Annotated in this window: 100 protein-coding genes and 4 pseudogenes (1 of these 104 running past the window's edge); 59 read left to right on the top strand and 45 right to left on the bottom strand. The window is 63.7% G+C overall.

Annotated features, from left to right (window positions below; translation table 11 throughout):
• Window positions 1-141, bottom strand: partial view of an NAD(P)H-dependent flavin oxidoreductase gene (locus ACP691_RS06270; protein ID WP_426198674.1) — the beginning only. Its footprint begins 936 nt before the window's first position; the window shows 141 of its 1077 coding nt (coding positions 1-141); it begins with the start codon at window positions 139-141; its stop codon lies beyond the left edge, outside the window.
• Between the two features lie 256 nt (window positions 142-397).
• Here ACP691_RS06270 and ACP691_RS06265 point away from each other — a divergent pair, with 256 nt between their 5' ends.
• Window positions 398-844: a hypothetical protein gene (locus ACP691_RS06265; protein ID WP_426198673.1), complete on the top strand. Its 447-nt coding sequence runs from the start codon at window positions 398-400 to the stop codon at window positions 842-844.
• 26 nt (window positions 845-870) lie between these two features.
• Here ACP691_RS06265 and ACP691_RS06260 read toward each other — a convergent pair whose 3' ends face one another.
• Entirely contained in the window at window positions 871-2109 is a 1239-nt protein-coding gene (locus ACP691_RS06260; RefSeq protein WP_426198671.1) for an MFS transporter, read from the bottom strand.
• A gap of 238 nt (window positions 2110-2347) precedes the next feature.
• Between ACP691_RS06260 and ACP691_RS06255 the strand changes: the two genes are divergently transcribed.
• Complete coding sequence (locus ACP691_RS06255) at window positions 2348-2575, top strand: hypothetical protein (RefSeq protein ID WP_426198669.1); 228 nt, start codon at window positions 2348-2350, stop codon at window positions 2573-2575.
• Between the two features lie 26 nt (window positions 2576-2601).
• On the opposite strand, the gene ACP691_RS06250 is transcribed toward ACP691_RS06255, so the two are convergent.
• Together ACP691_RS06250 and ACP691_RS06245 are read right to left on the bottom strand one after the other, a co-directional pair.
• Window positions 2602-3111, bottom strand: a complete 510-nt coding sequence (locus tag ACP691_RS06250) for a ferritin-like domain-containing protein (protein ID WP_426198667.1) — start codon at window positions 3109-3111, stop codon at window positions 2602-2604.
• A gap of 119 nt (window positions 3112-3230) precedes the next feature.
• A complete protein-coding gene (locus ACP691_RS06245; RefSeq protein ID WP_040262710.1) occupies window positions 3231-3455 on the bottom strand; it encodes a DUF2188 domain-containing protein in 225 nt (74 codons plus the stop codon).
• 170 nt (window positions 3456-3625) lie between these two features.
• Here ACP691_RS06245 and ACP691_RS06240 point away from each other — a divergent pair, with 170 nt between their 5' ends.
• Window positions 3626-4216, top strand: coding sequence for a flavin reductase family protein (locus tag ACP691_RS06240; protein WP_426198665.1), 591 nt, complete (start codon window positions 3626-3628; stop codon window positions 4214-4216).
• Window positions 4217-4246: 30 nt separating this feature from the next.
• Here the strand turns inward: ACP691_RS06240 and mqo are convergent, their stop codons facing one another.
• Both mqo and ACP691_RS06230 read right to left on the bottom strand, forming a co-directional pair.
• A complete protein-coding gene (gene mqo, locus ACP691_RS06235; protein ID WP_426198663.1) occupies window positions 4247-5881 on the bottom strand; it encodes a malate dehydrogenase (quinone) in 1635 nt (544 codons plus the stop codon).
• Between the two features lie 267 nt (window positions 5882-6148).
• On the bottom strand, window positions 6149-6826 hold the full coding sequence (locus ACP691_RS06230; RefSeq protein ID WP_426198662.1) for a polysaccharide lyase family 7 protein: 678 nt from the start codon (window positions 6824-6826) through the stop codon (window positions 6149-6151).
• 632 nt (window positions 6827-7458) lie between these two features.
• On the opposite strand from ACP691_RS06230, the gene ACP691_RS06225 reads away from it, so the two are divergent.
• The gene (locus ACP691_RS06225) at window positions 7459-8127 is read left to right on the top strand and encodes a polysaccharide lyase family 7 protein (RefSeq protein WP_426198660.1); all 669 of its coding nucleotides are present in this window, start codon (window positions 7459-7461) and stop codon (window positions 8125-8127) included.
• A gap of 381 nt (window positions 8128-8508) precedes the next feature.
• Window positions 8509-9396 carry a manganese catalase family protein gene (locus tag ACP691_RS06220; RefSeq protein WP_426198658.1) on the top strand — a complete coding sequence of 296 codons (888 nt, stop codon included), beginning with the start codon at window positions 8509-8511 and terminating at the stop codon, window positions 9394-9396.
• A gap of 47 nt (window positions 9397-9443) precedes the next feature.
• Here ACP691_RS06220 and ACP691_RS06215 read toward each other — a convergent pair whose 3' ends face one another.
• Window positions 9444-9983, bottom strand: coding sequence for a CinA family protein (locus ACP691_RS06215; RefSeq protein WP_426198656.1), 540 nt, complete (start codon window positions 9981-9983; stop codon window positions 9444-9446).
• 252 nt (window positions 9984-10235) lie between these two features.
• Here ACP691_RS06215 and ACP691_RS06210 point away from each other — a divergent pair, with 252 nt between their 5' ends.
• Window positions 10236-11408 carry a zinc-dependent alcohol dehydrogenase gene (locus ACP691_RS06210; RefSeq protein WP_040262702.1) on the top strand — a complete coding sequence of 391 codons (1173 nt, stop codon included), beginning with the start codon at window positions 10236-10238 and terminating at the stop codon, window positions 11406-11408.
• 50 nt (window positions 11409-11458) lie between these two features.
• Here the strand turns inward: ACP691_RS06210 and proP are convergent, their stop codons facing one another.
• Entirely contained in the window at window positions 11459-12961 is a 1503-nt protein-coding gene (proP, locus tag ACP691_RS06205; RefSeq protein WP_426198654.1) for a glycine betaine/L-proline transporter ProP, read from the bottom strand.
• Between the two features lie 206 nt (window positions 12962-13167).
• Window positions 13168-13629, bottom strand: a complete 462-nt coding sequence (locus tag ACP691_RS06200) for a PA2169 family four-helix-bundle protein (protein ID WP_426198652.1) — start codon at window positions 13627-13629, stop codon at window positions 13168-13170.
• Between the two features lie 257 nt (window positions 13630-13886).
• On the opposite strand from ACP691_RS06200, the gene ACP691_RS06195 reads away from it, so the two are divergent.
• The 3 genes from ACP691_RS06195 (at window position 13887) to ACP691_RS06185 (ending at window position 18936) form a co-directional block, all read left to right on the top strand.
• Window positions 13887-15227: an MFS transporter gene (locus ACP691_RS06195; protein WP_426198651.1), complete on the top strand. Its 1341-nt coding sequence runs from the start codon at window positions 13887-13889 to the stop codon at window positions 15225-15227.
• Between the two features lie 137 nt (window positions 15228-15364).
• On the top strand, window positions 15365-17179 hold the full coding sequence (locus tag ACP691_RS06190; RefSeq protein WP_426198649.1) for an ABC transporter ATP-binding protein: 1815 nt from the start codon (window positions 15365-15367) through the stop codon (window positions 17177-17179).
• 200 nt (window positions 17180-17379) lie between these two features.
• Window positions 17380-18936 (top strand): diguanylate cyclase, encoded by a 1557-nt coding sequence (locus ACP691_RS06185; RefSeq protein ID WP_426198647.1) that lies wholly within the window; start codon window positions 17380-17382, stop codon window positions 18934-18936.
• A 15-nt stretch (window positions 18937-18951) separates the two neighbouring features.
• Here ACP691_RS06185 and ACP691_RS06180 read toward each other — a convergent pair whose 3' ends face one another.
• The 4 genes from ACP691_RS06180 to ACP691_RS06165 all read right to left on the bottom strand — a co-directional run bounded on the left by ACP691_RS06180 (window position 18952) and on the right by ACP691_RS06165 (window position 25206).
• Complete coding sequence (locus ACP691_RS06180) at window positions 18952-21594, bottom strand: excinuclease ABC subunit A (protein ID WP_426198646.1); 2643 nt, start codon at window positions 21592-21594, stop codon at window positions 18952-18954.
• A gap of 655 nt (window positions 21595-22249) precedes the next feature.
• A complete protein-coding gene (locus tag ACP691_RS06175; RefSeq protein ID WP_426198644.1) occupies window positions 22250-23671 on the bottom strand; it encodes an FAD/NAD(P)-binding protein in 1422 nt (473 codons plus the stop codon).
• A 100-nt stretch (window positions 23672-23771) separates the two neighbouring features.
• Entirely contained in the window at window positions 23772-24623 is an 852-nt protein-coding gene (locus ACP691_RS06170; protein ID WP_426199617.1) for a CAP domain-containing protein, read from the bottom strand.
• A gap of 127 nt (window positions 24624-24750) precedes the next feature.
• Window positions 24751-25206: a GNAT family N-acetyltransferase gene (locus ACP691_RS06165; protein WP_426198642.1), complete on the bottom strand. Its 456-nt coding sequence runs from the start codon at window positions 25204-25206 to the stop codon at window positions 24751-24753.
• A gap of 161 nt (window positions 25207-25367) precedes the next feature.
• Here ACP691_RS06165 and ACP691_RS06160 point away from each other — a divergent pair, with 161 nt between their 5' ends.
• Window positions 25368-26777, top strand: coding sequence for a YncE family protein (locus tag ACP691_RS06160; RefSeq protein ID WP_426198641.1), 1410 nt, complete (start codon window positions 25368-25370; stop codon window positions 26775-26777).
• Window positions 26778-26815: 38 nt separating this feature from the next.
• Here ACP691_RS06160 and ACP691_RS06155 read toward each other — a convergent pair.
• The 5 genes and pseudogenes from ACP691_RS06155 to ACP691_RS06135 form a co-directional block, all read right to left on the bottom strand.
• Window positions 26816-27409, bottom strand: a pseudogene (locus tag ACP691_RS06155) (methyl-accepting chemotaxis protein); the annotation flags it as partial.
• 522 nt (window positions 27410-27931) lie between these two features.
• Window positions 27932-28600: pseudogene (locus ACP691_RS06150) on the bottom strand (PDC sensor domain-containing protein); the annotation flags it as partial.
• A gap of 343 nt (window positions 28601-28943) precedes the next feature.
• Window positions 28944-29954, bottom strand: a complete 1011-nt coding sequence (locus ACP691_RS06145) for a GlxA family transcriptional regulator (RefSeq protein ID WP_426199616.1) — start codon at window positions 29952-29954, stop codon at window positions 28944-28946.
• A gap of 264 nt (window positions 29955-30218) precedes the next feature.
• Window positions 30219-31331, bottom strand: coding sequence for an MFS transporter (locus ACP691_RS06140; RefSeq protein WP_426198639.1), 1113 nt, complete (start codon window positions 31329-31331; stop codon window positions 30219-30221).
• Window positions 31274-31609, bottom strand: coding sequence for an MFS transporter (locus ACP691_RS06135; protein WP_426198638.1), 336 nt, complete (start codon window positions 31607-31609; stop codon window positions 31274-31276). Before ACP691_RS06135 ends, ACP691_RS06140 begins: the two co-directional genes overlap by 58 nt.
• A gap of 362 nt (window positions 31610-31971) precedes the next feature.
• Here ACP691_RS06135 and ACP691_RS06130 point away from each other — a divergent pair, with 362 nt between their 5' ends.
• The 3 genes from ACP691_RS06130 (at window position 31972) to ACP691_RS06120 (ending at window position 35501) form a co-directional block, all read left to right on the top strand.
• Window positions 31972-33234, top strand: coding sequence for an aromatic amino acid transport family protein (locus tag ACP691_RS06130; protein WP_426198636.1), 1263 nt, complete (start codon window positions 31972-31974; stop codon window positions 33232-33234).
• 144 nt (window positions 33235-33378) lie between these two features.
• Entirely contained in the window at window positions 33379-33873 is a 495-nt protein-coding gene (locus ACP691_RS06125; RefSeq protein ID WP_426198635.1) for a GNAT family N-acetyltransferase, read from the top strand.
• Window positions 33874-33908: 35 nt separating this feature from the next.
• A complete protein-coding gene (locus ACP691_RS06120; protein ID WP_426198633.1) occupies window positions 33909-35501 on the top strand; it encodes an ABC transporter substrate-binding protein in 1593 nt (530 codons plus the stop codon).
• Here ACP691_RS06120 and ACP691_RS06115 read toward each other — a convergent pair.
• Together ACP691_RS06115 and ACP691_RS06110 are read right to left on the bottom strand one after the other, a co-directional pair.
• Window positions 35488-36537 (bottom strand): sensor domain-containing diguanylate cyclase, encoded by a 1050-nt coding sequence (locus ACP691_RS06115; RefSeq protein ID WP_426198631.1) that lies wholly within the window; start codon window positions 36535-36537, stop codon window positions 35488-35490. The genes ACP691_RS06120 and ACP691_RS06115 overlap by 14 nt on opposite strands.
• Window positions 36538-36692: 155 nt before the next feature.
• On the bottom strand, window positions 36693-37475 hold the full coding sequence (locus tag ACP691_RS06110) for an SDR family NAD(P)-dependent oxidoreductase (protein ID WP_426198629.1): 783 nt from the start codon (window positions 37473-37475) through the stop codon (window positions 36693-36695).
• Between the two features lie 176 nt (window positions 37476-37651).
• Here ACP691_RS06110 and ACP691_RS06105 point away from each other — a divergent pair, with 176 nt between their 5' ends.
• Entirely contained in the window at window positions 37652-38077 is a 426-nt protein-coding gene (locus ACP691_RS06105; protein WP_426198627.1) for a nuclear transport factor 2 family protein, read from the top strand.
• A gap of 89 nt (window positions 38078-38166) precedes the next feature.
• Window positions 38167-39468 (top strand): APC family permease, encoded by a 1302-nt coding sequence (locus ACP691_RS06100; protein ID WP_426198625.1) that lies wholly within the window; start codon window positions 38167-38169, stop codon window positions 39466-39468.
• Here the strand turns inward: ACP691_RS06100 and arfB are convergent.
• Window positions 39465-39881 carry an alternative ribosome rescue aminoacyl-tRNA hydrolase ArfB gene (arfB, locus tag ACP691_RS06095; protein ID WP_426198623.1) on the bottom strand — a complete coding sequence of 139 codons (417 nt, stop codon included), beginning with the start codon at window positions 39879-39881 and terminating at the stop codon, window positions 39465-39467. The genes ACP691_RS06100 and arfB overlap by 4 nt on opposite strands.
• Before the next feature lie 165 nt (window positions 39882-40046).
• Between arfB and ACP691_RS06090 the strand changes: the two are divergent.
• The 3 genes and pseudogenes from ACP691_RS06090 (at window position 40047) to ACP691_RS06080 (ending at window position 43264) form a co-directional block, all read left to right on the top strand.
• Window positions 40047-41201 (top strand): annotated as a pseudogene (locus ACP691_RS06090) (efflux RND transporter periplasmic adaptor subunit).
• Between the two features lie 59 nt (window positions 41202-41260).
• On the top strand, window positions 41261-42730 hold the full coding sequence (locus tag ACP691_RS06085) for an efflux RND transporter permease subunit (RefSeq protein WP_426199615.1): 1470 nt from the start codon (window positions 41261-41263) through the stop codon (window positions 42728-42730).
• Between the two features lie 162 nt (window positions 42731-42892).
• Window positions 42893-43264, top strand: coding sequence for an FxLYD domain-containing protein (locus ACP691_RS06080; RefSeq protein WP_426198621.1), 372 nt, complete (start codon window positions 42893-42895; stop codon window positions 43262-43264).
• 19 nt (window positions 43265-43283) lie between these two features.
• Here the strand turns inward: ACP691_RS06080 and ACP691_RS06075 are convergent, their stop codons facing one another.
• Window positions 43284-44132, bottom strand: coding sequence for a PhzF family phenazine biosynthesis protein (locus ACP691_RS06075; protein WP_426198619.1), 849 nt, complete (start codon window positions 44130-44132; stop codon window positions 43284-43286).
• Between the two features lie 111 nt (window positions 44133-44243).
• On the opposite strand from ACP691_RS06075, the gene ACP691_RS06070 reads away from it, so the two are divergent.
• The 5 genes from ACP691_RS06070 to ACP691_RS06050 all read left to right on the top strand — a co-directional run bounded on the left by ACP691_RS06070 (window position 44244) and on the right by ACP691_RS06050 (window position 49842).
• Window positions 44244-45302: a M4 family metallopeptidase gene (locus ACP691_RS06070; protein WP_426198617.1), complete on the top strand. Its 1059-nt coding sequence runs from the start codon at window positions 44244-44246 to the stop codon at window positions 45300-45302.
• A gap of 32 nt (window positions 45303-45334) precedes the next feature.
• The gene (locus ACP691_RS06065; protein ID WP_426198616.1) at window positions 45335-45640 is read left to right on the top strand and encodes a protealysin inhibitor emfourin; all 306 of its coding nucleotides are present in this window, start codon (window positions 45335-45337) and stop codon (window positions 45638-45640) included.
• Window positions 45641-45829: 189 nt separating this feature from the next.
• Window positions 45830-46342 carry a sigma-70 family RNA polymerase sigma factor gene (locus ACP691_RS06060; RefSeq protein ID WP_426198614.1) on the top strand — a complete coding sequence of 171 codons (513 nt, stop codon included), beginning with the start codon at window positions 45830-45832 and terminating at the stop codon, window positions 46340-46342.
• 3 nt (window positions 46343-46345) lie between these two features.
• The gene (locus ACP691_RS06055; RefSeq protein WP_426198612.1) at window positions 46346-47269 is read left to right on the top strand and encodes a DUF4880 domain-containing protein; all 924 of its coding nucleotides are present in this window, start codon (window positions 46346-46348) and stop codon (window positions 47267-47269) included.
• A 95-nt stretch (window positions 47270-47364) separates the two neighbouring features.
• Window positions 47365-49842, top strand: coding sequence for a TonB-dependent siderophore receptor (locus tag ACP691_RS06050; RefSeq protein ID WP_426198610.1), 2478 nt, complete (start codon window positions 47365-47367; stop codon window positions 49840-49842).
• 128 nt (window positions 49843-49970) lie between these two features.
• Here ACP691_RS06050 and ACP691_RS06045 read toward each other — a convergent pair whose 3' ends face one another.
• The gene (locus tag ACP691_RS06045; protein ID WP_426198608.1) at window positions 49971-51278 is read right to left on the bottom strand and encodes a dihydrolipoamide acetyltransferase family protein; all 1308 of its coding nucleotides are present in this window, start codon (window positions 51276-51278) and stop codon (window positions 49971-49973) included.
• 3 nt (window positions 51279-51281) lie between these two features.
• Window positions 51282-53360 carry an alpha-ketoacid dehydrogenase subunit alpha/beta gene (locus ACP691_RS06040; RefSeq protein ID WP_426198606.1) on the bottom strand — a complete coding sequence of 693 codons (2079 nt, stop codon included), beginning with the start codon at window positions 53358-53360 and terminating at the stop codon, window positions 51282-51284.
• Between the two features lie 123 nt (window positions 53361-53483).
• Between ACP691_RS06040 and ACP691_RS06035 the strand changes: the two genes are divergently transcribed.
• Entirely contained in the window at window positions 53484-53954 is a 471-nt protein-coding gene (locus ACP691_RS06035; RefSeq protein ID WP_426198604.1) for an Lrp/AsnC family transcriptional regulator, read from the top strand.
• 11 nt (window positions 53955-53965) lie between these two features.
• Entirely contained in the window at window positions 53966-54289 is a 324-nt protein-coding gene (locus ACP691_RS06030) for a hypothetical protein (RefSeq protein ID WP_426198602.1), read from the top strand.
• A 314-nt stretch (window positions 54290-54603) separates the two neighbouring features.
• On the opposite strand, the gene ACP691_RS06025 is transcribed toward ACP691_RS06030, so the two are convergent.
• Window positions 54604-55224: a TetR/AcrR family transcriptional regulator gene (locus ACP691_RS06025; protein ID WP_426198600.1), complete on the bottom strand. Its 621-nt coding sequence runs from the start codon at window positions 55222-55224 to the stop codon at window positions 54604-54606.
• Between the two features lie 134 nt (window positions 55225-55358).
• On the opposite strand from ACP691_RS06025, the gene ACP691_RS06020 reads away from it, so the two are divergent.
• The 8 genes from ACP691_RS06020 (at window position 55359) to argE (ending at window position 63352) form a co-directional block, all read left to right on the top strand.
• Window positions 55359-56735 carry an aspartate aminotransferase family protein gene (locus tag ACP691_RS06020; protein WP_426198598.1) on the top strand — a complete coding sequence of 459 codons (1377 nt, stop codon included), beginning with the start codon at window positions 55359-55361 and terminating at the stop codon, window positions 56733-56735.
• A 255-nt stretch (window positions 56736-56990) separates the two neighbouring features.
• Window positions 56991-57977 carry an ABC transporter substrate-binding protein gene (locus tag ACP691_RS06015; RefSeq protein ID WP_426198596.1) on the top strand — a complete coding sequence of 329 codons (987 nt, stop codon included), beginning with the start codon at window positions 56991-56993 and terminating at the stop codon, window positions 57975-57977.
• A gap of 10 nt (window positions 57978-57987) precedes the next feature.
• On the top strand, window positions 57988-58791 hold the full coding sequence (locus tag ACP691_RS06010) for an ABC transporter permease (RefSeq protein ID WP_426198594.1): 804 nt from the start codon (window positions 57988-57990) through the stop codon (window positions 58789-58791).
• The gene (locus ACP691_RS06005; RefSeq protein WP_426198592.1) at window positions 58779-59612 is read left to right on the top strand and encodes an ABC transporter ATP-binding protein; all 834 of its coding nucleotides are present in this window, start codon (window positions 58779-58781) and stop codon (window positions 59610-59612) included. Before ACP691_RS06010 ends, ACP691_RS06005 begins: the two co-directional genes overlap by 13 nt.
• 140 nt (window positions 59613-59752) lie before the next feature.
• Entirely contained in the window at window positions 59753-61081 is a 1329-nt protein-coding gene (locus ACP691_RS06000; protein ID WP_426198590.1) for a flavin-containing monooxygenase, read from the top strand.
• A gap of 2 nt (window positions 61082-61083) precedes the next feature.
• On the top strand, window positions 61084-61515 hold the full coding sequence (locus tag ACP691_RS05995; RefSeq protein ID WP_040262632.1) for a RidA family protein: 432 nt from the start codon (window positions 61084-61086) through the stop codon (window positions 61513-61515).
• Complete coding sequence (locus tag ACP691_RS05990; protein WP_426198589.1) at window positions 61512-62189, top strand: DUF1028 domain-containing protein; 678 nt, start codon at window positions 61512-61514, stop codon at window positions 62187-62189. Before ACP691_RS05995 ends, ACP691_RS05990 begins: the two co-directional genes overlap by 4 nt.
• Entirely contained in the window at window positions 62186-63352 is a 1167-nt protein-coding gene (gene argE, locus ACP691_RS05985; RefSeq protein WP_426198587.1) for an acetylornithine deacetylase, read from the top strand. Before ACP691_RS05990 ends, argE begins: the two co-directional genes overlap by 4 nt.
• Window positions 63353-63491: 139 nt before the next feature.
• Here argE and ACP691_RS05980 read toward each other — a convergent pair whose 3' ends face one another.
• Window positions 63492-64433, bottom strand: coding sequence for a LysR substrate-binding domain-containing protein (locus ACP691_RS05980; protein ID WP_426198585.1), 942 nt, complete (start codon window positions 64431-64433; stop codon window positions 63492-63494).
• 239 nt (window positions 64434-64672) lie between these two features.
• On the opposite strand from ACP691_RS05980, the gene ACP691_RS05975 reads away from it, so the two are divergent.
• Complete coding sequence (locus ACP691_RS05975; protein WP_426198583.1) at window positions 64673-66166, top strand: aldehyde dehydrogenase; 1494 nt, start codon at window positions 64673-64675, stop codon at window positions 66164-66166.
• 68 nt (window positions 66167-66234) lie between these two features.
• Entirely contained in the window at window positions 66235-67821 is a 1587-nt protein-coding gene (locus ACP691_RS05970) for a GMC family oxidoreductase (RefSeq protein ID WP_426198581.1), read from the top strand.
• Here ACP691_RS05970 and ACP691_RS05965 read toward each other — a convergent pair.
• From ACP691_RS05965 to ACP691_RS05950, 4 genes are all read right to left on the bottom strand, one after another.
• A complete protein-coding gene (locus ACP691_RS05965; RefSeq protein WP_426198579.1) occupies window positions 67818-68543 on the bottom strand; it encodes a transporter substrate-binding domain-containing protein in 726 nt (241 codons plus the stop codon). The two genes, ACP691_RS05970 and ACP691_RS05965, sit on opposite strands and share 4 nt — an antisense overlap.
• 100 nt (window positions 68544-68643) lie before the next feature.
• Window positions 68644-69696, bottom strand: a complete 1053-nt coding sequence (locus tag ACP691_RS05960; RefSeq protein WP_426198577.1) for a lactonase family protein — start codon at window positions 69694-69696, stop codon at window positions 68644-68646.
• Between the two features lie 46 nt (window positions 69697-69742).
• The gene (gene acnA / locus ACP691_RS05955; protein ID WP_426198576.1) at window positions 69743-72418 is read right to left on the bottom strand and encodes an aconitate hydratase AcnA; all 2676 of its coding nucleotides are present in this window, start codon (window positions 72416-72418) and stop codon (window positions 69743-69745) included.
• 126 nt (window positions 72419-72544) lie between these two features.
• Window positions 72545-73435 carry a LysR substrate-binding domain-containing protein gene (locus ACP691_RS05950; protein ID WP_426198574.1) on the bottom strand — a complete coding sequence of 297 codons (891 nt, stop codon included), beginning with the start codon at window positions 73433-73435 and terminating at the stop codon, window positions 72545-72547.
• A 203-nt stretch (window positions 73436-73638) separates the two neighbouring features.
• Here ACP691_RS05950 and ACP691_RS05945 point away from each other — a divergent pair, with 203 nt between their 5' ends.
• Both ACP691_RS05945 and ACP691_RS05940 read left to right on the top strand, forming a co-directional pair.
• A complete protein-coding gene (locus ACP691_RS05945) occupies window positions 73639-74475 on the top strand; it encodes an AraC family transcriptional regulator (RefSeq protein WP_426198573.1) in 837 nt (278 codons plus the stop codon).
• A gap of 122 nt (window positions 74476-74597) precedes the next feature.
• Entirely contained in the window at window positions 74598-75038 is a 441-nt protein-coding gene (locus ACP691_RS05940) for a globin domain-containing protein (protein WP_426198571.1), read from the top strand.
• 205 nt (window positions 75039-75243) lie between these two features.
• Here the strand turns inward: ACP691_RS05940 and ACP691_RS05935 are convergent, their stop codons facing one another.
• Entirely contained in the window at window positions 75244-75831 is a 588-nt protein-coding gene (locus ACP691_RS05935) for a LysE family translocator (protein WP_426198570.1), read from the bottom strand.
• Between the two features lie 166 nt (window positions 75832-75997).
• On the opposite strand from ACP691_RS05935, the gene ACP691_RS05930 reads away from it, so the two are divergent.
• A complete protein-coding gene (locus tag ACP691_RS05930; protein ID WP_426198569.1) occupies window positions 75998-76906 on the top strand; it encodes a LysR substrate-binding domain-containing protein in 909 nt (302 codons plus the stop codon).
• A gap of 91 nt (window positions 76907-76997) precedes the next feature.
• Window positions 76998-77702: an SDR family oxidoreductase gene (locus ACP691_RS05925; RefSeq protein WP_426198568.1), complete on the top strand. Its 705-nt coding sequence runs from the start codon at window positions 76998-77000 to the stop codon at window positions 77700-77702.
• A 1-nt stretch (window position 77703) separates the two neighbouring features.
• On the opposite strand, the gene ACP691_RS05920 is transcribed toward ACP691_RS05925, so the two are convergent.
• The gene (locus tag ACP691_RS05920; RefSeq protein ID WP_426198567.1) at window positions 77704-78720 is read right to left on the bottom strand and encodes an SMP-30/gluconolactonase/LRE family protein; all 1017 of its coding nucleotides are present in this window, start codon (window positions 78718-78720) and stop codon (window positions 77704-77706) included.
• A gap of 216 nt (window positions 78721-78936) precedes the next feature.
• On the bottom strand, window positions 78937-79686 hold the full coding sequence (locus ACP691_RS05915; RefSeq protein ID WP_426198566.1) for an SDR family oxidoreductase: 750 nt from the start codon (window positions 79684-79686) through the stop codon (window positions 78937-78939).
• 208 nt (window positions 79687-79894) lie between these two features.
• Here ACP691_RS05915 and ACP691_RS05910 point away from each other — a divergent pair, with 208 nt between their 5' ends.
• Entirely contained in the window at window positions 79895-80854 is a 960-nt protein-coding gene (locus tag ACP691_RS05910; protein ID WP_426198564.1) for a DNA/RNA non-specific endonuclease, read from the top strand.
• Between the two features lie 3 nt (window positions 80855-80857).
• Here the strand turns inward: ACP691_RS05910 and ACP691_RS05905 are convergent, their stop codons facing one another.
• A complete protein-coding gene (locus ACP691_RS05905; protein ID WP_426198562.1) occupies window positions 80858-82438 on the bottom strand; it encodes an alkaline phosphatase D family protein in 1581 nt (526 codons plus the stop codon).
• Between the two features lie 187 nt (window positions 82439-82625).
• On the opposite strand from ACP691_RS05905, the gene ACP691_RS05900 reads away from it, so the two are divergent.
• The 7 genes from ACP691_RS05900 to ACP691_RS05870 all read left to right on the top strand — a co-directional run bounded on the left by ACP691_RS05900 (window position 82626) and on the right by ACP691_RS05870 (window position 89833).
• Window positions 82626-83033 (top strand): ExbD/TolR family protein, encoded by a 408-nt coding sequence (locus ACP691_RS05900; RefSeq protein WP_426198560.1) that lies wholly within the window; start codon window positions 82626-82628, stop codon window positions 83031-83033.
• A complete protein-coding gene (locus ACP691_RS05895; RefSeq protein ID WP_426198559.1) occupies window positions 83030-83782 on the top strand; it encodes an energy transducer TonB family protein in 753 nt (250 codons plus the stop codon). Before ACP691_RS05900 ends, ACP691_RS05895 begins: the two co-directional genes overlap by 4 nt.
• Window positions 83783-83808: 26 nt before the next feature.
• Window positions 83809-86091: a TonB-dependent receptor gene (locus ACP691_RS05890; protein ID WP_426198557.1), complete on the top strand. Its 2283-nt coding sequence runs from the start codon at window positions 83809-83811 to the stop codon at window positions 86089-86091.
• A 20-nt stretch (window positions 86092-86111) separates the two neighbouring features.
• Window positions 86112-86756, top strand: a complete 645-nt coding sequence (locus ACP691_RS05885; protein ID WP_426198555.1) for a MotA/TolQ/ExbB proton channel family protein — start codon at window positions 86112-86114, stop codon at window positions 86754-86756.
• Between the two features lie 72 nt (window positions 86757-86828).
• Complete coding sequence (locus tag ACP691_RS05880; RefSeq protein WP_426198553.1) at window positions 86829-88514, top strand: bifunctional metallophosphatase/5'-nucleotidase; 1686 nt, start codon at window positions 86829-86831, stop codon at window positions 88512-88514.
• A gap of 175 nt (window positions 88515-88689) precedes the next feature.
• Window positions 88690-88959 carry a hypothetical protein gene (locus tag ACP691_RS05875; RefSeq protein ID WP_040262592.1) on the top strand — a complete coding sequence of 90 codons (270 nt, stop codon included), beginning with the start codon at window positions 88690-88692 and terminating at the stop codon, window positions 88957-88959.
• Window positions 88960-89062: 103 nt separating this feature from the next.
• Window positions 89063-89833: a CHAD domain-containing protein gene (locus ACP691_RS05870; protein ID WP_426198551.1), complete on the top strand. Its 771-nt coding sequence runs from the start codon at window positions 89063-89065 to the stop codon at window positions 89831-89833.
• A 15-nt stretch (window positions 89834-89848) separates the two neighbouring features.
• On the opposite strand, the gene ACP691_RS05865 is transcribed toward ACP691_RS05870, so the two are convergent.
• The 3 genes from ACP691_RS05865 to ACP691_RS05855 all read right to left on the bottom strand — a co-directional run bounded on the left by ACP691_RS05865 (window position 89849) and on the right by ACP691_RS05855 (window position 92881).
• Window positions 89849-90040, bottom strand: a complete 192-nt coding sequence (locus tag ACP691_RS05865; protein ID WP_426198550.1) for a hypothetical protein — start codon at window positions 90038-90040, stop codon at window positions 89849-89851.
• 91 nt (window positions 90041-90131) lie between these two features.
• Window positions 90132-91997 (bottom strand): pyruvate kinase, encoded by a 1866-nt coding sequence (locus ACP691_RS05860; RefSeq protein WP_426198549.1) that lies wholly within the window; start codon window positions 91995-91997, stop codon window positions 90132-90134.
• Between the two features lie 488 nt (window positions 91998-92485).
• Window positions 92486-92881, bottom strand: coding sequence for a GFA family protein (locus tag ACP691_RS05855; RefSeq protein ID WP_426198548.1), 396 nt, complete (start codon window positions 92879-92881; stop codon window positions 92486-92488).
• A gap of 68 nt (window positions 92882-92949) precedes the next feature.
• Between ACP691_RS05855 and ACP691_RS05850 the strand changes: the two genes are divergently transcribed.
• Window positions 92950-93141 carry a DUF1289 domain-containing protein gene (locus ACP691_RS05850; RefSeq protein WP_426198547.1) on the top strand — a complete coding sequence of 64 codons (192 nt, stop codon included), beginning with the start codon at window positions 92950-92952 and terminating at the stop codon, window positions 93139-93141.
• 71 nt (window positions 93142-93212) lie between these two features.
• Window positions 93213-93569, top strand: coding sequence for a YajD family HNH nuclease (locus tag ACP691_RS05845; RefSeq protein ID WP_040262579.1), 357 nt, complete (start codon window positions 93213-93215; stop codon window positions 93567-93569).
• A gap of 124 nt (window positions 93570-93693) precedes the next feature.
• On the opposite strand, the gene ACP691_RS05840 is transcribed toward ACP691_RS05845, so the two are convergent.
• On the bottom strand, window positions 93694-94983 hold the full coding sequence (locus ACP691_RS05840; RefSeq protein WP_426198545.1) for a PQQ-dependent sugar dehydrogenase: 1290 nt from the start codon (window positions 94981-94983) through the stop codon (window positions 93694-93696).
• On the bottom strand, window positions 94980-95408 hold the full coding sequence (locus ACP691_RS05835; RefSeq protein WP_426198543.1) for a DUF2231 domain-containing protein: 429 nt from the start codon (window positions 95406-95408) through the stop codon (window positions 94980-94982). Before ACP691_RS05835 ends, ACP691_RS05840 begins: the two co-directional genes overlap by 4 nt.
• A 244-nt stretch (window positions 95409-95652) precedes the next feature.
• On the opposite strand from ACP691_RS05835, the gene ACP691_RS05830 reads away from it, so the two are divergent.
• On the top strand, window positions 95653-98175 hold the full coding sequence (locus ACP691_RS05830; protein ID WP_426198541.1) for a M10 family metallopeptidase C-terminal domain-containing protein: 2523 nt from the start codon (window positions 95653-95655) through the stop codon (window positions 98173-98175).
• 82 nt (window positions 98176-98257) lie between these two features.
• Here ACP691_RS05830 and uraH read toward each other — a convergent pair whose 3' ends face one another.
• Together uraH and ACP691_RS05820 are read right to left on the bottom strand one after the other, a co-directional pair.
• Window positions 98258-98665, bottom strand: coding sequence for a hydroxyisourate hydrolase (uraH, locus tag ACP691_RS05825; protein ID WP_426198539.1), 408 nt, complete (start codon window positions 98663-98665; stop codon window positions 98258-98260).
• A gap of 39 nt (window positions 98666-98704) precedes the next feature.
• Window positions 98705-99172 carry a GlcG/HbpS family heme-binding protein gene (locus ACP691_RS05820; protein WP_426198537.1) on the bottom strand — a complete coding sequence of 156 codons (468 nt, stop codon included), beginning with the start codon at window positions 99170-99172 and terminating at the stop codon, window positions 98705-98707.
• Between the two features lie 144 nt (window positions 99173-99316).
• Between ACP691_RS05820 and ACP691_RS05815 the strand changes: the two genes are divergently transcribed.
• A complete protein-coding gene (locus ACP691_RS05815) occupies window positions 99317-100015 on the top strand; it encodes a heavy metal response regulator transcription factor (RefSeq protein ID WP_426198535.1) in 699 nt (232 codons plus the stop codon).
• Window positions 100002-101423, top strand: a complete 1422-nt coding sequence (locus ACP691_RS05810; RefSeq protein WP_426198533.1) for a heavy metal sensor histidine kinase — start codon at window positions 100002-100004, stop codon at window positions 101421-101423. Before ACP691_RS05815 ends, ACP691_RS05810 begins: the two co-directional genes overlap by 14 nt.
• On the opposite strand, the gene ACP691_RS05805 is transcribed toward ACP691_RS05810, so the two are convergent.
• Together ACP691_RS05805 and ACP691_RS05800 are read right to left on the bottom strand one after the other, a co-directional pair.
• Window positions 101420-102700, bottom strand: coding sequence for an MFS transporter (locus ACP691_RS05805; RefSeq protein ID WP_426198531.1), 1281 nt, complete (start codon window positions 102698-102700; stop codon window positions 101420-101422). The genes ACP691_RS05810 and ACP691_RS05805 overlap by 4 nt on opposite strands.
• 91 nt (window positions 102701-102791) lie before the next feature.
• A complete protein-coding gene (locus ACP691_RS05800; RefSeq protein WP_426198528.1) occupies window positions 102792-103757 on the bottom strand; it encodes a LysR family transcriptional regulator in 966 nt (321 codons plus the stop codon).
• Window positions 103758-103841: 84 nt separating this feature from the next.
• On the opposite strand from ACP691_RS05800, the pseudogene ACP691_RS05795 reads away from it, so the two are divergent.
• The 7 genes and pseudogenes from ACP691_RS05795 to ACP691_RS05765 form a co-directional block, all read left to right on the top strand.
• Window positions 103842-104045, top strand: a pseudogene (locus ACP691_RS05795) (fumarylacetoacetate hydrolase family protein); the annotation flags it as partial.
• A gap of 27 nt (window positions 104046-104072) precedes the next feature.
• Window positions 104073-105050: a D-erythronate dehydrogenase gene (denD, locus tag ACP691_RS05790; RefSeq protein WP_426198526.1), complete on the top strand. Its 978-nt coding sequence runs from the start codon at window positions 104073-104075 to the stop codon at window positions 105048-105050.
• 87 nt (window positions 105051-105137) lie between these two features.
• A complete protein-coding gene (locus ACP691_RS05785) occupies window positions 105138-106511 on the top strand; it encodes an MFS transporter (protein WP_426198525.1) in 1374 nt (457 codons plus the stop codon).
• Window positions 106508-107419: an NAD(P)-dependent oxidoreductase gene (locus tag ACP691_RS05780; RefSeq protein WP_426198523.1), complete on the top strand. Its 912-nt coding sequence runs from the start codon at window positions 106508-106510 to the stop codon at window positions 107417-107419. The genes ACP691_RS05785 and ACP691_RS05780 overlap by 4 nt, the downstream gene beginning before the upstream one ends.
• Entirely contained in the window at window positions 107416-109200 is a 1785-nt protein-coding gene (locus tag ACP691_RS05775) for an IlvD/Edd family dehydratase (protein WP_426198522.1), read from the top strand. The genes ACP691_RS05780 and ACP691_RS05775 overlap by 4 nt, the downstream gene beginning before the upstream one ends.
• A 17-nt stretch (window positions 109201-109217) precedes the next feature.
• A complete protein-coding gene (locus ACP691_RS05770) occupies window positions 109218-110405 on the top strand; it encodes a fumarylacetoacetate hydrolase family protein (RefSeq protein ID WP_426198521.1) in 1188 nt (395 codons plus the stop codon).
• A 163-nt stretch (window positions 110406-110568) separates the two neighbouring features.
• Complete coding sequence (locus tag ACP691_RS05765; RefSeq protein ID WP_426154334.1) at window positions 110569-112596, top strand: calcium-binding protein; 2028 nt, start codon at window positions 110569-110571, stop codon at window positions 112594-112596.
• A 94-nt stretch (window positions 112597-112690) separates the two neighbouring features.
• On the opposite strand, the gene ACP691_RS05760 is transcribed toward ACP691_RS05765, so the two are convergent.
• Window positions 112691-114139 (bottom strand): aldehyde dehydrogenase, encoded by a 1449-nt coding sequence (locus ACP691_RS05760; protein WP_426154338.1) that lies wholly within the window; start codon window positions 114137-114139, stop codon window positions 112691-112693.
• Window positions 114090-114398, bottom strand: a 309-nt coding sequence (locus tag ACP691_RS05755; RefSeq protein ID WP_426154336.1) for a hypothetical protein, incomplete at its 5' end; no start/stop codon positions are given. The genes ACP691_RS05760 and ACP691_RS05755, both read right to left, overlap by 50 nt.

Below are 114398 nucleotides of genomic sequence, written 5' to 3'. Positions count from 1 at the left end.
CGTGCTTGCTCCCAGCCCCAGAGACCCCAGCCCGCCCGCGCCAGTGACCGCCGCGGCGAGCGCCGGGGTAGACACCCCGACCATGGGTGCCTGGATTATAGGCAGGCCAATGCCCATGCGTGCCAACAATGGTGTGTTCATGATCTCGCCTCAACCGAACGTCCGGCCCACAGCCTAACGGCTTTTGGCACGGCCAGCAGCCTGTAAGTGCCTTTGGCGAAGTCAACGGCCGAGGCGCCGCTGCGTTGTGACGTTCATCACAAAACCGCCGCATGCCTGCGCAGCTTATCCGGAAAGCCCCAGGGCAGCGCACCTGCGCCGGGAACCGAAGCGGCAAGGCCCGGTCGGAAGCGGGTCTTTGAAGTCTCGACGTTACGGCGTGGAAGGAGGTACTGGGGTGCAAGAGGAACGCTTGGCACTGTTGCTGGACATGCTCGACGAATTGGCCGCTGGCCGCTGGCAAGTGTCGCGCAAGGGGTATACAGGATTCGGCTATCGGCGCCCTTCCTTCCTGCCGGATGTATGGGTGACGGCCATGGACGACCCTCTCGGTCACGCCGCGTGCGCCATTGGCTATGCGTGCCTGGATGCCCGTTTCGAAGGGCTCTACCTCAATGGCCTGGAGCCCTGCACGCGAGTGGCCCCGAGCGCGCGGGCCCACGCTCGCCTGGCCACCGGTTGGGACGCAGTCTGTAGCTATTTCGGCCTGGACGAGCCGACGGCGCGCCGGCTGTTCAGCGCCGAACAGTCGCCTGCCTCCATCGCCTGCGTGCGCGACTGGCTGCGCGAATGGCTCTACAGCCCCGCCAAGCCAGGGGCGGGCAGCCCGCGCAAATGTGGCTGAGTGCACGAAAGGTTCGCGCGCATCGCCTATGCACTACCTTCTTCGCTCATGTTCACGCCGGTCGCGTTCGGCAGCCAGCACGCCGCCAGGAAGGCGATGGCGTAGGCTGTCACGGCCAAGGTGCCCATGGCGGCCGGCAGGCTTGCATGAGCGGCCGCGAAACCCACTGCCGCCGGCATGACTGAGCCGAGACCGCGACCGAAGCTGGTGCAAAAGCCTGCGCCGTTGGCACGGATCCTGGTGGGATACAATTCGGAGAACGCCAGTGGCAGCCCGGAAGCCAGCCCACCCTGGAAAGCCCCGACCAGAAGGCCGAGTACCAAAACCACCGCAAGGTTGACCGGCGCGAACATGTATACGCTGACCACCAGCGCCTGGCACAGGAGGAACAGCATGAAAGCCCGGCGGCGGGTAATGCGGTCGCTGATGATGCCGTACAGGAAGGGCCCTAGTAGCGAGCCCAGGATATTCACGGCCAGATAGCCGGAAGTGGAGGCTACGGGCAACTGCAGCACGGTGCGCATATAGGTGGGCAGCCAGGTGATGATGATATAGGCAGCGCCGAAGATACCGCTGGCCAGCACGGTCCCGATCAGGGTGATGCGGCGGTGCTCCGGCGCGAAGATAACCCTGATGTTCATCGTGCGCGGTCGGGCGCTCGCCCGTGTGAAGGCTTCGGATTCCGGCACCAGACGCCGTATGAACCAGATCAGCAGGGCCGGCAGCAGGCCAATGGCGAAAAAGGCGCGCCAGGCGATGTCCTCGGGAAGGAATGAAAACACCACTGGCATTACCGCCAGTGAAATGGCATATCCCACGGCATAGCCGCTCTGGATCGACGCCGCGACCCGACCGCGGAGCGCCGGGTTGACCACTTCGCTGATAAGCACCGCGCCTACCACCGCTTCGCCACCGTAGCCGATGCCCTGAAGAAACCGCACAGGCAGGAAGGCCCAGAAGCTACCGCACAATCCGGCCAGGGCGGTGAACACCGCCACCCATAGGACAGTGACCTGCATCACGCGGATCCTGCCGAAGCGGTCTGCCAGCAGCCCGGCGCCCCAGCCTCCGATAGCGCTGCCAATAAGCGACACCGATCCCAGAAGCCCAGCGTCGCTTTTGCTCAATGCCAGCACGCTCATCAGCACCGGCATCATGAGGGCGTAGATGGTCGAATCCAGAGAGTCGAGGGTAAAGCCGCCGAAGCATGCCCAATAGGTGCGTTTCTCCGTCGGTGTCAGTTGCGAGTACCAACCCAGGCGCATGAGACCTTCCTCTTTATGAGTAGGTCAGCAGGCTACGCCGGGCAGCCAGACAGCCTGGGGTGCGAAATGCTGATGGGCCCAGTGGTTATGTTTATGGAAGGTGTCGGCGAGCCGGCGACGGAGGGCGCGGCGCGAGCCTCAAGGGCTGGAGGGTACGTGCCGATAGCATTGACGAGCCCAGCGTAGTGGGCAGCCTGCCAGGCTGCCGTCTGGCTCGTCAGTCGCCGGAGGGCACGCAATGGAACACAACAATCAAGTCGGTTCGTATCTCACCGCTCACAAAAGCCTGATGAGCATGCTGGCCGACAGCGTCATGGCCAAACTGGCCGAACCCAGCGCGGCCGAGCCAGTCTCTGCCGAGCCCGCGCAAGCCGCTGATAGGCCTTTCGTGGACAGTTTCTACTTTCGTAGCCGCGCCAAGCGCTGCGGCTGCGCTCAATGCAAGGCCGTGCGGGCAGCCATGTAGGCCGCCCTGCTGGCTTGCAGTCGCCGTCAGCGCTTGGCTTCGAGGTCGGGATGCTCGGAACGGCCCAGGAACTGCTGGGTCGTTTGCGGCAGATGTTCCAGGATCCATTGGGCCATGGCTTTTTCCTGCTCCAGGATCTTCTCGCACTCAGCCGCCGTGACAGTATCACCCGCTGCCTTGGCGGCCGCGATGATCACGGTGTAGGTAGCGATCTCCAGGTTCTCGAAGACATAGCCGCTCATGGAGCCCTTGATGACTTCATCAGGCATGGTCATGCCAGCCATGGCCTGCCCAAAGGCCATCAGCTTGCCGCCAAGGTCCTTGAGCGTAGAAGGGCTGCCACCCAGGCGCTGGATGGCGGCGTCGACCACACCTTGCTGCCAACGGGTTTCTTCGATGTGTTGCTGGATACGCTGCTTGAGGTCTGGATAGTGCTCAAGGCGCTCAGCCTGGGCCGTAAGCATTTTTTCAGCCTGCTGCTCCATGGCGTGGGCGTCTCTGAGCCAGTCGAGCAAGTTGTCTTGTACCGATGCCATTGCGATGTCCTCTCACGATGCTGATGGAAACAGGGTGCTGAAGGTCCGACCGAGACGGGGACGACTTGGCTGCGCCAATTTTCGGCCGGCCAGACCAGCGGTACCGAAGCCGGGCCGCTTCAGCCTTCACTGCGTCGCGGGTCGGCACTGCGCGGATAGGTGCGTTCCTCCTGAACGGTGCCGTCGCCTTTGTGGATTTTCACCGACGCGGTCTTGCCTTCCATGAAGGCCGCGGTAGCTTCCATCAGCGCTTCCTTGGTCGGTGCGCTCTTGGACGCACGGCTGGCGCCTTCCTTCTTCAGTTCCCAATGGTCGCCGGCTTTCGTGATGTGGTAGTTGTCCATGTCGCCTCCTGATGGTTGCAGGCTATTTGCCTCGATTCAAAGCTGTAGAGGGCTAAAAACGCCATCAGTTCGAAGCAAAACGTCTGCAACCCACGGCGCGCCTGAAGTGCCGCGGATCGAAGCCTACCGGCGGCGGTCAGAGCCTCACCCCCTTGTTCGAGGCAACTCCCATGACTGAACACATCGTCGCTGTCCCGCTGGAAAAGGCCTACCGCTTGCTCAACCACGGCCCTACCGTTCTGGTGTCGGCCTGTCATCAGCACGTGGAGGATGTGATGGCCGCGGCCTGGGCCTGTGCCCTGGACTTCGCGCCGCCGAAGCTAACCGTGGTCCTGGACAAGAGCACCCGCACGCGCGGCCTGGTGGAACAGGCCGGCCGCTTCGTAATCCAGGTTCCGACCGCGGCCCAGGTACAGATGACTCATGATCTGGGCAATCGCTCACTGGCCGACGATCCGGACAAACTTGTTCATTGCGGCGCGGTACTGCAGCGTATGGATGGGCGTGACCAGCCCTTTGTGGCAGGTTGCTGCGCATGGCTGGAGTGCCGGCTGATCCCGGAACCGCACAACCAGCAGGCTTACGATCTGTTCATCGCAGAGGTGGTGGGCGCCTGGGCCGATTCAAGAGTGTTTCGCGACGGACACTGGCATTTCGAAGATGCCGATCCCGGCCTGCGCAGCATTCACTACGTGGCCGGGGGACAATTCTTCGCGATTGGCGAGTCGCTGATGGCCCGGCATGCGCCGAGCCAGAGCTGAAGCTGGCAGACCAGGCGGGCTGCCATGGGCTCAGAGCGCGATGTCCGAGGCAGGCGTGTCGTCGCTGGCGGGGCTTGCCGCCTGGGTGGCCGGGGCGCCGGTCACTGGTGGCGGCGGCGTCAGTTCCAACACCTTGGCAGTGTAGGCCCACTCCTGCGCGACCCGTGCCGGGCTATCGTTCAGACGGGTGCCGTAGCTCGGTACGATCTGGCGCAGCTTCTGCTGCCATTCAGGGGTAGCGACCTTGTCCTTGAAGACCCTTTCCAGCACGGTGAGCATGATCGGGGCCGCGGTGGAGGCGCCAGGCGAAGCGCCCAACAGGCCGGCAATGCTGCCATCCTTGGCGCTGACCACCTCAGTGCCGAGTTTGAGCACGCCGCCCTTCTCTTCGTCACGCTTGATGATCTGCACCCGCTGGCCGGCCTGCCACAGGCGCCAGTCTTCCTTGCGCGCATTCGGGAAGTATTCGCGCAGAGCGTTGAAGCGGTCGTCGTCAGACAGCATCAGTTGGCCCGCCAGGTACTCCACCAAGGGGTACTGGTCGATACCCACTTTGGTCATGGGCCACACGTTGTGGGTCGTGGTGCTGGTCAGCAGGTCCAGGTACGAACCGTTTTTCAGGAATTTCGTCGAGAAAGTAGCGAAAGGCCCGAACAGAATGACGCGCTTGCCATCCAGCACGCGGGTATCCAGGTGTGGCACCGACATGGGTGGCGCCCCTACCGAAGCCTTGCCGTAGGCCTTGGCCAGGTGCTGTTCAGCCACACTTGGGTTTTCGGTCACCAGGAACGAACCGCCTACCGGGAAGCCGGCGTATTCACGCGCTTCCGCAATGCCCGACTTCTGCAAAAGATGCAGCGCGCCGCCGCCGGCACCAATGAACACGAAGCGCGCATCGGTGGCCGTGACCTGGCCGTCCTTCAGGTTCTTGTACTCGACGTGCCAGCTGCCGTCGTCGTTGCGCTTGATGTCCTGGACTTCGCTGGACAGCTTGAGCGAAAAGCCCGGCTGCGCCTGCAGATGCCCCACGAACTGCCGGGTGATCTCACCGAAGTTGACGTCGGTACCGATGGGGGTCCAGGTCGCGGCTATCTTCTGCGCCGGATCACGCCCCTCCATCATCAGCGGAACCCACTGCTTGATCTGCGCGGCGTCTTCGGAATATTGCATGCCGCTGAAGAGCGGGCTGGCCTTGAGCGCCTCATAGCGCTTCTTCAGGAAGGCGATGTCGTCGTCGCCCCAAACGAAGCTCATGTGTGGCGTGGAGTTGATGAAGGAGCGCGGGTTCTTCAATACTCCATTACGGACCTGCCAGGACCAGAACTGGCGGGAGATCTGGAAGGATTCGTTGATCTCGACGGCTTTGGAGATGTCGACCTTGCCGGTCTTGTCCTGCGGTGTGTAATTGAGCTCGGCAAGCGCGGAATGGCCAGTGCCTGCATTGTTCCATCCGTTGGAGCTTTCTTCGGCAACGGCGTCCAGGCGCTCGACCATCTCCATGGACCATGAAGGTTCGAGCTCATTGAGCCAGATACCCAGGGTAGAACTCATGATGCCACCGCCGATGAGCAACACATCGACGCGCTTGGCCTCGGCACCCAGGGTGGTGCCGCTACCGACGGCAACGGCCAGGGCCAGCAGCGCCCCGCTTGCTTTCTTCAACATAATCACTTCCAGATCAAAAGGTCATTCGCCTGGCGGCAGCCAGCGTGCAGCCATTGGCCGGTGCAGTGCGAACGGGCGGCAGCCCGGCGGCCGGGCACGCTCTGATAAAGACGGCGCCCGACGCTGGCACGATAGGCCTCGGCTTCGGGCGCTTGCGGCGTGGGCAGGGGGCCCGCGCTTGCGCGCGGCAAAGGTACGGATGAAACCTTTCAGCAACCTTTCAGCATCACTGAAGTCTGTCCAATCCACTGTGACCTGTATCCTCGGTCAACTGCTTTTGTGCTTGTGGGAGACCGACAGGTTCTGAAAGATCACCCGCCCGCCTTCACTGCTATAGCCTGTATTGTCTTGGGTATAGACACCGGCCTTGAAGTACAACGGCTTGGTCTTCCAGGCCGAACTCAAGGTAGTGTTCCAGCCATAGTCGGCGGCCACTACAGACAATCGACCGCTCTTGGTCAGGGTAATCACATAGGAAAAGGCACGGTTGAGCGGCACCCTTTCGGCAATCACGATCACGGATGGATCGTCCTGGCTCGGCGAGCGCCGCAGCTTCGCCACGATATTGCCGAGCCGCTCGTTGTCCATGTACTGGTATTCGACCTTGATCAGCGGGTCATTGCTGTCGTACTGATGGATCTGGCCGATCACCACCTTCCCACTGGAAGGCACCTCCGTTACGGTCAGCTTTGCCCGAAGGTAATTGTCCGCGTCAGGATACTTCCAGTTTCGAACGGAACCGTCCGCGTAGGTTTCACGAAGCTCGCTGCGGGGGTACTTCGCGCTTTCAGTGGTGGACCCAGTGACGGGGGCCCAGAAATAAAGCTTGCTGCCATCCTTGCGAAAATATTTGTCCTTGTAACCCTTCACCAGGGCCGGCGTGTCTATGGTTTTCGCGGATGATCCGACGGGAACGCTCAAGTTCCAGGTTGAAAGATCGATCATGAAGGGTACGGCCAGAGGTTTGGGGATACATCCACTTCATCCCAGCAAACAAAGCGAACAGCCTGGCCCTGTCCTGGGCCAAGCGAGGCGACCGCGTTTATATAGCGAGCTTTCAACCCTGTTAATGATGGCGCGCTTGTGGATTGACGCTGTTAAGTTGGCAGCGCCTTACAGGCCGCATGATGAGAGGCCTGACGCCTTGAAACCGTTCGTCGGATACTTTGAAATGCTTAGAACTACCTGGACGCCATTTGATCACGGCCGCGTAATAGCGCTAAGCCACCAGTAGGGGTTGCCATGCGCGGGTCGCGGTGAGCGCGCTTACGGAAAAGTCGTGCCGTTCGTCGGGAAGGAATGAAGCTGCGGAATTTTCCAAAAGCCATAGCGTTACGAAAAGTCAAATTTAAGGCGTCATTTTAATACCGCAAGTCCTTGAATTCTCCTGCGCTGCGCGCCCGCAATATCATGAAGCCACTAATAGCACTCCAATATTATTTAGTCGTTTCGACGACTTTCTGGCGAAACGCCTGAAAATACTGACCCTTCAGCCTTTCCTCCGGTGGCCGAAAACCCAGTCACAGATGGTGAGCAGCGCTTACCGACCCCTTCGCTTGAATCCCCGGAGTTTTTCCATGATTGCCCTCGACACCTGGAACCTGAGCATTCCTGTCGGTAGCCCTTCCGTCACTATCGACACACCCAAGTTGGCTTCGGGCTACACCGATACTTTCTTCAAATCCGGCGATACCCTGTTCTTCTGGGCTCCGGTTACCGGCACCACCACCAAGAGCGCGAAATACCCTCGCACCGAGCTGCGTGAGACCAAGGCTGACGGTAGTCTCTATAACTGGAAATACGGTGCCGCCGACAACATGCTTCGCGCTGCGGTTGCAGTGAACAAGGTACCCTCCTCGGGCAAGATCGTTATCGGTCAGATCCACTGCTACGGCAGCACCGAGCCGATGCTCAAGCTCGAGTATCAATGGAAGGACGCGAGCCGCCTGGGCAACATCGTGGCCAAGTTCCGTGCCACGCCGGACTCTGAACCTGCGGTGATCACCGTCGCCGAAAAGGTGCCGATGAACCAGCGCTTCACTTACACCATTCATCTGACACCCACCGGCAACCTGACTGTGAACGCTGCCGGCTTCCAGTGGGGCAAGAAGGTCGATAACAGCTGGGCTTCGCAGTCTCTGTACTTCAAGGCCGGAGTCTACACCCAGGACAACACCGGTTACGCCACTGAAGGCGGAGCGGCGACTTTCTACAAACTGGCCATTGAACACACGCCCAAGAGTTGACCTGCCACAATCACGACTTAGCTTCCCTTCGGCCTGTCTCCGACAGGCCTTTTCATTTCCCGCCAAATCTGACCGCCACAGCAAAGCCGCCTTTCTTAGCGCCCGCGGACAGCGATGATCGCCGCCAGATCGATTGATGTTCTACATCGTTGTGATGATTTTTTTAAATGAACCATTGGCCTTTCTGGCTCCCTATATCCCTGTAACCAATGCAAAGCGGTTTTGGTTATTAGCGGAGATTGTTGCAAGTAGGGCGCTGGAGCTATTGGTCGGAAGCACTTCGTTTTCGTGGTCGAAGAGGCTTCGCCGGTACTGCAGAACGCCTTCACAGCACCCAGCTCCTGAAAGATTTGAACCCGTGACGAAACCGAGGACGAAAGTATGTTCATACATAACAAGCGTCTCCAGTACACCGTACGTGTCGCCGCGCCGAACCCAGGCCTGGCGAACCTGATGCTGGAACAATTCGGCGGCCCGCAGGGCGAACTCGCAGCCGCGATGCGTTACTTCACCCAGGCGGTGACCGAGGAAGATGCAGGTCGCAAGGACATGCTCTACGATATCGCGACCGAAGAACTCAGCCACCTGGAAATCATCGGCTCCATCATCGTCATGCTCAACAAGGGTGCCCGTGGCCAGCTGGCCGAGGGTGTGCAGGAACAGGGCGAGATGTACCGTGCGCTCACCGGCGCGGGCAATGACTCGCATATCACCAGCCTGCTGTATGGCGGGGGCGCTGCGTTGGTCAACTCCGGCGGTGTGCCATGGACCGCGGCCTACATCGATACCATCGGTGAACCCACCGCGGACCTGCGCTCGAATATCGCCGCGGAAGCGCGTGCCAAGATCGTCTACGAACGCCTGATCAATGTCACTGACGACCCGGGCATCCGCGATGCCCTGGGCTTCCTGATGACCCGTGAAGTGGCGCACCAGATGTCCTTCGAGAAGGCGCTGCATTCGATCCAGCCGAACTTCCCGCAAGGCAAGCTGCCACCGAAGCCTGAATTCGCCTCGGTGTACTTCAACATGTCCCAGGGCGACGATATGAAGGGCCCGTGGAACCAAGGCGAGAACGCGGTAGCGGAGTGGGAGGTCCGTGAAGCTACCCCAGCCGTGGACGGCGGCGATGGCCTGGCCACCGTGGACCTGCCCCCGCAGGACTTGGAAGTGGTCGAAGCGATGAAGTTGCGGACCATGTCCAACCCTGAGGCCGAACCCCTGACCGGAGCCGACCTGGGCAAGCTGGGCGCGCCCAAGACGCTGTAAATTGGGTGTTGGCTACACGAGGCCGCCTCCGGGCGGCCTCTTTACGTTCAGCTCATCCCATTCGCGCCAGCCGCCTCCCCTTGCAGCATGCGCTGGTGAAATTCCCGCACAGCGCTCAACGCATGGCTGGAAGCCTGACGGATCACTTCCTCACGATCGCCATCGAAGCGTTCGGTACCGGAGAATAGCGCCGTGCCCTGCTCCGTTGCGAACGCCCAGGCGAAGCAGACGGTGCCTGGAGGGATATCGTCCATGGGTTCAGGCCCGGCCACCCCGGTAGTGGCCACCGCCACATTGGCTTCGCTGTCATGCAAGGCACCTGTGGCCATTTCCCGGGCCACCTCCTCGCTGGTCAGGCCGAACTCTTCGATGGTGTTGGAGCTGACGCCCAGCAAGCGGTGCTTCGCCTGAGGCGAATACACCACATAGCCACTTTCCATCACCTGACCGCCACCGGACACAGATCCGATGGCGGCGGCGATCAGGCCAGCCGTGCAAGACTCGGCGGTGGCCAGATAGAGATCATGTTCGTTCAGGTAATCCACAAAGGTTTCAACATTTTCCACGGCGGGTTGGGGCATCTTCATTGCAAGGTTCTCTAAGTCGATTCACGGGCACTACCTCCCATTAGAGAGAGCCACGAGTCGGCCGTTTCACTGGATCGTCTGCCTGCCTGACTCGGCGACCGTCCATCCTCGCGGGCTACCGCTCGGATAACCGCTTGAACTTGCCGCCGTCCCGCTCGCCTGAACAAAGAGGGCGGTGGAAAGGCGTGCTGTTCATGGCAGCCAGGCGATGTCCCACGGTGGCCCATCCGACCATACCCAGGAGGAAGATTCATGAAAGCGCTACGTTGGCATGGCAAAAAAGACATTCGCTGCGACGATCACCTGCCGGACCCCACCATCGAAGATCCCCGGGACGCCATCATCAAGGTCAGCTCCTGCGCCATCTGCGGCTCAGACTTGCACCTTTATGACGGCTTCATGCCAGGCATGAAGCATGGCGACATCATGGGCCATGAATTCATGGGCGAAGTGGTGGAAGTCGGTTCCGCGAACAAGAAGCTCAAGATCGGTGATCGTGTAGTGGTGCCCTTCACCATTTGCTGTGGCGAGTGTGAACAGTGCAGGCGCGGCAACTTCTCCGTATGCGAGCGCAGCAACCGCAACAAGGACCTGGCGGACAAAGCCTTTGGTCATTCTACCGCTGGCCTGTTCGGCTATACCCATTTGACAGGCGGCTACCCTGGCGGCCAGGCGGAGTATGTTCGGGTACCCTTTGCCGACTTTTCCCCGGTGGTCATTCCTGACGGCCTTACCGATGAGCAGGTGCTGTTCTTGGGCGACATCTTCCCCACCGGTTGGCAGGCTGCCGCCCAGTGCGATATCCAGCCCACCGATACCGTTGCGATCTGGGGCGCCGGGCCCGTCGGGCAGTTCACAATCCGCAGCGCGGTGCTGCTCGGTGCCAAGCAGGTGGTCTGCATCGACAATGTGCCGGAGCGCCTGGCCATGGCCAAGGCCGGCGGCGCGATCACCATCAACTTCGATGAAGAAAGCGTGCTGGACCGCCTTGGCGAACTGACCGGGGGCAAAGGGCCGGAAAAATGCATCGATGCGGTAGGGATGGAATCCCACGCCACCCGTTCCTTCGACTCGGTGTACGACAGGGTCAAGCAGGCGGTGATGCTGGAATCGGACCGGCCCCACGTACTGCGCGAGATGATGTACGTATGCCGGCCGGCCGGTACCCTGTCGATTCCGGGCGTCTACGGCGGGCTGATCGACAAGGTGCCGTTCGGCGCCGCGATGAACAAGGGCCTGACGTTCAAGATGGGGCAAACCCACGTCAACCGCTGGACAGATGACCTGCTGCGGCGCATTCAGGAAGGCCAGATCGATCCGAGCTTCGTGATCACACACACCGTAAGCCTTGAAGAGGGGCCGGAAATGTACAAGACCTTCCGAGACAAGAAAGACGGTTGCGTCAAGGTGATCCTCAAGCCCTGAGTCGAGGCGGGGTCGAGGCAGCGAGCGCCGAGCGCTCGCTGCCTGTCGCGTCAGTCGATGCGGGGATGCTGTTGCACGAGCTCTTCGCGCTTGGCCTGTAGCCGGGCGATCTCGGCGTCCAGGGCTTCGACCTTGTGTTCGATGGTGTCGTGATGCTCTTGCAGCAGCTCCTTGGCTTCTTCCAGGTCCGAAGCTGTGGGGGCCGCGCCGCGCAACGGCTTGTTCGCGGTTTCCTTCATGGTGATGCCAGTGATCAGCCCGATGATCGAGACGACCATCAGGTAGTAGGCCGGCATGTAGAGTTCCTGTGTGCTTTCCACCAGCCATGCCGCGACCGTGGGTGTCAGCCCGGCAATCAGTACGGAAATGTTGAAGGCGCTGGCAAGGGCGCTGTAGCGGATATGGGTCGGAAACATTGCCGGCAGGGTCGAGGCCATGACACCGATGAAGAAGTTGAGCATCACCGCAAGAATCAGCAAGCCCCCGAAAATGCGTGCCATATCGCCACTGGTGATCAGCATGAAGGCCGGGATCGCCAGGAAGAACAGGCCAACGCTGCCACAGATGATGAACGGCCGACGTCCGAACCTGTCGCTCAAACGGCCGATGAAAGGCTGCACGAACAGCATCCCCACCATGATCGCGATGATGATGAGCACGCCCCTGCTCTCGCTGTAATGCAAGTTGTGGGAGAGATAGCTCGGCATGTAGGTCAACAGCATGTAATAGGTGACGTTGGTAGCCACCACCACACCTACGCAGGTGATCAAGCTACGCCAGTGTCGGGTGGCGACTTCCTTGAACGATACCTGCGGGCCGCTGGCCAGACCCTCGCGGTCCCCGTGTTCAAGCTTTTCCACGTGTTGCTGAAAGGCCGGCGTTTCCTCCAGCGCATGTCGCAGGTACAGGCCCAGCAGGCCCAGCGGCAGGGCCAGGAAGAAGGGCAGGCGCCACCCCCAGGCCTGGAACCGTTCATCCCCGAGCATGGTTGAAATGGCGACCACCACCCCGGCGCCCAACACGAAGCCGGCAATAGAACCGAAGTCCAGCCAGCTGCCCAGGAACCCTCGCTTGCGGTCTGGAGCATATTCGGCCACGAAGATGGACGCGCCTGTGTACTCCCCGCCTACGGAAAAGCCCTGGGCCATCTTGGCCAGCAGCAGAAGGATCGGCGCCCAGAGGCCAATGGAGGCATAGGACGGAATCAAGCCGATGGCGAAGGTGCTCAGGGACATGATGACGATGGTAGCCGCGAGCACTTTCTGTCGACCGTAGCGGTCACCCATGGCGCCGAAGAACAGTCCGCCCAGGGGCCGGATGAGGAAGGGCACGGAAAAGGTCGCCAGCGCGGCGATCATCTGTACGCTGGGGTCGGCGCTGGGGAAGAACACCTTGCCCAGTACATAGGCGACAAAGCCATAGACGCCAAAGTCGAACCATTCCATGGCGTTGCCCAGGGCCGCGGCGGTGATCGCCTTGCGCATCTTGGCGTCGTCTACGATGGTTATATCTTTCAAGCCGATGGGCTTGACGGTTTTTCTACGTGCTTTCATGCAAGTCACCTGAAGCTGGCCAGTCGTGTCCAAGCGACGCTCACCCAAGGGCTAGCGTAGCGGCTGAAGTTCAGAGGCAAGGCTGGCGAAAAAATTCAGTACTGACATGGACTTGCATATCCGGACCGGCCACGGGCCCAGAGCGCGGGGAGAATAATCGAGCAAATGGTGGCCAGAGATGGGGGCAAGGCTGCCCCCGAACCGCTTTACTTCTGGGCGCGAGCCTGGTCGCGCAGCGCCTTGACCTTGTCATGGTTGCGCAGCACGCCTTCGTATTGCTTCTGAATCACCGCGCGCACATCCGCGGCCAGATCATTGTTTTCAAGCGCCTTGGTGTAGCTCTTCTTGGCCACGTCCTCTCCTCGCTCAGCCTCGTTGAGCAGGGCGGCGTCGTCCTTGCCCGTGATCGCGGCCTTCAGGTCTACCCAGCGGCGATGCAGATCGCCCGCCACGCTGGTCGAGGTTTCCGGATCGCCACCCAGTTGGCGGACAAGGCCCTGCAGTTCGGCAGCGGCGCGGGCGGTATCATCGGCGGCGCTGGTGAATACAGCCTTGAGTTCAGCGCTCTTGGTCTGCTCGGCCAGATCCTTGAAACCGGCTTCGCCGTCTTTGGAGGTCTCGATCAGGTCGTTGAGCACCTTGATGGTTTCTTTAGTGATATCAGTCATGGTTCGTCTCCTTATGGACGGCCCTTCGGGCCCTTGAGGCAGCCAATAGATAGCCGGTCAATAAGTTAGGAAGGCCGCTTGGCTTAAGGTTCAGAATTTCTCGGCAGCATGTCTGGCAGGCAGCTCATCGGTCGTTGACATAACCTGAAACAACGTCATAGGATGTCGTACAAATTTACCCGTGAGTCCTTCGCGAGGTAATGCCGCTCCGTCGGCACCGGTAGTTCGGTAATAAAAAAAACAAGGGAACCACTACGATGACAACCCAGGCCCCGCCGCAGGTCCAGCCACACGCACGCCCTGTTGCCCAGGAACAGACCCGAATCAGCAAGTACAGATGGGTCATCTGTGCCCTGCTATTCATCGCCATCGGCATCAACTATATCGACCGCCAGATGATCGGCATCCTCAAGCCTACGCTTGCGGCCGAACTTCAATGGTCAGAAACCGACTACGCCAATATCGTGTTCTGGTTCCAATGCGCCTATGCCATTGGCTTCATTACCTTTGGCCGGCTCATTGACAAGGTGGGCGTCCGGGTGGGCTACGCCCTGGCGTTCACTGTATGGACCTTCGCCAGCATCGGTCACGGCCTGATCAACACCGTGACCCAGTTCGCCATTGCTCGCTTCACCCTGGGCTTTGGCGAGTCGGGAAGCTTCCCGGCCAGCCTCAAGGCTGTGTCGGAATGGTTCCCACAAAAGGAACGCGCCCAGGCTACCGGGATCTTCAACGCCGGCACCGCCATGGGACCGATCATCACCCCCCTGTTGGTTCCAGCGATCACCCTGGCCTGGGGCTGGCGTACCGCGTTCATTTCCATCGGCCTGGTCAGCCTTCTCTGGCTGGTTGCCTGGCTGTTGATGTACCGTCGCCCTCACGAGCACACCAAGGTGAGCGCCGAGGAACTGGCCTATATCCAGTCCGACGACACCCCGGTGTCCGCCAAGCCTGCCGCGCCGGTGAAAATCTCCTGGTTCAAGCTGCTGCGCTTCCGGGAAACCTGGGCCTATGCCGCCGGCAAGTTCCTGACCGACCCGATCTGGTGGCTGTATCTCTTCTGGCTGCCAGACTTCCTGGGCAAGACCTACGGCTTGAACCTCAAGAGTTTCGGCCCGCCCCTGATCGCTATCTATCTGCTGGCCGACCTTGGCTCGGTGTTGGGTGGCTGGGGTTCCTCGCGACAAATGAAGAGCGGCCTGGGCGCGAACAGAGCGCGCAAGACCACCATGCTGATCTGCGCGCTGGCCGTTATCCCGATCGTCAGCGCACAGTTCGTGTCCAACCTCTGGCTGGTGGTAGGCATCATCGGCCTGGCCGCCGCCGCGCACCAGGCGTGGTCCGCCAACCTGATGACCCTGCCATCGGACATGTTCCCCAAGGAAGCCGTGGCTTCGGTGATCGGTATCGGCGGCATGGCCGGCGCCATGGGCGGCATGCTGATGACCACCTACAACGGCTACATCCTTGAAGTGTTCAAGTCCTACCAGCCGATCTTCATTGTGGCCGGTAGCGCCTACCTGGTTGCCATTGTGGTGATCCATACGCTGACTCCCCGCCTGCGCCCAGTAACCCTGGATCGCATCAGGGTCAACTAAGCGCTCGCCAGGACCACCCTTGGCCGTGTCGCTCATCGACACGGCCTTTTTTATGGGTGCGCGCAACGCAGGCCGTATCGACCTTCCCGGCAACGAAGCGGTCCAAGCCCTGACCTCGACTACCTGGAGCCAGAGCGATGTTGTCACCGCGCGCTTTCGTCGCCTTTCTCGGCCAGGGCCGCCGCGCCGTCGCGCTAGTGTGGCGCACCTCCCCTGCCCTGCTGCTCGGGTTGATCGCCGCCACCCTCTGCGCGGGATTGTTGCCAGCGCTCGCCGCATGGCTCGGGCAGCGCATCGTGGATGCAGTGGTCACCGCGATGGCGGCCCATGCCCAGGGCGGTCAGCCCGCACTATGGCCGGTCCTGCGCTGGCTGGTGGCCGAAGCGGGGGCGCTGGCGCTGCTGGCCGCGGCGCAACGGGCGCTGTCCGTTCAGCAATCCCTGCTGAGGGTGCGCCTGGCGCAAACAGTGAACCTGTTGATACTGGAGAAAGCCCAGACCCTCCCTTTAGTGCAATTCGAGGATTCAGACTTCTACGATCGTCTGGTACGGGTCAGGCGGGATGCTTCGACGCGTCCACTGGGATTGGTGACCAAGGCCCTTGGGCTGATCCAGAACCTGGTTGCCCTGACCAGTTTCGCGCTCCTGCTCGCACACTTCTCCCTCTGGGCACTGGCCATCCTGGTGATCGCCGCCCTTCCCGTCTTTTTCGCCGAGACCCGTTTCTCCGGGGATGCCTTTCGCCTGTTTACTCGCCGTGCGCCGGAAACCCGCCGACAGAACTACATCGAAACCTTGCTTTCCCAGGAAGCGCATATCAAGGAAGTCCGCCTGTTCGGGCTGGCGCCGCTGCTATTGCAACGCTACCGGGAAACGTTCGATCGCCTCTACGGTGAGGATCGCCGCCTGACCCTGCGGCGCGACGGCTGGGGCTTCGCGCTTGGTTTGCTCGGCACCCTGGGGTTCTATCTGGCCTATGCCTGGGTCGTGCTTGCCACCGTCTCCGGGCAGATAAGCCTGGGGCAGATGACCATGTACCTGGTGGTGTTCAAGCAGGGGCAGGCGGCGATCAGTTCCAGCCTGAGCGCCATTGGTGGGGTATATGAAGACGGCTTGTACCTAAGCAACCTGCATGACTACCTGGAACACCCGGTGCCCGCGCCCACCGGCACCGCGACCAAGGGCAGCGCGCCCAACGACGGCCTGCGCTTCGACGGGGTGGGCTACACCTACCCGGGCGCGACACGGCCCGCGCTCACCGGGATCGACCTGCATCTGGCGCCGGGCCAAAGCCTGGCCCTAGTCGGCGAGAACGGCTCCGGCAAGACCACCCTGATCAAGCTGCTCACCCGTCTATATACTCCTACGCATGGGAAGATCCTTCTCGATGGCACGGATCTACAAGCGTGGGACCTGCAGGCGCTTCACCGACGCATCGGCGTGATCTTCCAGGATTACTTGCGCTATCAGATGACCGCTGGGGAGAACCTGGGAGTAGGCGACGTGACCGCCTTCGACGACGAGCAGCGCTGGCGTCAAGCTGCCGAGCAAGGCATGGCGGCGGACTTCATCGAGCGCTTGAGCGACGGCTATCGCACCCAACTGGGCAGATGGTTCGCAGGCGGCCAGGAACTGTCCGGCGGCCAATGGCAGAAAATCGCGTTGTCACGGGCCTACATGCGCACCCAGGCAGATCTGCTGGTACTCGACGAACCCACCGCGGCCCTGGACGCGGCGGCCGAAGCCGCGGTGTTCGAGCGCTTCCGCGCCTACGCCCGCGGGCGCATGAGCGTGCTGATCTCCCATCGGTTCTCCAGCGTTCGCAGCGCTGGACAGATCATCGTGCTGGACCAAGGCAAGATCCTGGAGCGAGGCGATCACCTGAGCCTGATGGCCCAGGGCGGGCACTATGCGCGTCTGTTCGAGCTCCAGGCCCAGGGGTATCGTGCCTGAGCGCAAGGCTGCCCGGCGCGGCGCTTGCGCCCGACCCAGGCCCGATCGGTATGGCCCTGATCACCGTCAAGGTCGGCTGTAACAGCGACAGGCTTCAAGTGACAGACCCGCAGCTTTCGATACCCATCCACCGCCAAGCCTGCCAGACTGTCGAACAAACCGTAACGGCCTGCCTGAAAACCCCGATGGCATCATCCTACATGCCCCCCTCTACCTCCATCGACCTTGCCGAGCGCCGAGCCCGGCGCATGCTGCGACTGTTGCCGCTGTTCACCCTGAGCGTCATCGGCATCATCATCGCCCTGGAAGGCTTGAGGCTGTGGCATGACTACCGCCGTGTCATCGGTGAAGCCAACGCGAGCGCGACCAACCTGGCCCGTGCCGCGGCGCAGAACGTGGAAGACGCCCTGCGCCAGGTCGACTCCATGAGCGGCGGTATCACCGAGCGCATCGAGGGTGACGGCCTGGCCAACCTCAGGGCGTCTCGCCTGCATGCCTTGCTCAAGCGCCAGGTCGAGCTGCTTCCCCAACTGCATGGCCTGTTCATCTACGGAGCCGATGGCCGCTGGCTGGTCACCGACAAGGCTCAGATACCACCCAACGCCAATAATGCCGACCGGGAGTATTTCGCTTGGCATCGGACGCACGCCGACCGGCTGTTGCATGTGGGCCCGGTCATTATCAGCCGCTCCACCGGCGATCCGGTGATCCCTGTCTCGCGGCGGATCAACAACCCTGACGGCAGCTTCGCCGGGGTCTTTCTGGCAACCCTGCGCCTGGCCTATTTCCAGCGCTTCTACGCCGGTTTCCAGATCGACGACCAGGGCACCTTCGTGGTTGCCCTGGCCGATGGTACCCTGCTGATGCGGCATCCTGCCTTGCCCGGTATCAGCGGGCGGGACCTGGGTCAAAGCCCGTTGTTCCGCGATTACCTGCCACGAGTAGACAGCGGCGTGGTGGAACTGGACTCTCCCCTGGACGGCATTCGGCGGATCTACGGCTTTCGCCGGGTCGACGGTTATCCTGTGGTGATCCAGGCAGGTCTTTCACGCCAGACCGCATTGCAGCCCTTGCTCCTGGACGTGATCAAGACCGCCCTGGTGCTAGGCGTGCTCTGTTGCGGAATCGGCCTGTTCGGGGCGGCCTTGTTGCGGCAATTCCGCTACCGCCTGGTCATCGAAGGGGAATTGCGCGCCGCTCACGAAAGCCTCAACCAGATGGCGTACCAGGACGGGTTGACCGGGCTGGCGAACCGCCGCCGTCTGGACCTGGCACTGAACGATGAATTGAGCCGGGCACGGCGGCTGCGTTATCCGGTAGCGCTGATCATGCTGGACCTGGACCGCTTCAAGCTGTTCAACGACCGCTACGGACACCCCGCAGGGGATCACTGCCTGGTGGCCGTGGCTGGCGCGCTCAAGGCCACGGCGGCCCGATCCAGCGACTTGGCGGTGCGCTATGGTGGCGAGGAAATGGCACTGTTGCTGCCGAACACTCCGTTCCAGGGCGCCTGCAAGGTGGCCGACGACCTTTTGCAACGTATCAGGGCCCTGGCTATTGCTCACCAGGATAATGAGCGCGGCGTGGTTACCGCCAGCCTCGGAATATACGTCTGCCACCCGGCCGAGCAAGCCGTACAACCGGCTGACCTGATCAAGGCCACCGACGCCCTGCTCTATGCGGCCAAGCACTCCGGCCGTGATCGCTGGCGCGGCGCCAGCGCCGGCATCCTGGCCCAGGGAACCGGCGCCGGCTGAGCCCCACGAGATCGTTCAGCCGCTGGCCAGTTCCAATGCCTGAGCCAGGAACGGCGCCGTGGCGCTTTCCCTGCAAGCGGCAACCGTTTTCGGCGGCCCGGCGACCACTATTCGGCCGCCCGCAGCCCCAGCGCCGGGCCCCAGGTCGATCACCCAGTCGCTGGCGGCCACCACTCGCATGTCATGCTCTACCAGGATCACGCTATGGCCCGCATCCACCAACCGGTTCAGCTGTACAAGCAGGCGATCCACATCCTGAGGATGCAGCCCAGTGGTCGGCTCGTCCAACACATAGAGCGTCGCGCCGCGACCGCTGCGTTGCAGTTCGGTGGCCAGCTTGATGCGCTGGGCCTCGCCTCCGGACAATTCCGTCGCCGGCTGGCCCAGACGCAGGTAGCCCAGGCCGATGTCCTGGAGCACCTCCAGCGAGCGAAGGACGGGAAGCTCCTGGGCGAAGACTTCCAGCGCCTGCTCCACCGTGAGCTGAAGCACCTCGGCGATGCTCAGGCCCTGCCAGGTCACGGCCAGGGTCTGCGGACTATAGCGGGCACCGCCGCATTCAGGGCAAGGGGCGTAGACGCTGGGCATGAACAACAACTCCACGCTGACGAAGCCTTCACCCTCGCAGACAGAACAACGTCCCTTGGCCACATTGAAGGAAAACTGCCCGGCATCGAACCCGTGGGCCCTGGCTTGCTCGGTGGCCGCGAACAGCTTGCGCACATGGTCGAACAGCCCGGTGTAGGTCGCCAGGTTCGAGCGCGGTGTCCGGCCGATAGGCTTCTGGTCCACTGAAACCAGGCGACGCAGCTGGTCCAGGCCATCGACAAGCCTGCCCAGGGTTGGCCCGGTGGCCGCGTCCTCCAGGTCGAGCGCCTCTTCGCCAAGCGAGGCAGGTTTCTGCCCCAGGCTCGCCCCTACCAGTTCGAGCAGGGCCTGGCTCACCAGGGTGGACTTGCCAGAGCCGGAGACGCCGGTCACCGCGGTCAGGCACCGCAGCGGAAAGGCTACATCCAGACCCCGCACATTATTGCGACATACACCGGCCAGGCGAAGCCATCCCTGGGGGCTGCGAGCGGTGTGGGCAGCAATGGCCGGCTGGTTGAAAAGGTAGGCGGCGGTACGCGACTCCCTGACCTCGCCCAGCCCCCGGGGCGGCCCACTGTAGAGCACCAGCCCGCCTCGCTCTCCGGCGTCGGGCCCTACATCGACCAGCCAGTCTGCCCTACGCATGACCTCCAGGTCATGTTCCACCACGAACACCGTATTGCCCGCCCGCTGCAACCCCCGCAGAGAGGCGTAGAGAGCCTCGCTGTCAGCCGGGTGCAGGCCTGCCGAAGGCTCGTCGAGGACATAGATGACACCGAACAGCTGGGAGTTGAGCTGAGTGGCCAGGCGCAGACGCTGCAATTCACCGGAAGACAGGGACGGTGTGGACCGTTCCAGGTCGAGGTAGCCCAGGCCCAGTGTCTGCAACGTGCGCAAACGCTCCAGCAGTTCTTGGGCGATGCGTTGCGCGGCCATTCGCTTTTCGATCGAGAGATTCGGCGTGCCGCGCACGTCACGCCCGCCAGCGTGAGCGTTGGCTCCGGCGGCGGCACGCTGTTGGCGAACCTCATTCAGCTGGGCGCGGCTGAGCGCTGCATTATCTTCGCTTGGCTGTGCAGGGTAGCCAGCGGCGGCGATCGGCTGCAATGCCTCGCAAAGCTCGTCCATGGGCAAGCGGCTTAGCTCAGCGATGTCCAGGCCCGCGAAGCGCACCTGCAGCGCCTCCGGCTTGAGCCGCTTCCCCTGGCAGGCCGGGCATGGGCTGGCCTGCATGAACTGGCTGACCCGCTGGCGCATCATCGCGCTCTGGCTTTGGCTGAACGTGTGCAGCACATAGCGCCTGGCTCCAGTGAAGGTCCCCTGGTAGCTGGGCTCAAGCTTGCGCTTGAGCGCGGCCCGGGTCTGCGCTGGCGTAAGACCGGCATAGACCGGCACCGTAGGCGTTTCCTCCGTGAACAGAATCCAGTCGCGCTGAGCCTGGGGCAGCTCCCGCCAGGGTAGGTCGACGTCATAGCCCAGGGTAACCAGAATGTCCCGTAGATTCTGCCCTTGCCAGGCCGTAGGCCAGGCTGCCACGGCACGCTGGCGAATGCTCAGGGAGGGATCTGGCACCAGTGAGGCTTCGGTCACATCAAATACCCGGCCGATGCCTTGGCAATGCGGGCAGGCGCCCTGGGGCGTATTGGCGGAGAAGTCTTCGGCGTACAGCATCGGTTGCCCCGCCGGATAGCTGCCGGCACGGGAGTAGAGCATGCGCAACAGGCTGGACAGGGTCGTGACGCTGCCTACCGACGAGCGCGCGCTGGGCGTGCCGCGCTGTTGTTGCAGAGCCACCGCCGGTGGCAGGCCTTCGATGGCATCGACGTCGGGAACCCCGGCCTGATCGATCAGGCGACGGGCATAGGGCGCCACGGATTCGAAGTAACGGCGCTGCGCTTCGGCATAGAGGGTGGAAAAGGCCAGGGAAGATTTACCCGAGCCAGATACTCCAGTGAATACCACCAGGGCGTCACGTGGAATATCGACGTCGACGTTCTTGAGATTATGTTCGCGCGCCCCGCGTACCCGTACGAAACCGTGGGCCGAGGGAGCTTTCGGGGAATCGCTCATCGAAGGTCCTTGGTTGGAAGACCTTCGTTCGATTCCCTGTCGACCGGTATCGTTCAGCAGCCGGGGCGAAGCGGCTTCGACATCAAGGCTTGATGGCAGGCTCAGCGGCGGTGGTCGCCAAGTGGGACCTGGCTGCCTTGCGCTCTTCACTGACCATGATCTGCGGAGTCGAGGTACAACGATACTTAATCCCGCGCGTCGTAGGCATGGTAGCCACGCTTTCCATGCACTCCGCTCGCGAGGAATAGGCAGTTGGCCGCCGCTCCTCAAGGCAGCCTTCGGCCGCCGTGCACATACTCATTACAACCACGAAAACACTCATCATTTGCCAACACTCCTTTGTGAGGCCAGACGGACTTCATCACGGCACGGGGCGGATTCTGTACACGGTGGCAGAGCGAAAACAATGGGCACGAGCGTGCCTGAGGACGAAAAGATGGCGATTTGCTAACCCGTTCCGCTTTGCGATTACAAGTTACTGATACTAAGGAACTTTTACAAAGTGCCACTAACTGAGAAAGGTTCTTTATCAAAGGGCGCCGAGGCCTTTTCCGTCGCCAAATCCCTGGCAGGCGGGGCAAAGCGGACGCCTGCCGGGAAACTGCCGATTCACTAGTGGCATATTACTGGCTTGCCTTGGTTCGCCAAGCCGTGCTCATGCCAGACCAAGCGCTGAAATACGCAGCGCAAGGGCCTTGGCTTGCGCTGCCACATCCGTCACTGCCGTGCTTTCCCACCACACACCACGCAGTGGCGGCCCCATGGCCAGCAACCCTTCGCTGACCTGCCCTGCGGCCCCGATCACTGCACCACCCGAGTCGGCATCGATACCCAGGGCAAGCGGGCCAGGCCGAACCAGACCGCGCGCCAGCAGCTGCCGTGGCAGAGGCCGCTCGACCCGGCGCCAGTCATATTCGATGCCGCTGGAATCGATGAGCGCAGCGAAACGTCGACGTTCCGCTTGCTCACGCCCGCGGGCCCGCACCGTCAGCTCCAGCCCCTCGGGCGCCGGCTCGCTGGCTATCAGGCACGCCGCTTCCAGGGTCAGACGGCCCTCGGTCAACAGTTGGGCCAGCCAGACCGCCCCCTGGGGTGGCGAACGATGATGATGGCTCTCCCACCACGGGCGTAGATGGCGCACGAACTGGCGGCGCTGCTCGTCACTGGCCTGATGCCAGAGCCGTGCGACATGGGCACGTACCGTGTCCAGTGGGGCCTGCCAGTCCACGCCTTGGCTGACTGCCAGCCGACACTGGCGGCGCAACGCGCGTGACAGTTGCAAGGGGGTCCGCAAGCTTGAGTCCAGGGAAAGGAAATCCGGCCACGCCGGGGGCTGTCGCCGTGGCTGAGGCAGCAAACCGTGGCGGGAGAACACTTGGATCGGCCCTTGGTGTCCGGCCCGCCGCAGCGATAGCAGGCCGTCGATCATGGTCAGCCCTGTGCCGACGATGGCCACGGGCGCCTCGACGGGCAAGCGCGCCATACGTCCGACATCCCAAGGGTCCAGGGCGAGCGCCGCCGTGGCTGGGCTGCCTCGACGAGGCGTGCGCGCGGCGGGGAACACTCCAGTAGCCAACACAGCTATCGGCGCCTGCCAGCGCTGCAGACCCGCCTGGACGCAAATGCCCCCAGGCACCGGCCAGGCATCCTCCGCTTCGGCACGCACATGCCGCACGCTTATTCCGGGCGCATCCGCCATCGCTTGCCCCAGACGCTCCTGAACGTAACGTCCGAACAGGCCCCGGGGCGGGAACAGCAGCTCGACGGGTTGCCGCTGCGCGGCGCCCTGAGGCCAGCCACCAGCGGCCAGATGCTCGGTGAGCCATTGGGTGAGATCGTCCGGCGCGTCCGGATCGATGCTCATGCGAGCGGCGTTGGCATTGAGCGTATGGTCCAGCTCCTCGGTGCTATAAGCCTCGCCTCGCCCCAGTTCTGCCCTCGGCTCGAAGATAACGATCATGCGCGCGCCACCGCGTCGGAGCAATTGCCAGGCCAGCAGCGCACCGCTGAGCCCACCCCCGATGATCAGTACATCGGCGGTGATCACGGGAGGGCGGGGCGAACTTTCAGCGATCATGGCGAACGGTCTCATAGCTGGCGATGGGTAATTGGCCAGCTGTTATACCCTATTCCCCGCGACTGCTGTCTCCGGTGCTCCCCGCCCTCCACGAGCAGCCCTACGGAGCGCCGAACAGCATCGTCCAATAAATCCCCACCTGGGCGTCCGGCGCGGTTTGGTAGCCAGCACCCACCTGAGTGAATACAGGGTTCATCAGGTTGGCGCAGTGGCCGGGGCTGGCCAGCCAACCCGCCATGGCCGCCGCGGGCGAGCCATGGCCCGCGGCGATGTTCTCACCGACCTGCCGGCCCCGATAGCCTTCAGCTCGCGCCCGCGCGTAAGGTGTGGTTCCGTTCCGGTCCTGGTGCGAGAAGTAGCCACCTTCGGCCATGGCGCGGCTATGTCCCAGGGCAGCGGCTGCCAGGGCCGGGCTCCATGCCAACGGCCGGGCCGCGGCGAAATGTATTCGCCCACATAGTCGGGGCTTGGCCCGGGCGGCATTGACCTGCCCCAACAGGGTCTGCGCCGTGGCCCGTGGGTCAGCCAGATGTGTATCCAACAGCGGACGGGCCAGCACTACCTGCCACCGCTCTGCTGTATGACTGATGCCGATGTCGCTGTATTGGCTATCCAGCAAAGCCTGGCAGTAGCCGGCGATGAGCATGGCGAACGCGGCGTCCGGGGTTTGCGGGCCGGTCAACCGGATAGCCCGTACGGCGGCCGCCTGGTAACCGCTTCGCCGCAGCCCTTCGCGAAGCCCCCCTGAATAGCCAGCGGGCAATTGAAGGTTGGCTCGCAACACTAGGGATGAAGGCGCGCCGCCTGTGGTTCGGCAAGTGTCCGGGTTGGCACGGTAGGCATTGATCCGGGCAACGAGCTCACGCTCTCCGGACGCGTGGGCAGGCGAGACAGCCGGCAGGAGCAGCAGGGTGGCCAGGCCACAGCGAAGCAGGAAAGCGATCAGATTCATCGGGTATGAACGGTAGGGAGTCGACAGCAGGGCGCTCTGGCGGGACATGCCTGGCGAAGCACGCATCCGACCAGCCGCTTCGCTTTAAGTTGCAGCATAGCGGCGATTCTCGTCGCGGAAACGGTGGCTAACCGGGCCGGCGCATATCCACGTGCGCAATTCCGTCTTCCAGGTAAACCTCCCCTTCAGCCCGGAAGCCGTAGCGTCCGTAATACCCTTGCAGGTGCGCCTGGGCCGAAAGGTAAAGGGGTTGCCCCGGCCAGAGCCGCTCGCAGGCGATCAAGCCCTGCTCCAGCAAGGCATGGCCCAGCCCGCGTCCGCGCCCTGCCGGGGCCGTGATCACTCGACCGATCGCGGGCGCGGCGCCCGGCTCGGCCGGTGCGAGCAACCGCAGATATGCCAGTAGCACGCCATCTTCGTAGCCCAGCAGGTGATGCGTATCACCATCGAGATCCTGGCCGTCGACGTCCTGGTACGGGCACCTTTGTTCAACCACGAATACCTCACAGCGCAGCCGTAGCACCTGGTACAGGGCGTACTTGTCCAAGTCTCGGTGGTGCAGGCAACTCCAGCTCATAGCCATTGATCGATCCTCTTGGCAAAGCCGATATCTTCCCATGCGGTGGCCCACGGCTACAGAACCCTGGCCATTAAACTCGCCGGGCCGTTTATTTCGAGAATGCTTCTTGTTAACCTCTGCACCCCTTTATCGGTCGTTAGTATTTCTTTCAACAGGAGTTGCAGATGGGAACAGGTAATGCTCAGCGGATGCCAGCCCGGCGTCCCATTCGTACGTTGGTTTCGGCGCTGAGCCTGCTGGCGGCAGGCCTGGCCACTGCCCATGCCGATGTACTTTTCGATACGCCCGATGCCACCTTCAATGGTCAGCTCAATGCGCAGGGGCCCGGCGGGGCGGCCATTACCGCCGGCAGCGATGCGCAGGTGCAGGGCCGGGCCTTCAAGCCGGGCCAACAAGTGACCCTGCTGCGCGGCACCACCGTACTCAATCCGGATCATCCTTACGTAGTAGACGCCCAGGGCGGTTTCAGCGCGAGCTTGAGGATCCCCGGCGATGCGGCCGTTGGTATACAGCCGATCCTGGTCGCGGTCAGCAACCCTTCGGCCGCCGCCGTTCTGCCGCTGAAGGTTTCTCCGGTTGTACCGCTGGCTGGCGCCGAGCATTACAAGCAGGTCAGCGCCAAACTGGTGCCTGGCTTGTACCAGTCGGCGGTCAGTAGCAAGAATGGCGCGGTCTTCGTCACGTCCGCCGTCGGCCGTCCGCCGGTCAAGGCTTCGCAGCTGCTCAAGCTGAATCCGGATACGCTGGCGGTGGAAGCCAAGGTCACCCCGGCCACGGCACCCGGTGAAGAAGGCTCGGTTTATGCGGTTTACGGTGTCGGCGTCGATGATGCCAAGGGCACGGTCTGGGTGACCAACACTCGCCAGAACACGGTAGCTGTCTACAAGCAGGCGGACCTGACCCTGGTCAAACAGTTCGCGCCAGGCACGGTGGCCCATGCCCGGGATGTGGTCATCGACAGCAGCTTGGGCCGCGCCTTCGCGGGGGCGACCGGGACGCCGGTGATCGCCATGTTCGACACCAAGCGCCTGGCCGCGCCAGAACCCATCACCATTGCCTCGGGCAAGCGCGGCGGCCAGTTCTCCGTGGCCAGCTTGTACCTGGACGCACAGGCGCACAAGCTCTACGCCGTGAGCCTGAGCACCGAAGAGGCCGCGGTGGTGGATGCCAAGACGGGCAAGGTGGAAAAGGTACTGCCCGTGGAAGGCATCAAGATGGCCATGGGCGTTGCCTATGACGCCACCACCGGCCGCCTGTTCGTGGCCGCCCAGGGCAGCGACAACCTGGCGATCGTCGACCTGGCCAGTGGCAAGACGCTGCACCGCGTCAGCACTGGAGCCGGCCCGCTCAACGTAGCGTTCGACCCGGTCAAGCGCCTGGCCTATGTCAGCAACCGCGCCGCGGGTACCGTCAGCGTCGTGGACCCGGACGGCAACCTGGTGGCCAACCTGGCCAACGGCACCTTCCCCAACCACGTTAGCGTGGACAGCAAGGGCAATGTGTTCGCGGTGAACAAATCCAAGGGCCCGGACGACGCCGAAGGCGATCGGATCACCCGTTTCACCCACCTGTAAGCCATGCGCCCCCGCTTGGACGGGGGCGTTCATCACCCTCAGCGGCCCCGACTCAACCCGCCCAGGCGCGAGGAAATGGCCTGCATGCCCTGCCCCAGTTCGCGCAGCGCTGCCGCGTCACGCGCGCCTTCCTCGCTGGCCACGTGAATGCGCACCGCCAGTTCGTTGATCTCCTGGGTCACATGGCTCTGTTGCTGGGCCGCCACTGCGATCTGCTGCGCGCGCTGCACGATGTCATCGAAACTGCCCACCGTGGTGCCCAGGGTACCGGACACTCCGCTAGCCTGCTGCACGGCTTCCCGGGTGCGCTCCGCCCCGCTCTGCATGGTGCTTACCGCTACCGTGGAGGCCTGCCGCAATTGAGTGATCATTTCCTGGATTTCATTCGCCGAGGCTTGGGTACGTCCGGCCAGGGTCCGTACTTCGTCCGCGACCACAGCGAAGCCCCGGCCCTGCTCTCCGGCCCGGGCCGCCTCGATGGCGGCATTCAAGGCCAGCAGGTTGGTCTGCTCGGAAATGGACTTGATCACATCCAGCACGCTACCGACCCGTTCGATGTCGCTTCCCAATCGGGTGATGGCCCCAGCGGCACCCTGGATATCGCCAGCCAGCGCTTCGATGGACTCGCTGTTGCGTTGTACGCGCTCCTGCCCTTGCTGGGCGTCATCCAGAGAGCGCCGCGCGGTTTCCGAACAGTCGGTGGTATTGCGCGCCACCTCGCTGGCGCTGGCCGACATCTGGGTAATGGCCGCCGCCAGCAAGGTGTTGTCCTCGCGCTGAGCCTCGGCGCGGTCGGCCAGGCCCCGGGAAAGCTGTGCCAACTCATTGGCCTGGGCTTCCAGCGACACGGATTCGTCGGCGATGCGCTCGAGCATGCCGCGCAGGGTGCCGGCGTAGCTGTTGACCGCGGCGCGCAAGGCGCCGATTTCATCGGCACGACGTATCTCCAGCTCGGTACTGCCCTGGCCTCCTGCGCCCAGGCGCTCGATCTGCTCGGTGGTTTCTTCCAGTTGCGCGAGCAAGCGCTTGCCCGCCAACCAGGCCACGCCCAGCAGGACGGCCAGCAGCGGCAGCAGGAACAGAGTCATCAAGGTCGTCAGTTCCCGAGCCAGGCCGACCACCCGGGCCTCGGGTGTGACCAGCCCGACCCGCCAACCAGTACCTTCCATGGTTTCCAGTGTGACGTAGGCCGGGCCGTCCAGTCGGCCGTCTCGTTCCAGGTACAGCGTGGCCGGCTCGGCGGAGGCGCTGCCAAGCTGCGCCACGACCGGTTGCAGCCAGGGCAGGTCCTTTTCCAGGCTGGCCACTGTTGGCAGGCCCTTGCCCGCCTTGGCATCCGGGAAGAAGAGCACATTCCCGGCCCGGTCCACGGCGAAGGCATAACCGCCCGTCACGTTGCCCTTGGCCTTGAGGAAATCGGCCAGGCCGTCCAGCTTCAGATCCAGGGTCGCGACCCCGGCGAAGCGGCCATTGAGTTGGTAAGGCACACTGCAGGTGGTCATGGCCACTCCGCTGACCGGGTCCTGGTAGGCATCGGACCACACACAGCGGCCAGCCGGGGCGCTCTTGGCGCCGGTGTACCACGGCTCGGCGTGGTAGGAGGCAGCCTGTTCAGCGTTGTATTCGTCGGAATACTCCATGGCGCCCACGCCGCTACGCGCCCAGAAAAAGCTGCGCCGCGCCACGCCTGGGGTGAAGGCATTGGGTTCGGGCCACAGGCCGCCGCCAGCGATGGCGCGGTCGCCCTGGCTGTCGATGATGCCAGGCAGGTTCGCTTTCACCAGCGCCAGGTCATGGGGCAGAGTCTGAGCCAGGTGGGCCATGGCTGCCGTGGTGCCCTCGATACGGTTCAGCTGCAAGGCCAACTGGCGGGTAATGGCGCTGGCGGATTGCTCGGCCGCCTCGGTACCGGCGGCTACCAGGCGAGGTTTGCCGGCTATGGCCATCACGCCGTAGATGGCCACGGCAGTGAGCACAAGCAAGGCGAGAATGCCGAACGTCATGCGCCCGGCGATGCGGGTAGGAAAAAGGGCCATGCTCAAGCCTCGATCAAAAAAGGGATTCGCCAGGCTTACGGCCAAGCGCGACATTAGTTGAGCTTAGCCGATGGCGAAGTCATTCAAGCCGACCAATGGCTGGGCTCAGGGCTGCGCCGATGAAGTCGTATCAAAACTCCAACCGCTTTTCCCGCGAAGGCGAATGCCCAAAGTAAGCCGTGTAGCATTTGCTGAAGTGGCTGGGTGAAACGAAACCGCAGGCTACCGCCACGTCCACCACCGGCAGGGTAGAGTGTTGCAGCAGCCGCCGCCCCTCGGTTACCCGCAGTTCCAGGTAATAGCGCAGCGGCGTTGTACCCAGCTGGTCCTTGAACAATCGCTCGATCTGTCGTCGGGACACGCCCACGTATTCGGCAAGCTGGTCCAGGCCAAGGGGTTCTTCCAGGTTGGCCTCCATCAGCTCAACCACCTTGCGCAACGGCGCTGCCATCTTCACGCGCAGGGTCGGATTGACGCGCCGGTAGCGAGACACCTCGAAGGCCAGAATGTCGACAATAGCGTCAACCAGCGCCGGGCCGTGGGCCTGCCCCACCCACGCCAGGACCATGTTGAAAGCGCCATTGGGACTGGCGGCGGTGTAGCGGTCACGGTCGACCATGAAACTTTCGCTGGTCACCTGGCTGTACTTGGCGGTTTCGGCCAAGGCCGGACGATGCTCCGGATGAATGGCGCAGCGGTAACCGTCGAGCAATCCGGCATGGCCGATGAACCAGGCACCGTTCCACAGCCCGGCCAGGGTGACACCCTGCTCTGAGGCCCTGATCAGTAGCTTGCGCAGGGTGGCGTTGCCCCGCAGGGGCGTACGCAGCCCGCCGCAGATGACCAGCAGGCGCAACTGCTCGACAGGGTAGTCCGGCAATGCGGTATCTGGACGGATGACGATGCCCAGGTCACTGATGACCTCCTCCCCATCGAGGGTGAAGGTGTGAGGCTTGAACGCGCCGGGTTGCAACAGATTAGCCGTAACCAGCGTATCCAGTGCCTGAGTGAAGGCCGGAAGGGAGAAATGCTCCAGCAGCACGAAGCCAACGTCGGCGCTCGAGGCCTTGCTGCCATGTTCACCTGGCAGGTAGCGCAGGTTCTTGCCTTTGATACCGCCACTGAACGTCCGTCGTTCGATCACCCCTCACCTCGCCTTGCGCCACGTTGGACCCCGCCTCGGCGGCGGCGGGCAAGCCTGTCACGGCCTGTGCGAAAACGTCAAACAGGGCCGTGTCATGGGAGGAGGTAACGAACCCGGGTAGAAAAGCGCATCAACAGCTGGCAAGCCGCTTCGATTCGATTGCATCCAGGCAAAACGAATCCGCTGACCCTGTCGCTATGCGGCGTTTCGATGTCGCCATCAGACAAGGCGCCCTCGGGCCGGGCGCCACGGCTCCATACGTTAGGCTCGTGGTGTCGCTGCCAGCGCCGCCTTGTCATCGGAATCGGCCTTCGCTTCGTCTGCGGCAGGCGGCTCAGCACCGTAGTAAGCCCGAGGCACGCCCCAGAGGATCAGCCCAACCGCGGCCAGGCTGACCGCCGCCAGCCAATAGAGCGCGGGTGTGGCAGCGCCGGTCAGGTCGCGCACCCAGCCAATGGTGAAAGGCGCGATAACGCCGCCGAGCTGCCCCACCGAGTTGATCAAGGCAATGCCTGCGGCTGCGGCTACCCCGCTGAGAAAACGCGGGGGCACCGTCCAGAAGATCGGCATCCAGGCGATGATCCCACCCATGATCAGGCTCATCCCGACCATCAACGGCAAGAGCTGCCCTGGGGTCAACGCGCAAAGCAGATAGCCCGAGGCCGTCATCAGGGCACAGGCTGTCATGTGCCAGCGTCGCTCGGCGAAGCGGTCGGAGCTCCAGCCCATGGCAAGATTGACCACCACCGCCACGACGTAAGGCACCACCGTCAGCCAACCGATTCGCAGGCTGTCGCTGACCCCGGCGCCGCGGATCAATTGCGGCATCCAGAACAGCAGGCCAGTGAGCCCCATGACCAGGCAAAGATAGATGGCAGACATGACATAGGTCGCGGGCAACTGCAGCAACCGCTTCATGGACGCCTTGCCCTGAGGCCGCGCCTCTTCAGCCATGCGCCGGGCCAGCAACTGCTTTTCGTGTGGGCTGAGCCAGGCGGCGTCCTCTATCCGGTCGCTCAGCTTCCAGAACACCAGCGCGCCAAGCATCACTGACGGCAAGCCCTCTAGCAGGAACAGCCACTTCCAGCCCGGCATCCCCATGGCGCCGTCCAGGTGTCCCAGGATCAAGCCGGCCAGGGGCCCGCCGACAATGCCGCACACACAGATGGAGCTTTTGAAATAGCCATTGACCCGCGCCCGGCGACTGCTCGGGTACCACTGGGTGAAGTAATAGAGCGCGCCGGGCACGAAGCCGGCTTCCATCACGCCGATCAGGAAGCGCAAGGTATAGAACCAGAACTCGGTCTGCACGAACATCATGCAGGCCGAGGTGATGCCCCAGGTCCCCAGGTCACCATGATCCGTGCGATCCACAAACGCGCGCCGATGCGATGCAGCAGCAGGTTGCTCGGGACCTCGAACAGGAAATAGCCCACGAAGAACAGGCTGGCGCCCAGGCCGTAGACCGTATCGCTGAACCCCAGGTCGCTTTGCATTTCCAGCTTGGCGAAGCTGATATTGACGCGGTCCAGGTAGGCGAAAAGGAAACAGACGATGAACAGCGGAACGATGCGCCAGTTGACTTTGCGATAGACAGCGTCCTCCGCCGCCTGAGGATCGGACGAGCTAAGCGTGGCAGAAGGTAGGGCCATGGAGCACCTCTTGTTATTGCGGGTATCGAGGCGAAGACCGAGCTGTCGCCCGGCCATATAGTAATACTAATTGAAGCGCATACCAGTCCTTGGATCCACCGACCGTCAGTTGTTGGCCCTGCGTCCCCACAGCATTACGCAGGCTGCCGCGGCCAACAGCGCGCTACAGCCGCGGTTGAACCAGCACCGGGCCGAAGCTCCTGCCAGCCAATGGCTCAAGCGCGCCCCACGTTGTACCACCCGGTACATGCGCCCTATGCAAGCCGCGCCAAACGTTACACAATCGCCGCTTTTTTTATGGCCGCCCCGCTCCGAACCGCGGTTTGCGGCTGCGCCTGAAGCCTCGCTCACGGAGACCCCGAATGAATCAGCAGGCCACTGCCACTTCCACTACCCAGGCCGTAGTCGCGGCCCCCTGGGGCAAGGACGAGACCACCTGGATGCTCGGACTGTTCGGCACCGCCATCGGCGCCGGCACCTTGTTCCTGCCCATCAACGCCGGCCTGGGCGGCTTCTGGCCGCTACTGATACTGGCCGTGCTGGCGTTCCCGATGACCTACTATGCGCACCGTGGCCTGACCCGCTTCGTGCTCTCAGGCCGTGATGGGGCGGATATCACCGGCGTGGTCGAAGAGCATTTCGGCAAGGGTGCCGGCACCCTGATCACGCTGCTCTACTTCTTTGCGATCTTTCCCATCCTGCTGATCTATAGCGTGGCCCTGACCAACACCATCGGCAGTTTCCTCGAGCACCAGCTACAGATCGCGCCTCCCCCGCGCGCTGTGCTGGCAGCGGTATTGATCGCCGGGCTGATGATAGTGGTGCGCTGCGGCGAAGCCGTGACGGTCAGGGTGATGAGCCTGCTGGTCTACCCCTTCATCGCCGCCCTGGTATTGCTCGCGCTATTCCTGGTGCCCCACTGGAACGGTGGCATCCTGGCCACGGCCAGCGACCTGCCATCGGCCGGCAGCCTGGTACATACTCTTTGGCTGGCGATACCGGTCATGGTGTTCTCCTTCAATCACTCGCCGATCATTTCCGCCTTCGCCGTGGACCGCAAGCGTGCCTGGGGCGATGCCGCCGAGCCGCGCTGCAGCCGTGTGCTGGCCCGCGCCCATGGCCTGATGGTGCTGACCGTGATGTTCTTCGTATTCAGCTGCGTACTGGTGCTGTCGCCGCAGCAGCTGGCCGAGGCCAAGGCACAGAACCTGTCCATCCTGTCCTACCTGGCCAACCACTTCAGCAGCCCCACCATCGCCTTCGCCGCGCCCATCATCGCCGTGGTGGCCATCGCCAAATCCTTCCTGGGTCATTACATCGGCGCCAGTGAGGGCCTGCACGGCTTGCTGGCCAAAGGCGGTTGGCAGGGTGGCAAGGGCCAGCAGCGCCTGGTCGCCCTGGCCATGGCCCTAGTGTGCTGGGCGGTCGCTACGCTCAACCCAAGCATCCTCGGCATGATTGAAACCCTGGGCGGCCCGGTGATCGCGGCGCTGCTGTTCCTCATGCCCATGTACGCCATCCGCCGCGTGCCAGCACTGCGCCGCTATGCTGGGCAGTGGTCCAACGTCTTCGTCGTATTCATAGGCCTGGTGTCCATTACCGCGCTGGTGTATTCGCTGGTCTGACCGCTGGCGCCCCGGCCAGGTCCGCGCCTCGTCCTGCGAATGGCCGAGGCGTCAGGGTCAAGGACTTGGCGAGGGCGGGCACAGGCAGGCTAAGATGAGCGGCCCGCGGCCGTCTTGCCGCGTCTCACCCCGGAGCTGTTGGAAATGGATACCCCGCCTGTTCAGGTGCTACAAGCCGACTACCGCAATCCCCTCCATGCAGCGGCCTTGGTCGAGCTGCTGGATCATTACGCCCAGGATCCCATGGGTGGTGCCGAGCCTCTGTCAACCAACGCCCGCCATCACCTGGTCGCGGAGCTGGCCAAGCGCCCCCACGCTTTCAGCGTACTGGCCTTTGTGGACGGTCAGGCAGCGGGCTTGGTCAACTGCTTCGAGGGTTTCTCTACCTTTGCCTGCCAACCCCTGGTGAACGTACACGACGTGGCCGTGCGTGAAGACATGCGTGGCCGGGGCATCAGCCAGCTGATGCTGGAAAAGGTCGAGGCCATTGCCCGCGAACGGGGCTGCTGCAAGCTGACCCTCGAAGTGCTGGAAGGCAATGCGCCGGCCCAGGCCGCCTACCGCAAACTGGGCTACGGCGCCTACGAACTGGACCCAACCTTGGGCAAGGCGCTGTTCTGGCAGAAAGTCCTGGCCTGAACATCGCCCCCACTCGATAGAAGGAGCCTTTTCTGATGCGCTTTCCCTACGTCTTCTCGCTAGTGGCCGCCGCCGTGTTCGCCAGCCTTCCGGTTGCCCAGGCCTCGACGCTGATCTACTGCTCCGAAGCCAGCCCGGCCGGCTTCGACCCGGCGCAGTACACCTCCGGCACCGAATTCGACGCAGCCGCCGAAACCCTGTTCAATCGCCTGGTGCAATTCAAGCGCGGCGGTACCGAACTCGAACCCGGGCTGGCTACTGCCTGGGAGGCCAGCGCCGATGGCAAGACCTACACCTTCCACCTGCGCCCTGGGGTCAAGTTCCACACTACCGCCTATTTCACCCCTGGCCGGGATTTCAACGCGGACGATGTACTCTTCACGTTCGAGCGCATGCTGCATAAAGAACAGCCGTTCCGCCAGGCGTACCCTACCGAATTCCCCTACTTCACCGACATGGGCCTGGACCAGAACATCGCCGCGGTGAAGAAGCTCGATGACATGACGGTGGTCTTCACCCTCAAGCAGACCGACGCCGCCTTCGCCGCGGACCTGGCCATGAGCTTCGCCTCTATCCAATCGGCAGAATACGCAGCCCAACTGCTCAAGGCGGGCCACCCGGAGCAGCTCAACCAGCAGCCCATCGGCACCGGCCCCTTCGTATTCAGCCGCTATCAAAAAGACGCGGTCATTCGCTACAAGGCCAACACGGGGTATTGGAAACCAGAGGACGTGAAGCTCGACGAGCTGATTTTCGCCATCACGCCCGACGCCGCTACCCGGCTACAAAAGCTCAAGGCTGACGAATGTCAGGTCAGCGGCTATGCGCGCCCGGCCGACCTGGTGGAGATGAAGAAAGACCCCAGGCTCAAGGTACTGGAACAGCCGGGCTTCAACGTGGGCTTCCTGGCCTATAACACCCAGCACCCTCCCCTGGACAAGCCCGAGGTGAGACGCGCCCTGGACATGGCGATCAACAAGCAAGCCATTGTCGATACCGTGTTCCAAGGCGCTGGCCAGGTAGCCCGGAATGTCATGCCACCCACGCAGTGGTCCTATGATCCGCGGATCAAGGGCACCGCCTATGACCCTCAGCAGGCCAGGCAGTTGCTCGCTGCCGCGGGGGTAAAGCCGGGCACTACCCTCAACCTCTGGGCCATGACCGTGCAGCGGGCGTCCAACCCCAACGCCCGCCTTTCGGCCCAGATGATTCAGCAGGACTGGGCCAAGGTCGGCATCAAGGCCAACATCGTCAGCTACGAGTGGGGCGAATACATCAAGCGGGCCAAGGCTGGCGAGCACGATGTGATGACCTATGGCTGGACCGGCGACAACGGCGATCCGGACAACTGGCTGGGCGTGCTGTTCGGCTGCTCGGCGATCGGTGGCAGCAACTACGCCCGCTGGTGCGACAAGGGACTGGACAGCCTTCTGCAGAGGGCCAAGACCTTGACCGACCGCGAGGCCCGCATTCCGCTGTACGAACAGGCGCAACGGATCATCCATGAGCAGGTCCCGGTCAGCCCCATGGCCCATTCAGTAGTGTCCCAGCCCATGAGCACACGGGTGGACGGCTTCAAGATCAACCCCTTCGGGGTCACCGGCTTCTACGGGGTCAGCCTGCGCTAGCGACCGGCGGGTGAAGGCAGACTCGGTCGCGACCGCCATGCTTGGCTTGGTAGAGCGCGGCATCGGCCTGGGCCAGCAACGTCTCGGCGGCGGTTTGGGGCGCGCCGCTGGCGGCGCCCAGGCTGGCTCGCACCTGCAGGGGGCCAGCGGCGGTTTCGAAGGTTTTCCCGGCGATGCCCGCGCGCACCCGCTCGGCGATGGTGCGCAACTGGTCCACGGCCGTGACCCGTGCCACCACGGCGAATTCTTCGCCACCCAGGCGCAAGAGTAGGTCGCTCGGGCGCAAGCTGCTGGCGATACGGCGGGCCGCCTCCACCAGTACCTGGTCGCCCACCCCATGACCGTGGCTATCGTTGACTGCCTTGAAATGGTCCAGGTCTATATAAAGGATGCCGATCACTTCCTGCGCGCTACTGGCGATGGCTTGCTCTCCGGGATAAAAATGCGCCAGGGCCGCTCGGTTCCAGATCTGCGTCAACGGGTCGAGCAAGGCCTTACGCTGCTCCCGGGTTACCGCTTCGCGCAGTTGGCGCGTGTGCTCGCTCAAGCCTTTGAGACGCAGGTAACCCTCCACCAGCTGCGCCAGGTCACGCAAGCGGGACTCTTCCTCGGCGGCCAGTCGCCGGGCCGAAGAACTCAGCAGGCAGAGCGTACCCACCGGCAGACCCGAAGCCGCGACCAGCGGATGCCCCGCATAGAAGCGAATGTTCGGTGCCCCCAGCACCAGTGGATTGTCGGCGAAGCGCTCGTCCTGCCGGGCGTCGGGCACCACCAGGGTCTTCTGTGGATCGAGGATGGCGTGAGCGCAGAAGGAGGCATCCCGCGACGTACTGCAGGCCTGTAGCCCCACCCGTGCCTTGAACCACTGCCGGTCCCGGTCCACCAGGCTGATCAGCACCTGCTCTACCTTGAACAGGTCCCGCGTCAGGCGAACCAGGGATTCCATATAAGGGTCGGCTGGGGTGTCCAGCACTTCGAGGTCATCCAGCGCTTGCTGGCGTTCATTTTCCTGAGGGTGAAGCGGTGCGACGAGCATGTATGGCATCCAACTGGTGCGCGTCCTGTGCACGGTGAAACCGCGGAATCCGGCGAAGGGAGCTGACCTGCCGGGTAGCCACACCCCGCTTCGCCTAGGCGAGCGAACGATAGCACATCGCCTTATCGCTGTGCGGTGCAATCGCGTCATCGCTTTCAAGCACCGGCCTTGTTTTCCATTAGCCGGTTGCCGCCGTCGATCACCAGCACTTCACCTGTGATGTAACTGGCCTGGGGCGAGGCCAGAAACGCCACGGCGGCGGCCACTTCTTCTGGCCGCCCTGCCCGACCCACCGGCGCCTGGGCGCCGGCGTTCAGCTCCTCGGGCGTGCTCGAAGCGGTGGCGATCCAACCGGGCGCGACGCAGTTCACCGTGATACCGGCACCGGCCACTTCCAGCGCCAGCGCCATGTTCATTCCCACCATGCCCGCTTTGGCGGCGCTGTAGGCGGCTTCGCCGGGGTTGCTCCCACTGGTACCGGTCGTTGAGCTGACCTGCACGATGCGCCCATAGCCGCGCGCCTGCATGGCGGGCAGCATCGCCCGCGTGAGCAGAAAGGCGCTGGTCAGGTTGCGGTCCAGCGACAGGCGCCAGGTGGCCAGATCCATATTCGCGACCGTCGCGTAGGGCTCAGGGCTGCCCTGCATGGCCATGCCCGCGTTGTTCACCAGTACGTCCACGCGGCCCCAACGCTCGGTAGCCCAGGCTGCCAATACCGCTACCTGGCGCTCATCGGTAAGGTCCGCCGCGTGCCCCTCCACTTCCAGGCCGAGCGCCCGGAGTTCCAGAACTCGCTCAGCGATGCGGGCGCTGCTGGCAGTGACCAGCAGGCGAGCCCCCAACTGCCCCAGATGACGGGCGATGGCCATGCCGATGCCGTGCTCGCTGCCGGCGCCGCTGATCAATGCAACCTGGCCGGTAAAAGAGGCAATATTCATGGGCAAGCTCCTTGCGACACGGTGGCCGTGATTGTTTGGCAGAGGCTTCTAACTTGACCGCCCCCAGCATGCAAGTCCCATGACCAGGCCATGAGAACAGACTTGCGTACCTGGCGCAGCCTGCTAAGTTGTACGATGTCCGCCAGGCGCGGTAACCATAACAACAAGGAAAACCTATGAAGACCTCTCGACTGCTACTAGGCCTTGCTTTTCTTTACACAGGCTATGTTTCGGCCGCTACCCCCGAACAGGAGGTGGAACAGGCCGTTGACCGGCTCACCCAAGCCATGTGGCACAAGGACATTGGGGAGTTGAAAGCATTGACCGCCGACAACCTCAGCTACGGCCATTCCAGCGGCAATATCCAGGACAAGGCGGCTTTCATTGCCGACATCGAGACTGGCCGCAGTGGCTTCAACGAGCTCAAAATGCTGAATCAGAAGATTATCTTGTCCGGCGATACTGCGCTGGTGCGCAACCACTTTTCAGCCCAGGCCGTGAACAGCGGAAAGCTAGTCCCCACCGAGATAGAGAATTTCCAAGTGTGGCAGAAGCAGCATGGCAAGTGGCTGTTGATCGGTCGCCAGGCGTTCCGATTCTGAGTATAGCGTAGCGGCGAAACGAACCATTCCCCTGCTCGAGCGCTCTGATTCCACACAGCGGCCGCCGCCGCCTTCGACGAGCGCTCATCATGACCACCGCCACTGCCGCGCCCGGGCTGCACCGGGTCATCACTACCCCTCTGTTGATGCTGTTCATCCTGGGCGATGTTCTGGGGGCGGGCGTCTATGCCCTGGCCGGGACCATCGCTGGGCGCGTTGGCGGAGCCATCTGGGCACCACTGCTCATCGCACTATGCTTCGCCCTGCTCACCGCGGCCTCCTACGCCGAACTCGTCACCAAGTACCCGCGCGCAGGTGGCGCGGCGGTGTTCGCCGAGCGTGCCTTCGGCAAGCCGCTGCTGTCGTTCCTGGTGGGGTTCTCCATGCTGGCCGCCGGTGTGACCAGCGCGGCCGGTCTGGCCAAGGCCTTCGCCGGCGATTACCTTGGCGCGTTCGTCCACTGGCCGCCGGAACTGGTAGCAGCCGCCTTCCTGGTGGCGGTGGCCCTATTGAATGCGCGTGGCATCAAGGAATCTCTGAGTGCCAACCTGGTGATGACCCTGATCGAGCTCAGTGGCCTGCTAATGGTGGTCACCGCGGCAGCCTGGTATTGCGCCAGCGGCCAAGGGGTTGCCGCACGGCTCTTGGAGGTAGACGCCCAAGCCCCAGCGGCGGCTTTGCTGGGCGCCTCTCTGCTGGCCTTCTATTCGTTCGTCGGCTTCGAAACGTCCGCCAACCTGGCCGAAGAGGTACAGGATGTGAGCCGGGTCTATCCCAAGGCACTGTTCGGCGCCTTGCTGATTGCCGGCGCCATGTATCTGCTGGTCGGCGCGGGCGCTGCCTTGGTGCTGCCGGTTGAGCAACTCAAGTCATCGAGCGCGCCCTTGATGCAGGTGATCGAGGCTTCCGGCCTCGGTATCGCCCCACGGTGGTTCGCTCTGATCGCATTGATCGCGGTGGCCAACGGCGCCTTGCTGACCATGATCATGGCCAGTCGGCTGACCTATGGCATGGCCCGGGAAGGCCTGCTTCCGGCTACCCTTGGTCGCGTACTGCCGCGACGCGGCACCCCGGGGCTGGCGATCCTGGCGACAACGGTGCTGGCCATCGCGTTGACCTTCACCAGCACTCTGGAAACCCTGGCTGAAACCGTGGTGCTATTGCTGCTGTTCGTATTCCTCAGCACCAACGTGGCAGTGCTGGTGCTCAAGCGAGACAAGGTACAAGGCCCGCACTGGCACGTGCATTGGATCTTCCCCGCGCTGGCTGTGCTCTCGTGTCTACTCCTGCTCGCCCAGCAGGGGCCGCAGACCTGGCTGCGAGCGGGCGCCATGCTGTTGCTGGGTGCGTTGCTGTACCTGGGCAGTCGCCTGCGCGGCCAGCGCTCCTAGGGGAGTTCCACCCTCCCCCGCCCTGCCTTGATGCCGCCCCGGCGGCTCTTGGCTTCCAGCCGACGTACCTTCGAGCCGTGGGTGGGCTTGGTCGGACGCCTGGGCTTGTCCACATGCTCCGCCGTCAGGATAAGCACCCGGAGCCTTTGCAAGGCATCGGCGCGGTTCTGTTCCTGGGTACGATATTGCTGGGCCTTGATGATCAACACGCCCTCGCTGGTAATACGGCTGTCCCGCAGCGCCAGCAACCCGGCTTTGTAGGCAGGCGGCAGCGAAGAGGCGCGGATGTCGAAACGCAGGTGCACCGCGCTGGCCACCTTGTTCACATTCTGTCCGCCCGCGCCCTGGGCGCGGATGGCGCTCAACTCCACCTCATGATCGGCCAGGTGAATGCGTTGGGAGATTTCCAGCATGTACTTTACCTTTAAATAGCACTGTCTCGCGCAGCTCGCCCTAGCTGGGCGAGCTGCGAAGTATTGCACTCGTCATGGTTGATGTCTTTGCCTGCGCCCATTCTACGTTTCGCTAAATACAAGGTATAACAAGCGCCTTCTTCCCCTTTCTTCATCACCTCATTCATGTCCAGACTCGCTCACTCGCTACTCGCTTGTGCTGTACTCGCTTCGTTGACGGGCGTTGGTTACTGGCTTACCCGTCCTGCCCATGTGCCGGCCACGGCAGCGGCAGCCCGGGTTCCTGTGCACGTTGTTCGAGTGGCTCAAGGGGATTTCCCAACAACGCTGTCTGCGCCAGGGACCGTCACGCCTTTGCAAAGCGTGACAGTGCGACCTCAGACAGAGGTATTCTTACCCGTGTCTGGGTAAAGGAAGGCGAATTCGTGCATAAAGGGCAAGCCCTGGCCAGTATCGACGAACGCGCCCTACAGGCCGCGATGGACCAGGCGGCCGCCCAGGTCGGGCAAACGCGGGCCCAACTGAAAGTAGCGGAGATCGACTTGAAGCGTTACCAGGCACTGGCCGCGGATCATGGGATTCCCCGCCAGCAGCTGGACCAACAGCAAGCGCTCTACGATCAACTGCGCGCCACTTTATTGGGCAATGAGGCTGCCATGAAGGCAGCGCAGGTACAGCTGTCCTATACCCGCCTCCTTTCGCCACTGAACGGGCGAGTCGGTATCCGCGCCGTGGACGAGGGCAATCTGTTGCGCGTCAGCGACGCCCAGGGTTTGTTCAGCGTGACCCAGATGGACCCCCATCGCCGTACAGTTCAACCTGCCTCAGGCACAACTGCCAGTGTTGCAAGAACTGCTTTCCAGTGGCCTGGCCGCGCCGGTCACGGTCTACGCCGCAGGGGAGAGCGACAGCAGCGTGCCGCTGGCCGAGGGAAAGCTGAGCCTGATCGACAACCAGGTATCCAGCACTACCGGCACGGTCCGGGCAAAGGCCCGTTTCGGCAATCCGAACCTGCGTTTATGGCCGGGACAACTGGTGAATGTGCGACTGCAGACTCAACTGCATCGAGGTGCCCTGTTGGCGCCCTCGGCGGTAGTGCAGCGGGGCCTTGAAGGAACCTACGTCTACCGGGTCGCCGACAGCAAGGCTCAGCCTGTTCCGGTCAAGGTCATTGACGAGCGCCAGGGCCAAGTGGTTCTCGCGGGCGTTTCGGCCGGTGATATCCTGGTCAGCGATGGTCAGTCCCGGCTCGTCCCTGGTACCTTCGTCCAGGTGATAACGCAACCCGATGCCTGGGACGCTGCCAAGGTGACGCCGTGAAGCGGGCCCGCGCCCCATCGCAGTGGTGCATCGACCACCCGGTGGCTACCCTGTTGCTGATGTTCGCCCTGGTTCTGCTCGGCTTGATCGCTTTTCCGAAGCTACCACTGGCGCCACTCCCGCAAGCCGAGTTCCCGACTATCCAGGTCACTGCCCAGCTGCCTGGCGCGAGCCCTGAAACCATGGCTTCGTCAGTAGCCACGCCATTGGAGGTACAGTTCAGCGCCATCCCCGGGGTAGCCCAGATGACGTCCAACAGCGCGCTGGGTTCGAGCACACTGACCTTGACCTTCAACCTGAACAAGAACATCGATGCGGCAGCCCAGGAAGTACAAGCGGCGATCAATACCGCGGCGGGCCGGCTGCCCCAGGACCTGCCCAATCTTCCGACCTGGCGCAAGGTCAACCCGGCGGACAGCCCGGTGCTGATTCTGGGCATCAGCTCGGTTCAGTTGAGCGGCACATCCCTGAGCGACGGGGTCGAAACCATGCTGGCCCGCCAGATCAGCCAGATCGCCGGGGTGGGCCAGGTCAACGTCGTGGGCCAGCGACGCCCGGCGATCCGCGTTCAAGCCCAGGCCGACAAACTGGCCGCTCTTGGCCTGACCCTGGCGGACCTGCGCGGCATCATCCAGGCCAGCAGCCTCAACCTGGCCAAGGGCGCGCTCTATGGCGACAGCCGAGTGTCCACGCTCTCGGCCAACGACCAGCTGTTTCAACCCGAGGGCTATGCCGACCTGATCGTGGCTTACCGTGACGGCGCCCCGGTGCGCATGAAGGACGTGGCTAGCGTGGTGGCCGGGGCCGAAAATGACTATGTGCAGGCCTGGTCCGAGGATGAGCCGGGGGTCAACCTGGCCCCGCACGTTGCCTTGGGCGATGCCGTGAACCTGCTGGAGCAGACCCAGCGCGAACTCGGAATGCCGGCCAGCATCAGCGGCACTTTCCAAGGCGCCGCTCAGGCGTTTCGCAGCTCCCTGGCGAGCCAGCCCTGGTTGATCCTGTCGGCGCTGGTAGCGGTCTACATCATTCTCGGAGTGCTGTACGAGAGCCTCGTGCACCCGTTGACCATCATTTCCACCCTGCCCTCGGCCGGCCTCGGCGCGCTAGGCCTGCTCTGGGCCTGCGGCCAAAGCTTTTCCATCATGGCATTGATCGGCCTGGTGCTGCTTATCGGCATCGTGAAGAAAAACGGCATCCTGCTGATCGACTTCGCTCTGAGCGCGCAACGCACCGAGGGCCTGGCGCCCCGGGAAGCGATCCGTCGCGCCTGCCTGGCCCGGCTGCGCCCGATCCTGATGACCACCCTGGCCGCGCTACTGGGTGCTGTGCCGCTGATGCTGGGCCTGGGCGCCGGGGCCGAGCTGCGCCAGCCCCTGGGTATCGCCGTCATCGGAGGACTAGTGGTCAGTCAGGCCCTGACCCTGTTCACCACGCCCATCATCTATCTGCAGCTTGAAGAGCTTTTTCATGGTCGCAAAACCATGCAGAACAACCGCAGCCTCCATGCCAGCCAGACGCCCCCCTGATCCATCGGAAACAGCCCTGAGGGACCGAGGCTCATCGGACCAACGGCATTAAAAAAAACGAAGCCCTGGACCGCTGCTTGTCGGCGCAAAGCTATATTGGATCACAAGGCGCGCTCGAATCCTCGGCGCGCCGCATGTGCCTCTACACAGGGAGACAGAGGTATGAAAAGGTCAGTGATGCTTTCGCTGGGATGTCTTGCGGCCGCCTTGGCCCAGGCAGAAGATCTGGAAGTACGCAATGTGGCCTTGGTCCGAGCGGGGCACCTGGTGAATATCGTCGCCACGGTCCGCAATACCAGCGACCATCCGATGGAAAGCTCCCTGCTGATCTTCAGCGTAGTGGAGCAGAGCCTGGTGATCGCCAAAGAGGCGGTCCAGGTTCCCCCGCTTGAAGCCGGGCAGGCCTGGCGGGTGAGCAAGCCCATCAGGTCCAGCGGCCAGGCCAAGGTCGCCCAGGCCGAAGCCAAGGCCACCGAGGGCAGGAACATCACCATCGATGCGAAGATGTTTCCTCGCATAGCTGTCCAGCACTGACGCTGGCGTAGCGAGCCTGCTAGAAACGCACCTGCCCTTCGATACAGGTCACTACGTCGCCACCGAGCCAGATATCCGCGCCATCGCGTTGCACGTACACCCTGCCGGCACGCCCGATGGCCGTGCCCTGGCTGGCCACATAGCGCTCAGGCGCCTGCCCATCGCGATACAGCCATTGGGCAATACCCGCATTGAGGCTTCCGGTGACCGGGTCTTCCGGAACGCCTTCACCGGCCACGAACGCGCGCACCTCGAACTGCGCTTCGTTACCGTCGACCTCAGGATTCCAAGGCCCGAATACGCCCAGGGCCATGCCCTCCAGAGCGGGATAGTCAGGGGTGAGATCCAGCACGGCCTGCCGATCACGCAGGCGCAGCGCCAGCCAGCCCGGACCGTTGTCCACCCACTCCGCTCCCAGGACCGCGTCCTGGGACAGGCCAAGCCCAAGGCACGCTTTCTTGAGAACCTCAGCGGCCGGCGTTCCACTGCGCAGCAAAGGCGGACAGGCAAACGCCAGTCGACCATGCTCGCGACGTATCCGCACCAGACCGACCCCGCACTCCTGTATGACCTCGGCACCTTTTGCCGAGCCGCCGGCCTCCAGCCAGGCATGACAGCTGCCCAAGGTCGGATGGCCGGCAAAAGGCAGTTCGCGCACCGGGGTGAAAATGCGTACCCGATAATCCGCGCCAGGCTGGCTTGGCGGCAACAGGAAGGTGGTTTCGCTCAGGTGGGTCCAACGGGCGAAGGCTTGCATCTGCTCGTCCGTGAGTTCGGTGGCATCGAGCACCACGGCCAGCGGATTGCCCAGCAGCGGCTGGGCGGTAAAGACATCGACTTGCTTGAAGGCTCGGACGTGATCGGACATGACTAAGGTCTCGGCAGCGGAGCGCCCGAGAATAGCCCAGGCGCGCGATCGGGGCTAATGCCTGGCAGTGGTCTAGACTGTGGGTTCCAGCCCTTGGACGGAACCCTTCGCATGTGTCAGCACCACCCGCGCAACCCGTTGTTCTGCCTGATCCCTCCCTACCTGCTTGACCAGATCGCCCGCCACGGCAGCAAGGCGCAGCGTGATGCGGCGCTGCGTACCCGCGCCAAGGACACCACTTTCCGGTCTCTGCGCATGGCCGCCCAGCCTGCTCCGGTACAGGCTCGCGCGGCCTCGGCGTTCATTGGCAAGCGGCGCTCGATCTACTCCGCCGAAGGTGGTGAAACCCTGCCCGGAACCTTGATCCGTGGCGAAGGGCAGAAAGCCAGTGGCGACGCGGCCGTTGACGAAGCCTACGACGGCCTGGGCGCTACCTACGATTTCTTCTACGAAGTGTTCGATCGCAACTCCATCGATGACGCCGGCCTGGCCCTGGATGCTACTGTCCACTTCGGCCAGGGCTATAACAACGCTTTCTGGAACTCAGCGCAGATGGTCTTCGGTGATGGCGACGGCCAACTGTTCAACCGCTTCACCGTTGCCCTGGACGTTATTGGCCACGAACTGGCCCACGGGGTGACCGAGGACGAGGCGCGTCTGCAGTATTTCAACCAGTCCGGCGCGTTGAACGAATCCATGTCGGATGTCTTCGGCACGCTGATCAAGCAGTACGCTCGCCAGCAACCGGTGGAGCAAGCCGACTGGCTGATTGGAGAAGGCCTGTTCACCAAGAAGATCAACGGGGTCGCCCTGCGCTCGATGAAAGCGCCAGGCACCGCCTTCGATGACAAGCTACTGGGCAAGGACCCCCAGCCCGGGCACATGGATGACTTCGTCCATACCTTCGATGACAATGGCGGGGTGCACATCAACTCCGGCATTCCCAACCATGCGTTCTATCAGGTGGCCACCCGCATCGGCGGCTTCGCCTGGGAAGCGCCGGGGCGGATCTGGTACGACAGTCTGCGCGACCCCAAGCTGCGGCCCAACAGCGGCTTCCTGCGCTTTGCCCGCATCACTTACGAGGTGGCCGGCCGCCTGTACGGTGCCAAGAGCGCCGAGCGCAAAACGGTCAAGCAGGGTTGGGCCGCGGTGGGCCTCAAACTCTGAATCCTGTGAGCGCGCAGTGAGGAGACAAAGCCATGCGCATTTCCTATTCTGAAAGCGGTGGGGTGGCCTTCTTCCCAGGCCTGAGCAAGCCGCGCACCCTGGAAGTGGACCGCCTGCCTGCCCCTGAACAGCAAGAGCTCCGTCAACTGCTGGAGGCATCGCGTTTCTTCGCCCTGCCGGAAAGCCGCCAACCCAAGACCAGCCCCCGGGGCGCGCAGCACTACACGCTCACCGTCAGTGAGGGCGATCGTGAACATACCGTGTGCCTGCTTGCCCCTGTGCAATCCGGGCCCTTGCAGGGCCTGGTGCAGTGTGTGCGCAAGCATGTGGACGGCTGAAAGGCGACGGCGCCAGGCGTAGCGACCCAAGCAGCGCCTTCATGCCCGGGAAGTCCCAGCGAGTCACATGCCCCGGGGTCAGGCCGGGCGACCCGGCTTCGCTGCGGCTTGCCGGAAGATGCGACAAAATTTGTAACGCTTGGTTGATAAGCATTATCATTTGCAACCTTCAACCAGTGCCGCCTTTTCATGAACAATCCTGCCTTGCCCGACCGTGCACCCTTCGAAGCGCTGTATCAGGCCCATCTCGGTTGGCTGCAGGGCTGGCTGCGCCAGCGTACCGGTTGCCGGCAGGACGCGGCCGACCTGGCGCAGGATACCTTCCTGCGCTTGCTCAGCAAGGAACGTGACCTGGCCCCGGTACGTGAACCACGTGCCTACCTGACCAAGGTCGCCCATGGCCTGCTGGTCAACCAGTGGCGTCGCCGAGCCATCGAGAGGGCTTATCTGGAGGCCCTGGCGGCGCTGCCACCTGCCGCGACGCCTTCGCCGGAAGCGCGGGAACTGGTGATCGCGACCTTGCAGGAAATCGACACCTTGCTACGGGCGCTTCCGTACAGGGTGCGCACGGCGTTCCTGCTCGCCCAGCTGGATGGCCTGGGCTACCGGGAAATCGCGGAGCGCTTGCAGGTGTCCGAGCGCATGGTGAAGAAATACATGGCCCAGGCGATGCTGCATTGCCTGAGCCTGGCGCAGGATTGAACGATGCCTACGCCTCGCCCGCAGCTTTCCTATCAAGTACTTGAGCAGGCCGCCCAGTGGTTCGCCGTGCTTCAGGGTCAGCCTGGTCCGCAAGAGCACGCTGCCTGGCGTGCCTGGCTCGAGGCAGCGCCCGAACATCGCCAGGCCTGGAACCGGGTCGAAGCCATCAGCAGCCAATTCGCCCGCCTGCCCCAACCGGCCGCGGCCCACCGGGCCCTGCGGGAAGGTACCAAGCGTCGCCAGTTCCTCGGCATGGCTGCGCTGTTTGGCGGCGGAGCACTGCTGGCGGCAGCCGGGCGTGGCCTGCCGTGGCAGGCCTGGGCCGCCGATCGTTCGACCGCCGTAGGCGAAATCCGTCAAATTTCCTTGGCCAGTGGCGGCCAGTTGTGGCTCAACACCCAGAGCGCGGTAGACATCCAGGGTACGCAGGTACGCCTGTACCGGGGCGAGCTGCTGCTGGAAAGCTCCATCCCTTTGCGCATAGAAACAGCCGACGGCCCACTGGCCATGTCGGGGCGACGCGTCGGCGTGCGGCAGTACCCGAGCCATAGCGAAGTCATGGCCTACGAGGGGGCCGTCAGTGCGGCGGCCAGAGGTGTCACGCTTGTCGGCGGTCGACGTGGCGAGTTGCGCCAGGGCGTCCTTACCGATCTGGGCCCCGTGCGCCCGGGCGCCCAGGCATGGAGCCGGGGAATCATCCAGGCGGACAGCCTGCCCTTGGGGGATTTTCTCAGCGAACTGGGCCGCTATCTGAACGGGTACCTGCATTGCGACCCCGAGGTGGCCCGGCTGCCTCTGGTCGGCGCCTTTCCCATCGTGCAACCGGACCGCATCTTTCAGGCATTGGAAAAGGCCTTGCCGGTACGGGTCCACCGCCCACTGCCCTGGTGGGTAAGCGTCCAGCCGCGCGAACACGTGCGCGCATAAAAAACGCCTCGCGCGGTTCCCCTTTTTGCGCCTCGCTTGGCAAAGAAGGCAGAGGGCCTGATGGCAGGCCCACCTGACCACCAAGGACGTTCCCGATGTCTCGCATTAGCCCTCGCCGCCCTGCCCTGCAACCCTTGCGCGCCGCCCTGCGCGCCAGCTTCCTTGCCGCGCCCCTGTTGCTGGCACAGCCTGCCCTGGCGACATCGGCAGCCGCCACCAGCGCCGCGCCCCTGGAGTACGCAATCGCAGCAGGGCCTTTGTCCAGCGCGCTCAGCAGCTTCGCGGCCCAGGCGGGCATCCTCCTGGCCGTGGACGGACAGCTGACCCAAGGCAAGCAAAGCCCTGGTCTGCGGGGCAGCTTCAGTGTGGACGCAGGCCTGGCTCGCCTGCTCGACGGAACGGGCCTGGCCGCGCAACACGATACCGGAGGAGGATACCGCCTGGCGCCTATCGCGGCCGAAGGCGCTGTTACCCTGGGGACGACCGCCGTGCAAGGGTTTGCCCTGGGCAACGCCCTGGGCAGCATGGAAGGCTATAACGCCACCCACAGCAGCGTCGCCACCAAGACCAGCATGCCTCTGGCCGAAACCTCGCAGACCGTCTCGGTGGTGACCCGACAGCAGATGGACGACCAAGGCTCGCGCACCGTGGCCCAGGCGGTACGCTACAGTCCAGGCGTGATGAGCACCCCTTACGGCGCCACTACACGCTATGACTACGTGGCCCTGCGCGGCATCAATGACGGCTCGGTAGACAACCTGTTCATCGATGGCCAGAAAATGCTCGGCGACAGCGGCACCTACAGCAGCCTGCAGGTAGACCCCTGGTTCATAGAGCGCATCGACATTCTCAAGGGGCCGTCTTCGGTGCTGTACGGGCGCAGCCTGCCCGGCGGCCTGGTCGCGCTGACCACCAAGAAGCCTGAATTCCAGAGCCATCGTCGCCTGGAGCTTTCCTATGGCAGTGACGACGAACGCCAGGCGGCTCTGGACTTGACCGGCCCGTTGAACGAGCACGTGGCCTACCGCCTCGCCGGCGTGGCGAAGAAGGCGGGCAACCAGGTCGACGGCGTGGACGAAGAGCGCTACGCCTTGATGCCGTCCCTGACCATCGACCTGGCCGAGGAAACCCGCCTGACCCTGATGGCCATGCTGCAGCATGACCCTTCCAGCGGTTATCACGGAGGCTTGCCGGCCGCCGGGACGGTGACTTCCTATAACGGCCAGCGCATTTCCCGCGGCTTCTTCGAAGGTGATGAGGATCTGGAACGCTTCAAGCGCGACCAGCAGATGCTGGGCTATCAGCTCGAACATCGTTTCAACGACGTGGTGTCAGCGCGGCAGAACCTGATGTACGTGGACTCCAAGGTGGACTCGCGCCAGGTCTACCAATACGGCTACACCACTGCCCAAGGCGACCTGTACCGTGCCTACACCGGCGCCAACGAGGCGCTGCATGCCTGGAGCCTGGACAACCAGCTGCAGTTCGAATTCGATACCGGCTGGCTGAGTCATACGCTGGTCACCGGCCTCGACTACCAGCGGCGCTGGGCCAAGGTGGACTACGACGCCGCCGCCAATAGCCTGACCTCGAGCAACCCCTACACCGGCTACACGCCACCGGCTGGGGTCCTGACCACCCACCAGTACGATGAGAGCCGCCAGCTCAAGCAAACCGGCCTCTATGTTCAGGATCTGGTCAGCCTGGACCGCTGGCGCTTTTCACTCGGCGCTCGCCAGGATTGGGTCGACGTGGCGTTCCAGCACACCCAGGACGCTTACTACGGCGATCAGTCCGATAGCAGCAAGGACAGTCAGTTCACCGGCCGGGTCGGGGTGCTATACGCCTTCGACAACGGCATCTCGCCCTACGTCAGCTATTCGGAATCCTTCAACCCCAATACCACCAGCGCCTACAACCAGACCGCCACTGGCTGGAACCTGGCGCTGCTCAAACCCACCAAGGGCAAGCAGTACGAAGCGGGGATCAAATACCAGCCACCCGGCACGGATGACCTGTACACCTTTTCGGTGTTCGACCTGAAGCAGTCGAACCTGGCCAGCAAGGACTCCAACGAAAGTTTCTACCGGGCGGTGGGCGAAATAACCTCCCGCGGCGCCGAACTGGAGGCGCGACTGCGCCCCATGGACAACCTCAACCTCATCGCCAGCTACACCTACCTCGATGTGGAGTACAGCAAGGACTTCGTCGGCACCGCGGGGCTGAACAACCGTGGCAACACCCCTACCGCCGTGGCCCGCAACATGGCCTCAGCCTGGGCTGACTACCAGTTCACCGGAGGCGCCCTGGCAGGCCTGCAGTTGGGCGCAGGCGCTCGTTACTTCGGCCGCAGCTGGGCGGACGCGGAAAACACCCTGCGCATCCCCGCCTACACGCTCTACGACGCCCTGCTCGGTTATGACCTGGGCCAGGTGGGCCTGAAGGGGGTCGAGGTGAAACTCAACCTGAACAACCTCACCGATGAGAAATACGTCGCGGCCTGCAATAGCCTTTACCAATGCTATTACGGGGAAGGCCGCAACGTCATGGCTACCCTCAGCTACGACTTCTGAGGAAACTGAAATGAACCCTTGAGGTTGAAAATTCATTTTCACGGGCTCAGCTCAAAGCCTTTCGCTGGCTGGCGCCAGCTCCCACCGTGGGTTCTCGCGCTCCAAGGCTCCTTTGCCTGGTACTTGCACTAGATCGAAGGCTCGTCCTTCCAGCCTTCGATCACCTCCACGAATCGCTTGAGCCAGGCGTTGGCCTGGCTGCCATCCAATACCCTGTGGTCGATGGTCAGGGTGATGTAGGCTCGCGGCCTGGCTTGCCAGCTTTCCACCCCGTCCACTTCCCTGATCACTACTCGCTTCTCCACCGCCCCTACGCCGAGGATGGCCGACTGTGGCTGGTTGATGATGATAGGCGTTGCCAGTAGCGTACCGGACACCCCGTGATTGGAAATCGTGAAGGTGCCGCCTTGCAGGGCCGCGCGTTGCAAGCGCCCGGCGCGGGCGGCTTCGGTCTGGGCCTGCAGCCGTCGGGCAATTCCGAGCAAGGACAGTTCCTGTACCCGATGGATGACCGGCACCACGAGCCCCTGGTCACCCAGGGCGGTGCCTACGCCGATATTGATATCCTCGAACAGCTCCAGCTCGTCGGCATGCCAGCGGCTGTTCACCGCGGGCGCGGCGGCCATGGCCTGGGCAGCGGCGGCCACGAAGTAGGCGGTGAATGTGAGGGCAGTGCCCTGCTCGGCGAAACGGGCCTTGTGCCGCTGGCGGTGAGCGATGATGGCGCTGAAGTCCGCCTCGACCATGGCGGTGACATGGGGCGCCGTGCTGACCGAGCGCTGCATGTGCTCGGCGATGGCCCGGCGCATCGGGCTATGGGGTATGCGCGCGGCCACGCGAGGGCTGTCCTGGGCCACGCCTGGCCCTTGCTCATCGGGCCTATGCGATGTCGGTGCCGGCTGGTCGGCTGCTTGCCCGGGCTGGCCGAGCTTGGCCAGGGCAGCGACCACATCGGCCCGCGTCAATCGGCCACCCCGGCCAGTGCCCTTGCCTTGAAGCTCGGCCGGGTCCAGGTCATGGTCGGCCAATAATCGTCTTACCGCCGGGGACAATCGGGTTTCCAGCTCGCTTGGTCCGGCGACGCGGTCGACCCCGTCCTTCATCGCAGGCGCATTCGAAGCGGCGCTTGGGGCCGTATCTGCGCTCGCCATCACATTCAACGGCCCCTGGGTAGCATCCGCCGCCGACGCGCTGCTCACATGACCCAGCACAGCTCCTGGCGCCGCCGCCTGGCCTTCTTGCAAGGTGATCTGTAGCTGGCCAGCACAGGGCGCGCACACCTCTACCACCACCTTGTCGGTCTCCAGCTCCGCCACCGGCTCATCCTGGGCGACCCGGGCGCCGGCGGCCTTCAGCCAGGTGCGCAACACCGCCTGGGTACCTTCCTGTTGCAGTGGCGCGACTATGGACTGAAGGTTGAGTGTCAGATCGTTCATGGCTCAAAACTCCAGCAGTTCGTCGATCTTGGCCTGGATGCCCGTGACCGACGGCAGCACCTGTTCCAGCAAGGCGGGATGATGGGGGCTGGGAATGTCGGGCATGGTGATCCGTGCCACCGGGGCGTCGAGATCCAGGAAAGCCTGGTCGGCGACCACGGCGGCGATCTCGGCACCAAAGCCAGCGGTGCCCAGGTCCTCATGAACGATCAGGCAACGGTGGGTCTTGCGCACCGAGGCCAGCACGGCATCCCGATCCCAGGGCATCAGGGTGCGCAGGTCCAGCAGCTCGACCGAACGCCCCTGCGCCGCCGCCTGGCAACGCTCGACCATGGCCCCCCAGGTGACCACCGTGATGCCGTCGCCGTCGAGCACCCGGCGGGCCTGGCCGAACGGCAGCACGAAGTCGTCACCCGGGTAGCAACGACGAGCCGAGGCCGCGTCGAGCATGGCGCGGTGCTCGAAGAAGACCACCGGGTCGTTGCCGCGCAAGGCGGCGCGGAGCAAGCCCACCGCATCCTCAGCGTTGGACGGCACCGCCACCTTCCAGCCTGGGGCGTGAACGAACTGCACTTCGTTGGTCTGGCTATGCCAAGGGTCGCCGCATTTGAAGAAGCCACCGGCGATGCGCACCACCATGGGCGCGGCGAAGCGGTTATGGGTGCGCCAGCGCAGGGTCCCGCAGTCATTGAGCTGTTCCACCGCGGGGTCGGCATACTTACGGAACTGAATCTCCGGCACCGGGACCAGGCCGGCCAGGGCCAGGCCCACGGCGCGGCCAATGATGCCCTCCTCCGACAGGCTGGTGTCGAATACCCGTTCGGTGCCGTGCTTTTCCTGCAGGCCCAAGGTGACCGCATGCACGCCTCCCTTGGGCCCGATGTCTTCACCGAAAAGCATCACCCGCGGGTTGACCGTCAGCTCATGATCGAGGGTGCGGCGAATGGCCGCCACCATGTTGACACGCTGACCTTCCGGCTTGGGCTCGGCCTGGGCAGCCGGCGGCAGGTAGCCCTCAGCCCATTGCCCGCCCCGCTGCTGCAAGGCTCCTTCGTAGAACACATGCTCGGTGACCTTTGCCGGATCGCTCAGGAGCCGGGCCTCGGCCTGCTCGCAAGCCAGGCGCACGGCTTGTTCAGCCTCGGCTTGCAGATCGTCCCACGCCTTGGCGGTGAGTTGGGCCGGCACCAGGAAATCCCGCAGTCGCGGCCAGGGGTCTCTGGACCATTCTCGCTTCACCGTTGCCTCGGACTTGTATGCCTGGGTGTCCTGGAAGCTGTGGCCCTCCAGGCGTGGCACGGTCAGGCGCAACAGGCACGGCCCCTTGCGCGAACGCACATGCTCCACCGCTTCGGCAATCAGCCGAGCGCTCTGCTCAGGCTGAGCGCCGTCGCCCGACAATACATGCAGGCCCTGGAAGCTGGCCAGGTTGCGGGCGATATCGCCACCAGGGGTCTGGAAGGTGGACGGTACCGAGATGCCGAAGCCGTTGTCCTCGATGTAGAACAGCATGGGCAACTGCTGGGTAGTGGCCAGGGTCAATGCCGACCAGAAACCGTTAGTGGCCACCGAGCCGTCGCCACCCAATACAACGCTGATCGCCCGCTCGTAGCCGGGCTCTTTCAGCACTCGGGCGCGATATTCCAGGGCCTGGGCCCAGCCGGCGGTAGGCGTGTACTGAGCGCCGACACCGCCGCACATGGGCAACGCCGAGACACCACCGGGGTTGGGGTAATTGAACACTACCCCGATGTCGCGGCCGTCCGAATAGCCACCGGCCCTGGCCATGGACGAACCCAGGGCATCGGCCAGGTCCACCCCCAGAGCCAGCAGCAACGGCCGTGAGCGGTAGTAGCCACAGGCGGCGTCGTGAGGGTCTGTCAAGTGCAGCCCGAGCAGGATCTGCGCCATGTCATGCCCACGGGCGGAGAACTGGTACAGCACCTTTTTCTGCGGCACCAGGGTGGTTTCTTCCAGGGCGTCCAGGCTGCGGGACACGTTCATCAGGTAGGCCACACGGCGCCAATCCGGGGCTGGGGCGGCAGCAGGTTCGAGCGAGGCATTGCGCTGTAGCACCGTCATTTTGTTGTTGTCCTTGAACGGGGGTACGGGTGCAACCATGCTAAGGACGGCCCAGGAGAATAGGCTTTTTATTTTTCCCGTTTTCGGGCAGATTCGAGCATGAACCTGTTCGCTGAGCCCCCTATGAATAATAAACATCAGCCAGACCCCCACTCAGCGAGAATTCTCGCCGCGCTGCAGCAAGACGGCCGCCTGTCCGTGCAAGACCTGGCCAATCGCATTGGCCTCTCAACCACACCTACCTGGAAACGTCTCAAGGCCTTGGAGCAGGCCGGTGTGATCCAGCGCTACACCGCCGTGGTGGACCGGGCGCAAGTGGGCCTGGCCACCTGCGTGCTGGCGGAGGTCAATCTGTCGCGCCATGTGGAGAATGTGGTCGAGGAATTCGAAGCCGCGGTACGCGACTGCCCGACCATAGTCGAGTGCTACAGCACCACGGGGCAGGCCGATTACGTGCTCAAGGTGGTCACCCCGGACATCGCCCACTACGACGCTTTTCTGCACCAGGTGATCTTCAAGCTGCCTGGCGTGAACGACATCCGCTCGGCCGTGGTATTGCGGGAGGTGAAAAGCCACGGCCCACTGCCGGTCTAGGAGACTTGCCCATGCCCCATTATCCCACCACGCCCGACGGTCGCTATTTCGTCGTGCGCGGGCGCCTCTGGCGCTGCAGCAACCCGGCGCTGCCAGAGGAAGAACGACAGCGCCTGGTCAAGGCGCTGATGGATGGACGCCGCGCCGTGAAAAGCGCCAGGGTGGCCAATGAGCCCGTTGCGCTGAAGGCTGCGCGGGCCCAAGTGAACGCGGCCAAGGTGGCCCTCGGCGAACGTGGGCCCGTGTGGTGGACCGATGGCGCCGAGGACTTCAATCGGCGGTTGGTGGGGAACACGCCTTATAGCGCGTGGCATGAACAGTTGAGCCAGGCATAAGGAAAAGACGAGACAGTCAACGGACATTAGCCATCCGGTAGACAACGCCGCGATCTCGCTTACTGCTCGAACTGCCCGCGCCAGCAGGCTATAGGCCAGGATGCCGCTGACACCCTGGACGGCGACGAACCAGAGCGCGGCGGCATTGCCCTGGCAACCGCGGCCGCCCGGTACCTCCCGGTCAGGTCGTCTCCCGCCTTCCTGAGCAGGAGCCACGCCCATCTGGACAGTAGATAGTCAGCCGACGCGATAATGACAACCCACCCTTGCTAGCTTGCCTGGAAATGGCCGGCCCTTATTTCGGCGACCGAGACTCACGGGGCGAGCAGGCCCCGACATAGCAATTCGAACACAGCGCGCATGTGCGCCGCATGGGCGGCACGGTCCGGCGCCGCCTCGGTGGCCAGGCGGATGAAGGCCAGGTTGGCGTATTGATTGAATACGGTGGCAGCCACCTCCACCTGTGCGTCTTCGGCAACCAGGCCCAGCCCCTGGAAGTGGGTCAACAACGCTTTCGCTTCTTCTACCACGGCGGCGTTCCAGGGCTGAAAGATGTCCGCCAGCTCCCCTGTGAACAGGTAGGGCGCAAGCTCCCGCCATAGCGAAGCGGGCAGCGCGCTCAATTGATAACGGGTCATGGACTGCTCGAGGTCGCATAGCGCCTCCACGGGGTCTCGGTAGTCCGCCAGCCTTTGCCGAAAGTCACGCACGGCCTGCTGGTCCGGCTCGCTGATCAAGGCCAGGAGAATCTGTTGCTTGGAGCCGAAGTAGTTGACCACGGTGGGTGCAGACACGCCCGCTTTGCTGGCGATGTGCTCCAAAGTGGCATTGGCGAAGCCCCGCGCGATGAAGACCTCGCGGGCTGCGGCGGCAATCTGTTCGCGCCGCTCCTGCTTCTGGCGGGCGCGCAAGCCGGGTGTTGGAGCAGTAGGCATGGGCAGCTCGAATCAAAGGGAAGACGAAGGATAAGCCAAATTCTTTGCATCTAAAAATATTTTCTTTACAAAAATATTTTTAGATGCAAAGAATTCTGAGCGCTCGGCCCACCGCCCACTATCCTGGAGTCCCTATGGAACACTTCGCCAACAGACGCACCACCCAAGCCTACCAAGCCCTGGACGCGGCCCACCACATCCATGCCTTCGTGGACCAGAAAGCCCTGAATGAAGCCGGCCCACGCGTAATGGTCAAAGGGCACGGCCTGACCCTTTGGGACAACGACGGCAAACGCTACCTGGATGGCATGTCCGGCCTGTGGTGCACCAACCTGGGCTATGGCCGCCAGGATCTGGTCGCTGCCGCCAGCGCCCAGCTGGCGCAACTGCCGTACTACAACATGTTCTTCCACACCACCCACCCGGCGGTGGTCGAACTGTCGGAACTGCTGTTCAGCCTGTTGCCAGGGCACTATAGCCACGCCATCTACACCAATTCCGGCTCCGAGGCCAATGAGGTGTTGATCCGCACCGTGCGTCGCTACTGGCAAGTGATGGGCAAGCCGGAAAAGAAAATCATGATCGGCCGCTGGAACGGCTACCACGGCTCCACCTTGGCCGCCACGGCGCTTGGGGGCATGAAGTTCATGCACGAAATGGGCGGGCTGATTCCGGACGTAGCCCATATCGACGAGCCCTATTGGTACGCCCACGGCGGCAATGTTTCCCCCGAGGCCTTCGGCCTGCAGGCGGCACGGCAACTGGAAACCAGGATTCTTGAACTGGGCGCCGAGAACGTAGCGGCCTTCGTGGCAGAACCGTTCCAGGGCGCGGGCGGCATGATCATCCCTCCGACGTCCTACTGGCCGGAGATCCAGCGCATCTGCCGCCAGTACGACGTTCTGCTGTGCGCCGACGAAGTGATCGGTGGCTTCGGTCGCACCGGAGAATGGTTCGCCCACCAGACCTTCGGCTTCGAGCCTGATACTTTGTCCATCGCCAAAGGCCTGACGTCCGGCTACGTCCCCATGGGCGGACTGATTCTGTCCAGGCGCATGGCGGACGCTCTGGTCGAACGCGGCGGCGTGTTTGCCCATGGCCTCACCTATTCCGGCCACCCGGTGGCGGCAGCGGTAGCCATCGCCAATCTCAAGGCCTTGCGCGACGAGGGCGTCGTCGAACGGGTTAAACAAGACACGGGGCCCTATCTGCAGCGTCGCTTGCGCGAGGCCCTCGCCGAGCATCCCAACGTTGGCGAAGTACAGGGGGTAGGCATGGTCGCCGCGCTTCAATTCACCGAGGATAAGGCCACCCGCAAACGCTTCGATAACGAAAGCGACATCGCCTGGCATTGCCGGACCCTGGGCTTCGAGGAAGGCATCATCATCCGTTCTACCCTGGGAAGAATGATCCTGGCCCCAGCCCTGGTAGCCACCCATGCCGAAATCGACGAGCTGGTGGACAAGACGCGGGTCGCCGTAGAGCGGACCGCCGAGCATTTCGGGCTTTGAGGCTGGCTGGGGCTGGCTTGGCGCAGGCGGTCGGCCCGTGAGCGCTGCCAGGCAAGCGAACTTCTCTCGCCTCGCCAGCCCCGTTAGCTTTTTCCTCGCCCCAGGCCACAAATTTAATAATTTTCCTCAGCATACCTTTAAGCCACCATCGACTCGTCCTACCTGCAAAGGCTCACCAGAAGCCGAGCCCGCCACGCTTTTCGCTTCCTGCCCAGACAATTCGAACCCCTCTTCTGTCGATCTCGGGAGTGATCCATGGTCCATTCATTCGTTTCTCGCTGCGGCAAATCCCTGGCCTGCGCCGGCCTGCTGGCCGCCAGCATCGCCAGCGCTCAGGCTGGCACGCTGTCTATCGGGCATACCACCTGGGTCGGCTACGGCACGCTCTACCTGGCCAGGGACCTTGGCTATTTCAAGGAGCAAGGCCTGACGGTGGAACTGACAACCATCGAGGAAGCTTCCATGTACATGGCCGCCCAGGCGTCCGGAAAGCTGTCCGGCTCGGCTTCCACGCTGGATGAAATCCTCAAGTACCGCCCGCAGTTCTGCTTCAAGGCCGTGGCGGCCCTGGATGAAAGCCATGGCGGTGACGGTATTGTGGTAGGCAAGGAGGTGAACAGCCTCAGCGACCTGAAAGGCAAGGCAATCGCCGTGAACGAAGGCTCGGTATCGCAGTTCTGGCTCAGCTACCTGCTCAAGGACGCCGGCATGCAAATGAGCGACCTGAAGGTCCAGAACATGACCGCCGACGATGCGGCTACCGCCTTCATCGCCGGACGAGTACCGGCCGCGGTGACCTGGGAACCACACCTGTCCATGGTACGCAGCAAGCAGCAAGGCAAGGTGCTGGTGGACAGCAGCACTACCCCAGGCGTGATCGTGGACGTGGTTGCCCTGAGCTGCGACGTGATCGACAAGCAGGCGGGCGACGTCAAGGCTCTGGTCAATGGCCTCTACAAGGCGGTGCAGTACACCAAGGATCATCCCGACGAGGCCTACGCCATCATGGCCAAGGGCGTTGGCGGCTACCTTGCAGACCCCAAGGAACTGGCCGCGGCCGCCAAGGGTGTGCGCTTCTATGACCAGGCGATGAGCGAGAAGCTGCTTGGCAGCGTCGGCCAGCAGGGCGACGCCGCCGGCGTGATCAAGCTTGCCAACGAGGCGGCCAGCGCACTCCAGGGCAAGACGTTCAACGTCAGTTTCGACGATCTGGTCGACAACCGCTTCGTCACGCCCAAGTAAGGAGCCTGCCATGTCCAAGCGATCCTCCTGGATCAACCGCTGCGCCACCCCCAAGACTGCCTTGCCCGCCCCGGTAGTCTGGGGTGCCAGCGCCCTGGCCTGGGCGCTGATGATCGGCCTGTGGGCCGGGCTGTCCTACGGCGGCGTGGTGCCCGCCATGTTCTTGCCCACGCCTGGCGCCGTGGTGGATGCCGCCTTGCGCCTGTCCCGGGACGGCGCCCTGGGCGAGCACGTATGGGCCAGTGTCGAAGTGGTGATGGTCGGGTTCATCCTGTCCTCGGTGGTAGCGGTCCCCCTGGGCTTGCTGATGGGCAGTTTCCGCGTGGCCCAGGCGTTCCTGGAGCCGGTGGTGAACTTCATTCGTTACCTGCCGGTGACCTCCTTCGTGCCGCTGTTCATCCTGTGGATCGGCATCGGCCTGGAGCAACGGGTCTCGATCATCATCTTCGGCGTGTTCTTCCAGCAACTGGTGATGATCGCCGACGTATCCCGCGGCATATCCAAGGACCTGGTGGACGCCTCCTACACCCTGGGTTCCAGCCGTCGGGATGCCCTGGTGCACGTCATCGCTCCAGCCTCGGTGCCGGGGATCCTCGACACCTTGCGGGTGACCATGGGCTGGGCCTGGACCTATCTGGTGGTGGCTGAGCTGGTGGCCGCCTCCAGCGGCCTTGGCTACCTGAGCCTGAAGGCCATGCGCGGTTTCCAGGTAGATGTGATCTTCCTCGCCATCGCGGTGATCGGCCTGCTCGGCCTGATCACCGACCAACTGTTCCGACTTCTTCGCTTGAGGGTAGCAGCATGGGCTCAATAACCGCCGCGACCGACCGGCTCACGTTTCCCACGCAAGCGCCCGCGCCAGGTGCCGCCACCTGCCTGAAGGTCGAAGGCGTCAGCTTGCGTTACCCCACCCCCGACGGCGGAGAATTTTACGCGCTGGAAAACGTCTCCCTTGAAGTGAAGGAGCAGCAATTCGCCGTGCTGGTGGGGCCTTCGGGCTGTGGCAAGTCCAGCCTGCTCTACCTGACGGCGGGACTTGCCGAAGCCAGCTCCGGGCAGATCCTGGTCAATGGCCGTCCAGTGGACGGCCCGGGCCCGGACCGGGGCATGGTGTTCCAGGCCTATACCCTGTTCCCTTGGCTGACCGTACGGCAGAACATCGAATTCGGGCTCAAGCGGCGCAAGGTCGGCGCGGCTGAGCGCAAGGAGATGGTCGAGCATTACCTCAACGAGGTAGGCCTTACACGCTTTGCCGACAACTATTCCAAGCAGCTGTCCGGCGGCATGAAGCAGCGGGTGGCCATCGCGCGGGCCCTGGCCAACGACCCTCAGATACTGCTTATGGACGAGCCCTTCGGTGCGCTGGACAGCCAGACTCGTCTGCAGATGCAGCAGTTGCTGCTCAAGGTATGGGAACACAGCAAGAAAACCGTGCTGTTCGTTACCCATGATATCGATGAAGCCATTCTCCTGGGCGATCAGATCTTCGCCATGGGCGCCCGCCCTGGGCGAATAAAGCAGGTACTGAATGTGCCTATCGAGCGGCCGCGTCATCTTGATATGGTGATGGACCCCAGCTTCATTGCCATGAAAAAGAGCATCTTCCATTTATTGCATGATGGCAACGCGCATTAAACCCGGCTTCATGGCACAGCCACAACTTATCGATACTTAGCTTAATCATATACAACGTCCAGCTTAATACTATTTTCCCTCGGTGGCGGCATCTCTTAGTCTGGCCTTGTCGAAATCGGCTACTCCACGGACACTTGAACATGAGCTTGGATAAAACTGTCGTAGATACTCTGATAGTGGGCGCGGGCCAGGCGGGCGTGGCCATGAGCGAACACCTGGGCAAATTGGGCGTGCCGCACCTGGTGCTGGAGCGCAGCCGCATCGCCGAAGCCTGGCGCACGGGCCGCTGGGATTCGCTGGTCGCCAACGGCCCGGCCTGGCACGACCGGTTTCCCGGCATGGAATTCGCTGAGGTGCACCCGGACGCCTTCGCTGGCAAAGATCAGGTGGCCGAGTATTTCGAAGCCTACGCCCGACAGATCGAGGCCCCCATCCGCACGGGCGTTGAAGTCAAGAGCGTGATCCGCAATCTGGGCCGTCCCGGCTTCACTGTGCACACCAGCGCCGGCACCCTGCAGGCTGAGCGAGTGGTCGCCGCCACGGGGCCCTTCCAGCGGCCAGTGATTCCGGCCATCGCGCCCCTTGATGAAAAGCTGCTGCAGTTGCATTCGGCCCACTACCGCAACCCGCAACAGCTGCCCCCTGGAGCGGTATTGGTGGTGGGCGCCGGCTCATCCGGCGTGCAGATCGCCGACGAACTGCGCGCCGCGGGCCGACAGGTGTATCTCTCCGTCGGTGCCCACGACCGGCCACCGCGCGCCTACCGTGGACGAGACTTCTGCTGGTGGCTCGGCGTGCTCGGCGAGTGGGATGCCGAGGTGCGCCAGCCAGGGCGCGAACATGTGACCATCGCGGTCAGCGGCGCCCACGGCGGCCGCACCGTGGATTTCCGGGCCCTGGCTCATCAGGGCATCACCCTGGTCGGCGTTACCGAGGCGTTCGATCAGGGCGTGGCGCGCTTCGCCCCGGACCTGGCCGACAACCTGGCCCGTGGCGATGACAACTACCTGGCCCTGCTCGACGCCGCCGATGCCTATATCGCCCGCAATGGCCTGGACCTGCCCGAAGATCCCGAAGCGCGGCGCCGCTACCCGGACCCGCCTTGCGTAAACCAACCGCTGTCGAGCCTGGACCTGGCCGCGGCCGGGGTCGGCACCCTCATCTGGGCCACCGGCTATGCAGTCGACTTCAGCTGGCTGCAAGGCCTCGGCCTGGATACGGCGGGCAGGCCAGTGCATCAGCGCGGCCTGTCCAGCGAACCTGGCATCTACTTCGTTGGCCTGCCGTGGCTGGCGCGGCGTGGCTCGGCCTTCATCTGGGGTGTGTGGCATGACGCCCGCCACATTGGCGAGCACATTGCCAAGCAACGCAAGTACGAAGCCTACCGCGGCGGTCCTCAATGCGTGGCTAGTGCCGACCCGGCCGAGGCGCCTCTCATGTTGAAACGTTCAGCCGTAGCAGGAGTGTGACCATGGCGCAGCCAACCCATACCCGGATTCGCATGTTCAACACCAAGGACACCTACCCCAACCAGACCCTGGACAATGACCTGTGCCAGGCCGTGCGAGCCGGGAATACCGTGTATGTGCGCGGCCAGGTAGGGACTGACTTCGAGGGCAACCTCGTCGGCCTGGGCGACCCCCGCGCCCAGGCTGAACAAGCCATGCGCAACGTCAAGCAACTGCTGGAGGAAGCGGGCAGCGACCTGAGCCACATCGTGAAGACCACCACCTACCTGATAGACCCGCGCTACCGTGAACCGGTGTACCAGGAAGTGGGCAAATGGCTCAAAGGGGTCTTTCCCATTTCCACCGGCCTGGTGGTTTCAGCGCTAGGCCAGCCCCAGTGGCTGATGGAAATCGACGTGATCGCGGTGATCCCGCAACAGATGGAGGCTAGATGACCTTTTCCATAGTCGCGCGCTGCGCTGAAACCGGCCAGCTGGGCGTTGCCATCAGCTCTTCGAGCATCGCCGTGGGCGCGCGCTGCCCTTGGCTGCGCCCGGGGGTGGGCGCGGTGGCCAGCCAGAACATCACGTTGCCGGCCCTGGGTCCTGAGGTACTGGACCAGTTGCAGGCCGGCCTGGCGCCGGCCGAAGCGGTCGATGCGGCGCTCAACCGCAATGGCTACAGCCAGTACCGCCAGCTCACCGCCATCGACCATCTGGGGCGCACCGCTCACTTCAGTGGTGGACAAACCTTGGGTACCCATCATGCCGTGGCCGGGGAGCAGTGCGTAGCCGCCGGCAACATGTTGGCCGATGCCGCAGTGATCGTGGCCATGGTACAGGCGTTCGAGCGGGCTGAAGGGCAACTGGCCGACCGACTGCTGGCAGCACTGAAGGCCGGCCAGGGCGCGGGTGGCGAAGCCGGTCCCGTCCATTCGGCCGCGCTGGTGGTGGTCGGCGAGCTGACCTGGCCCATCGTGAACCTTCGGGTCGATTGGGCCGACCAGCAGCCTATCGCCGAGCTGGCCCGGCTGTGGGCGGCATATCGTCCGCAACTGCAGGACTATATCGACCGTGCCCTCGACCCCTCCAGGGCGCCAGGCTATGGCGTACCCGGAGACGACAGATGATCGCGATGCCCTTTGACAGCCGGGGCCTGCTCGAGCGGTTGGTGGCCTTCGATACCACCAGCCGAGCGTCCAACCTGGCGCTGATCGATTTCATCGAGCGGTACCTGGCAGGCTTCGGGGTAACGGTGCAGCGGGTATACAACGCTCAGCGCAGCAAGGCCAACCTGTTCGCTACCTTCGGCCCCGGCGATCGCCCTGGCATCGTGCTTTCCGGCCATACCGACGTAGTGCCGGTGGAGGGTCAGGCCTGGACGCTACCACCCTTCGAGCTCACCGAGCGCGACGGCCGCCTCTACGGACGCGGCACCGCCGACATGAAAGGCTACATTGCGTGCGTCCTGGCGTTGGTACCGAAGCTGGTCGGCGCATCCTTGCGGCTGCCTGTGCATGTCGCCTTATCGTATGACGAAGAGGTAGGCTGCCTTGGCGTACGCGCCCTGCTCACCGCCTTGGCCAGCCGACCGGTGAAACCCATGCTGTGCATCATCGGCGAGCCGACCGGGCTCACACCAGTACTCGGCCACAAGGGCAAGCTGGCCATGCGTTGCGAGGTTCATGGCCATGCCTGCCACTCGGCCTATGCGCCCCAGGGCGTGAACGCCATCGAGTACGCCGCGCGGTTGATGACAGAGCTTGGCCGCATCGGCGTGGAACTTCAGGCAAAGCGGGACCCGCGCTTCGACCCGCCGTACAGCACCGTGCAGACCGGAGTGATCAGCGGCGGCCAGGCGCTGAACATCGTGCCTGAGGATTGCCGTTTCGACTTTGAAGTGCGCGCCCTCCCCGACCAGGACCCGACCCAGGTCAGCGACCGCCTGCAGGGCTATGCCCAGTCCGAGCTGTTGCCGCGCATGCGCCAGGTAAGCAGCCAAAGCACCATTCGATTCACCCCTTTGTCGGCCTACCCGGGCCTGGCCACCGATCCGCATAGCCAGGCAGCGATGCTGATCGCACGGTTCTGTGGGTCCGATACGTTCAGTACCGTCGCCTTCGGCACTGAAGGCGGGTTGTTCCATGCCGCGGGAATTCCCACGGTGGTGTGCGGGCCCGGCAGCATGGAGCAAGGCCACAAACCCGACGAATACGTCAGCCAGGACCAGCTCGATGCCTGCGACCTCATGCTGGAACGGGTGCTGGCCTATGCCTGCGAAAGCGGGGCCTGACGCTGCGAGGCTGCGATTTGACTCCTCTCGTTCGCCGTGGGCGTTGTTCGGCGAAGTAGGCATTCACGCCGGTGGGGGTCGGCGCTAGCTGACGAACTTCTCCTTTCTGATGCCATGCTCGAAGGGCATCGATCGAGGGCTATGGTATCTGCACTGTCTCTTGCACATGGCCCCGCCCCACCGCCGCCAGTTCCCTCTGGCAATGGTCCACGAACAGCTGCGCCGGCTTGGTCAGCTGGCTACGACGCAGCCAGGCGGCGGACAGGCCGGAACCGGTGACGGTTTCCGCCAAGGGCACGCACACTACCCGCCTGCCATCGTAGGCGAACTCCGAGAAAGGCTTGGTCACCAGGATAGAGAAACCGAACCCTTGGGCCACCATGCCTCTGACCATTTCAATGGAAGGTGAACTGAACAGAATGTGGGGCGTGAGCCCCTGCTCCTGGAAGATGCTCACGAAGTAGTGGCGACTGGGAAGTACGTCGAGGAGGATCATCGGTTCCAACACAAGGTCACTGAGCGATACCTTGGCCTGCTGGGCGAAGCGGTGCCCCTCCGGAAGCAGCGCATGGGGCTGCTGTGGCGGCATCAACGAAACGGTTTCGATGGTAGCGTCCAGCTCGTGCTCATAGAGAATGGCCAGGTCGATGCTGCCGGCGGTGAGGGCCTGTACAAGTTCCTGTTGCTCACCGTCGCGAATGCGAATTTCGACCCCCGGCCAACGATCACGAAAGCCGGCGATCAGCCTGGGCAGGTAAAGGGGCGCCACGGTTTCGAAGCAACCGATGTCGATCTGCCCTGCTACCACATCGTTGTCGGCCAGGGCGTTCTGCTCGAATTCATGGGCGACTCGCAACAGCTCCAATGCCTTGCGATAGAAACGGGAGCCGCTTGGGGTCAGTGACATGCCCTGGGCATGGTGGCGAATGAACAACTGCACACCGAAACTTTCTTCAAGTTGCTTGATGGCGGTGGAGACCGAAGGCTGCGCGATATAGAGCTTGCGCGAGGCTTGCGCCACACTGCCGCATTCTACGGTGGCGATGAAATACTTGAGTTGGCGAAGATTATAGGCCGCCATTTCAACTCCCAGACAGGGCAACGAAAACGTACAGCGATTCTAGGCGTGCCTGCGGCCGGGTTAAAGTTTTAAATCGGCTTGCGCGCAGCCAGGGTCTTTTATAGTGCAGGCGCACCCGGAAAGTGCGTACTGAAGAGCATTTTTATTGTTCTTCAATATATTTTTAATATTTTATCCGGCCACCTCGTTGCGCCAATATTTCGCTAGCGATCCATTGACTCGAGAGGATAGTGAGCCTGATGAAGCACGCAGACTGGCAACGCCTGGCCAAGAACCAGGCCTTCATCGATACCGCCCTGATTGGCGGACGTGCTCGAACTGCTGCCGATGGCCAAACCTTCGATGTGATCGACCCGGCCACTGATCGCCTGTTGGCGCGCGTGGCCGCCTGCGGTGCGGCCGAAGCAGACGAAGCTGTCAGGCTAGCGCGCCGTACCTTCGAGCAAGGAACCTGGGCGAACAGGCCGCCTCGCGAGCGCAAGGCCGTACTCCTCCGTCTGGCGGACCTGCTGATGGCGCATCGCGAAGAACTGGCCCTGCTCGACGCCATGAGCATGGGCAAGCCGGTCATGGATGCCTACAACCTGGACGTGCCTGGCGCGGCCAGTGTCTTGGCCTGGTACGGCGAAGCCTTGGACAAGCTCTACGATCAGGTGGCGCCTACCGCCCGGACGGCCTTGGCCACTATTACCCGAGCTCCACTGGGTGTGATCGCCGCGGTGGTGCCCTGGAACTTTCCGCTGGACATGGCCGCCTGGAAACTGGCTCCGGCCCTGGCCGCTGGCAACAGCGTGGTGCTCAAGCCGGCGGAGCAGTCGCCTTTCTCTGCCCTGCGCCTGGCCCAGCTCGCCCTGGAGGCCGGCGTGCCGGAAGGCGTGCTCAGTGTGCTGACCGGCCTGGGCGAGCAGGCCGGTCGTGCCTTGGGGATGCACCCGGACATAGACGCCCTGGCCTTCACCGGGTCCACCGCCGTGGGCAAGCTGTTCATGCAGTACGCGGCCCAGTCCAACCTGAAGCAGGTGTGGCTCGAATGCGGTGGCAAAAGCCCCAATCTGGTCTTCGCCGACTGCCAGGATCTGGACCTTGCCGCTGAAAAAGCCGCCTTTGGCATTTTCTTCAACCAGGGCCAGGTATGCTCAGCCAATTCGCGTTTGCTGGTGCAACGCGAGATCCATGATGAGTTCGTCGCTCGCCTGGCCGACAAGACACGGCAGTGGCAGCCCGGCGACCCGCTGGACCCGGCCAGCCCCATGGGCGCGATCGTCAACGCCCGGCAGACCGAACGCATCCTCGGCTACATCGCGGGGGCCAAGGCCAGCTCGGCGCGGCTGGTCACCGGCGGGGAACAACTGACCATCAATGGCTCGAACAACTTCATCCAGCCCACCATCTTCACCGACGTCAGTCCACGGCAGGCATTGGCCCAGGAGGAGGTGTTCGGCCCCGTGCTGGCGGTGACCGCCTTTGACCATGAGGATGAAGCCGTGGCCCTGGCCAATGACCATATCTACGGGTTGGCCGCCTCGGTGTGGAGCGACGACCTCAACCGCGCCCACCGCGTGGCCGGGCGCTTGAACGCTGGCACGGTTTCAGTGAACACCGTGGATGCCCTGGACGTGACCGTGCCCTTCGGCGGCGGCAAGCAATCGGGCTTCGGTCGCGACCTGTCCCTGCATTCGTTCGACAAGTACACCCAGCTCAAGACCACCTGGTTCCAGTTCCGCCAAGGCTGACCTCGGGGTTATCCCCCGGCCTTGCCGGCCATGAGCGGCCGGTACCGATCATCCAGCAGGAGCGCCGAATGGACACATTCGACTACATCATCGTGGGCGCGGGTTCGGCCGGCTGCGTGCTGGCCAACCGCCTGAGCGCTGACCCCGGCACCCGTGTATGCCTGATCGAGGCGGGCAGCCACGACAACAACCCGCGCATTCAGACGCCGGCCGGCACCATCACGCTCTACAAGAGTAAAACCTATAGCTGGAATTTCTTTTCCGCGCCCCAGAAAGGCCTGAACGGGCGGAGCCTGCACACGCCCCGAGGCAAGATGCTCGGCGGGTCCAGCTCCATGAACAGCATGATCTACATTCGTGGCCATGCCAGCGACTATGACCGCTGGGCCGCCGCCGGCTGCCCTGGCTGGGACTGGAACAGCGTACTGCCCTACTTCAAGCGCTCCGAGCGCAACCTGTTGGGGCAGAGCTCCGAGCATCATGGTACCCAGGGCGAGCTGTGCATCGATGCGCCCAAGGACCCGAACCCGGTGTCCCGGCTGTTCGTGAAGGCAGCCGAACAAGTGGGTATCCGGCGCAATGACGACTTCAATGGGGCCACCCTCGAGGGGTGCGGCCTTTATCACCTCACCCAGAAGGACGGCAAGCGCCTGTCCAGCTTCCGGGCCTTCGTGCAGCCCATATTGGATCGGCCGAACCTGACGGTGCTTACGGATTGCAAGGTGCTGTCGCTTGCGCTGGAAGGCCGGCGGGTCACTGGCGTCAATGGGGTACGCGCTGGCCAGGCACAAACCCTCGGCGCGGCGCGGGAGGTCATTCTCAGCGCGGGCGCCCTGGGCAGCCCCCACTTGCTGCTGGCCTCGGGGATCGGCCCTGAAGAAGAGCTCAGGGCCGCGGGCGTGGCGACGCGTCACCACCTGCCTGGCGTCGGCAAGAACCTCCAGGACCACCTGGACGGCCTGGTCACCGTTCGCTCCAGAAGCCCGCTGACCCTGGGTTTTTCCCTGGGCGCGCTACCGAGCATCCTCAGCGCGCCCTGGCGTTACCTGCGCTCGCGCAAGGGCTGGCTGACCACAAACTATGTGGAGGCTGGCGGCTTCGCCCGTACCCCATTGGCAGAAGACATACCCGACGTCCAATTCCACTTCGTTCCCGGCTATCGCAGCCATCGTGGTCGACTGTTCGAGTGGGGGCATGGTTACGCCGTGCACACCTGTGTATTACGGCCCAGGAGCATTGGCGAGCTGCGCCTGCGGAACGACGGGCACCTGGCCATCGATTTCAACTTCCTGGCCCATCCTGAGGACGCCCAGGTGCTGGTGGAAGGTTTGAAACTGGCACGCAAGGTCCTGGCCGAGCCGCTGTTCGATGGCATCCGGGGCAAGGAAATGCTCCCCGGCGAGCATGTTCGAACCGATCAGCAATTGCTCAGTTATATCCGGGAGCATGCCGCCACTGTGTTCCACCCGGTAGGCACGTGCAAGATGGGCCAGGACCCGCTGAGCGTGGTCGGCCCCGACTTGAAAGTCCACGGCCTCGAAGGCTTGCGCGTGGCGGACGCCTCCATCATGCCGACCCTGGTCAGCGGCAATACCAACGCGCCCTGCATCATGATCGGCGAGAAGGCTGCGGCCATGATCCTGCAGGCAGGCTAGGCCCGCGCACAGCGAGGGTCTTGCCCGCTGCGCTCCAATCCTGCCGCTACCGTACCGTCTGCCACCTTGCGCCGGGCGAAATCGCGCACATAGGCCGCCGCCGCGTCCCGACCCCGCGGCACGGCCATGGCCTGACGGATACTGGTGAAACTGTCCGGCAGCACCCGCAGGCCAGGCTGGGCAGCGGCGACCTCGGCCAGGGGCTGGCGGACTCCGGCGGCGGCCTCCAGGGCTCGCTCCAGGAACAGGTCCACGGCAGCCGCGGAGGTGTCGGCGCGCTCCAGGCCCGCTTGCTGCAAGCTGCGGCTGAGGAACAGGTCGTAGGCGGCCCCCTCCCCCACGGCGATACGTACGCCTGGCCGATCCAGGTCAGCTACGTGCTGGAAGGGCGCCTCTTGCCGCACCAGGTAGGTACCCTCGATGATCACGTAAGCTTCGCTGAAGCTGATCTGGGCCTCGCGCACCGGCTCGATGGCCAGAAACGCCAGGTTCCACGCTTGCTGCTCCAGGGCCGCGAACACTTTGCCGGCGGCATCGAAGGTAATCAGGTTCAAGCTCACATCCAGTTCCCTGGCCAGGGCGGTGGCCAGGTCCACGGAAACACCGGCTGGCCGGCCATCCGCGCCACGCTGGGCCAGCACGGGATTGCCGTAGTTGATGGCCGCGGTCAGCACGCCAGCTGGGGCCAACTGGTCCAATACAGTGGTTGAACGGTCGAGCATGAGAATCTCCAGAGTTGATCAAGGCGCCGTGCAGCCGCCCGCTGGCGTTTGGATGACATTCGGCGCTCCTGTCCGAATGCCAATTCTTGTCATAGCTGACTTACCTGGAAAACACCATGCACACCGGGCTGCCCACGGCCTGTCGGAAGCCGGTGGCGCTCAGTGCTCCGGTGTCCGGGTTTACCGCGAAGGCCACCAGGGTGTCGCTGTCCTCGTTGAGGGCGAAGAGGAAGCGGCCGTTAGGGGTCAGGGTGAAAAAACGCGGTGTCCTGCCGCCGCTGGACATGAACTGGCATGGGCTCAGATGTCCGCTGACCGGGTCGATTACAAAAACCGCCAGGCTATCGGCGCCCCGGTTGGAGGCATACAGAAAGCGACCGCAGGGAGAGACTTCAACTTCGGCGGCGCGGCTGTTACCCGTGTAGGTATCAGGTAACGACGGCAACACTTGCAGGGGCTCAAGCGCGCCATTGCGCGGATCGAAGCGATAAGCGGTGAGGCTCGAGTCGAGTTCGTTGACCGCATAGGCAAACTCGGCCTTGGGGTGCATTGCGATATGCCGGGGCCCGGCGCCTTCCCGAGTGAGGGTGAAGGGCACCTGGGCCGGGGACAACCGGCCGCCGTCGAAGCGGAAGCTGAAAATGCGGTCAAGGCCCTTGTCTGGCACCAGGACGAAGCGACCCGAAGGGTCGAATGGATTGAAATGAGGCTTGGCGAACGGCTGCTCCACCCGGTGCGGCCCGATAGGTCCTTCCAGGATCACCTGCTGGACCAGCTCACCCAGGCGACCGTCCTCGGCCAGCGCCAGCACCGCGAGGGTACCGCTGATGTGGTTGGAGATCAGCAGATAGCGCTCGCTGGGGTCCAGTGCCAGATGCACCGGGTTCTTGCCATGGCAGCTCTGCCGGTTGAGCAGGCTGAGGCGGCCGCTGCCAGGCGCTACCGTGAAGGCACTGACCTCGCTCTGGTCACCGTGCACCGTGTACAGCCGCGTACCGGCACGGTTGAGGGCCAGAAACGAGGGATTCACCAGACCCTCGACGAGTTGGATCAGGCCCAGTGTGCCCTGCTCTTGATCCACGCGGAAAACGGTGATGCCGTCGCCGCGGGCGTTGCGTTCGCGAGTGGTGCGTGAACCGACATAGGCGTACATGGAAAATTCTCGTGAGGGAATGGAGGAGGCCTGTAGTGCCGGCCGCTCAGGCAGTAAGCGCTACCACCTTGCGGACCACATAGGGCAGTACGCCCCCGTGGCGCAGGTAATGAAGTTCCTGCTGGGAGTCGATAGGCAACTGCAGGGCATGTTCACTGTACTGTCCAGCGTTCCGGCTCACCCTGAGCCCCACCGTGTTCAGGCCTACAGTGAGCTCGTCCAGTCCGAGGAAGTCCAGTTGCTCCTGCCCGGTGAGCTGGAGGTCCTCGGCGCTGGCGCCAGCCGGAAACAGCAAAGGGAACACCCCCATACCGATCAGGTTGCTACGATGGATGCGCTCGATGCTCCGGGCCACTACGGCCTTGACGCCGAGCAGCGCCTGGGCCTTTGCCGCCCAATCCCGGCTGGAGCCGGCACCGTAGTTGATGCCGGCGAACACCACCATGGGCGTGCCCGCCCGGGCATGGCTTTGCGCGGCCTCGAACAATGGCAGGCACTGGCTGTGATCGGCATTCCAGGCCCAGGCGCCCAGGCCCGGCTGGGCATCGCCCAGCAGCAGGTTCCTCACCGAGCGGTTGGTGAACGCGCCACGCAGCATCACCTCATGGTTGCTGCGCCGGGTCGAGTACTGGTTCAGGTCTCGCGGATCTTCGCCCCGTTCCAGCAGCCACTGGCCGGCCAGGCTTTCGGCAGGAATGGCGCCGGCGGGCGAGATATGGTCAGTGGTCACATTGTCGCCCAAGAGCAGCAGCGGTCGAGCGCCCGTAATCGCCAGGGTGGAGGGCGGCGCCGGTGGCACCTGGACCAGATATTGCGGTCGCCGCAGGTAGGTGGATGCCGGGCTCCAGGGGAAGCGCACGCTGCCTTCGGCCGAAAGCGCCTGCCAATGATGGGTTCCGTCCCAAAGCGTGGCCAGCCGCTCCCGGAAGAACCCTGGCTGCACCACCCTGGCCAGCTCGCTTGCCACCTCGGTATCGTCCGGCATCAGGTCAGCCAGGTACAGTGCGTTGCCTTGAGGATCCTTGCCCAGCGGCTCGGTGGTCAGGTCCAGATCGATACGCCCTGCGATGGCATAGGCTACGCACAGGGCTGGGGAGGCCAGGTAGCCGGCCGGCACCTTGGGGTTGACCCGCCCTTCGAAATTGCGGTTGCCTGAGAGTACTACCACACCCTTGAGGCCCTGGTCGGCGAAGGCTTCCACGCGCGGTTCCAGTTGCCCGGAGTTACCGATGCAGGTCATGCAGCCGAAACCCGCCAGATCGAACCCCAGCGCGGCAAAATCCTCCAGCAGGCCAGCGGCGCCCAGGTAATCGGCAACCACCTGCGAACCGGGCGACAGGGATGTCTTTACCCAGGGCTTGCGGGTCAGTCCCAGGCGCTGAGCCCTGCGGGCCAGCAAGCCGGCCTGGATCATCTGCGCCGGGTTGGCCGTGTTGGTACAGCTGGTGATGGCGGAAATCACCACGGCGCCGTGCGTGATGGGCTCGGCGAAGGCCGGTTCGAAGAACTCACGGGGCGCGGGGCCGGCGATCAACCGCCCGCCTCCGAGCACGCCCTCCTTGAAAGAGGCCGCGGCAGCGGACAGGGGCTGCCGCTGGTGAGGCTGATGGGGGCCGGCCACGCTTGGCTCGATACTGGCCAGGTCCAGTTCGATCAATTCGTCGAAGCGTGGCTGCGGCAGGTCATCCCGACGCCACAGTGGCTGCGCACGCATATAGGCCTTGACCTTGTCGAGCAGTGCCTGAGGCCGGCCGGTCAACTCCAGGTAGGCCAGGGTTTCGTCATCGAAGGGAAAGAACACTACGGTGGCGCCATACTCTGGCGCCATGTTGGCCACGGTTCCGCGCGCGGCCCAGCTCAAGCCGGACAGGCCCGGCCCGGTGAATTCCACGAATTTCCCTACCATCGGGCGCTGCCTGAGCACCTGGGCCACGTGCAATGACAGGTCGGTGGCGGTAACGCCGGGGCGCAGGGCGTTGGTCAGACGGATACCGACCACCTTAGGAAAACTGATCGGTACCGGCTCGCCGACCATGGCCGCCTGCCCTTCCAGGCCGCCCACCCCCCAGCCCAGAACGCCGATGGCATTGATCATGGGGGTGTGACTATCGGTCGCGACCATGTCATCCGGATGCAGCAACGGCTCGCCTTCCGCGGTGCGCCCCTCCCATACCACCTGGGCCAGGGCTTCCATGTTCATCTGGTGGATGATCCCGGTGCCCGGGGGAATCACGCCGAAATTGGAAAGGCTCTTCTGCGCCCATTTGATGAAGCGATAGCGCTCGGCGTTGCGACGGAAATCGATATCCAGGTTGTCCTCCACCGCGCCAGATTCGGCGTACCGCTCGACAATCACCGAGTGGTCGATGGTCAACACCGCCGGGATCATGGGGTTCATGGCCTGAGGGTCGCCGCCCAGCTCGGCGACCGCGTCACGCATTGCGGCGAAGTCGGCCAGGGCCGGCAGGCAGGTGGTGTCGTGGAACATCAGGCGGTTAGGCAGGAAGGGCACCTCGCAGTCCTGCCCATGGCCTTCGGCCCGAGCCAGCACCGAGGGTAGCGCTTGTGGCGAACAGCGCGCCACATTCTCGAGCAGGATGCGAATGGCATAGGGCAATGTCGAAAGTACCTCGGAGCGCACCAGCTTGTTCAGGTCGACATAGGCATAACGTTGGCCGTCCACCTGCAAGTGGCTGGTCAGGGAAGCAACAATCTGGGTCATCGGCAGGCTCGTCAGGGCTGGATGTCCGCCCGGTCGGCGAGCGGTCTTTTATGGCCGCATGGTAGAGCCAGGCTGCTTCCATGAAAATTGATGGTTTGGCAAGCCAGCGTTCTCCAACGGAGAACGCTATTCAGGCTCCGGCTGCAAGCTGTCGATCAGCGTTTTCAGCGTTGGCGAGGCCGCGTCGTACTTACGGTATACCAGCAGCAAGGACCGATGCGCCCAGGGCTCCTGTAGCCCGAGGGTCTTCAGTTTATGGCTGCGCAAGTAGGGTGTGGCGACGCTGCGCGGCATGACGGCCAGGCCCAGCCCCGCCGACACCATCCGGCACATGCAGTCGAAACTGCTGATACGCACCCGCAGGCGCAGGGGCTTATCCAGGCGCTGCGCTTCACTCGCCAGCAGTCGGTAGACCGAGCTGTCCTGATGAGCCCCCACCAGCTCGTAGTCCAGGGCCTGTGCGAAGGTGACCTGGCGACGCCCTTCCAAGGGATGGCCCGCCGGGATCAAGACGATCAGCTCATCGCTGCGGTAGGGGGCGGTTTCCAGGCCCTGGGCTGGCGTCTGCTGCGCGATGATCCCCAGTTCGGCCCGCCCTTCGGCCACCGCCCGTACCACCGCGCTGCCCACCTGTTCCTCGATATCGAACTTGATCTGGGGATACAGGCGGGCGAACCGGGCAATGTCACCAGGAAGGAACTGCGACAGCGCAGAGGTGATGGCGTGTATATGCACGTGGCCCTTGACGCCGGTAGCGTAATCCCCGAGTTCATTGGCCAGGACGTCGAGGGTCTGTCTCAATTGACGGGCATAGAAAACCATGGACTGCCCCGCCGGGGTGAGCTCCACCCCACGGGCGTTGCGAACCAGCAAGGGCGCACCGGCTTGCTGCTCCAGTTCGCTCACCCGCTTGCTCACGGCCGAGACCGCCAGGTGACGCAAGCGCGCGGCGCGGGTCAGGTTTCGCTCCTCCGCCACGGTCAGGAAAAGGTCAAGGCTGGTGAGGTCGTAGCGCAACGGTGACGTCCTTGTGGTCAGTAGAAGCAGGGCCGAGCAGTATACGCTCAGGCCAAGGCAGCGGCTGTACCGAGAGTGTCGCTACGGCAGCGTTCGGCTGGAAGCTATGGGCCGCGGGCCGAAAACCGATTACCCTGCGCCTGGATAGCGACGGCCTGGACCGCGACCGGCCTACTGGGCAGTCCAGGCGCACCCAGGATGATATGGCTTCAGAGACAGGAGGCCCCGTGAACTCCACCACTCCTCATTTCTGGCGAGACCCGCGCCTGCCCTTCATAGAGGCGCGCGCCATCGAGGATGGTCGCCAGTTGCATTATGGTCGCCATGCCCATGCGGTGTTTTCCATCGGCGCGGTGACTGCCGGTCAGAGCTGGTACCTGCACGAGGACCAGCGACTGCGTATCGCCCAGGGCACCGTGGTGCTCATGAACCCGGGCGCGGTTCATGCCTGCAACCCCATCGAAGACCAGCCTTGGTCCTATGTGATGTTCTATGTGGATGACGCCTGGTTCGGGGAGGTACAGGAGGCTTGCGAAGGGCGGGGGGATAGCCGCTTCAGGCCCCTGGCGCCAGTGCTCAGCCAGGCGTCAGGTCTGTTCAGGGACCTGACCGGGCTATATGCGGACCTGCTTTCGCCGGACCTCGACCTGCTGGCCAAGCATGAGGCCGCGCTGAGGTTCTTCATACAGGTGCAACGCACCCTTGGCGGCGCGACGCCTCGCCCTGCCAGGCCCAGCCCTCGGGTGGAAAGGGCAGCGGCCTATATAGATGCCCATTATCGAAGCAGCCTGACCCTTGCCGACATTTGCCAGGCAGCGAACCTCTCGGAGGGTTATCTGATCCGCGCCTTCGAACAGCGCTTTCATCTGACGCCCCATGCCTACCTGGTCAACCGACGCATCCAGCACGTCCAGGCGCGGTTGCGCAAAGGCGCGGCCATCGCCGATTGCGCGCAGGAAGCGGGCTTCGCCGACCAGGCGCACCTGCAACGCGCCTTCAAACGGCACCTGGCGGTGACGCCCGGGCAGTATCGGGCGTAGCTGGCGCCTTGAGGATGGCCAGATGCATACAGCATCAGGCTCGCCCACGGATGCGGGCAGGAATCCTCTGGAATTGGTCTATAATTCCCCACGCCTGATGTGGAATTATAAGGATCCCCCAGATGAGCACCCTTTCTCCTGAAATCATCGCCACCATCAAGTCCACTGCCCCGGTATTGCAAAAGCACGGCGTGGAGATCACGACGCGTATGTACGAGCGCCTGTTTGTCGATCCTGACATCAAATCCCTGTTCGACGAGGCGGCGCACAAATCCGGCGAGCAGCCCAAGCGGTTGGCGGCGGCTATCCTGGCCTTCGCCAACAACGTGGATCGGCTCGAAGCGATCCAGGGCGCGATCGACAACATATGTGCCCGGCATGTGGCCACCCACGTCAAGGCCGAGCACTATCCAGCGGTGGCCAATGCTCTGCTACCGGCCATCAAGGATGTGCTGGGCGACGCGGCGACCGACGATATCCTGAATGCCTGGGGTGAAGCCTACTGGTACCTGGCCAATCGGATGATCGAACAGGAAAAGACCCTGTACGGGAAGGCAGGCTGAGTGAGCCGTCTATCGCGCACGCTCATCGTCGGCTGAGTGTGTCGCAATCCATACGAAGTTCGCCAGCTGGCCTCGCGCACGACCCGCGCAACCATTGAGATTGCCTAGGTCGTGCAACAGAACCGGAAACGACCCTTGTTGGCCTGGAGCGGCACTGAAAGCGGTGACCTGGGATCTAGTTCGTCTTGAATGGTGCCTTAAGGCCTCAGCCCCGCAGCAGCGACAAGGCACAGCCGCCCAGCACCGCGGCCATGCAACGGTTGAACAGGCGCACCCGGCCAGGGCTGCGCAAGTGCGCGGCCAGGTAGGCGCCGGCATAGACCCAGCAGGCCACCGACAGATAGCACACCAGGAAGTAGATGGCCGCGAAGCTCCAGATCAACCACGCCTGGCCGTCGCCGACCAGGGCGCCCATGCCGGCGACGGCCGCCAGCCAGGCTTTGGGGTTGAGCCATTGGATGGCCGCGCCACGCCAGAAAGACGGGGACGGCGTAGCGGCCTCGGCGCCAAGCTGGCCATTGTCACTGGCCAGTTTCCAGGCCAGATAGAGCAGGAAGAGCATACCCGCCCAGCGCACCAGTTCGACCAGCAATGGCCACTGCGCCAGCAGTTCGCGCAAGCCGAAACCGGTGAACAGCAGTAGACAGACGAACCCCAGGGTGGCACCCAGGACATGGCCCTGGCTGCGGAGAAAACCGAAGCGGGCCCCGCTGGCCAGAGCGACGATGTTCACCGGCCCAGGTGTGATCGAAGCGGCCAAGGCAAAGGCCGCCATGGAAACCAACACATTCATCCCTAACACTCCCATTGAACGAAGAGGCTAGGCTAAGGCGGTGGCGAGCCGGGGTATTGAACGAAAGACACCCATGCACGCCTTGGCACACATCTGACGGTAGGGTTCTGTGAAGCAAGTGCGGTTGCTGCTAGGGTAGCCGACCACCAATCGAACGAGAGTCTCGATGCCCGACGGTTTCACCTCCCTACCCTCGCTCAACGCACTGCGCGTGTTCGAAGTCGTGAGCCGACACCTCAACTTTCGCCTCGGCGCCGAAGAACTGGGGGTCACCCAGGCGGCGGTGGCGCAGCAGGTGCGCGCTCTGGAAGCAAGCCTGGAGATTCGGCTTTTCGAGCGCATGCCCCGGGGGCTGCGCTTGACCGAGGCTGGCAGACGCTACAGCGCCAGCGTACGTGAAGCGCTGGCGTTGCTGCAGGAGGCCACCCTGGGGTTGCGGCCGCAGCCCGCCCAGCTGACGATCAGCGTGACGCCCACCTTCGCCGCCAAATGGCTGATCCCCAAGATAGGCCATTTCAGCCAAGCGCATCCGCAAATCGATCTCCGGGTCTTGGCCACGGACAGGCTGTCCCACTTCCATACCGACGGTATCGACCTGGCCGTGCGCTATGGCCACCCGCCCTTCGGGCCAGGGCTCGAGGCGCGACTGCTGATGGCTCCGAAGGTGGTGGCCGTGGCCAGCCCGCGCACGCTGGCCGAACACGGGGCGCCTGGTGATCTCGATCACCTGCAGGCGTACCTGCTGCTACATGACGCCCATAACGCCTGGCCGTCCTATATGGCCCGGTTGTTCCATAAGCCTGCCCAGCCCACAGCGCGAAACCTGCGCTTCAACCAGACAGCATTGGCTATCGAAGCGGCCATCAGTGGTGAAGGCATCGCCTTGGCCAGCGACATCTTCGTGGACGCGGACTTGCGTGCCGGACGACTGGTAAAGGTGTTCGACCTGCACGCAGAAGCCGACAAGGCCTTCTACCTGGTCTGGCCGCGCAGACCCGGGCAACCGCCGGCCCTGCGCCCGGTGATGGAGTGGCTGCTTCGCCAAGCCCAGGCTCCGGCACAGATGAGCCAGTAGTTTTTGTATAGGCAGAGCCAGCGCCCGCTGGCTGTCTTGAGCGGTTATCAGGTTGTTAGCCTAGTGCATCGACTCAGTGGAGGAACATGCGATGCCTGTAGATAAAGTCGCCATCATCACCGCCGCGGGCAGCGGCATGGGAGCGGTCACGGCCGAGCGCCTGGCCGCGGACGGTTTCAAGGTCGCCATTCTTTCGTCATCCGGCAAGGGCGAGGCCCTGGCCAAGCGCCTGGGCGGGGTGGGCGTCACCGGCAGCAATCAATCCAGCGAGGATCTCCAGCGCCTGGTGCAGGCTACCTACGAGCGCTGGGGTCGGGTAGACGTGCTGGTGAACAGCGCCGGTCATGGCCCGCGGGCGCCCATCCTGGACATCAGCGACGAGGATTGGCACAAGGGCCTGGACACCTACCTGCTGAACGTGATCCGTCCTACCCGCCTGGTGACGCCGATCATGCAGCGACAGAAGAGCGGCGTCATCATCAACATTTCCACCGCCTGGGCCTTCGAACCCAGCGAGCTCTTCCCCACGTCCGCGGTGTTCCGCAGTGGCCTGGCCGCCTTCAGCAAACTCTTCGCCGACACTTATGCCAAGGACAACCTGCGCATGAACAACGTACTGCCCGGGTGGATCGACAGCTTGCCAGCCAGCGAAGAGCGCCGCCGGGCCGTACCCTTGCAGCGCTATGGCAAGGCTGAGGAGATTGCCGCGACCATCGCCTTCCTTGCCAGCGAAGGCGCGGGCTATATCACAGGGCAGAATCTGCGCGTCGACGGCGGCGTCACCCGGGCAGTCTGACTCAGCGCCAGTGAATCAAGGGCTGGCCCGCCACTGGTGAGCGGAAGCAAGGAATCCGGGTGCCCAGCAGGCTTCCGAGATAGACCGTGCGCAGGTCCGGGCCGCCGAAGGTGATACTGGCCATCCAGGGCGCCAGGCTGCCCCGGGCCGCCTGCATCACTTCGGGCGTCAGCGTCCTGGCTCGGTAGCGCGCGTTGAGCGTCGCGGTCGCCTGGGGGTCGCCGTCGTCTAGCAAGGTGAGCACGTCACCCTCCGGCGTGAGGGCAATGAGCACGTCGCTCATGATCAAGGTTACCCAAAGGTTGCCGAAGCTGTCGAAAGCGAAGCCATCGGGGAAACCAGGCAGTTCACGGGGCCCGAAGATCTCCCGCTCGCCCAGGCTGCCGTCCGGTCGCAGCCGCAGCCGGGAGATACGCCGAGCGTTGCTTTCCACCACATACAACCACTGCTCATGCTCATCGAAGCGGATTTCGTTGGTGCCGGCGAAACCTTCGGCAGCTACTCGCACGCCCTTCTCGTCCATCACGGCGATATAGCCGTCCTGCACGCCTGAATTGATGGAATCGGTCCAGGGCTGCTGGGTAGTGGTGACGCTGAACCAGAGCCGTCCATGGCGATCGAGCAATGGGAAATTGGTCTTGCCCAGGGGCTTGCCGTCCAGGTGGTCACAGAGCACCCGCAGCTTCCCTTGGCGATCCAGCTGTTCGACCCGGTCCAGTCCCCAGTTGCAGATGATGAAATCGCCCGCTTCGGTAAGGGCCAGCCCATTGGGCAAGGAAGCCCCCGCGGACTGTACATAGCGCTGGTTGAAGTCGGCTGCCCCCTGGGTGGCGTTCAGCGGGGCCAGCAAGCGCTGCTGACCGTTGGGAGAAATCTGCATGACCCCGCCACGCGCGTCGGCGGTGAACAAGCTGCCGTCCGGCTGGGCAATGATGCACTCAGGGCGCTCCAGGTCGTGGCCAACGAAGTTGATACGCTGGCGGTCCACCTGCCAGCCGTTGAGAGGGTTGGAATTCATGAGCACGCTACCGATGCCTTGGGTGTGCGCACTCTAGCCAGGCGACTACGGGATGGAACAATGTTTTATGGCGATGGCTTGCATCGTGTTGGCCGATACTCGCGGCCTGCCAGGCAGGCCACCCGTTGAAGGCGGTTCAGCCGCGAGCGTAGCCCTCGGTGAGAGCCAGGGGCAGCTGGCGAACCGGCCTTGCCGGCAGGGCAGACACAGTGCTCCCTAGCGACGACCGCCTGCTACGTCCAGGAAGGTACCGGTGATGAAGCTGGCATCATCACCGAGCAAGTAGAGGATCGCGCTGGCCACCTCTTCGGCGGTGCCCGGTCGCCCAAGAGGCGTGTGTACGCCTAGGGCCCAGGCGCGGTCCGGTCGCCCGCCAGAGGCGTGGATCTCGGTATTGATCAGGCCGGGACGCACCGCATTCACGCGCACTCCTTCCGGGCCGAGCTCTTTGGCCAGGCCAATGGTCAGGCTGTCCACCGCGCCCTTGCTCCCGGCGTAGTCTACATATTCACCGGGAGAACCAAGCACCGCGGCCATGGACGACACCAGTACCAGGGAGCCGCCCTGCCCACCACGGCTGGTCATCATCCGCCGCGCAGCTTCCCGCGCACTCAGGTAGGCCCCAAGGACGTTGACATCGAACATGCGCCGCAGACGTTCCAGGGGCATGTCCGCCAGCAGAGCGCCAGGCGCAACTATGCCAGCGTTGGCCACCACGCCCGTCAATGCCCCCCGTCGTTCGGCCTCATCGAAGATCCGCAGCACATCGGCCTCGACCGATACATCGCCTTGCACAGCCCAAGCCTGGCCGTCAGCGGCTCGTATCTGCTCGACTACTGATTCGGCAGCGACCTGATCATGCTGGTAGTTTACCACCACCCCCCAGCCTTGCTTGGCAGCACCCAGCGCGGTAGCCCGGCCGATACCTCGGCTGGCACCGGTGATCAATACAGTTTTGGCACTCATCCTTCGCCCTCTTTTTAGTTGCCTCACTCGAACTCGGCAGGCGTCCACGGTCTGCTCACGCTTGTATCACAACTGCATGCCCGGGCGCTCGTCGCGGCAGGCGGGGCTGGGGCGTCAGCCTGGCGACGCGGTTCTCGCGGCGAAACCGGCAATTGTCACAATCCTGTGCTGCACTGACAGGTCTCACTTTCCATCGAGAGGCCGCACCGTGCCGGATTCCGTTCTGAACATCGACCTAGACCACCGCCCGCGCCTGGCCGATTTGCGCCCGCTGGTGCCAACGCCGGCCTCGGTTTCTCCCACCGCTACCCTGCTCGAGGCCGCGGCTGGACCGCGGGTAACACCGGCAACCTCGTTGAAAGACCGCGAAGGCTACCAGGACGATTTCCTCGGCGACTTTCAAGTGCCCTGGCCCAGCCCAAGCGAAGCCTTGGCCGGGGATGTCCTTGCCCTGGCGGGTGGCGGCAGCCGGCTGGACTACACCCATTTTTCCATCACCTTGTCCCGCGCCCGCCGGCTGGCCTTGTGCGTGGGGGTGAACATCGACGGCAGCCAGGCCGTGGAAGTGCCGCGTAGCCGGGACAGCTGGGCCTATGATGGTCGGGTACCGATCGAGGCGCAGATAGGCGACTCGCTCTATGCCAACAATGGCCTGGATCGTGGGCACCTGGTTCGCCGCCAGGACCCGAACTGGGGCAAGCAGGCCACCACCGCCAACGCGGATACCTTCCATTTCACCAATTGCTCGCCGCAGATGAGCGCGTTCAACCAGAAGACCTGGCTGGAGCTCGAAGACTACATCCTCGACAACACCCAGCGCTGGAAAGCCCGGGCTACGGTATTCACCGGCCCTGTATTCAGCGACGGCGACCGCGTGTACCGGGGCGTGAAGATCCCCCAGGCGTTCTGGAAGGTGGTGGCCTACCTGGGCGACGACGGCAAGCCATCGGCGAGCGCCTACATGATCGACCAGAGCCGCGAACTGGACCAACTGGACCTGGTGTTCGGCGCCCTGCGCACCTACCGCCGCAGCGTGCTGCAGATAGAGCAGCTGACCGGGCTGCGCTTTGGCCAGCTGGCCAGCTATGACGGCTTCAGCAACGAGGAACTGGCCACCGGCACCCGGATCGAAACCCTGATCACTGGGCCCGAGAGCCTGCGCCTTTAGGCTTTACAACACCCGCACGCCGGGGCGTCCAGCCTCCACTTGGAAACGTTTGAGCGTGGCCAGGGTGGCGGCCGGGTCGCGACGCTCGGAGATCGCCTGGAAGCGAGCATCCATGACCTGGTCATCCAAGGTGACTGACACGTAGCCCCGGGGTCGACTGTCGAAGAACTTCACCTGCGGATTGAGCGGCAGCAGCGCGTTGAACGCCTCGAAAGGCGGGCCATCCGAAGTCACCGAGCTGGTGACGAATTCACTGGCCACCACCTTGCCGTCGCCGACCTTGTCACCGAGATGCAGGTCCGTGGCCCAGAAGGAATGAATGTCCCCGCCCCAGAATACCGGGTTGCGCGCCCGGGTGTGCTCGATGGCCGCCAGCAACCGCTGACGGGTCGCGGCATAGCCATCCCAGCCATCCGTCCAGTGCCCCAGACCGCCGCTGGCAGGGTCACGCTGGAGCAAGGGTGACACCAGCAGATCCTGGGCGAACACATTCCACAGCGCCGTGGATTGCGCCAAGCCCTGGCGGAGCCAGGCTTCCTGTTCCCAACCCAGCAGGCTGCGGGCCGGGTCCTGAAGGTCGCGACAGTCGGCGCTGGCGACATGCCCGCGGTGGCTACCATTGGCCGGGATGCAGGGTTGCTCGCTGCGGTACTGGCGACCGTCAAGCACGTGGAAACGGGCCAGACGGCCGTAGTCGAGCCGGCGATAAAGCCGCATGTTCGGGCCGCGGGGTGCATGGCTTCGACGTAGCGGCATGTGCTCGTAGAACGCCTGGTAAGCGGCTGCTCGTCGGCGCAGGAATGCCTGGGGGTCGACACCGGCGTCCTGGGACCAGCGATTGGCATAGTCATTCTGCACCTCGTGATCATCCCAGGTAACCACGCAGGGGGCTGTGGAATGCAGCAGTTGCAGGTCCGGGTCCCGCTTGTACTGGGCGTAGCGGCGTCGGTAGCCGGCCAGGTCAGTGGCTTCCGGCAGGTCATGGGCGCGTAGCAACTTGGCCGACCCGGGCGCCAGGGAGTACTCGTAAATGTAGTCTCCCAGGAAGAACACCAGGTCTGGCTGCTCTGCCGACAAGTGCCGGTAGGCGCTGAAATGGCCCAGCTCGTAGTGGGAACAGGAAACGAACCCGAATCGCGCTGGCGCCAGGCTGCGGGAGCCTGGCGCGGTATGCGCGCGGCCTACGGAGCTTAGCTCGCCAGCGGCCTCGAAACGGTACCAATAGGGGCGGCCAGGCTGTAGGCCTGCCACTTCCACGTGGACACTGTGGGCCCAACCTGGCTCGGCAACGACCTCGCCTCGCTTGACCACCTGCCGCATGTTTTCATCGCTGGCGACCGTCCAGCGCACCGGGACGGCCGAGGGTAACGGAACCTCAAGCCCCCCTGCCCCGACCGGCGCCAGGCGGGTCCAGATCACGAAACCGTCGGGCAACGGGTCGCCGCTGGCCACGCCCAGCGAAAAGGGAAAGTCCAGGCCGCTGGCCCACGCACGGCTGCCCAGTAGCGCCAAGCCCGCCCCGGCTACCATGCCACCGAGGAATTGCCGGCGGGCCGGGTCAAAAGGCGAAGCTTTGCTGGTCATCACTGTTATCCGCTCAGTCAAATGGCCCGAGCATGGCCAGGCTGGATTGCCGCTTGATGACAACTTCAAAGGTTCACGAAAACGTCGCCAAAGCCTGCTGCAGAGCCTTTTAATCGTAAATTTCTGTTAACAAATTTTTCATGAGCCATTGCTAGTGTCCCGGCTTCATTCAAAGCAAGGGGGCCCTATGAGAGCCTGGGACGAGCCAGAAAAACGCAAGGCCCACATCGAGCTGATTCCGATGATCGATGTGATGATGTTCCTGCTGGTGTTCTTCGTGCTGGTCAGCCTGAACGTGATTCCGGCCTTGGGCATGAAGACCCAGCTTCCCGCCGCCAGTAGCGCGCAACAACTCAAGCCTCAGAACAAGGCGATCCTCACCCTGGGCGTTGATGGCCAACTTCAGCTCGACGGCCAGGCCATCACCGTGGAGGGCCTGGTGCCCGCCCTCAAGACGCAGCAGAAGCCGGATACCAAGACCACCGTCATCGTCAACAGCGACAAGGGCGTGGAAGTCGATCGCCTAGTGCAGATCATGGACACCCTTCGCGCGGGTGGCTTTACCTCCGTCTCCATCGCTACTCGTAAGTCATGAGCCTTTATCTTCTCTATCGCAATCGCCAGTGGCTGGGCGCCATGCCTGCGGCCATTGCCGTGGCTGCGAGCCTGATGGTTCTGCGCACCACACCGCTGAAGATCGAGCCGGTCTACGACGAATCCGCCGTACAGCTTGCCATGGTCGAGCCCGAGCCCGTCAGCGAACCGGCGCCCCTGGAGCCGCCACCGCCGCCTGTGGAGGAGGAACCGGAGGCCGCCTTGCCGCCACCGCCAAAGCCGGCAGCCAAGCCCGAACCCAAGCCCAGACCCAAGCCTGAGCCGACCAAGCCTTCGGCCAAGCCCGCGCCAGCCCAGCCCAAGGCAGTGGTGGCTAAACCGGCCCCCGCCAGCCCGGCACCCGCGCTGCAGACGGCCCAGGCCACGTCGGCGCCCGCTCCCGCGCCAGCCAAGCCGGCACTTGCAGCACCGCGTGTCGACAGCGCCGCCCTGGATGGCAACTACATGCAGGGGCTGCGCAGTGACATCGACCGCTTCAAGCAGTACCCCACCGGTCGCCAGGCCTCCCTGGAGCGCCCGAAGGGCGACGTGGTGGTGTGGCTGCTCGTCGACCGCGCCGGCAACGTACTGGATTCAGGCATCGAAACACCCGCCTCGAGCATGCTGCTCAATCGGGCGGCGGCCGGGAGCCTCAAGCGCATCAAGCAAGTCAAGCCTTTCCCTGAGCAAGCCTTCGGTGGCCGCAATCAGCAGCGCTTTACCGCCACCTTCAACTACAGCGTGCAATGAAGCACGGTCGGCATAGGAAGCATGTGATGAAGTTCAGCAAGACTACCCTGGCCCTGGTGACCGCTGGCCTGGCCCACGGCATGGTGTTCGCCGCCGATACCGAGGACGCCGATATCGGCGCCATCAAGGTCGAAGGCAAGGCTACCCAGGGCGGCGGTTACATGGTGCCAGAGGACAGCGCCAAATCCCGCTCCACGGTGACCAAGGAAGCCCTGGACAAACAGACGGCCACCGCCAATGCCATCGACAAGCTCAAGTACACGCCAGGCCTGAACATTTCCAGCGAGGATGCCACGGGCCTCTCGGGCTTTCGCTTCACCATGCGGGGGATGAACTCGGACCAGGTCGGCATGAGCGTGGACGGCATGCCCATCAACGACTCCGGCAACTACGCGCTTTATTCCAACCTGCTCGGCGACCCTGAGAACATCGACCAGATCTTCGTCACCCAGGGCGCGTCTGAAGCGGATGCGCCTCACATCGGTTCCAGCGGTGGCAACATCGGTATCGTGACCCTGCGGCCAACCAAGGATGCAGGCGTGTTCGTCAAGCAGACCGCCGGCAGTAACGCCACCTACAAGACCTTCGCTCGGGTCAATACCGGTGAGTTCAACGGGCTGAGCAACTGGCTTTCGGCGTCCCACGAGGAAGGTCAGAAGTGGCGGGGCAATGGCGCGGTACGCGCTGACAAGGTGGAATGGAACAGCTTCTTCGAAGCCGAGAACGGCAATACCGCCAACCTCATCCTCAAGTACCACAAGCAGGAAAACAACAGCTACAGCCAGCTGACCAAGGCTCAATACACCCAGTCTGGGCGCGACTACGACCCCTACCCGGCCGTGGCCACCCGCAATGCCAACGGCAAGATCACCAGCTACTACGGCCTGGCCCAGAACCCCTTCGAGACCTTCACAGCTGTACTGAACACGCATTTCAAGCTGGCCGATAACCTGTCCATGGACGTCATCCCGTATTACTACTACGGCAACGGTGGAGGCGTGGGCAGCTCCAGTTATGCGCTCAACAGCGGCTCCAGCAGCAGCGGGGTGTATGACCTGAGCAACCTCGGCTCGGCAGCCGACTACAACGCTGACGGCACCGCCAATAGCGGCGTGTATTACCGTTCCTCACGCACACAGACCTGGCGCCCGGGGATCACCACCAAAGTGAACTGGGACCTTGGCGACCATAGCCTGCAGTTCGGCTACTGGTACGAGGATGCGCGGCAGCGGCAAACCCAGCCCTTCATCGGCATCGACAGCAGCGGCAATCCAGACAGCATCTGGCCTGATAGCGATGAGGTGACAGACGCCAACGGCAACATCGTCCAGGGCCGCAACCGCTTCACCGAAACGCCGGCGCAGAAGGTCTGGGCACAGGACACCTGGTACCTGGCACCGGACTGGACCCTCAACGCGGGCCTGTCTTTCCTGAACGTGGAGCGCAAAGGCACCAACCACGGCAGCCTCACAGAGGCGCCGGAAAAGCGGAACAAGACCTACGATAAGTTCCTGCCCAACGCCGGCTTGAAATACCAGCTCGATGACCGCAACCAACTGTTCTACAGCCTTTCGCGGAACATGCGGGTGCCGCAGAACTATGCGCTCTACGACGCCTCCGAAGACGCCATCGACCTCAAGCCGGAAATCAGCTGGAACCACGAACTGGGCTGGCGCTTCGTCGAACCGGACATGACGCTCTCGGCCAGCCTGTTCTACATGCACTTTAAGAACCGCCAGGTTTCCTCAAAGGATGTCAACGGCGACGCTACCGACATCAACGCCGGTACGGTCAACAACTACGGCCTGGAACTGGAATGGAGCGGGCTACTGCCCCACGACTTCAATTACTACACGTCCTACACCTACACGCGGGCCCGCCAGCAGGACGACCTACAGGTCTACAACAATGGAACCCTGGTCACCCTGCCTACCTCCGGCAAGCAATTCGCCAACGTGCCCGAGCACATGCTCGCCGCCAACATTGGCTGGGACAATGGCCTCTACTACGCAACCTTCGGCGGCAAGCTGACCAGCAAGATGTACGGTGACCTCACCAACGACGAAAGCATCCCCGGACGAACTGTGTTCAATCTGGGCGCCGGCATCTACCTGCCGGTGGACAAGCGCGTATTCAAAAGCGCCACCTTGCGTCTGAACGTGGACAACCTGTTCGACAAGGAATACCTGGACGGCGTGTATACGGTGAAAACCAACTCCGCCACCTATAACGGGTTCCGTGACGGCGACCCGGCGTACATAGTCGGCGTCGAGCGCACCATTACCGTCGCCCTGGAAGCCAATTTCTAGTTTTGCCTCTGGAGGCTTGAATGAATACCAACCTGCTCCATGATGTAACGTTCTACGTGATGTACGGGGCCGTCGCCATCGCGCTGTTCATCATTGTCGAACGCGGACTCTACTTCGCCTATGTAAAGCGCCAGGCGCGTCAGCTCTATGAGCAACTGGGCCCAGCGGGCACTAACGATGCTGGCCTGAGCGCTGGGCAGCGCGGCCGACCCAGCCTGCCACTGACCATGGTGGAAGAAGTTTTGCGGCAGAAAAGCGCCGGCGGTACCAGCAAGGATCTGGACGATGTGATCGAAACCCAGTACCTGAGTTCACGGGCGCCGCTGGCCAGAAGCCTCTGGATCATCGAAACCATCGTGACAGCCGCGCCCTTGCTTGGACTGCTCGGTACCATTCTCGGCATCATCGATACCTTCAAGGCATTGGCCAGCGCCGGCGTGTCTGACCCTGGCCAGATAAGCGCGGGTATCGGTACGGCCCTGTATGCGACGGGTCTCGGTATTGCCATCGCCCTGTTCTGCGTGATCTTTCACAACCTGTTCCAGGACCGCCTGGCCCGTATCAATGATCAGCTCAAGATGCTGCTGATCCGGGCCGCCATGGGGGGTGTCGACGATCAATCGGCCCAGCGCCCGCTACAAGGCGCCCAGTACCGTACCGCCTGAGAGTAGGCGCCCTACCCTTCGGGCGCCTTTACTACGCTTCATCCCTCCCCCTGAACAAACCGCGGCCTTTTCATGATGAAGATGCGTTATCCCCGCCTGGCGGGCTTGCTTCTTTCCTTGCTCGCCGCCGGCTGCAGTCGGACACCGAGCGAACCACCGGCGCCTGTGCAAGTGAACATTGTCGCCATCAATGACCTGCATGGGTACCTGCAGGCCAATCCCTGGCGAGTCAGCGACCCGCAAGGAAGCCAACGCACCCTGAACCTGGGCGGCATCGCGACCCTGGGCGGCATGCTCGATCAGCTGCGCAAGCAGGACCCGCAGCTATTGTTCATCGGCAACGGCGATCTGATCGGTGGCAGCCCGGCCATTTCCTCTATGTGGGCCGACGAGCCTACGCTGCTGGCCTTGCATGCCATGGGCTTGCGGCTGAGCAGCCTCGGCAATCACGAACTGGACGCAGGCAAGGTCGAGCTTCTACGCCAGGTCAACGGTGGCTGCCAATCTCCCCGGCCGCGCAAGGCCTGCAGTTTCCGAAAGGATTACCCAGGCAGCGGCTTTCCCTACCTGGCCGCCAACCTGATCGATACCGATACAGTCAAGCCCTTGCTACCAGCCTACCGTGTCGAGGAAAGTCATGGAGTGAAAGTCGCCTTCGTGGGCGCGGTGCTCAGGGATGTATCGGACGTTGTCAGCGCCGCGGGCATGAAGGGGCTGCGCGCCACGGATGAAGCCGAGGCCATCAACCGCCTGGTTCCTGAGCTCAAGGCGCAAGGCGTCGATGCCATAGTCGCCGTGGTTCATCAGGGTGGCGGAACCCCGGAGCCCTTCGACCAGGCCGATTGCTCACAGCTCAAGGGGCCGATCGTCGAGGTGGCGCAACGACTCGACCCGGCGGTCAACGCGCTACTGAGCGCGCACTCTCATCAAGGCTACCTGTGCAAGGTGGGCCATCTGCTGGTAACCCAGGGAGGCTCCTATGGCCATCTGCTGACGCGCCTGACCCTGACCATCGATCCCAGGGCGCATCGAGTGACCGCCATCACGGCGGCTAACCTGCCGGTCGACCCGCAGCGCTATGCGCCGAACCCTGCGTTGGCCGCGCTGCAACAGGAAGTGGAAGTACGCAGCGACAAGGTATTGAACGCACCCGCCGGGCGCATTGCGGTGCCCTTGGTCAGTAGCCGAGTCGAGGCCAACGGCGAGTCGCCCATGGGGGACCTGATCAGCGATGCTCAATTAGAGCAGACCCGACCCTGGGGCGCCCAGATCGCCTTCATGAACCTGGGCGGCATCCGCGCGGAGCTGTCCCAGGCTCCGGGCGAGCCGCTTACATACGCGCAAGCCGCCAGCGTGCAACCGTTTGCCAATACCCTGGTGCTGGCCGACTTCACCGGTGAGCAAATCGTTGCCCTGCTCAACCAGCAGTGGCAAGGCAAGGGCTTCAACCCCTTGCAGGTGTCCTCGGGCTTCATCTACCAATGGGATTCCGCCCGTCCGGTCGGCCAGCGGGTAGTTCCGCAAAGCCTGCGCCTGGACGGCAGGCCAGTCAGCCCAAGCGGTATCTATCGGGTGGTGGCCAACGCTTTCCTGGCCGAAGGCGGGGATGGTTTCACCCTGTTCAAGGCTGGCTCCGCCCGGCAGGACACGGGCCTGGTCGACGTGGATGCCCTGGTCGGTTACCTGCGTACCAGTGCCGAACTGAATCAGCCCGTAGGGCAGGCGGACAGTGCCGGTCGTATCGTGCGGCTCCATTGACTGACTGACGACCAGCCAGGGTCTGCGGCGCTGCTCATGGAGCGCTGGCAGACGCTGGCATCGGCCCAAACATTGTCATACAAATGACATATTTCCGAAGCAAAATCGTCACGCTTGCCCAAGCGCACTGCCGCATCGCTCTGGGCGCCTGACGAACCCGCACACGGAGGTGGAAATGGATACATCCCTGGCCGAGCGCCGCGCCCGCATCGAGCGCGCACAACCCGCCTTGCAACACCTGGACGTGGCCATGCAACACCTGCGCTACGACCCCGCCCTCCCCGCCAGCGTCACCGCCGCCCGTGCCCAGGTGGAACGGCTGACCCAAGAGCTGCTGGCCGATTTCCACGAGGATCCTCTCCTGGGGCAGATTGCCGCCTCGCTCAAGGCTCAGTACCTGGACAGTATCCAGCCGGCACGGGCATCGGACCGTAGCGCGGCCTGATCCTTACCTAAAAGGTATTGCTATCGCCACTCGCCGTTTCGTCGGCACACCTGCCCCACAGCGTGGTCATTACTTCGACAACGTTTCGTTTGGAGGGCATTCGATGGCATTCACCGATGACTACGTGGCAACCATCCTGCGCCTGCAGGTGACGCTATGGGGCGCGCGCGCGCGACTGCGGGAAGGTTCGGACGCCGACGCCTTGCATGACCTGCGCATTGCGGTGCGCCGCCTGCGCAGCCTGCTGGTACCCGTGCGCAAACTAACGGAAATGGCGCCCCTGCGCGAGGCCGCCGCCGAGGTGGGGCGGCTGACAACTCCCTCGCGGGACCTGGAAGTAATGGCCGGTGAACTGAACGACCGTGGCTTGGACGAAGCCGCCGCGCATCGGCTGGGCAAGCTGGAAGCGGAATATCCCCGCATCGCCGCCTCCCCTACCCTGGTCGCGCTCTTCAGCGCCCTTGACCAATGGCCGGAGCGCTTTCGCGCCAGCCCGCTGGGAGACGACCCCAAGGCACTGACTCGTACTGTGGTCAAGTCCCTGGACAAGCACCTGACCAAGCTACGGCAGGCCGTGGAAGATCCGACGTTCGACCGCCATCAACTGCGCATCCTGGTAAAGCGCACCCGCTACCTGACCGAGGCCTTCCCTCAATTGTCTCCACTGTCGGCCAAGGGCGCCAAAGCGCTCAAGGCGGTACAGGCGGCATTGGGCTCCTGGCATGATCACCATCAGTGGTGCCTGAAAGGAGAAAGCGAACCCGACCTGCAACCCTTGCGCCCGCTCTGGGAGCAGGCTTCCACTGCGGAACTGGCCCAGGCTGAAGTCGCCTTGGGTGAGCTCAAGGCGTTTCTGCCCGACCCGGCAGGCTAAGAGGATGCGCGCGGATCACTCGGCCTCGACGGCGAGGGACGGCCGCCTTTCGCGCTGGACGAAACTGTGACGCGCGGCTTCGATGCGGGCCTGAAGGGTGGCCACATAGGCCTGGGCCGCATCCAGCGACGGGAACGCGATAGCCTGCTGATCCAGCCACACGGTGACGCCGCCGGTGTCGGCGTTGGTTTCGATACTGACGTCCATCGTCCAATTCCTTCCAAAAAAGTGCGCGCAGGATAGCGCAGGAAGGATCCAGGTCAAATGAAATCGCTCTAGCACGCGGGTTCCAGAAACTCTATCGCGCCTCGGCGGCTGACAGGTCGGCTACCTTCAAGCGCCGCATCAGGTCGCGTTTCTTGCTGTGATGGGTCCGCATGCGCCCGAGCAAATCTTGCAAGGTGGCCAGGGCCCTGAGGATGTAGGGCCCTTTGTTCAGCATCACGCATTCGGCGCGGGCACTCATGGCGGCATCGGTGATCTCGGCCCGGGTAGGCGCCCCGTTTTTTGCCTGGGTTTCCAGCACCTGGGTAGCCCAGATCACCGGTACATGAGCCGCCTCGCAAAGGCAAAGAATTTCTTCCTGTAATTCAGCGGTGCGTTCGAAACCTGCTTCCACCGCCAGGTCGCCGCGCGCGATCATCACGCCGAAGCGAGGGCCGCGCATGCCGGCCAATAACAATTCAGGGAGGTGCTCGAAGCCTTGGCGCGTTTCGATTTTCAATACGACGCCCAAGCGCTGGCCGCCCAGATCCTCGATACGTTGGTACAGCGCGCGCACGTCCGCGGCCCGGTTGGCGAATGACAGCTGAACGATGTCCGCATGTTCCACAGCGAAGGCCAGGGCCTGGAGATCCTCTTCGCCCAGGGCATCGAGCCCCAAGTCCGTGTCCGGGAAGTTGATACCTTTGTCGGCCCTGAGCTTGGCACCACCGGGGGCATGGGTGATCCGGACCTGGATGCTGGCAGGGGTGACCGCGAGCACCTCGCCGCCGATCTTGCCGTCGTCGAACCACACCGGCTCACCTGGCCGCACGCGCTCGAAAGCCGCCGCCAGGCTGCAGCCGATACGGGCAGCACTGGGTCGCTTGCCCGCTTCGCTCTTGCGTACAGGCACGCCAGGCTCGAGGGCACGCGTCAGTACCAGGGTATCGCCCTCTTCGAGCTTGATCCGCTCGACGCTTGCCGGTACCGCAAGGATGCTGCCCTTGATCCGGGCACTGCCGCGCTTGAGTTTCAGGCGCAACCCGGCCGTGAGGTAGGCCGTCTTTACGAGTTCCCCCCAGCAGCCCTGCTCGTCGCGCTCGATTACCTGCAACGTCCTCTTGGCGCCCCGGGCGTCACGAAAGCCCAGCGTATCTCCGGCCCGCAGTTCCGCCAGGAGGGCATCGGACACTTGCACAGCCGGGCCTTGGGGCTCCGCCTGCGCGCTCAGGTACAAGCGGGCGGGCATCAGCACCGCGCCTGTCTCTCCCCGCTTGGGCTTGACCTTGAAGGCCGCGCTGCCTGCTCCGATCGGGCCCGTGCGCAGTTTCGGGCCCGGAAGATCCATGGCGACCTGGCACGGTTTGCCGAGCTTGCGGCTGGCCAGACGCAGATGCTCGATCATCCGTTGCCACTGCTGCGGACTGTCATGGGCGCAATTGATGCGCTGGCAGGTCATGCCCGCCGCCAGTAAGCCCTCGACCAGTCCTGCATCGTCAGCCGCTTCGCTGGGCATGGTCACCATGATATGCCCATGATCGCCGCGTGGCGGCAGGCCGAACAGACTTTCCAGGTGCGCTACCAGTCGCCCTTCCATGTCTCCCCAGGGTGTTTGCACTGGGCCGGCCGCCTCTGGCGAGCCGCGACCGGAGAGTGCCTCGAGCAGGCTGATGAGTTGGTCTACCGCGCGCAGCACATCGCTTTCGCAATGCCCGAGGGAAGCCAGGCCCAGCTCGCTCAGGCTGGCCTGGAGCAGGCGAATGTCATGCCGCCGTAAGGCGAGGTAGCCCAGCAGGTTGGCAGCGCTGGCCCTGAAGGTCGGCGCCAGTTGCTCTAGATCGATGGTACCGGCCGCGCCCAGGATTTCCTTGCGCAGGAAGCGCAGGGACCGCAGCGTGGATTCACTACCGGCCAGGTGGGCGACAGGGCTCAGGGGGGCGGGTGCTTGCAAGGTAGTCATTCAAGGTCTCCAGGCGCCGGCAGGAAACCATCGCCTGCGGCCGCTCTACGCTAGCGTCCCGGCATGACGAAATTCTTACAGCAAGCAATCCAGTCCTGTCTCCATGCTGACACAAAGCGGAAACATCGCTTCGTTATACAGATCGGCCCGATACAAGGCACGAGGCCACTTCCGGATGTCAGTCAACCCCCAACGGTCAGCGATCGCGGCCGCCATCGCCGTCGTCATCGCCGCGCTCGGCGCGCCAAGCACCCTGGCCGTCACCCTCAGCGGCCCCAGCACTACCTCGCAGTCGCTCAGCGGTAGCGATAGCCTCAGCATCACCCCAGGCGGCACGCTCAGCGTCAGCGGCGACCCCGCCGTGGACCTTTCAGGCGCCACCACCGGCGCGGGGGTGACAGTGACCAATCAGGGCATCATCACTTCGGACGATCGCGCCATTGACAGTGACGGCCCGGCTTCTGCCATCCATCGAGTGACCACCGGTCTCATGTCTCGTAGCGCTGTCGCTCATCGCGGTTGCGCGGGTACTGCCTGGCCAGCGGAAACGCCGGTAGCCAGGCTTCCCGCCGCACCGTCCAGCATTCATAGGTCGGGGTGAATTGACTGGGTTCATCCAGGGCCCCGAGGGTGATTTCAAGCTCATCTTCGCTGCTCTTGGCGAAGACCGAGGAGCCGCAGTCGGGGCAGAAGTATCGCCCTTGGTAAGCGACGCTGCGCCCTTCCACCGTCACCGCCTGGGCCGGGAACACGGCGCAGGCGTAGAAAAGCGCGCCATGATGCTTGCGACAATCGAGGCAGTGGCACAGGCCAACCCGATAAGGCTGCCCTTGGGCGACGAAGCGCAGCTGCCCGCAGAGGCAGCCGCCGGTATAGCTGATCATGATGGACCTCCCGCGCTTTAGCCTTAAACTCTAGCAGCCAGCCTGACCAACCCAACCCTGGAGGCCCCTTGGCCAAAGAGATCGAGAACCCCTGTATCTCCGAATGCAAGATCATCGACAGCGTTTGCCGCGCCTGTGGCCGCTCCAAGGAGGAAATCAAGTCCTGGAAGAAGCTCAAGCGGCCGGAACGGGCGGCGGTTGTGCAGCGCGCCCGGGAGCGCCTGAAGGGCATGGAGAAGAAGAAAGCAAAAGGCCGTTAGCCAGCCCGGCATGGCGCGCCATTGGCCAGGGCGCTAGACTCTGAGCTTTCCACGCCCCGCCGAGTGCTTCCATGGCTACCGATACTTCCAAACTCGACCGCATCCTTGCCGAGACCCAGCGTGAGCGCGAGCGCGGCTACCGCGACAAGGCGCTGAAAATGTACCCCCACGTGTGCGGCCGCTGTGCCCGGGAGTTTTCAGGCAAGCGTCTGAGCGAGCTGACGGTCCACCATCGTGACCATAACCACGACAACAACCCCCAGGACGGCTCCAACTGGGAGTTGCTGTGCCTGTATTGCCACGACAACGAACACGCACGCTACACCGACCAGCAATATTTCACCGAAGGTTCCCTGAGCAGCCCTTCCGTGGCCAAGGCGACCCACAATCCCTTCGCGGCACTGGCCGGCATGCTGAAGAAGGATTGACCCCTTCGGAATTCGCGGTGCCGTATTCAGTGGGAGCCAGCGAAGCTGGCGAACATGCCCTGAGCTGCACCCCAGAGCTCAGAGCCATTCGGCAGCTGCCGCTGCCTCCCACCGGCTGGTCGAGTTACATCCGAGTCACCCGCCACACGGTGTTGGCCAGGTCATCGGCGATGATCAGGGCGCCTTTCGGGTCGAGGGTCACCCCCACCGGACGGCCGCGGGTCTTGCCATCCTCGCCGCGGAAGCCCGTGGCGAAGTCCACCGCTTCGCCGGCGGGCTTGCCATTGGCGAACGGCACGAAGACCACCTTGTAACCCACCGGATTGTCTCGGTTCCAGCTGCCGTGCTCGCCCACGAACACGCCGTCGGCGAACTGCTGCCCCATCACTGCGCTGGAGAAGGTCACCCCCAGGGCCGCCACATGGGAACCCAGGCCATAGTCCGGCTTGATGGCCGCGGCGACCATGGCAGGGTCCTGAGGCTGGGCGCGGGGGTCCACGTTCTGGCCCCAGTAGCTATAGGGCCAGCCATAGAAAGCACCCTCCTTCACCAAGGTCAGGTAATCAGGCACCAGGTCCGGCCCGAGTTCATCCCGCTCGTTGACCACCGCCCACAATTGCCCGGTACCAGGCTGGATCGCCAGCGCCGTGGGGTTGCGCAGGCCAGTGGCATAGGGGCGATGAGCGCCGGTCGCGGCGTCGATCTGCCAGACACGGGCACGCTCGACCTCTACTTCCATGCCACGCTCGGTGACGTTGCTGTTGGAACCGATACCGACATAGAGGAAGCGACCGTCGGGACTGGCCGCCAGCGCCTTGGTCCAGTGATGGTTGATCTCGGCGGGCAGGTCGGTCACCTTCACAGGCGCGCCGCTGGCCTTGGTCTGGCCGTCTACGTAGTCGAAACGCACCACTGCGTCCTGATTGGCCACATAGAGCTTGCCGTTGACGTAGGCCAGGCCGTAGGGCGCATTGAGCCCTTCGGCGAACACTTCCTTGACTTCATAGGTGCCGTCGCCGTCGGCATCACGCAACAGCGTCAAGCGGTTGCCGCCCTTGACCTGGGTATTGCCCTTGGCCTTGATGTAGCCAGCGATCACATCCTTGGGCTTGAGCTTGGGCGCGCTGCCCCCTCGGCCCTCGGCCACCAGAATGTCGCCGTTGGGCAGCACCAGTGTTTGTCGTGGAATCTTCAGGTCAGTGGCAATCGCCGTGATCTTGTAGCCGTCCGGTACCTTGGGGGTCCGGTCGCCCCATTGCTCGGGCTCGGCGATCTTCATGCTGGGCAATAAACCTCGTTGGGGCTCAGGCAGCTTGGGATCCGGGCCGATGGCCTGGGCGCTATCGCCTTCCCCACCGCACGCACTAAGGAGCAAAGCCAGACTCAAGGCCGACAGTGTAAAGAGGGTTTTCATGCTTCGACCTCCGAGCGCAGGCCGGTCAGGCCAGTCCAGGCCGCCACCAGGGCCAGCAGGGTGACCACCACCGACAACGCCAGCCCCGCGGGCATGACTGCCCAGGCATCCTTGGCGTGCTGGAAGGCATTGACCAGCCCAAGTACCCAGGCCGCCAGCAATAGGAGCACATACGCCAGTGGGCGGCCCGCCTTGTGTCGGGCGCGTGCAAGGTTGGCCAGGGCGAACAGCCCTGCCAGGCCGCTGAACAGCAAGGCCCCGGCGATCAGCCAGGAAGCGAAGTTGCTCCATTGGATTTCATAGGTTTGGTAGTAGGCGATATCACTGAGCAATGCACCCAGAAACAGCGCGACGCCGCCGCCCAACAGGATCGCATGCAGCGGGCCTGGGCGGCAGCGGTAGACACTAGAGGCGGTAACGGTCACGGTGGCTCCTTGTCATAGGCATGCCCGGGCTTTCACGACGGCGAAGGCGCCAGGACTTACGCAGGATGCGCCATGAGAATGATCACCGTACCGCTACCTTAGTTCACGCAAATACACGACGCGGCCCTTGTCCAGGAAAACGACCTTTTAAGCGGCCGAGGCTCTGCTAGCCTGAAGTCCTGCCCGGATCGTTCAACCTGTCTTATCCATTCACTGCGAGCGCTTCGCGGCAATGGAGATAGCCATGGCTATGCAATTGAACGTAAGAGATTTCGGCGCCCATGGTGACGGCGTCAATGACGACACCCAGGCCATTCAGGCCGCCATGGACGCGGCCGTAGCGGTCGGCGGGGGCGAGGTCGTGCTACCAGGGGGTACGTACCGCGTCAGCCCCAGCGCTGACGCCCAGGGCGGCTGCCTGTTGCTGGGCGCCAACGTGACACTGGTAGGCGCGGGCATCGGTGAGACGGTGATCCAGCTGGCCGATACCGAAGGCGATGTGGCGGGCATCGTGCGTGGCAACGGGGACAATATCGGCGCTCGCCATCTGACCCTCGATGGCCTGGGCGATCAGGTGACCGGTTCGGTGGATTGCTGGGTCAGCGCTGACAGCGATCAGGTCCGCCTCGAAGCGGTGGAGGCGTTCCGCGGGCGCGGGTATGGGTTCGACCTGCGCAGCCCGGACAACACGGTCACCCTGCTGGACTGCATTGCCTACCAGAATGGGCGCGATGGCGTGATATCGGACAACTCCGGCAGCAGTGTGATCCAGGATACGGTCGCTTCCTGGAACCAGGGCTCGGGGTTCAACCTGGCGGGTTCGGTGCAGTTGCTCGACAGTGACGCCTTCCGGAACGCCATCGCGGGAATGCGGGTGACCGAAGGCGCTTCCACCGACCAGGGCGGGGTCCGCATCCGTGGCGGTAGCGTTCACGAGAACAGTCAGGACGGGGTTCACATCGAACGTACCGACACTTTCAACGTGAGCGGCCTGGACATCTACGGCAACGTCAACTTTGGCGTCCATGTAGACGTGAGCGCCAACGGTGTGCTGGAGTACAACAGCGTGCATGGCAACTCGCTGGAAGGCCCATTGGCCGAGGTCTACTTGGAAAACGTCGCTCCTGGCCTCTCGGGCGCGGTCATTGTGCGAAACAACCTTGTGGTGAGCGAACAGGCCTATAACGGTGCCATCGTGCAACCTGGGCATGCGTCCGGGGCGACCCTGGTATACGACAACATCGCCAGCTCAGACGGGGCCAATGTCATTCTGCAGCCGCTCTCTGGGGAAGCACGTAACAATACCGAGTTCGTCCGCCTTCAAGGTACTTTGGGCAAGGACCTTGTCGAGGGAAGCTTGGCCCGCGACATCCTGCACGGCGACGCGGGCGCCGATCAGCTATCAGGGGCCGGCAACGACGATATGCTGATGGGAGGCGCCGGCGCGGACCGCCTCAGTGGTGGTAGCGGCCGTGATCTGTTCCGCTTCGATGCACTGACCGACAGCTATCGCACCGGCAGCAGCGGCCATGCCGACCGCGTCCTGGATTTCGAACTTGCGCATGACCGTTTGGACTTCACCGTCCTCGGCTACAGCCGCTTGGGTAACGGGCATGGCGACACCCTGCGCCTTGTGTACGACGCCAGCCGAGATATCACTTACTTGAAGCACCTGGACGCCGACGCCAGCGGCAACCGCTTCGAGCTGGCGCTGTCAGGCGACTACCGAGGTCTTACCGACGCTCACCTGCAAGCCTTGGTGGAAGGCAGCGGCAGCGCTGATAGCCTTCAAGGCAGCGGGACCGCCGAGACCCTGCAAGGGCTGGCCGGCCGGGACCGGCTCGACGGGGCGGGGGCAGACGACCTGCTCTGGGGCGGCGCCGGTGGAGATGAACTGCACGGCGGCACTGGCGCCGATACCTTCGTTTACCGGCAACTGAGCGACAGCTTGCGTAACGCCGGTGTCAGTGACGACCCGGCCCGCGATACCTTGACGGACTTCGACGGCAGCGACGGCGACCTGATCGACGTTTCAGCCCTCGGCTTTACCGGGTTGGGCGACGGCCACAACGGCACACTCAAGCTGAGCCTCAACGCGGCCGGTAACCGCGCGATCCTCAAATCGCTGGACGAAGACGCCGCAGGTTACCACTTCGAACTCGCAATCACCGGCGCCCAGGTGGCTTCCATTGGCGAGGCCAACCTGGTCTTCGCCCGATCCCCGAGCAGCGAAGTGACCAGCAGCGCCCCCAGTCGCGACCTCAAGCTTGCCGGCACGTCGCGCAGCGATGCGCTCCACGGGGGCTTAGGGAACGACGTGCTTGAGGGGGCGGCTGGCGCCGACCGCCTCGAGGGCAACGTAGGCAGCGATCTTTTGATTGGCGGACTAGGCGCGGATCGCCTCGCCGGGGGTTCGGGCGCTGACCAGTTCCGCTTCGTCAGCCTGGCGGACAGCGCGCGTACCGACACCCAGCTATCAGTGGATACCATCACCGACTTCTCCACCGCGCGGGATGTGCTGGACGTTTCCCGCCTCGGCTTCAGCGGCCTGGGCGATGGGCACGATGGCACGCTGCGCCTGAGCTACGACGCGGACCTGAACCGAACCTACCTCAGCAGTCTGGACAGCGATGCCCAGGGCTTGCGCTTCCAGGTGCGGCTGGTCGGCGACCTGGCCGATAGCTTCAGCGAAGACAATCTGATCCTGGCCAACTCTGCCGACGTCGAGTCGCTACAGTTGCTGGGCGCCTCGCTGCAGGTCGCTTGAGCCAGCCATGCGCCCCCTTGTAAGCCTGCCCCGGACATGCCTTCGGCAACGCACAGAGCGCTGGGGGCGCATCCATCAGCACCTAGGATCCGCGGTAGGTGCTGAACCCGAATGGGCTCAACAGCAGGGGGATGTGGTAATGCTGGTCCGTCTGGCGGACCTGGAAAATCACCGGAATTTCCGGGAAGAAACTGTCCTGGTGCAGATTCCGGTAGTACGCGCCCGTCTTGAACACTACCCGGTATTCCCCTGGCTCGATAGCTTTGTCGGCGGGATAGAGCTCGGCGATGCGCCCTTGCTCATTGGTGGTGCCCTCGGCAAGGGGTTGCCAGGCCGTTCCGGCATGTCGTTCCAGGGTCACCTGCACCCCTTGGGACGGCGTGCCGGTTTGCAGATTGAGTACATGCACGCTCAATGGATTGGGCGCGGCCTGGGCAAGGCACGCCAGTGAGGCGAGGCCCAGGGCGCAGAACAGTTTGGTCAGGGTCATGGAAAACTCCTTGAATCGAGGTTAAGGGTATAGGAAGGCTCAGGGGTGCAGGCCAAGGCCCAGCTTGGCGGCCGCCTCGGCCGCGCACTGTTCGTCCTGCCGGGGGCCGCCAGCACCAGCCACGCCCAGCGCGCCGACCAGCTCGCTACCTTGGTAGAGCGGCACTCCACCTCCCAAGAGCAACAGCCCAGGCACGGTCACCAGATTGGCCGTTTCGGGGTTTTGCCCGGCACGCTCGGCCAACAGGCGCGTCGGCGTCTTGGTGGAGAGCGCGGTATAGGCCTTGAGCCGCGCCGCTTCCAGGTTATGGGGCCCGGTCAGGGCCGCGCGTTGCAGCAACAGCGGATTGCCGCCCCGGTCGAGGGCCGCCATGGCAGCGTTACAGGAGGCTGCGTCCAGCAACTGGCGGGCGGTGGCCAGGTCAAGCTCCGGGTGCTGGGGCAACGCGGCCTGGGCCTGAAGCGCCAGCAAGGTGGTGAGGGCTGCGCAAAGGGTTTTACCGATCATGGAGAGTCCTTGCAGGGATGTTTCGAAGATGCGCTCTACCCTAACCAAGCGCCCCGGTCGAACACCGCTCACGCGGATTACAAGTTTGTAATGGGCAATACCGGCCAATGCGCTTAGCCTGTCAGCCTGCTAATGAGGTGGTGGATGCGTGTACTGCTGGTGGAAGACGAAGCCAAGACCGCGGGCTTCCTGGCCAAGGGCCTGAGCGAAGCGGGCTACGGGGTGGACGTGGCCCTGGAGGGCTTCGAGGCGCAGGACCTGATCGAACATGAGCGCTACGATCTGATCATCCTGGATGTCATGGTGCCCGGGCTGGACGGCTGGCAGTTGCTCAAGCTGGTACGCCAGCGGGCCGACACGCCGGTACTGTTTCTCACCGCTCGGGATTCAGTGGAAGACCGGGTCAAGGGCCTGGAGCGCGGCGCTGACGACTATCTGGTCAAGCCCTTCGCTTTCATCGAGCTGCTGGCCCGGGTACGTACCCTGCTCCGGCGGGGCCCACCCCGGGAACTGGACCATTACCGCGTAGCGGACCTGGAGGTGGATGTGCTGCGCCGCCGCGTTACCCGCAACGGTCAGCGGCTGACGCTCACCAACAAGGAATTTGCCCTGCTGCACCTGCTCATCAGCCGGCGCGGCGAGGTGCTTTCCCGGACGCTCATCGCGTCCCACGTGTGGAATTTCAATTTCGACAGCGATACCAACATGGTCGACGTGGCCGTACGGCGGCTTCGCGCCAAACTGGACGACCCCTACTGGCCCAAGCTCATCCACACCATCCGCGGCGTTGGCTACCAACTGGACAGCGGAGACGACGAGACGCGTGCAGATGCCACCGACTAAGCCAGGACGACGCACCTCTATCGCCTGGCGGGCGGCCCTGGCCTTCGCGGTGGTGGCCGCCGGGGTGCTAAGCGCCGCGGGCGTCTACCTCTACGGTAGCCTGGAAGCCGAGCTGGCTTACCGGGACGACCTGGCCCTCATGGGCCGCCTGGAGCAGGTCCGCGCCCTCCTCCAGGACGCCGACAGCCTGGGTGCGCTGCAACAGCGCCCGACGCTGTACCAGAACATGCTGGGCAACCAGGACAGCCTCCTGCTCGTGGGTCGAGGCGCAGCCGATGACCTTATCGCCATCAACCCTCACGCCGACCAGCTGCCGGCGGTCGATACCTTGCCGGCGAGCCCCATGGGCGAAATGCCCACACGAGGTCAGGTAAGGGCCTGGCGACCCGAGGGCAAGCCAGGGCTGCTGTTGCTCGCCGGCCAGGCCCGAGGCCGCAACGGCGAAGCTCTGCAGGTTACGGTGGGCAAGCGTCTGGCTGAGCGCGACGCCATGCTGGCCAGCTACCGGCTGCGGCTGTATGCCACCGTGGCCGCCGGCGCGCTCAGTGCGTTCCTGCTCGGCCTGGTGCTGCTCCATCGCGCGCTCAAGCCAGTGCGGGACATTGCCATGCGAGTAGCGCAGATCGGCCCTCGCACCCTGGGGCAACGTCTGAGCCTGGGGCCAGTACCGCGGGAACTGCATGAACCGGTTCAGGCGCTCAACAGCATGCTCGAACGCCTGGACGACAGCTTTGCCCGGCTGACAGGCTTCTCGGCCGACCTGGCCCATGAAATGCGCACGCCCTTGCATACCCTGCTCACCAGTACCGGCCAGATGCTCAGCCAGCCACGTGGCGCGGAAGAATACCGGGAGCTCTTGGCGTCGAATATCGAGGAATTCGAACGCCTCAACCGGATGGTCGCGAACCTGCTATTCCTTGCCCGCGCCGACCATGGCCAGTGCCTCCTGCAACGCGAACGCATCGACCTGGCGCGCCTGGGAGATGAGCTGTGCGATTACTTCGAGGCTTTGGCGCAGGACCGCAATCTGAACCTGACCCACAGCCTGGATGGGCCGCTCTGGGCCGACCCTGCGCTGGTCCAGCGGGCCCTGGCGAACGTGCTTGCCAATGCGGTGCGCCACGCCAGCGAAGGCAGCACCATCACTATCCAAGGCCAGCGCGGCGCCGATGCCGTGACCCTGACCGTGCGCAATCATGGCAGGACCCTGCCCGCGGACGTAGTGCCACGGCTGTTCGAGCGCTTTTACCGGGTAGACGAACCTCGTGCCGACCCCAGCGATTCCGGCGGGCTGGGCCTGGCCATCGTGCAATCGATCATGCATCTGCACGACGGCCGCGCCAGCCTGGAGAGCGAGGCAGGAATCACGGCGGTTTCGCTGCGCTTTCCCTTGGTCACGCCAGCCTAGGCGCCGGAAGGCACCCCCGTGGTAGCCGTGGTCGGCGCCCTGGCGGCCGGTTCCTTCAGCAAGGCGAAATAGGCAAAGGCCGAGCAGGCCGCCACGCCGGCGCTGATCACGAAGGCCGATGAGAACGAGCCGCTTTGTTGCACGCTGAAGCCGGTGAGGATAGGGGCGATGGACCCGGCCAGGTAGCCGCCGAAGTTCTGGATCGAGCCGAACGACGCGACCCGCTCCGAAGGCACCAGGGTATTGACGATCATCCAGGCGGTGGCGCTGGAAATGCTGATGAAGAACATCGTGAGGCACAACAGCACCACGCAGGCCACCACATTGGTGGTGAAGGCCACGATCAGAGTGAAAAGCGCGCCGCCGATCAGGCCGAGAATCACCATGAGCTTACGGCTGGCCAACACCTTCATGCCCCGCGCCACGAGCCGGTCGCAGGCCTTGCCCGCCACTATGGTACCCAGGGCACCGAACAGGTAGGCCAGGGAGACTACCCAGGCGGTACGGTACAGGTCCAGGCCATGCTCGCGTTCGAAATAGCCCGGCAGCCAGGTCAGGTTGAGCCAGATCATGTAGATCACGCCCATGAAACCCAGAAAGGCACCCCAGGTATTGCGCTCCTTGAACAGCGCCGTCCACGACATCCGCGGCCCGGTGACGGCGCGCTGACGAGGAGCGGGCTCGGCGCGGCCGGTCTGGGCCATGTACTGGGCCTTGCTCTTGTAGAAGGCGAACCAGCAGGCGGCCAAGACCAGGCCTATGACACCAGTGAGGATAAACATCCCGCGCCAGCCCAGGTGCACCATGAATAGCGTCAGCAAGGGCGGCGCCAGGCACGGCCCCAGGCAGGTGGACGACCATACCCAGCCGGTGGCGGTACCGCGTTCCCGGGTATCGAACCATTCCGACAGGGCCTTGGCCGCCGAGGGAAACACCGGCGCCTCGCCGATACCCAGCAACACACGAAGCCCGACCAGCTGCTGGAAGCCGCTGAACAGGCCAAAGGCAGCCTGGGCCAGGGACCAGAGGATCAGCGAACCGCCAAGGGCCAGCTTGCTGCCCAGGCGATCGATGAGGGCGCCCATGGGTAGTTGGGCGAAGGCATAGGCGATGGAAAAGGCAGACAGCATCAAGCCCATTTCCACTGGGGTGATGCCCAGGTCCTTCTGCACGGAGGTATTGGCGATGGACAGCGCGCTGCGGTCCAGGTAGTTGACCACGCCAATCATGAAGAGGAACCCGGTGGTCATTGTCTTGTAGGCTTTTATTGTTTTCATGCGCGCCTCTGTGAGCGTTAGGGCCTAAACCCTGCTGACTCTAGCCGCGCCATGAGGCCGCGCCCAATGACAGCTTTGGATCAAGCGATAACTAGCCGTTATCGGCCTGTCTGCCATCGTGGTTGCGAGCCTGTACGTCGCTGCGCAAGGCCTGGATGAACGCCTGGGCGGCCCAGCCGGGTGTTTCCTGACGGCGGGTGATGATGCCGTAGTCGGCCAGTACCAGTGGAAACGGTAGTGCCAGCCGGGTCAGCCGCCCCGCCTGGACGTCCGGCGCCACCATGGCTTCGGCCAGCATCGCTACCATGGGTGCGGTCTGCAGCAGTTGCAGGGTGGTCTGCAGGGAGACGGTTTCCACCGTGTTTTCAGGCGTGCGCATGCCAGCCTCGGCGAAGGCCCGCTCCAGGCGCGCGCGCATGGGCGTACCGGTGGGAAAGACGATCCACGGCCAGTTGGCCAGCTCGGCCAGAGGGAGGTCATGAGCCCCCGCCAGCGGATGCTGGCTGCCAGTCACCAGGCACAACGGCTCCGGTGCCAGGGGTTGGAAATCGAACAACTGACGGTGACGATCCAGGGTAAAGCGGGCGATCACCAGATCCAGCTCTTTGTGCTCGAGCATGGCCAGCAGGCTTGCGCTGGTACCTTCCAGCACCTCCATGGTCAGTAGCGGCCAACGGTTTTTCACCACCACTATGGCCGCTGGTAGTGCCACCGATGTAGGCGCGAAAATGCTCCCGATCTTCAACAACCCATGACCACCCTGACGCAGGTGGTTGACCTGCCCCACGAAGTGCCGGGCGTCATTGAGGGCGATCTGCGCGTAGCGCGCTACCTGGCTACCCAGGTCGGTCGGGGTCATGCTGCGTGGAAGCCGCCGAAACAGATCGAAGCCCAACTGGTGCTCGATCTCACGCAGCATCTTGCTCACCGCCGGCTGGCTGATGTTCATCTCGGTCGCGGTGGCATGCATGTTCTGAGTACGCGCCAAAGTGTCGATCAACACCAGGTGCCGGAACCGCAGCCAGTTGCTCAACTGAGCGAAACCCAGATCAGCCATTCGATAACCTCCGGTTATTGGCCCCTGAGCATATCTCATTGGCGCTTATCGGCAAGCCATTCTAGGGTAAGGCGGCGTTTGGTTCTGGTCTTCCGGATCCCCGCGCTGATCGCCTACCTGAGCCGCTGCATGTCGTTGCAACCGGGCGACATCATTTTCACCGGCACGCCACCCGGTGTCGGCCTGGGTGTCAAGCCTGAACCGGCGTTCCTGCGGGCCGGCCAGGAAATGCGCCTGGGTATCGCCGGGCTGGGCGAACAACGCCAACGCACCGTCGACGCCGACTGAACCCGCACCCGAAAAAAGGAAATTTCCATGCGCATACTCATTACCGGTGGCACCGGCTTCATCGGCAAGCAGCTGGCCCAGCGCCTGCTCGACCTGCATTCGCTCGCCTTCGAAGGTCAGGCGCCTCAGGCCATCGAACGCATCGTATTGTTCGACGCATTCGAGGGCGAGGCCGTGCCAAAGGATGCCCGGGTCGAGGTGGTGACCGGTGATATCGCCGATCCCAAGGTGGTTGCTCGGGTGGCGGATGGTGTCGACATCATCTGGCACCTTGCCGCCGTGGTCAGCTCCGCCGCGGAAGCCGACTTCGACCTGGGCATGCAGGTGAACCTGCACGGCCTGCTGAACCTGCTCGAAATCGTCCGACAACAGGGCAACCGACCTCGCTTCATCTATGCCAGCGGCTTCGCGGTATTCGGGGGCGCCCTGCCGCCCGTGGTCAACGACGACACCGCGCTGACGCCGCAATCCTCCTACGGCATGCAGAAAGCCGTGGGTGAGCTGCTGGTCGCGGACTATGCGCGCAAGGGCTTCATCGACGGTCGCGTGTTGCGCCTGCCTACCGTGGCGGTGCGCCCCGGCAAGCCGAACAAGGCGGCGTCCACCTTCTTCAGCTCGATCATCCGCGAGCCGCTGGCAGGCGAACCGGCGGTATGCCCGGTACGGCCGGACACCCAGGTGTACCTGACCTCGCCCCGGCGGGTGTTGGAAGCCATGCTACACGGCGCGACCCTGGCCCCGCAGACCCTGGGCGAGCAGCGGGTCATTCCACTGCCCGGCATCACCACCACTGTCGCCGAGATGATCGCTGCCCTGGAGCGGGTGGCCGGCGCCGAGGTGACCAGGCTCATTCACTGGGAGCCAGACGCAACCATCCAGCGCATCGTCGAAAGCTGGCCCAGCCAGGTACAAACACCGCGGGCGCGCGCGCTGGGGTTCACCGCTGACCCGGATTTCGACGCCATCGTGCGCGCCCATATCGAAGATACCGCCGTTTCGCCTTGAAAACGGCGGCATTCAGGGTTCCGTACCCCTTGCCCGGTATGGAACCGCAGCTGTCCTCACAACAATAACAAGCCGAGGCCGTGCATCATGAACACCCCCCACCCCGCCGTATCCGAGCTCGAAACCCAAACCATCAGGCGCGTCACCCGCCGCCTGGTGCCCTTTCTTATCTTGCTGTTCGTGGTCGCCTTTCTTGACCGCAACAACGTCGGCTTCGCGGCCCTTCACATGAATGAGGACATCGGCATCAGTCAGACCATCTACGGCCTGGGCGCTGGGATCTTCTTCCTCGGCTATTTCCTCTTCGAGGTGCCGAGCAACGTGTTGCTGCACCGCTTCGGCGCCCGCGTGTGGCTGGCCAGGATCATGGTGACCTGGGGCATCATCGCTGGCGCCATGGGCTTTTTGCAGACGGCCGGGCACTTCATCACCCTGCGGGTACTGCTGGGGATCGCCGAGGCAGGGTTCTTTCCGGGGGTGATCTACCTGCTGTCCCTGTGGTTCCCCAGTCGCTACCGCGCGCGCATGATCGCTACCTTCTACCTGGGCGTGCCTATCGCGCAGATCGTCGGAGCGCCCCTGTCCGTTGGTCTCATGCAGCTGGGGGACAGCCTGGGCCTGGTGGGCTGGCGCCTGATGTATATCGCCGAGGCCGTACCGGCGGTGATCCTGGGCGTGGTTTGCTATTTCTACCTCACCGACCGTCCAGCCGATGCGCACTGGCTCACCGCTGAACAGCGCAAGTGGCTGATGGACACCCTGGAGCAGGAAGAACGCGCCAAGCCACTGGTGGTGGGTGTTGCACCGAGCAAGGGCCAGATGATCCGCCGTGCCCTGGGCAACCGTCAGGTGTGGATGCTCGCCTTGGTGTATTTCGGCATCACCTCCGGCTCCAATGCCATGAACTTCTTCCTGCCCACGGTACTGGCTTCCTTCCGCGCATCCTTTGGCCTGGAAATCGGCCTGATGCAGAATGGCCTGATCACTGCCATCCCTTATGCCGTAGCCGCCGTGGCCATGATCGTCTGGAGCCGTCGCTCGGACCGCTTGCAGGAGCGTCACTGGCATGCCGGCGGCGCAGCCCTGCTGGCGGCAGCCTCCATCGCCCTGGCCCTGCTGATCAACCAGCCGTGGATCATCGTTATCGGCTTCGTGCTGCTGGCGGTGGGTGTATACAGCGCGATCAACGTGTTCTGGGCAGTGCCAGGGCAAGTGCTGACCGGGGTAGGCGCTGCCGCGGGCATCGGCCTGATCAACTCCATCGGCAACCTCAGCGGCTTCAGCGGGCCCTACCTCACCGGTTTCCTCTATAACGCTACCGGCAGCTATACGCCTGGCTTCCTGGTGATTGCCGGCCTGGTGGCCATGGGCGGGGTGATCATGCTGTTGATGCCGCGCAACCAGGCCGTCATCGCCGGCCCCGAGGCGGTTGCCACTCCAGGTATCGGAGGCAAGGCATGAGCGTCAGCGACAGCCAAGTAGCCTTCATTGGCACCGGCATCATGGGCCTGCCCATGGCCGGTCACCTGCTCAAGGCCGGTTATCCCCTGCGGGTGTGGAACCGCTCCGCGGGCAAGGCCGCAAGCCTGGGCGCTGCGGGGGCTTGCCTGTGCTCAGGTCCGGCGGAGGCCGCCGAGGGCGCTCAGATTCTGGTGTGCATGCTCAGCGATGGCCCCACCTGCGACGCCATCCTTTTCGGTGAACAGGGCGCGGCGCACGCCCTGGCCCCAGGTGCCCTGCTGATCGTCATGAGCTCTATCCCGGTAGCCACGGCCACCGCGCAGGCCCAGCGCTGCGCCAGCCTGGGGCTGCGCTACCTGGACGCCCCGGTGTCCGGTGGCGAGCGCGGCGCTCGCCAGGCCAGCCTGGCCATTATGGTCGGCGGCGAGGCCGAGGCCTTCGCCGCTGGCCAGCCATTGCTATCGGTCATGGGCCGTCCGGTTCACGTGGGGCCGCCCGGCACGGGTGAGCTGGCCAAGCTGGTGAACCAGCTGATCGTGGCCAGCACCATCGCCACGGTGGCCGAAGGCCTGCTGCTGGCCGAGCGCGGCGGCGCCGACCTGGCCAAGGTCCACGAGGCGCTCATGGGCGGCTTCGTCGATTCGCCGATCTGGCGCCAGCATGGCGAACGCATGCTACGCCAGGACTTCACCCCTGGCGGCCCGGCCAAATGGCAGCTCAAGGACACCCGTACCGCCCTGGCCCAGGCACGCGAGCTCGGCCTGGCGCTACCCGTGGCGGAGCGGGTGGATGCCCTCTTCGCCGACATGGTCGAGGCCGGCGACGGTGACCTCGACCATGCCGGGCTGATCCGCCAGCTACGCCGGCTCAACCATCTCCCCCCTTCTCTTTCCGGAGTCACTCCATGACCGACACCGCGCCGCGCCGCTTGCGCAGCCAGCAATGGTTCGACGACCCGAGCCATGCCGATCTCCTCGCGCTCTACGTAGAGCGCTATATGAACCAGGGCCTGACCCGGGCGGAATTGCAATCAGGGCGACCCATCGTCGGCATCGCCCAAACCGGCAGTGACCTGACCCCCTGCAATCGGCATCACCTTGAACTGGCCAAGCGGGTCAAGGATGGCATTCGCGACGCCGGCGGCATTCCCATGGAATTCCCGGTGCACCCGATCGCCGAGCAGTCGCGCCGGCCAACCGCCGCGCTGGACCGTAACCTGGCGTACCTGGGCCTGGTGGAAGTACTGCATGGTTACCCCCTCGACGGCGTGGTGCTCACCACAGGTTGCGACAAGACCACGCCGGCCTGCCTGATGGCTGCGGCGACCACAGACCTGCCCGCCATCGTGCTCTCAGGCGGCCCGATGCTCGACGGCTGGCACAAAGGCCAACGGGTGGGTTCCGGTACCGTCCTGTGGCATGCCCGCAATCTGCTCAGCGCCGGGGAGATCGACTACGAGGGGTTCATGACCCTGACCACCGCTTCCTCCCCGTCGGTGGGCCACTGCAATACCATGGGCACCGCGTTGTCGATGAACGCGCTGGCCGAAGCCTTGGGCATGTCCTTGCCAGGCTGCGCCAGCATCCCGGCCCCTTACCGGGAGCGGGGACAGATGGCCTATGCCACCGGGCTGCGCATCGTCGACCTGGTGCGCGAGGACGTGCGCCCTTCCCAGATCATGACCCAGGCCGCGTTCGAGAACGCCATCGCCGTGGCCTCGGCCCTGGGGGCGTCGAGCAACTGTCCGCCGCACCTGATCGCCATCGCCCGTCACAGCGGCATCGACCTCTCGCTGGAAGACTGGCAACGCATCGGCGAAGAAGTGCCTTTGCTGGTCAACTGCATGCCGGCCGGTGAATACCTGGGCGAAAGCTTCCACCGCGCCGGCGGCGTGCCGGCGGTGATGCACGAACTGGACAAGGTCGGCCGATTGCACCGTGAATGCCGCTCGGTCAGCGGCAGGAGCATCGGCGAGATCGTCGCTGGCACCGTGACCAGTGACCGCGAAGTGATTCGCGATTACGAGACCCCGCTCAAGCACCGGGCAGGGTTCATCGTGCTCAGCGGCAACTTCTTCGACAGCGCGATCATGAAGATGTCGGTGGTGGGCGAAGCCTTCCGCAATACCTACCTCAGCGACCCGCAGCAGCCTAACTGCTTCGAGGCCCGCGCCATTGTGTTCGAAGGGCCGGAAGACTATCAGGCGCGCATCAACGACCCGGCCTTGGACATCGACGAGCGTTGCATCCTGGTGATTCGCGGCTGCGGCACCGTGGGTTACCCCGGCAGCGCGGAAGTGGTGAACATGGCGCCTCCCTCGGCGTTGATCAAGGCCGGCATCGACTCGCTGCCCTGCCTGGGCGACGGCCGCCAGAGTGGTACCTCGGCCAGCCCGTCGATCCTTAACATGAGCCCGGAAGCAGCGGTGGGCGGAGGCCTGTCTCTCTTGCGCACCGAGGACCGGCTGCGCGTGGACCTGAACGCACGCCGGGTAGACCTGCTGGTCGACGAAGCCGAGCTACAGGCCCGTCGGCAAGAGCCGCTGCCCGCTCCGCCCGCCTCGCAGACGCCCTGGCAAGAGCTCTATCGCCAGCTGGTAGGCCAGCTGTCCACCGGCGGCTGCCTGGAACCGGCCACCTTGTATTGGCGGGTGATCAGCGAAAACGGCCAGCCCCGACATTCCCATTAACCGAACAGGACGTATTCATGCCTGAGGTTCGATTGACCCTTGAAAACTCCCTTCCCCACGACTGGCAACGGGCGACCCTGGTGGGTCGAGTGTGGCTGCCAGGCGAAGCGGGTGGCCCGGCGGTGGTCGTGTTGCGCGATGGCCAACTGATCGACTGCACCGCCCAATGGCCGACCTTGAGTCAACTGTTGGAGAGCCCCTCGCCCCTGCAGGCGGCCAGGGAGGCCCAGGGACCAGAGGTGGCGGACCTGGGCGCGCTGCTGGCCAATAGCGGCGAAAACCCGGACCTGAACCAGCCAAGACTACTCGCCCCGGCCGACCTGCAGGTGATCAAGGCCGCCGGCGTGACCTTCGCCGCGAGCATGATAGAACGGGTGATCGAGGAGAAAGCCGCCGGCGATGCCCAGCAGGCCGAGCGCATCCGACACCTGGTGCACCAGGTTATTGGAAACAACCTGCGCGCGCTGCGCCCCGGCTCTGCCCAGGCCATGGCCTTGAAGCGGATGCTGATCGACCAGGGCATGTGGTCTCAATACCTCGAAGTAGGGATCGGGCCGGACGCCGAGATCTTTACCAAGGCCCCGGTGTTGGCGGCGGTAGGCAGCGGTCAGGCCATCGGCATTCATCCCGGTTCGAGCTGGAACAACCCGGAGCCGGAAGTGGTGCTGGTGGTGGACAGTCAGGCCCGGGTGCATGGCGCCACCCTGGGCAACGATGTGAACCTGCGGGATTTCGAGGGCCGCAGCGCCCTGCTGCTGAGCAAGGCCAAGGACAACAACGCCTCCTGCGCGCTGGGCCCGTTCGTGCGCCTGTTCGATGAGCACTTTAGCCTTGACGACGTGCGCCGCTGCGAAGTGACCCTCAGCGTGGATGGCGACGACGGCTATCGCCTGGAAGGGCGCAGTTCCATGGGCCAGATCAGCCGCGACCCGCTGGATCTCGTCCACCAGGCCCTGAACGCCAACCATCAGTATCCCGATGGTTTCGTCCTTTTCCTCGGCACGCTTTTCGCCCCCACCGAGGATCGGGACCAGCCCGGCCAGGGGTTCACCCACAAGGTCGGGGACCGGGTCAGCATCGCCACACCTCTGCTCGGCGCGCTGCACAACCGCGTAACCACCAGCGATCAGGCGCCGCCCTGGCGATTCGGCGTAGGCGCGCTGATGGCCAACCTGGCCCGTCGAGGTGTGCTGGCGCCCGCGTGAGGACGGCCAAGTCGGCAGACAGCGGCGAGGCCCGTTCGCCAGCCCCCTTACAGGCCTCGTCGGCTTTGGGGCTTGCGCGGTCTGGGTGCCATCGGTCGGCTCGCCAGGTGAAGCGCAGCCGCCGTGCTGTCCTAAAGGCTCCCTATCGTTCAAGGATTGACCCATGGCAACCTCCACTACGCACATCGTTCGCAGCGCACCCGGGCAGGTCTCGGTGGACCTCAGCGGGATGGGCGATGAGAGCAAGGCGATCACGGTACAGGCCGATGGCAAGATCCTGGTCGCCGGCTACTCGGAATACATCAGCTACAGCTACCCAGGGTCGCCGCTGGGCTACTACTCTGCCCTGGAAAACTATTCGATGATTCGGCTCAATGCCGACGGTACTCTGGACACCAGCTTTGGCCAGGGCGGCGCGATCATCATTGACGGCGAGGTGGACGATGACCGTGCCTATTACCTGGCCGTGCAGCCTGATGGCAAGATCATCGCCACCTCGGATTCAGGCGTGGTGCAGCGCTTCAACATCGATGGCAGCCTGGATACCAGCTTCGGAGGGGGCACCGGCAAGGTCACCGTTCGCTCCGGCTCCTATGACGGCGCTCCCGCCGTCACCCTGGCCGATGACGGTAGCCTGTACCTGACCCGAATCGTGGGTACCCAGTTGGATACCCTGGCCATTACCAAGCTCAATGCCGATGGCTCGGTCGCCACCGACTATGGCGATCAGGGCACCTTCACCTTCGCCAATGCCAACGGTTTCGAAGGCGGCTATGCGATCAGCGCGATGCAAGCGGACGGCAGCGTGTTGTTCGGCGGCGACTGGTCGTTTTCGGACAACTTCGCCTATCGCCTGGTGAAGCTGACCGCCACGGGCCAGTTCGACACCACCTTCGGTGATAACGGCACCCTGGTGGTGGACCATTTGGTGGATCTGTATCAATACACGAACTTTACCTTCCAGCCTGACGGCAAGATTATCATGGTCGGCCTCGATAACCGGTACGACGGCGTGATCCTGCGCCTGAACGCCGATGGCAGCCTTGACGGCAGCTTCGGCGAAAATGGCCAGGTCGCCTTCGTGGCGGTGGAGGGGACCAATGCCACCAGTGTCGCCTCCGCCATTACCGTGCAGGAAGACGGCAAGATACTGGTGTCGGGCGCGGCCTCCTTCGAAGGTGGTAATTTCGCCGTTGTCCGCTATAACCCCGATGGCAGCGTGGATACCAGCTTCGGCAGCCCGGACGGCCAGCATCACCTGGATGGCTACCTGGGTAACGACAGTCTGCTCGGGAACGACGCGGCGCAGATCATTCGCGGCCTGGCCGGTGACGACGTGCTTGAGGGCGGGGGCGGCCGAGATGTGCTCTATGGCGGCAGCGGCGCGGACATCTTCCGCTTCACCAACCTGGAAGACAGCTATCGCACTGTCGATACCAACAGCAGCGACCGCATCCAGGACTTCGACGCCAGTGAAGACCGCATCGACCTGATCGGCCTGGGCTTCACGGGGCTGGGGGATGGGCTGAACGGCACCCTCGCGGTGCAGGTCAATGCCGAAGGCACCCGCACCTACCTCAAGAGCTACGAAACCAATGCCGACGGTGAGCGTTTCGAGCTGGCCATCGACGGCAACTGGCTGGGCCAGCTCAATCATGACAATGTCATTTTCGCCCCCGTGACGGTGCGTGGCTCGGAAGGTGCCGACCTGATCCAGGGCTCAGCCATGGCCGAGGTGCTCCAGGGGCTGGGCGGCAACGACCGGATCGACGGCGGCGCCGGTAATGACGTCATCCGAAGCGGGGCCGGTCGGGACATGCTTGACGGGGGCGCGGATGCAGACATTTACCTGTATACCTCGGTGACCGACAGCTACCGCACCGCCACTGAAAGTTTCTCGGATGTGATCGTCAATTTCGATCGCAGGGAGGACAGCATCGACGTTTCAGCATTGGGCTACACCGGCTATGGCGATGGCACCGGCCATACTTTGAGCGTCAGTTACAACCCGGCGCTGAACCGCACCTATCTGAAGGATTTTACCGTCGATAGCGAAGGTCATCGTTTCGAACTGACCCTGACCGGCCAGTGGGACACCATCGCCTTGCGGGACACGGTTATCTTCGCGCAAGACGCGGTCCAGAACGCGGAGGTAGAGCTGATCGGTGTTGCCCAGCAGGCACTCGCATAAAGCGGGCCGAACCAGGCGACCTCACTACTTGCCTTGCCGGCGCCCCATCAGCGGGACGTCGGCAAGAGCCGCCCGGGCGATGCCTGGGATTGCACTAGATCGGGTAATGCCGTTCTCCCTGTTGAATGGTCACCCAGCGCACCTGGGTGAAGGCATCAATGGCCGTATTACTGCCGAAACTCCCATAACCACTGGCTTTGACGCCACCGAAAGGCATTTGCGCTTCATCGTGCACGGTAGGCCCGTTGATGTGACAGATCCCTGATTCGAGACGTTGAGCCAGGGCCAAGGCCCGAGCGGTATCGCGGCTGAAGATGGCGGAACTGAGGCCAAACTCCGAATCGTTGGCCAGCGCCAGCAAGGCTTCGTCTCCACGGGCGCGCAGCACGACCGCCACCGGCCCGAACGATTCTTCCCGGTAAAGCTTCATCTGGGAGGTGACCCTGTCGAGCAACACAGGCTGCATCAGGCTGCCGTGGCGATCGCCGCCAGCCAGCAGTACGGCTCCCTTGGCGAGGGCATCGTCCACCAGGGCCTGGATGCGTTCGCCTGACGCGGCGTCGATCAGCGAGCCCAACGGTGCCTGAGCGTCGTCCGGGTCAGCGGCTCGCAAGGTTTTTACCTTTTCCGCCAACCTGGCAACGAACGCGTCGGCCACTGTCTCGTCCACGATCAGCCGCTCGGTGGACATACACACCTGGCCCTGGTTGAAGTAAGCGCCAAAAGCCGCCGCGGCCACCGCTGCACCCAGGTCGGCGTCCTCGAGCACGAGGAACGGCGCCTTGCCACCCAGCTCCAGCACGGCGGGTTTAAGGTGACGCGCCGCCAGTTGGCCAACGATGCGCCCGACATGGGTAGACCCGGTGAAATTTACCCGCTGTACCGCCGGATGAGCGATCAGGCGCTCCACCACAGCCGGGGCATCTTCGGGGGCATTATGGATAACGTTGATCACACCCTCGCCTAAGCCCGCTTCCTGCAGCACCTGGCCGAGCAAACCGTGCACCGCGGGACAGGCTTCGGAGGCCTTCAGTACCACGGTATTGCCACAGGCCAGGGGCATGGCGAGGGCGCGGGTGGCCAGGATCACTGGCGCGTTCCAGGGGGCGATACCCAGCACCACGCCACATGGCTGGCGAAGCGCCATGGCGAAGTTGCCAGGCACATCGGATGGGATGACGCTGCCCTGGACCTGGGTAGTCATGGAGGCAGCCTCGCGCAGGATATTGGCCGCCAGGCTTACGTTGAAGCCATACCAATCCGCTTTGGCGCCGGTTTCCCGGACCAGGGCGAAGAACTCGTCGCGACGGGCCTCCAATGCAGTGGCGGCTTTCAACAAGCGCCCGCGCCGTTCGCCAGGGCCAAGGGCGGACCAGGCGGGAAAGGCCGCCCAGGCCGCATCCACGGCCGCGTCGACGTCAGCCAGGCTGGCCGCGGCGGCTACCGACACCACCGCGCCGGATACCGGGTTCTTACGCTCGAAGGTGCGACCATCACTGGCCTGGCGGGCCAATCCGCCGATAAGCAAGGGAACCTGAACAATGGATGGCTCGGTCATGTGCGTACCTGTTTTGGGGAGAGTCTGCAGCTTGGACAACCTTTTTCAAAATTGGGCTAAAGCAAACCACGATCAGGACGATAACAATTTCGAAGGTTCTCTCGGCCACGCCTGAACAAGCCAGGGTCGGATAGCCAAGTGAACAAACGCCACCCCTGAGGAATTCATCATGTCGTTGACCGTTAATACCAACATCGCTTCCCTGACCGTTCAAAACAACCTGAACAAGGCTTCGTCCGCCACC

The organism is Pseudomonas sp. DC3200b2 (assembly GCF_049895785.1).
In the GTDB taxonomy this organism is placed as follows: Bacteria; Pseudomonadota; Gammaproteobacteria; order Pseudomonadales; family Pseudomonadaceae; genus Aquipseudomonas; species Aquipseudomonas massiliensis.
The sequence above is the reverse complement of the archived record's forward strand: the minus strand, read 5'-3'. Positions and strand labels throughout refer to the sequence as shown.

Bases quoted from the DNA above. Each gene is read 5' to 3' on its own strand.
- ACP691_RS06260 (WP_426198671.1), bottom strand. From the start codon at position 2,109: ATGCGCCTGGGTTGGTACTCGCAACTGACACCGACGGAGAAACGCACC.
- ACP691_RS06255 (WP_426198669.1), top strand. From the start codon at position 2,348: ATGGAACACAACAATCAAGTCGGTTCGTATCTCACCGCTCACAAAAGC.
- ACP691_RS06250 (WP_426198667.1), bottom strand. From the start codon at position 3,111: ATGGCATCGGTACAAGACAACTTGCTCGACTGGCTCAGAGACGCCCAC.
- ACP691_RS06245 (WP_040262710.1), bottom strand. From the start codon at position 3,455: ATGGACAACTACCACATCACGAAAGCCGGCGACCATTGGGAACTGAAG.
- ACP691_RS06240 (WP_426198665.1), top strand. From the start codon at position 3,626: ATGACTGAACACATCGTCGCTGTCCCGCTGGAAAAGGCCTACCGCTTG.
- mqo (WP_426198663.1), bottom strand. From the start codon at position 5,881: ATGTTGAAGAAAGCAAGCGGGGCGCTGCTGGCCCTGGCCGTTGCCGTC.
- ACP691_RS06230 (WP_426198662.1), bottom strand. From the start codon at position 6,826: ATGATCGATCTTTCAACCTGGAACTTGAGCGTTCCCGTCGGATCATCC.
- ACP691_RS06225 (WP_426198660.1), top strand. From the start codon at position 7,459: ATGATTGCCCTCGACACCTGGAACCTGAGCATTCCTGTCGGTAGCCCT.
- ACP691_RS06220 (WP_426198658.1), top strand. From the start codon at position 8,509: ATGTTCATACATAACAAGCGTCTCCAGTACACCGTACGTGTCGCCGCG.
- ACP691_RS06215 (WP_426198656.1), bottom strand. From the start codon at position 9,983: ATGAAGATGCCCCAACCCGCCGTGGAAAATGTTGAAACCTTTGTGGAT.
- ACP691_RS06210 (WP_040262702.1), top strand. From the start codon at position 10,236: ATGAAAGCGCTACGTTGGCATGGCAAAAAAGACATTCGCTGCGACGAT.
- proP (WP_426198654.1), bottom strand. From the start codon at position 12,961: ATGAAAGCACGTAGAAAAACCGTCAAGCCCATCGGCTTGAAAGATATA.
- ACP691_RS06200 (WP_426198652.1), bottom strand. From the start codon at position 13,629: ATGACTGATATCACTAAAGAAACCATCAAGGTGCTCAACGACCTGATC.
- ACP691_RS06195 (WP_426198651.1), top strand. From the start codon at position 13,887: ATGACAACCCAGGCCCCGCCGCAGGTCCAGCCACACGCACGCCCTGTT.
- ACP691_RS06190 (WP_426198649.1), top strand. From the start codon at position 15,365: ATGTTGTCACCGCGCGCTTTCGTCGCCTTTCTCGGCCAGGGCCGCCGC.
- ACP691_RS06185 (WP_426198647.1), top strand. From the start codon at position 17,380: ATGCCCCCCTCTACCTCCATCGACCTTGCCGAGCGCCGAGCCCGGCGC.
- ACP691_RS06180 (WP_426198646.1), bottom strand. From the start codon at position 21,594: ATGAGCGATTCCCCGAAAGCTCCCTCGGCCCACGGTTTCGTACGGGTA.
- ACP691_RS06175 (WP_426198644.1), bottom strand. From the start codon at position 23,671: ATGATCGCTGAAAGTTCGCCCCGCCCTCCCGTGATCACCGCCGATGTA.
- ACP691_RS06170 (WP_426199617.1), bottom strand. From the start codon at position 24,623: ATGAATCTGATCGCTTTCCTGCTTCGCTGTGGCCTGGCCACCCTGCTG.
- ACP691_RS06165 (WP_426198642.1), bottom strand. From the start codon at position 25,206: ATGGCTATGAGCTGGAGTTGCCTGCACCACCGAGACTTGGACAAGTAC.
- ACP691_RS06160 (WP_426198641.1), top strand. From the start codon at position 25,368: ATGGGAACAGGTAATGCTCAGCGGATGCCAGCCCGGCGTCCCATTCGT.
- ACP691_RS06135 (WP_426198638.1), bottom strand. From the start codon at position 31,609: ATGGCCCTACCTTCTGCCACGCTTAGCTCGTCCGATCCTCAGGCGGCG.
- ACP691_RS06130 (WP_426198636.1), top strand. From the start codon at position 31,972: ATGAATCAGCAGGCCACTGCCACTTCCACTACCCAGGCCGTAGTCGCG.
- ACP691_RS06125 (WP_426198635.1), top strand. From the start codon at position 33,379: ATGGATACCCCGCCTGTTCAGGTGCTACAAGCCGACTACCGCAATCCC.
- ACP691_RS06120 (WP_426198633.1), top strand. From the start codon at position 33,909: ATGCGCTTTCCCTACGTCTTCTCGCTAGTGGCCGCCGCCGTGTTCGCC.
- ACP691_RS06115 (WP_426198631.1), bottom strand. From the start codon at position 36,537: ATGCTCGTCGCACCGCTTCACCCTCAGGAAAATGAACGCCAGCAAGCG.
- ACP691_RS06110 (WP_426198629.1), bottom strand. From the start codon at position 37,475: ATGAATATTGCCTCTTTTACCGGCCAGGTTGCATTGATCAGCGGCGCC.
- ACP691_RS06105 (WP_426198627.1), top strand. From the start codon at position 37,652: ATGAAGACCTCTCGACTGCTACTAGGCCTTGCTTTTCTTTACACAGGC.
- ACP691_RS06100 (WP_426198625.1), top strand. From the start codon at position 38,167: ATGACCACCGCCACTGCCGCGCCCGGGCTGCACCGGGTCATCACTACC.
- arfB (WP_426198623.1), bottom strand. From the start codon at position 39,881: ATGCTGGAAATCTCCCAACGCATTCACCTGGCCGATCATGAGGTGGAG.
- ACP691_RS06085 (WP_426199615.1), top strand. From the start codon at position 41,261: ATGTTCGCCCTGGTTCTGCTCGGCTTGATCGCTTTTCCGAAGCTACCA.
- ACP691_RS06080 (WP_426198621.1), top strand. From the start codon at position 42,893: ATGAAAAGGTCAGTGATGCTTTCGCTGGGATGTCTTGCGGCCGCCTTG.
- ACP691_RS06075 (WP_426198619.1), bottom strand. From the start codon at position 44,132: ATGTCCGATCACGTCCGAGCCTTCAAGCAAGTCGATGTCTTTACCGCC.
- ACP691_RS06070 (WP_426198617.1), top strand. From the start codon at position 44,244: ATGTGTCAGCACCACCCGCGCAACCCGTTGTTCTGCCTGATCCCTCCC.
- ACP691_RS06065 (WP_426198616.1), top strand. From the start codon at position 45,335: ATGCGCATTTCCTATTCTGAAAGCGGTGGGGTGGCCTTCTTCCCAGGC.
- ACP691_RS06060 (WP_426198614.1), top strand. From the start codon at position 45,830: ATGAACAATCCTGCCTTGCCCGACCGTGCACCCTTCGAAGCGCTGTAT.
- ACP691_RS06055 (WP_426198612.1), top strand. From the start codon at position 46,346: ATGCCTACGCCTCGCCCGCAGCTTTCCTATCAAGTACTTGAGCAGGCC.
- ACP691_RS06050 (WP_426198610.1), top strand. From the start codon at position 47,365: ATGTCTCGCATTAGCCCTCGCCGCCCTGCCCTGCAACCCTTGCGCGCC.
- ACP691_RS06045 (WP_426198608.1), bottom strand. From the start codon at position 51,278: ATGAACGATCTGACACTCAACCTTCAGTCCATAGTCGCGCCACTGCAA.
- ACP691_RS06040 (WP_426198606.1), bottom strand. From the start codon at position 53,360: ATGACGGTGCTACAGCGCAATGCCTCGCTCGAACCTGCTGCCGCCCCA.
- ACP691_RS06035 (WP_426198604.1), top strand. From the start codon at position 53,484: ATGAATAATAAACATCAGCCAGACCCCCACTCAGCGAGAATTCTCGCC.
- ACP691_RS06030 (WP_426198602.1), top strand. From the start codon at position 53,966: ATGCCCCATTATCCCACCACGCCCGACGGTCGCTATTTCGTCGTGCGC.
- ACP691_RS06025 (WP_426198600.1), bottom strand. From the start codon at position 55,224: ATGCCTACTGCTCCAACACCCGGCTTGCGCGCCCGCCAGAAGCAGGAG.
- ACP691_RS06020 (WP_426198598.1), top strand. From the start codon at position 55,359: ATGGAACACTTCGCCAACAGACGCACCACCCAAGCCTACCAAGCCCTG.
- ACP691_RS06015 (WP_426198596.1), top strand. From the start codon at position 56,991: ATGGTCCATTCATTCGTTTCTCGCTGCGGCAAATCCCTGGCCTGCGCC.
- ACP691_RS06010 (WP_426198594.1), top strand. From the start codon at position 57,988: ATGTCCAAGCGATCCTCCTGGATCAACCGCTGCGCCACCCCCAAGACT.
- ACP691_RS06005 (WP_426198592.1), top strand. From the start codon at position 58,779: ATGGGCTCAATAACCGCCGCGACCGACCGGCTCACGTTTCCCACGCAA.
- ACP691_RS06000 (WP_426198590.1), top strand. From the start codon at position 59,753: ATGAGCTTGGATAAAACTGTCGTAGATACTCTGATAGTGGGCGCGGGC.
- ACP691_RS05995 (WP_040262632.1), top strand. From the start codon at position 61,084: ATGGCGCAGCCAACCCATACCCGGATTCGCATGTTCAACACCAAGGAC.
- ACP691_RS05990 (WP_426198589.1), top strand. From the start codon at position 61,512: ATGACCTTTTCCATAGTCGCGCGCTGCGCTGAAACCGGCCAGCTGGGC.
- argE (WP_426198587.1), top strand. From the start codon at position 62,186: ATGATCGCGATGCCCTTTGACAGCCGGGGCCTGCTCGAGCGGTTGGTG.
- ACP691_RS05980 (WP_426198585.1), bottom strand. From the start codon at position 64,433: ATGGCGGCCTATAATCTTCGCCAACTCAAGTATTTCATCGCCACCGTA.
- ACP691_RS05975 (WP_426198583.1), top strand. From the start codon at position 64,673: ATGAAGCACGCAGACTGGCAACGCCTGGCCAAGAACCAGGCCTTCATC.
- ACP691_RS05970 (WP_426198581.1), top strand. From the start codon at position 66,235: ATGGACACATTCGACTACATCATCGTGGGCGCGGGTTCGGCCGGCTGC.
- ACP691_RS05965 (WP_426198579.1), bottom strand. From the start codon at position 68,543: ATGCTCGACCGTTCAACCACTGTATTGGACCAGTTGGCCCCAGCTGGC.
- ACP691_RS05960 (WP_426198577.1), bottom strand. From the start codon at position 69,696: ATGTACGCCTATGTCGGTTCACGCACCACTCGCGAACGCAACGCCCGC.
- acnA (WP_426198576.1), bottom strand. From the start codon at position 72,418: ATGACCCAGATTGTTGCTTCCCTGACCAGCCACTTGCAGGTGGACGGC.
- ACP691_RS05945 (WP_426198573.1), top strand. From the start codon at position 73,639: ATGGCTTCAGAGACAGGAGGCCCCGTGAACTCCACCACTCCTCATTTC.
- ACP691_RS05940 (WP_426198571.1), top strand. From the start codon at position 74,598: ATGAGCACCCTTTCTCCTGAAATCATCGCCACCATCAAGTCCACTGCC.
- ACP691_RS05935 (WP_426198570.1), bottom strand. From the start codon at position 75,831: ATGAATGTGTTGGTTTCCATGGCGGCCTTTGCCTTGGCCGCTTCGATC.
- ACP691_RS05930 (WP_426198569.1), top strand. From the start codon at position 75,998: ATGCCCGACGGTTTCACCTCCCTACCCTCGCTCAACGCACTGCGCGTG.
- ACP691_RS05925 (WP_426198568.1), top strand. From the start codon at position 76,998: ATGCCTGTAGATAAAGTCGCCATCATCACCGCCGCGGGCAGCGGCATG.
- ACP691_RS05920 (WP_426198567.1), bottom strand. From the start codon at position 78,720: ATGAATTCCAACCCTCTCAACGGCTGGCAGGTGGACCGCCAGCGTATC.
- ACP691_RS05915 (WP_426198566.1), bottom strand. From the start codon at position 79,686: ATGAGTGCCAAAACTGTATTGATCACCGGTGCCAGCCGAGGTATCGGC.
- ACP691_RS05905 (WP_426198562.1), bottom strand. From the start codon at position 82,438: ATGACCAGCAAAGCTTCGCCTTTTGACCCGGCCCGCCGGCAATTCCTC.
- ACP691_RS05900 (WP_426198560.1), top strand. From the start codon at position 82,626: ATGAGAGCCTGGGACGAGCCAGAAAAACGCAAGGCCCACATCGAGCTG.
- ACP691_RS05895 (WP_426198559.1), top strand. From the start codon at position 83,030: ATGAGCCTTTATCTTCTCTATCGCAATCGCCAGTGGCTGGGCGCCATG.
- ACP691_RS05890 (WP_426198557.1), top strand. From the start codon at position 83,809: ATGAAGTTCAGCAAGACTACCCTGGCCCTGGTGACCGCTGGCCTGGCC.
- ACP691_RS05885 (WP_426198555.1), top strand. From the start codon at position 86,112: ATGAATACCAACCTGCTCCATGATGTAACGTTCTACGTGATGTACGGG.
- ACP691_RS05880 (WP_426198553.1), top strand. From the start codon at position 86,829: ATGATGAAGATGCGTTATCCCCGCCTGGCGGGCTTGCTTCTTTCCTTG.
- ACP691_RS05875 (WP_040262592.1), top strand. From the start codon at position 88,690: ATGGATACATCCCTGGCCGAGCGCCGCGCCCGCATCGAGCGCGCACAA.
- ACP691_RS05870 (WP_426198551.1), top strand. From the start codon at position 89,063: ATGGCATTCACCGATGACTACGTGGCAACCATCCTGCGCCTGCAGGTG.
- ACP691_RS05865 (WP_426198550.1), bottom strand. From the start codon at position 90,040: ATGGACGTCAGTATCGAAACCAACGCCGACACCGGCGGCGTCACCGTG.
- ACP691_RS05860 (WP_426198549.1), bottom strand. From the start codon at position 91,997: ATGACTACCTTGCAAGCACCCGCCCCCCTGAGCCCTGTCGCCCACCTG.
- ACP691_RS05855 (WP_426198548.1), bottom strand. From the start codon at position 92,881: ATGATCAGCTATACCGGCGGCTGCCTCTGCGGGCAGCTGCGCTTCGTC.
- ACP691_RS05845 (WP_040262579.1), top strand. From the start codon at position 93,213: ATGGCTACCGATACTTCCAAACTCGACCGCATCCTTGCCGAGACCCAG.
- ACP691_RS05840 (WP_426198545.1), bottom strand. From the start codon at position 94,983: ATGAAAACCCTCTTTACACTGTCGGCCTTGAGTCTGGCTTTGCTCCTT.
- ACP691_RS05830 (WP_426198541.1), top strand. From the start codon at position 95,653: ATGGCTATGCAATTGAACGTAAGAGATTTCGGCGCCCATGGTGACGGC.
- uraH (WP_426198539.1), bottom strand. From the start codon at position 98,665: ATGACCCTGACCAAACTGTTCTGCGCCCTGGGCCTCGCCTCACTGGCG.
- ACP691_RS05820 (WP_426198537.1), bottom strand. From the start codon at position 99,172: ATGATCGGTAAAACCCTTTGCGCAGCCCTCACCACCTTGCTGGCGCTT.
- ACP691_RS05815 (WP_426198535.1), top strand. From the start codon at position 99,317: ATGCGTGTACTGCTGGTGGAAGACGAAGCCAAGACCGCGGGCTTCCTG.
- ACP691_RS05810 (WP_426198533.1), top strand. From the start codon at position 100,002: ATGCCACCGACTAAGCCAGGACGACGCACCTCTATCGCCTGGCGGGCG.
- ACP691_RS05805 (WP_426198531.1), bottom strand. From the start codon at position 102,700: ATGAAAACAATAAAAGCCTACAAGACAATGACCACCGGGTTCCTCTTC.
- ACP691_RS05800 (WP_426198528.1), bottom strand. From the start codon at position 103,757: ATGGCTGATCTGGGTTTCGCTCAGTTGAGCAACTGGCTGCGGTTCCGG.
- denD (WP_426198526.1), top strand. From the start codon at position 104,073: ATGCGCATACTCATTACCGGTGGCACCGGCTTCATCGGCAAGCAGCTG.
- ACP691_RS05785 (WP_426198525.1), top strand. From the start codon at position 105,138: ATGAACACCCCCCACCCCGCCGTATCCGAGCTCGAAACCCAAACCATC.
- ACP691_RS05780 (WP_426198523.1), top strand. From the start codon at position 106,508: ATGAGCGTCAGCGACAGCCAAGTAGCCTTCATTGGCACCGGCATCATG.
- ACP691_RS05775 (WP_426198522.1), top strand. From the start codon at position 107,416: ATGACCGACACCGCGCCGCGCCGCTTGCGCAGCCAGCAATGGTTCGAC.
- ACP691_RS05770 (WP_426198521.1), top strand. From the start codon at position 109,218: ATGCCTGAGGTTCGATTGACCCTTGAAAACTCCCTTCCCCACGACTGG.
- ACP691_RS05765 (WP_426154334.1), top strand. From the start codon at position 110,569: ATGGCAACCTCCACTACGCACATCGTTCGCAGCGCACCCGGGCAGGTC.